Origin of the sequence: Polaribacter sp. HL-MS24 (genome assembly GCF_032758595.1) — a bacterium.
In the GTDB taxonomy this organism is placed as follows: domain Bacteria; phylum Bacteroidota; class Bacteroidia; order Flavobacteriales; family Flavobacteriaceae; genus Polaribacter.
On sequence record NZ_CP136415.1, the window covers coordinates 485,687 to 601,029 of the forward strand.

At 34.1% G+C, this 115,343-nt stretch carries 129 protein-coding genes, 2 tRNA genes and 6 pseudogenes (1 of these 137 cut by a window edge); 43 read left to right on the top strand and 94 right to left on the bottom strand.

What is annotated here, in order from left to right:
* Positions 1–17: 17 nt before the first annotated feature.
* The gene (locus RRF69_RS02310) at positions 18–248 is read left to right on the top strand and encodes a putative signal transducing protein (protein ID WP_316940381.1); all 231 of its coding nucleotides are present in this window, start codon (positions 18–20) and stop codon (positions 246–248) included.
* A gap of 57 nt (positions 249–305) precedes the next feature.
* A tRNA-Arg gene (locus tag RRF69_RS02315) sits at positions 306–379 on the top strand.
* 110 nt (positions 380–489) lie between these two features.
* Here RRF69_RS02315 and RRF69_RS02320 read toward each other — a convergent pair.
* The 6 genes from RRF69_RS02320 to RRF69_RS02345 form a co-directional block, all read right to left on the bottom strand.
* The gene (locus RRF69_RS02320) at positions 490–762 is read right to left on the bottom strand and encodes a hypothetical protein (protein ID WP_316940382.1); all 273 of its coding nucleotides are present in this window, start codon (positions 760–762) and stop codon (positions 490–492) included.
* Between the two features lie 3 nt (positions 763–765).
* On the bottom strand, positions 766–1,041 hold the full coding sequence (locus RRF69_RS02325; protein WP_316940383.1) for an ATP-dependent Clp protease adaptor ClpS: 276 nt from the start codon (positions 1,039–1,041) through the stop codon (positions 766–768).
* Positions 1,042–1,061: 20 nt separating this feature from the next.
* Positions 1,062–1,898 (bottom strand): 50S ribosomal protein L11 methyltransferase, encoded by an 837-nt coding sequence (gene prmA / locus RRF69_RS02330; protein ID WP_316940384.1) that lies wholly within the window; start codon positions 1,896–1,898, stop codon positions 1,062–1,064.
* A gap of 97 nt (positions 1,899–1,995) precedes the next feature.
* The gene (tpiA, locus tag RRF69_RS02335) at positions 1,996–2,754 is read right to left on the bottom strand and encodes a triose-phosphate isomerase (protein WP_316940385.1); all 759 of its coding nucleotides are present in this window, start codon (positions 2,752–2,754) and stop codon (positions 1,996–1,998) included.
* An 89-nt stretch (positions 2,755–2,843) separates the two neighbouring features.
* A complete protein-coding gene (locus RRF69_RS02340; protein ID WP_316940386.1) occupies positions 2,844–3,347 on the bottom strand; it encodes a TlpA disulfide reductase family protein in 504 nt (167 codons plus the stop codon).
* Positions 3,347–4,420: an ABC transporter permease gene (locus RRF69_RS02345; protein WP_316940387.1), complete on the bottom strand. Its 1,074-nt coding sequence runs from the start codon at positions 4,418–4,420 to the stop codon at positions 3,347–3,349. The genes RRF69_RS02340 and RRF69_RS02345 overlap by 1 nt, the downstream gene beginning before the upstream one ends.
* A gap of 62 nt (positions 4,421–4,482) precedes the next feature.
* Here RRF69_RS02345 and pyrF point away from each other — a divergent pair, with 62 nt between their 5' ends.
* Positions 4,483–5,304 carry an orotidine-5'-phosphate decarboxylase gene (gene pyrF, locus RRF69_RS02350; protein WP_316940388.1) on the top strand — a complete coding sequence of 274 codons (822 nt, stop codon included), beginning with the start codon at positions 4,483–4,485 and terminating at the stop codon, positions 5,302–5,304.
* Between the two features lie 35 nt (positions 5,305–5,339).
* Here the strand turns inward: pyrF and RRF69_RS02355 are convergent, their stop codons facing one another.
* The 5 genes from RRF69_RS02355 to RRF69_RS02375 form a co-directional block, all read right to left on the bottom strand.
* Entirely contained in the window at positions 5,340–5,525 is a 186-nt protein-coding gene (locus tag RRF69_RS02355) for a hypothetical protein (protein WP_316940389.1), read from the bottom strand.
* 67 nt (positions 5,526–5,592) lie between these two features.
* Positions 5,593–6,699, bottom strand: a complete 1,107-nt coding sequence (locus RRF69_RS02360) for a family 16 glycosylhydrolase (protein ID WP_316940390.1) — start codon at positions 6,697–6,699, stop codon at positions 5,593–5,595.
* A gap of 108 nt (positions 6,700–6,807) precedes the next feature.
* Positions 6,808–6,978, bottom strand: coding sequence for a DUF5522 domain-containing protein (locus tag RRF69_RS02365; protein WP_316940391.1), 171 nt, complete (start codon positions 6,976–6,978; stop codon positions 6,808–6,810).
* A gap of 74 nt (positions 6,979–7,052) precedes the next feature.
* Positions 7,053–7,607: a DUF4136 domain-containing protein gene (locus tag RRF69_RS02370; protein WP_316940392.1), complete on the bottom strand. Its 555-nt coding sequence runs from the start codon at positions 7,605–7,607 to the stop codon at positions 7,053–7,055.
* A gap of 11 nt (positions 7,608–7,618) precedes the next feature.
* Entirely contained in the window at positions 7,619–9,607 is a 1,989-nt protein-coding gene (locus RRF69_RS02375) for a urocanate hydratase (RefSeq protein ID WP_316941096.1), read from the bottom strand.
* Positions 9,608–9,738: 131 nt separating this feature from the next.
* Here RRF69_RS02375 and RRF69_RS02380 point away from each other — a divergent pair.
* Positions 9,739–13,247, top strand: a pseudogene (locus tag RRF69_RS02380) (methylmalonyl-CoA mutase family protein).
* A gap of 78 nt (positions 13,248–13,325) precedes the next feature.
* On the opposite strand, the gene RRF69_RS02385 reads toward RRF69_RS02380, so the two are convergent.
* Positions 13,326–15,290 carry a YgiQ family radical SAM protein gene (locus tag RRF69_RS02385; RefSeq protein WP_316940393.1) on the bottom strand — a complete coding sequence of 655 codons (1,965 nt, stop codon included), beginning with the start codon at positions 15,288–15,290 and terminating at the stop codon, positions 13,326–13,328.
* Positions 15,291–15,559: 269 nt separating this feature from the next.
* Here RRF69_RS02385 and RRF69_RS02390 point away from each other — a divergent pair.
* A pseudogene (locus RRF69_RS02390) lies at positions 15,560–17,468 on the top strand (CocE/NonD family hydrolase).
* Between the two features lies 1 nt (position 17,469).
* Positions 17,470–17,925, top strand: coding sequence for a DUF4375 domain-containing protein (locus RRF69_RS02395; protein ID WP_316940394.1), 456 nt, complete (start codon positions 17,470–17,472; stop codon positions 17,923–17,925).
* On the opposite strand, the gene RRF69_RS02400 is transcribed toward RRF69_RS02395, so the two are convergent.
* Entirely contained in the window at positions 17,913–19,124 is a 1,212-nt protein-coding gene (locus RRF69_RS02400) for an MFS transporter (RefSeq protein WP_316940395.1), read from the bottom strand. The two genes, RRF69_RS02395 and RRF69_RS02400, sit on opposite strands and share 13 nt — an antisense overlap.
* A 251-nt stretch (positions 19,125–19,375) precedes the next feature.
* On the opposite strand from RRF69_RS02400, the gene RRF69_RS02405 reads away from it, so the two are divergent.
* Together RRF69_RS02405 and RRF69_RS02410 are read left to right on the top strand one after the other, a co-directional pair.
* A complete protein-coding gene (locus tag RRF69_RS02405) occupies positions 19,376–20,425 on the top strand; it encodes a hypothetical protein (protein ID WP_316940396.1) in 1,050 nt (349 codons plus the stop codon).
* 1 nt (position 20,426) lies between these two features.
* Positions 20,427–21,077, top strand: a complete 651-nt coding sequence (locus RRF69_RS02410; protein ID WP_410479463.1) for a DUF1684 domain-containing protein — start codon at positions 20,427–20,429, stop codon at positions 21,075–21,077.
* A gap of 18 nt (positions 21,078–21,095) precedes the next feature.
* Here RRF69_RS02410 and RRF69_RS02415 read toward each other — a convergent pair whose 3' ends face one another.
* From RRF69_RS02415 to RRF69_RS02435, 5 genes are all read right to left on the bottom strand, one after another.
* Positions 21,096–21,809, bottom strand: a complete 714-nt coding sequence (locus RRF69_RS02415; RefSeq protein WP_316940397.1) for a crotonase/enoyl-CoA hydratase family protein — start codon at positions 21,807–21,809, stop codon at positions 21,096–21,098.
* Positions 21,810–21,825: 16 nt separating this feature from the next.
* Entirely contained in the window at positions 21,826–22,197 is a 372-nt protein-coding gene (gene crcB, locus RRF69_RS02420; protein ID WP_316940398.1) for a fluoride efflux transporter CrcB, read from the bottom strand.
* Entirely contained in the window at positions 22,197–22,739 is a 543-nt protein-coding gene (locus RRF69_RS02425) for a hypothetical protein (protein ID WP_316940399.1), read from the bottom strand. Before RRF69_RS02425 ends, crcB begins: the two co-directional genes overlap by 1 nt.
* A gap of 135 nt (positions 22,740–22,874) precedes the next feature.
* Positions 22,875–23,159, bottom strand: coding sequence for a MauE/DoxX family redox-associated membrane protein (locus tag RRF69_RS02430; protein ID WP_316940400.1), 285 nt, complete (start codon positions 23,157–23,159; stop codon positions 22,875–22,877).
* A gap of 76 nt (positions 23,160–23,235) precedes the next feature.
* Positions 23,236–23,784, bottom strand: coding sequence for a DUF1599 domain-containing protein (locus RRF69_RS02435; protein WP_316940401.1), 549 nt, complete (start codon positions 23,782–23,784; stop codon positions 23,236–23,238).
* 163 nt (positions 23,785–23,947) lie between these two features.
* On the opposite strand from RRF69_RS02435, the gene RRF69_RS02440 reads away from it, so the two are divergent.
* Entirely contained in the window at positions 23,948–24,529 is a 582-nt protein-coding gene (locus RRF69_RS02440; RefSeq protein ID WP_316940402.1) for a TIGR00730 family Rossman fold protein, read from the top strand.
* Position 24,530: 1 nt separating this feature from the next.
* A complete protein-coding gene (folP, locus tag RRF69_RS02445; protein WP_316940403.1) occupies positions 24,531–25,361 on the top strand; it encodes a dihydropteroate synthase in 831 nt (276 codons plus the stop codon).
* Between the two features lie 40 nt (positions 25,362–25,401).
* On the opposite strand, the gene RRF69_RS02450 is transcribed toward folP, so the two are convergent.
* Positions 25,402–25,986, bottom strand: a complete 585-nt coding sequence (locus RRF69_RS02450) for a hypothetical protein (RefSeq protein ID WP_316940404.1) — start codon at positions 25,984–25,986, stop codon at positions 25,402–25,404.
* Positions 25,987–26,229: 243 nt separating this feature from the next.
* On the opposite strand from RRF69_RS02450, the gene RRF69_RS02455 reads away from it, so the two are divergent.
* Together RRF69_RS02455 and cdaA are read left to right on the top strand one after the other, a co-directional pair.
* Positions 26,230–26,835 (top strand): biopolymer transporter ExbD, encoded by a 606-nt coding sequence (locus tag RRF69_RS02455; protein ID WP_316940405.1) that lies wholly within the window; start codon positions 26,230–26,232, stop codon positions 26,833–26,835.
* Between the two features lie 51 nt (positions 26,836–26,886).
* A complete protein-coding gene (cdaA, locus tag RRF69_RS02460; protein WP_316940406.1) occupies positions 26,887–27,663 on the top strand; it encodes a diadenylate cyclase CdaA in 777 nt (258 codons plus the stop codon).
* Positions 27,664–27,668: 5 nt separating this feature from the next.
* On the opposite strand, the gene RRF69_RS02465 is transcribed toward cdaA, so the two are convergent.
* Together RRF69_RS02465 and truA are read right to left on the bottom strand one after the other, a co-directional pair.
* The gene (locus RRF69_RS02465) at positions 27,669–29,435 is read right to left on the bottom strand and encodes an ABC transporter ATP-binding protein (RefSeq protein ID WP_316940407.1); all 1,767 of its coding nucleotides are present in this window, start codon (positions 29,433–29,435) and stop codon (positions 27,669–27,671) included.
* A 3-nt stretch (positions 29,436–29,438) separates the two neighbouring features.
* Positions 29,439–30,164 (bottom strand): tRNA pseudouridine(38-40) synthase TruA, encoded by a 726-nt coding sequence (truA, locus tag RRF69_RS02470; RefSeq protein ID WP_316940408.1) that lies wholly within the window; start codon positions 30,162–30,164, stop codon positions 29,439–29,441.
* Between the two features lie 63 nt (positions 30,165–30,227).
* Here truA and RRF69_RS02475 point away from each other — a divergent pair, with 63 nt between their 5' ends.
* Entirely contained in the window at positions 30,228–30,725 is a 498-nt protein-coding gene (locus RRF69_RS02475) for a metallophosphoesterase family protein (RefSeq protein WP_316940409.1), read from the top strand.
* A 75-nt stretch (positions 30,726–30,800) separates the two neighbouring features.
* On the opposite strand, the gene RRF69_RS02480 is transcribed toward RRF69_RS02475, so the two are convergent.
* Entirely contained in the window at positions 30,801–31,232 is a 432-nt protein-coding gene (locus RRF69_RS02480; protein ID WP_316940410.1) for a DUF4293 domain-containing protein, read from the bottom strand.
* A 191-nt stretch (positions 31,233–31,423) separates the two neighbouring features.
* Here RRF69_RS02480 and rho point away from each other — a divergent pair, with 191 nt between their 5' ends.
* A complete protein-coding gene (rho, locus tag RRF69_RS02485; protein ID WP_316940411.1) occupies positions 31,424–33,208 on the top strand; it encodes a transcription termination factor Rho in 1,785 nt (594 codons plus the stop codon).
* A gap of 76 nt (positions 33,209–33,284) precedes the next feature.
* On the opposite strand, the gene RRF69_RS02490 is transcribed toward rho, so the two are convergent.
* From RRF69_RS02490 to RRF69_RS02515, 6 genes and pseudogenes are all read right to left on the bottom strand, one after another.
* Positions 33,285–35,372: a peptidylprolyl isomerase gene (locus RRF69_RS02490; protein ID WP_316940413.1), complete on the bottom strand. Its 2,088-nt coding sequence runs from the start codon at positions 35,370–35,372 to the stop codon at positions 33,285–33,287.
* 120 nt (positions 35,373–35,492) lie between these two features.
* Positions 35,493–36,758 (bottom strand): hemolysin family protein, encoded by a 1,266-nt coding sequence (locus RRF69_RS02495; RefSeq protein WP_316940414.1) that lies wholly within the window; start codon positions 36,756–36,758, stop codon positions 35,493–35,495.
* A gap of 221 nt (positions 36,759–36,979) precedes the next feature.
* Positions 36,980–37,546 (bottom strand): LPS export ABC transporter periplasmic protein LptC, encoded by a 567-nt coding sequence (gene lptC / locus RRF69_RS02500; RefSeq protein WP_316940415.1) that lies wholly within the window; start codon positions 37,544–37,546, stop codon positions 36,980–36,982.
* Positions 37,547–37,548: 2 nt separating this feature from the next.
* Positions 37,549–38,886 carry a hypothetical protein gene (locus tag RRF69_RS02505; RefSeq protein ID WP_316940416.1) on the bottom strand — a complete coding sequence of 446 codons (1,338 nt, stop codon included), beginning with the start codon at positions 38,884–38,886 and terminating at the stop codon, positions 37,549–37,551.
* Between the two features lie 16 nt (positions 38,887–38,902).
* A complete protein-coding gene (locus RRF69_RS02510; RefSeq protein WP_316940417.1) occupies positions 38,903–40,204 on the bottom strand; it encodes a hypothetical protein in 1,302 nt (433 codons plus the stop codon).
* Positions 40,201–40,929: pseudogene (locus RRF69_RS02515) on the bottom strand (type III pantothenate kinase). Before RRF69_RS02515 ends, RRF69_RS02510 begins: the two are co-directional and overlap by 4 nt.
* Positions 40,930–41,028: 99 nt before the next feature.
* Here RRF69_RS02515 and RRF69_RS02520 point away from each other — a divergent pair.
* Positions 41,029–41,101, top strand: a tRNA-Phe gene (locus RRF69_RS02520).
* Positions 41,102–41,220: 119 nt separating this feature from the next.
* Here RRF69_RS02520 and RRF69_RS02525 read toward each other — a convergent pair.
* From RRF69_RS02525 to RRF69_RS02560, 8 genes are all read right to left on the bottom strand, one after another.
* A complete protein-coding gene (locus tag RRF69_RS02525) occupies positions 41,221–41,511 on the bottom strand; it encodes a helix-turn-helix domain-containing protein (RefSeq protein ID WP_069674090.1) in 291 nt (96 codons plus the stop codon).
* A gap of 12 nt (positions 41,512–41,523) precedes the next feature.
* Complete coding sequence (locus RRF69_RS02530) at positions 41,524–43,011, bottom strand: hypothetical protein (protein ID WP_316940419.1); 1,488 nt, start codon at positions 43,009–43,011, stop codon at positions 41,524–41,526.
* Between the two features lie 4 nt (positions 43,012–43,015).
* Positions 43,016–44,644: a DNA modification methylase gene (locus RRF69_RS02535; protein WP_316940420.1), complete on the bottom strand. Its 1,629-nt coding sequence runs from the start codon at positions 44,642–44,644 to the stop codon at positions 43,016–43,018.
* 87 nt (positions 44,645–44,731) lie between these two features.
* Positions 44,732–45,820, bottom strand: a complete 1,089-nt coding sequence (locus tag RRF69_RS02540) for a hypothetical protein (protein ID WP_316940421.1) — start codon at positions 45,818–45,820, stop codon at positions 44,732–44,734.
* 601 nt (positions 45,821–46,421) lie between these two features.
* Positions 46,422–46,871, bottom strand: coding sequence for a hypothetical protein (locus RRF69_RS02545; RefSeq protein WP_316940422.1), 450 nt, complete (start codon positions 46,869–46,871; stop codon positions 46,422–46,424).
* Positions 46,871–47,476, bottom strand: a complete 606-nt coding sequence (locus RRF69_RS02550; protein ID WP_298949640.1) for a recombinase family protein — start codon at positions 47,474–47,476, stop codon at positions 46,871–46,873. The genes RRF69_RS02545 and RRF69_RS02550 overlap by 1 nt, the downstream gene beginning before the upstream one ends.
* A 331-nt stretch (positions 47,477–47,807) precedes the next feature.
* Positions 47,808–48,485, bottom strand: a complete 678-nt coding sequence (locus RRF69_RS02555) for a DUF2779 domain-containing protein (RefSeq protein ID WP_316940423.1) — start codon at positions 48,483–48,485, stop codon at positions 47,808–47,810.
* A 50-nt stretch (positions 48,486–48,535) separates the two neighbouring features.
* On the bottom strand, positions 48,536–49,285 hold the full coding sequence (locus RRF69_RS02560) for a hypothetical protein (protein ID WP_316940424.1): 750 nt from the start codon (positions 49,283–49,285) through the stop codon (positions 48,536–48,538).
* Positions 49,286–49,418: 133 nt separating this feature from the next.
* On the opposite strand from RRF69_RS02560, the gene RRF69_RS02565 reads away from it, so the two are divergent.
* From RRF69_RS02565 to RRF69_RS02660, 20 genes are all read left to right on the top strand, one after another.
* Positions 49,419–50,783, top strand: a complete 1,365-nt coding sequence (locus RRF69_RS02565; RefSeq protein WP_316940425.1) for a Piwi domain-containing protein — start codon at positions 49,419–49,421, stop codon at positions 50,781–50,783.
* 69 nt (positions 50,784–50,852) lie between these two features.
* The gene (locus tag RRF69_RS02570) at positions 50,853–51,185 is read left to right on the top strand and encodes an ArsR/SmtB family transcription factor (RefSeq protein ID WP_316940426.1); all 333 of its coding nucleotides are present in this window, start codon (positions 50,853–50,855) and stop codon (positions 51,183–51,185) included.
* Positions 51,186–51,233: 48 nt separating this feature from the next.
* Positions 51,234–51,701, top strand: a complete 468-nt coding sequence (locus RRF69_RS02575) for a DUF6428 family protein (protein ID WP_316940427.1) — start codon at positions 51,234–51,236, stop codon at positions 51,699–51,701.
* Between the two features lie 98 nt (positions 51,702–51,799).
* Entirely contained in the window at positions 51,800–52,477 is a 678-nt protein-coding gene (locus tag RRF69_RS02580) for a metallophosphoesterase (RefSeq protein ID WP_316940428.1), read from the top strand.
* 21 nt (positions 52,478–52,498) lie between these two features.
* Positions 52,499–53,131, top strand: a complete 633-nt coding sequence (locus RRF69_RS02585; RefSeq protein ID WP_316940429.1) for a protein-tyrosine-phosphatase — start codon at positions 52,499–52,501, stop codon at positions 53,129–53,131.
* A 3-nt stretch (positions 53,132–53,134) separates the two neighbouring features.
* Positions 53,135–54,166 (top strand): ACR3 family arsenite efflux transporter, encoded by a 1,032-nt coding sequence (arsB, locus tag RRF69_RS02590; protein ID WP_316940430.1) that lies wholly within the window; start codon positions 53,135–53,137, stop codon positions 54,164–54,166.
* 187 nt (positions 54,167–54,353) lie between these two features.
* The gene (locus RRF69_RS02595; RefSeq protein ID WP_316940431.1) at positions 54,354–54,749 is read left to right on the top strand and encodes a hypothetical protein; all 396 of its coding nucleotides are present in this window, start codon (positions 54,354–54,356) and stop codon (positions 54,747–54,749) included.
* A gap of 120 nt (positions 54,750–54,869) precedes the next feature.
* A complete protein-coding gene (locus RRF69_RS02600; protein ID WP_316940432.1) occupies positions 54,870–59,204 on the top strand; it encodes a CusA/CzcA family heavy metal efflux RND transporter in 4,335 nt (1,444 codons plus the stop codon).
* A gap of 4 nt (positions 59,205–59,208) precedes the next feature.
* Positions 59,209–60,414: an efflux RND transporter periplasmic adaptor subunit gene (locus tag RRF69_RS02605; protein WP_298949631.1), complete on the top strand. Its 1,206-nt coding sequence runs from the start codon at positions 59,209–59,211 to the stop codon at positions 60,412–60,414.
* A 2-nt stretch (positions 60,415–60,416) separates the two neighbouring features.
* Complete coding sequence (locus RRF69_RS02610) at positions 60,417–60,833, top strand: Fur family transcriptional regulator (RefSeq protein ID WP_249997235.1); 417 nt, start codon at positions 60,417–60,419, stop codon at positions 60,831–60,833.
* Positions 60,834–60,888: 55 nt separating this feature from the next.
* Positions 60,889–61,251 (top strand): DUF3703 domain-containing protein, encoded by a 363-nt coding sequence (locus tag RRF69_RS02615; protein WP_249997234.1) that lies wholly within the window; start codon positions 60,889–60,891, stop codon positions 61,249–61,251.
* Positions 61,220–63,199: a heavy metal translocating P-type ATPase gene (locus RRF69_RS02620; protein WP_316940433.1), complete on the top strand. Its 1,980-nt coding sequence runs from the start codon at positions 61,220–61,222 to the stop codon at positions 63,197–63,199. The genes RRF69_RS02615 and RRF69_RS02620 overlap by 32 nt, the downstream gene beginning before the upstream one ends.
* Positions 63,200–63,270: 71 nt before the next feature.
* Positions 63,271–63,684 carry an HYC_CC_PP family protein gene (locus RRF69_RS02625; protein ID WP_298949618.1) on the top strand — a complete coding sequence of 138 codons (414 nt, stop codon included), beginning with the start codon at positions 63,271–63,273 and terminating at the stop codon, positions 63,682–63,684.
* 109 nt (positions 63,685–63,793) lie between these two features.
* Positions 63,794–67,501, top strand: a complete 3,708-nt coding sequence (locus tag RRF69_RS02630; protein WP_316940434.1) for an efflux RND transporter permease subunit — start codon at positions 63,794–63,796, stop codon at positions 67,499–67,501.
* Entirely contained in the window at positions 67,498–68,736 is a 1,239-nt protein-coding gene (locus RRF69_RS02635) for a TolC family protein (RefSeq protein ID WP_316940435.1), read from the top strand. Before RRF69_RS02630 ends, RRF69_RS02635 begins: the two co-directional genes overlap by 4 nt.
* Complete coding sequence (locus tag RRF69_RS02640; protein WP_298949612.1) at positions 68,736–69,467, top strand: heavy metal translocating P-type ATPase; 732 nt, start codon at positions 68,736–68,738, stop codon at positions 69,465–69,467. The genes RRF69_RS02635 and RRF69_RS02640 overlap by 1 nt, the downstream gene beginning before the upstream one ends.
* A 6-nt stretch (positions 69,468–69,473) precedes the next feature.
* Positions 69,474–70,190 carry a PepSY domain-containing protein gene (locus RRF69_RS02645; RefSeq protein ID WP_316940436.1) on the top strand — a complete coding sequence of 239 codons (717 nt, stop codon included), beginning with the start codon at positions 69,474–69,476 and terminating at the stop codon, positions 70,188–70,190.
* Positions 70,187–71,959, top strand: coding sequence for an efflux RND transporter periplasmic adaptor subunit (locus tag RRF69_RS02650; protein WP_316940437.1), 1,773 nt, complete (start codon positions 70,187–70,189; stop codon positions 71,957–71,959). Before RRF69_RS02645 ends, RRF69_RS02650 begins: the two co-directional genes overlap by 4 nt.
* 32 nt (positions 71,960–71,991) lie before the next feature.
* The gene (locus tag RRF69_RS02655; RefSeq protein ID WP_069674108.1) at positions 71,992–72,606 is read left to right on the top strand and encodes a DUF3347 domain-containing protein; all 615 of its coding nucleotides are present in this window, start codon (positions 71,992–71,994) and stop codon (positions 72,604–72,606) included.
* Positions 72,607–73,062, top strand: a complete 456-nt coding sequence (locus tag RRF69_RS02660) for a heme-binding domain-containing protein (RefSeq protein ID WP_069674109.1) — start codon at positions 72,607–72,609, stop codon at positions 73,060–73,062.
* Positions 73,063–73,406: 344 nt separating this feature from the next.
* Here the strand turns inward: RRF69_RS02660 and RRF69_RS02665 are convergent, their stop codons facing one another.
* The 5 genes and pseudogenes from RRF69_RS02665 to RRF69_RS02685 form a co-directional block, all read right to left on the bottom strand.
* Positions 73,407–75,584: a TonB-dependent receptor gene (locus RRF69_RS02665; RefSeq protein WP_316940438.1), complete on the bottom strand. Its 2,178-nt coding sequence runs from the start codon at positions 75,582–75,584 to the stop codon at positions 73,407–73,409.
* A gap of 71 nt (positions 75,585–75,655) precedes the next feature.
* Complete coding sequence (locus tag RRF69_RS02670) at positions 75,656–76,066, bottom strand: Fur family transcriptional regulator (RefSeq protein WP_246906203.1); 411 nt, start codon at positions 76,064–76,066, stop codon at positions 75,656–75,658.
* Positions 76,067–76,101: 35 nt separating this feature from the next.
* Entirely contained in the window at positions 76,102–76,308 is a 207-nt protein-coding gene (locus RRF69_RS02675) for a GDCCVxC domain-containing (seleno)protein (RefSeq protein ID WP_073240407.1), read from the bottom strand.
* Positions 76,308–76,908: pseudogene (merTP, locus tag RRF69_RS02680) on the bottom strand (mercuric transport protein MerTP). The gene RRF69_RS02675 and the pseudogene merTP overlap by 1 nt, the downstream one beginning before the upstream one ends.
* Positions 76,905–77,279: a metalloregulator ArsR/SmtB family transcription factor gene (locus tag RRF69_RS02685; RefSeq protein ID WP_316940439.1), complete on the bottom strand. Its 375-nt coding sequence runs from the start codon at positions 77,277–77,279 to the stop codon at positions 76,905–76,907. Before RRF69_RS02685 ends, merTP begins: the two are co-directional and overlap by 4 nt.
* 69 nt (positions 77,280–77,348) lie before the next feature.
* On the opposite strand from RRF69_RS02685, the gene RRF69_RS02690 reads away from it, so the two are divergent.
* On the top strand, positions 77,349–77,729 hold the full coding sequence (locus RRF69_RS02690; RefSeq protein ID WP_316940440.1) for a hypothetical protein: 381 nt from the start codon (positions 77,349–77,351) through the stop codon (positions 77,727–77,729).
* A gap of 93 nt (positions 77,730–77,822) precedes the next feature.
* The gene (locus RRF69_RS02695; RefSeq protein WP_316940441.1) at positions 77,823–78,356 is read left to right on the top strand and encodes a hypothetical protein; all 534 of its coding nucleotides are present in this window, start codon (positions 77,823–77,825) and stop codon (positions 78,354–78,356) included.
* Positions 78,357–78,393: 37 nt separating this feature from the next.
* On the opposite strand, the gene RRF69_RS02700 is transcribed toward RRF69_RS02695, so the two are convergent.
* Entirely contained in the window at positions 78,394–79,683 is a 1,290-nt protein-coding gene (locus tag RRF69_RS02700; RefSeq protein ID WP_316940442.1) for a site-specific integrase, read from the bottom strand.
* A 336-nt stretch (positions 79,684–80,019) separates the two neighbouring features.
* Here RRF69_RS02700 and RRF69_RS02705 point away from each other — a divergent pair, with 336 nt between their 5' ends.
* Positions 80,020–80,187, top strand: coding sequence for a hypothetical protein (locus tag RRF69_RS02705; protein ID WP_316940443.1), 168 nt, complete (start codon positions 80,020–80,022; stop codon positions 80,185–80,187).
* A 52-nt stretch (positions 80,188–80,239) separates the two neighbouring features.
* Here the strand turns inward: RRF69_RS02705 and RRF69_RS02710 are convergent, their stop codons facing one another.
* The 15 genes from RRF69_RS02710 to RRF69_RS02780 all read right to left on the bottom strand — a co-directional run bounded on the left by RRF69_RS02710 (position 80,240) and on the right by RRF69_RS02780 (position 89,125).
* Positions 80,240–80,554 (bottom strand): hypothetical protein, encoded by a 315-nt coding sequence (locus RRF69_RS02710; RefSeq protein WP_316940444.1) that lies wholly within the window; start codon positions 80,552–80,554, stop codon positions 80,240–80,242.
* 182 nt (positions 80,555–80,736) lie between these two features.
* Complete coding sequence (locus RRF69_RS02715; RefSeq protein ID WP_316940445.1) at positions 80,737–81,948, bottom strand: P-loop NTPase fold protein; 1,212 nt, start codon at positions 81,946–81,948, stop codon at positions 80,737–80,739.
* A 16-nt stretch (positions 81,949–81,964) separates the two neighbouring features.
* On the bottom strand, positions 81,965–82,546 hold the full coding sequence (locus RRF69_RS02720) for a P-loop NTPase fold protein (protein ID WP_316940446.1): 582 nt from the start codon (positions 82,544–82,546) through the stop codon (positions 81,965–81,967).
* Positions 82,547–82,597: 51 nt separating this feature from the next.
* Complete coding sequence (locus tag RRF69_RS02725; RefSeq protein ID WP_316940447.1) at positions 82,598–82,936, bottom strand: hypothetical protein; 339 nt, start codon at positions 82,934–82,936, stop codon at positions 82,598–82,600.
* Between the two features lie 81 nt (positions 82,937–83,017).
* The gene (locus RRF69_RS02730) at positions 83,018–83,665 is read right to left on the bottom strand and encodes a hypothetical protein (RefSeq protein WP_316940448.1); all 648 of its coding nucleotides are present in this window, start codon (positions 83,663–83,665) and stop codon (positions 83,018–83,020) included.
* Positions 83,666–83,683: 18 nt separating this feature from the next.
* Positions 83,684–84,457 (bottom strand): DUF481 domain-containing protein, encoded by a 774-nt coding sequence (locus tag RRF69_RS02735; RefSeq protein WP_316940449.1) that lies wholly within the window; start codon positions 84,455–84,457, stop codon positions 83,684–83,686.
* Positions 84,458–84,492: 35 nt separating this feature from the next.
* A complete protein-coding gene (locus RRF69_RS02740; protein WP_316940450.1) occupies positions 84,493–84,945 on the bottom strand; it encodes a hypothetical protein in 453 nt (150 codons plus the stop codon).
* Between the two features lie 122 nt (positions 84,946–85,067).
* Positions 85,068–86,447 carry a DUF2779 domain-containing protein gene (locus RRF69_RS02745; protein WP_316940451.1) on the bottom strand — a complete coding sequence of 460 codons (1,380 nt, stop codon included), beginning with the start codon at positions 86,445–86,447 and terminating at the stop codon, positions 85,068–85,070.
* Between the two features lie 30 nt (positions 86,448–86,477).
* A complete protein-coding gene (locus RRF69_RS02750; protein WP_316940453.1) occupies positions 86,478–86,804 on the bottom strand; it encodes a hypothetical protein in 327 nt (108 codons plus the stop codon).
* Positions 86,805–86,816: 12 nt separating this feature from the next.
* On the bottom strand, positions 86,817–87,572 hold the full coding sequence (locus RRF69_RS02755; protein WP_316940454.1) for an LEM-3-like GIY-YIG domain-containing protein: 756 nt from the start codon (positions 87,570–87,572) through the stop codon (positions 86,817–86,819).
* A gap of 2 nt (positions 87,573–87,574) precedes the next feature.
* A complete protein-coding gene (locus tag RRF69_RS02760; RefSeq protein ID WP_316940455.1) occupies positions 87,575–87,973 on the bottom strand; it encodes a zinc ribbon domain-containing protein in 399 nt (132 codons plus the stop codon).
* Between the two features lie 11 nt (positions 87,974–87,984).
* Positions 87,985–88,344, bottom strand: a complete 360-nt coding sequence (locus RRF69_RS02765; protein ID WP_316940456.1) for a hypothetical protein — start codon at positions 88,342–88,344, stop codon at positions 87,985–87,987.
* A 16-nt stretch (positions 88,345–88,360) separates the two neighbouring features.
* Positions 88,361–88,534, bottom strand: a complete 174-nt coding sequence (locus RRF69_RS02770) for a hypothetical protein (protein WP_316940457.1) — start codon at positions 88,532–88,534, stop codon at positions 88,361–88,363.
* A 51-nt stretch (positions 88,535–88,585) separates the two neighbouring features.
* Positions 88,586–88,708 (bottom strand): hypothetical protein, encoded by a 123-nt coding sequence (locus RRF69_RS02775; RefSeq protein ID WP_316940458.1) that lies wholly within the window; start codon positions 88,706–88,708, stop codon positions 88,586–88,588.
* A 111-nt stretch (positions 88,709–88,819) separates the two neighbouring features.
* Positions 88,820–89,125 (bottom strand): hypothetical protein, encoded by a 306-nt coding sequence (locus RRF69_RS02780; protein ID WP_316940459.1) that lies wholly within the window; start codon positions 89,123–89,125, stop codon positions 88,820–88,822.
* 245 nt (positions 89,126–89,370) lie between these two features.
* Between RRF69_RS02780 and RRF69_RS02785 the strand changes: the two genes are divergently transcribed.
* Positions 89,371–90,624, top strand: a complete 1,254-nt coding sequence (locus RRF69_RS02785) for a hypothetical protein (protein ID WP_316940460.1) — start codon at positions 89,371–89,373, stop codon at positions 90,622–90,624.
* A gap of 89 nt (positions 90,625–90,713) precedes the next feature.
* Here the strand turns inward: RRF69_RS02785 and RRF69_RS11735 are convergent, their stop codons facing one another.
* Positions 90,714–90,854, bottom strand: a complete 141-nt coding sequence (locus RRF69_RS11735) for a helix-turn-helix domain-containing protein (protein WP_410479464.1) — start codon at positions 90,852–90,854, stop codon at positions 90,714–90,716.
* Positions 90,855–90,979: 125 nt separating this feature from the next.
* On the opposite strand from RRF69_RS11735, the gene RRF69_RS02790 reads away from it, so the two are divergent.
* Positions 90,980–91,150 carry a hypothetical protein gene (locus tag RRF69_RS02790; protein WP_316940461.1) on the top strand — a complete coding sequence of 57 codons (171 nt, stop codon included), beginning with the start codon at positions 90,980–90,982 and terminating at the stop codon, positions 91,148–91,150.
* Positions 91,151–91,254: 104 nt separating this feature from the next.
* Here the strand turns inward: RRF69_RS02790 and RRF69_RS02795 are convergent, their stop codons facing one another.
* The 4 genes from RRF69_RS02795 to RRF69_RS02810 all read right to left on the bottom strand — a co-directional run bounded on the left by RRF69_RS02795 (position 91,255) and on the right by RRF69_RS02810 (position 95,245).
* On the bottom strand, positions 91,255–92,121 hold the full coding sequence (locus RRF69_RS02795) for a pseudouridine synthase (protein ID WP_316940462.1): 867 nt from the start codon (positions 92,119–92,121) through the stop codon (positions 91,255–91,257).
* Positions 92,122–92,159: 38 nt separating this feature from the next.
* Positions 92,160–93,077 carry a geranylgeranylglycerol-phosphate geranylgeranyltransferase gene (locus RRF69_RS02800; protein ID WP_316940463.1) on the bottom strand — a complete coding sequence of 306 codons (918 nt, stop codon included), beginning with the start codon at positions 93,075–93,077 and terminating at the stop codon, positions 92,160–92,162.
* Between the two features lie 10 nt (positions 93,078–93,087).
* Positions 93,088–94,014 (bottom strand): mevalonate kinase, encoded by a 927-nt coding sequence (locus tag RRF69_RS02805; RefSeq protein ID WP_316940464.1) that lies wholly within the window; start codon positions 94,012–94,014, stop codon positions 93,088–93,090.
* A 151-nt stretch (positions 94,015–94,165) separates the two neighbouring features.
* Positions 94,166–95,245 (bottom strand): diphosphomevalonate decarboxylase, encoded by a 1,080-nt coding sequence (locus RRF69_RS02810; protein WP_316941099.1) that lies wholly within the window; start codon positions 95,243–95,245, stop codon positions 94,166–94,168.
* A gap of 75 nt (positions 95,246–95,320) precedes the next feature.
* Between RRF69_RS02810 and RRF69_RS02815 the strand changes: the two genes are divergently transcribed.
* From RRF69_RS02815 to RRF69_RS02825, 3 genes are all read left to right on the top strand, one after another.
* Positions 95,321–95,926 carry a thiamine diphosphokinase gene (locus RRF69_RS02815; RefSeq protein ID WP_316940465.1) on the top strand — a complete coding sequence of 202 codons (606 nt, stop codon included), beginning with the start codon at positions 95,321–95,323 and terminating at the stop codon, positions 95,924–95,926.
* Positions 95,927–95,938: 12 nt separating this feature from the next.
* The gene (locus RRF69_RS02820; protein ID WP_316940466.1) at positions 95,939–96,172 is read left to right on the top strand and encodes a hypothetical protein; all 234 of its coding nucleotides are present in this window, start codon (positions 95,939–95,941) and stop codon (positions 96,170–96,172) included.
* Positions 96,173–96,373: 201 nt separating this feature from the next.
* The gene (locus tag RRF69_RS02825) at positions 96,374–96,550 is read left to right on the top strand and encodes a hypothetical protein (protein ID WP_316940467.1); all 177 of its coding nucleotides are present in this window, start codon (positions 96,374–96,376) and stop codon (positions 96,548–96,550) included.
* 83 nt (positions 96,551–96,633) lie between these two features.
* On the opposite strand, the gene RRF69_RS02830 is transcribed toward RRF69_RS02825, so the two are convergent.
* The 32 genes and pseudogenes from RRF69_RS02830 to rplD form a co-directional block, all read right to left on the bottom strand.
* Positions 96,634–97,545, bottom strand: a complete 912-nt coding sequence (locus tag RRF69_RS02830; RefSeq protein WP_316940468.1) for a dimethylarginine dimethylaminohydrolase family protein — start codon at positions 97,543–97,545, stop codon at positions 96,634–96,636.
* A gap of 113 nt (positions 97,546–97,658) precedes the next feature.
* Complete coding sequence (locus tag RRF69_RS02835; RefSeq protein WP_316940469.1) at positions 97,659–98,945, bottom strand: citrate synthase; 1,287 nt, start codon at positions 98,943–98,945, stop codon at positions 97,659–97,661.
* A gap of 180 nt (positions 98,946–99,125) precedes the next feature.
* Positions 99,126–100,412 carry a phosphopyruvate hydratase gene (eno, locus tag RRF69_RS02840; protein WP_316940471.1) on the bottom strand — a complete coding sequence of 429 codons (1,287 nt, stop codon included), beginning with the start codon at positions 100,410–100,412 and terminating at the stop codon, positions 99,126–99,128.
* 143 nt (positions 100,413–100,555) lie between these two features.
* Positions 100,556–101,674: a glutamine-hydrolyzing carbamoyl-phosphate synthase small subunit gene (gene carA, locus RRF69_RS02845; protein WP_316940472.1), complete on the bottom strand. Its 1,119-nt coding sequence runs from the start codon at positions 101,672–101,674 to the stop codon at positions 100,556–100,558.
* A 79-nt stretch (positions 101,675–101,753) separates the two neighbouring features.
* Complete coding sequence (locus tag RRF69_RS02850) at positions 101,754–102,437, bottom strand: hypothetical protein (RefSeq protein WP_316940473.1); 684 nt, start codon at positions 102,435–102,437, stop codon at positions 101,754–101,756.
* Between the two features lie 89 nt (positions 102,438–102,526).
* Positions 102,527–103,003 (bottom strand): 50S ribosomal protein L17, encoded by a 477-nt coding sequence (gene rplQ, locus RRF69_RS02855; protein ID WP_316940474.1) that lies wholly within the window; start codon positions 103,001–103,003, stop codon positions 102,527–102,529.
* 60 nt (positions 103,004–103,063) lie between these two features.
* Positions 103,064–104,056, bottom strand: a complete 993-nt coding sequence (locus RRF69_RS02860; protein WP_316940475.1) for a DNA-directed RNA polymerase subunit alpha — start codon at positions 104,054–104,056, stop codon at positions 103,064–103,066.
* Between the two features lie 94 nt (positions 104,057–104,150).
* Positions 104,151–104,756, bottom strand: a complete 606-nt coding sequence (gene rpsD, locus RRF69_RS02865; protein ID WP_316940477.1) for a 30S ribosomal protein S4 — start codon at positions 104,754–104,756, stop codon at positions 104,151–104,153.
* An 83-nt stretch (positions 104,757–104,839) separates the two neighbouring features.
* Positions 104,840–105,223 (bottom strand): 30S ribosomal protein S11, encoded by a 384-nt coding sequence (gene rpsK, locus RRF69_RS02870; protein WP_316940478.1) that lies wholly within the window; start codon positions 105,221–105,223, stop codon positions 104,840–104,842.
* An 81-nt stretch (positions 105,224–105,304) separates the two neighbouring features.
* The gene (gene rpsM / locus RRF69_RS02875) at positions 105,305–105,670 is read right to left on the bottom strand and encodes a 30S ribosomal protein S13 (RefSeq protein WP_316940479.1); all 366 of its coding nucleotides are present in this window, start codon (positions 105,668–105,670) and stop codon (positions 105,305–105,307) included.
* Entirely contained in the window at positions 105,670–105,786 is a 117-nt protein-coding gene (gene ykgO / locus RRF69_RS02880; RefSeq protein ID WP_004568720.1) for a type B 50S ribosomal protein L36, read from the bottom strand. Before ykgO ends, rpsM begins: the two co-directional genes overlap by 1 nt.
* A 15-nt stretch (positions 105,787–105,801) precedes the next feature.
* Positions 105,802–106,017 carry a translation initiation factor IF-1 gene (gene infA, locus RRF69_RS02885; protein ID WP_129365759.1) on the bottom strand — a complete coding sequence of 72 codons (216 nt, stop codon included), beginning with the start codon at positions 106,015–106,017 and terminating at the stop codon, positions 105,802–105,804.
* Positions 106,018–107,346 carry a preprotein translocase subunit SecY gene (gene secY, locus RRF69_RS02890; protein WP_316940480.1) on the bottom strand — a complete coding sequence of 443 codons (1,329 nt, stop codon included), beginning with the start codon at positions 107,344–107,346 and terminating at the stop codon, positions 106,018–106,020.
* Between the two features lie 11 nt (positions 107,347–107,357).
* Entirely contained in the window at positions 107,358–107,807 is a 450-nt protein-coding gene (rplO, locus tag RRF69_RS02895; RefSeq protein WP_316940481.1) for a 50S ribosomal protein L15, read from the bottom strand.
* 13 nt (positions 107,808–107,820) lie between these two features.
* On the bottom strand, positions 107,821–108,003 hold the full coding sequence (rpmD, locus tag RRF69_RS02900; protein ID WP_316940482.1) for a 50S ribosomal protein L30: 183 nt from the start codon (positions 108,001–108,003) through the stop codon (positions 107,821–107,823).
* Positions 108,004–108,014: 11 nt separating this feature from the next.
* Positions 108,015–108,539 carry a 30S ribosomal protein S5 gene (gene rpsE, locus RRF69_RS02905; RefSeq protein ID WP_316941100.1) on the bottom strand — a complete coding sequence of 175 codons (525 nt, stop codon included), beginning with the start codon at positions 108,537–108,539 and terminating at the stop codon, positions 108,015–108,017.
* Between the two features lie 3 nt (positions 108,540–108,542).
* Positions 108,543–108,893, bottom strand: coding sequence for a 50S ribosomal protein L18 (gene rplR / locus RRF69_RS02910; RefSeq protein ID WP_316940483.1), 351 nt, complete (start codon positions 108,891–108,893; stop codon positions 108,543–108,545).
* An 11-nt stretch (positions 108,894–108,904) separates the two neighbouring features.
* Positions 108,905–109,450 carry a 50S ribosomal protein L6 gene (gene rplF, locus RRF69_RS02915; RefSeq protein ID WP_316940484.1) on the bottom strand — a complete coding sequence of 182 codons (546 nt, stop codon included), beginning with the start codon at positions 109,448–109,450 and terminating at the stop codon, positions 108,905–108,907.
* A 10-nt stretch (positions 109,451–109,460) separates the two neighbouring features.
* Positions 109,461–109,859 (bottom strand): 30S ribosomal protein S8, encoded by a 399-nt coding sequence (gene rpsH, locus RRF69_RS02920; RefSeq protein ID WP_316940485.1) that lies wholly within the window; start codon positions 109,857–109,859, stop codon positions 109,461–109,463.
* A 164-nt stretch (positions 109,860–110,023) separates the two neighbouring features.
* A pseudogene (gene rpsN / locus RRF69_RS02925) lies at positions 110,024–110,294 on the bottom strand (30S ribosomal protein S14).
* A gap of 3 nt (positions 110,295–110,297) precedes the next feature.
* On the bottom strand, positions 110,298–110,849 hold the full coding sequence (gene rplE / locus RRF69_RS02930) for a 50S ribosomal protein L5 (protein ID WP_316940486.1): 552 nt from the start codon (positions 110,847–110,849) through the stop codon (positions 110,298–110,300).
* Between the two features lie 5 nt (positions 110,850–110,854).
* On the bottom strand, positions 110,855–111,157 hold the full coding sequence (gene rplX / locus RRF69_RS02935) for a 50S ribosomal protein L24 (protein ID WP_316940487.1): 303 nt from the start codon (positions 111,155–111,157) through the stop codon (positions 110,855–110,857).
* Positions 111,158–111,170: 13 nt separating this feature from the next.
* Positions 111,171–111,539 (bottom strand): 50S ribosomal protein L14, encoded by a 369-nt coding sequence (gene rplN, locus RRF69_RS02940; protein ID WP_316940488.1) that lies wholly within the window; start codon positions 111,537–111,539, stop codon positions 111,171–111,173.
* A gap of 1 nt (position 111,540) precedes the next feature.
* On the bottom strand, positions 111,541–111,798 hold the full coding sequence (gene rpsQ, locus RRF69_RS02945; protein WP_316940489.1) for a 30S ribosomal protein S17: 258 nt from the start codon (positions 111,796–111,798) through the stop codon (positions 111,541–111,543).
* A 20-nt stretch (positions 111,799–111,818) separates the two neighbouring features.
* Positions 111,819–112,010 (bottom strand): 50S ribosomal protein L29, encoded by a 192-nt coding sequence (gene rpmC / locus RRF69_RS02950; RefSeq protein WP_316940490.1) that lies wholly within the window; start codon positions 112,008–112,010, stop codon positions 111,819–111,821.
* Positions 112,011–112,021: 11 nt separating this feature from the next.
* Positions 112,022–112,453, bottom strand: a complete 432-nt coding sequence (rplP, locus tag RRF69_RS02955; protein WP_316940491.1) for a 50S ribosomal protein L16 — start codon at positions 112,451–112,453, stop codon at positions 112,022–112,024.
* Positions 112,454–112,475: 22 nt separating this feature from the next.
* Entirely contained in the window at positions 112,476–113,201 is a 726-nt protein-coding gene (gene rpsC, locus RRF69_RS02960; RefSeq protein ID WP_316940492.1) for a 30S ribosomal protein S3, read from the bottom strand.
* 11 nt (positions 113,202–113,212) lie between these two features.
* Positions 113,213–113,617, bottom strand: coding sequence for a 50S ribosomal protein L22 (gene rplV / locus RRF69_RS02965; protein ID WP_316940493.1), 405 nt, complete (start codon positions 113,615–113,617; stop codon positions 113,213–113,215).
* Between the two features lie 6 nt (positions 113,618–113,623).
* Entirely contained in the window at positions 113,624–113,902 is a 279-nt protein-coding gene (gene rpsS / locus RRF69_RS02970; RefSeq protein ID WP_004568739.1) for a 30S ribosomal protein S19, read from the bottom strand.
* Between the two features lie 3 nt (positions 113,903–113,905).
* Positions 113,906–114,731: pseudogene (gene rplB, locus RRF69_RS02975) on the bottom strand (50S ribosomal protein L2).
* A gap of 12 nt (positions 114,732–114,743) precedes the next feature.
* Positions 114,744–115,034: a 50S ribosomal protein L23 gene (gene rplW, locus RRF69_RS02980; RefSeq protein ID WP_316940494.1), complete on the bottom strand. Its 291-nt coding sequence runs from the start codon at positions 115,032–115,034 to the stop codon at positions 114,744–114,746.
* 5 nt (positions 115,035–115,039) lie between these two features.
* A protein-coding gene (gene rplD, locus RRF69_RS02985) for a 50S ribosomal protein L4 (RefSeq protein ID WP_316940495.1) crosses the window boundary here: on the bottom strand, positions 115,040–115,343 show its 3' end. Its footprint extends 326 nt past the window's final position; 304 of the gene's 630 nt are visible here — the last part of the coding sequence; its start codon lies off the right edge, out of view; the stop codon is at positions 115,040–115,042.

Below are 115,343 nucleotides of genomic sequence, written 5' to 3' on the forward strand. Positions count from 1 at the left end.
GACTAAAACAAAAGCATATGGAAAGCACACATGTACTCGTATTTTCAGAATCATCAATTATTGTAAAAGGATTAGAAATTCAATTAAAAGACAACAATATTGGCTATCTCATAAAAGACCCTTTAAATTCTGGAGTACTTGCAGGTTTTGGATCTTTTGGTAAATCTGTAGAGCTTTACATCCTTCAAACAGACTTGGATAAAGCGACTCCGATTATCGAAGCCTACAAAGCAGAAATAAATTCATAAAAACAATAAATAGTTTTTCTTATTTAAAAAATGACCCTATATTTGCACCCGCAAAAAGGCCATGTGGCGCAACTGAATAGCGCACTTGATTACGGCTCAAGAGGTTGCTGGTTTGAATCCAGCCATGGTCACAACAAAAAGCAACTCACTTATTATAAGTGAGTTGCTTTTTTTATATGATCAAAATTATAGTATAATTGGTGTTTTTTCTGCCTTTTCAAGAGAAGGGCTTCTAAAAAAACTACTCTAAATATCTTCTTAACGCAACACGATGTTCGGGAATGGATTTGTCATACTTCTCAACAAGCAGTTCTAAAATTTCTGGTTGAATTTTTCCAATTTCCTGTCTTGAACCGTATTTAGAAACAAAAAGGGTATAGTCTTCACCTATTTTCTCAAAAATCAAATAATGTGTTGTATTGATTTCTGAATAGGCAATTTGATTTCCTGAAAAGGTGGAAGATTCATCTGTAAAGAAATCTGAAAATTGATAATACTTAAAAATATTTTCCATTAGTTAAATTAATTCGGCAGACAATCCTAATTGCAGTAATTTAGAACACTTGGGTTCTAACTCCTTAAATTCTCCAGACTTTACAGTACACTTTCCTTTGTAATGGACTAGATAGGTACATTGCTCAGCTTGTTCTTGGGTATGATCACATACCGAAATCAAAGAATCAATTACAAAATCGAAGGTATTGACCTCATCATTGTGCAATACAATTTCATGCTGAAAAACTTCTTTTTCCAGAGTATCGACTTGTTCTTGCTTTTTTTCTTTGGTACTCATACTGCGAATTTAAAAAAAAATTAATTCTTTTGGTATTTTAATGCAACCCAATTATTTCTTTCAATCACGGTTTCAAGTTTTAAACCGTATTTTGAAACTTCTGTATCGATGACAGGAATGTCTTCTTTGTAGAATCCACTTAACAATAAAATGCCTTTTTCATCTAAACAATGGGCATAAATACTCATATCCATCAACAAGATATTTCGGTTGATATTGGCAATAATAACTTCATAGTTCTGATCCTCTAAAAGAGAAGAGTCTCCTTCATAAACGGAAATATGTTGACAATTATTTCGAGAAACATTTTCTATAGAATTCAAATAACACCAATTATCAATATCAATTGCATCAGTAGGTTTGGCCCCTTTCATTTCAGCAAAAATTGCTAAAATTCCAGTACCACACCCCATGTCCAATACTTTTTTATTTTCTAGATCCAATTGCAATAAATGCTGAATCATCATATGAGTCGTTTCATGATGCCCCGTTCCAAAACTCATTTTTGGCTCGATTACTATATCGTATTGCAAATTTGGATTTTCGTGAAAAGGTGCACGAACACTAACGACATCTTCTACCTGAATGGCTTCAAAATTCTTTTCCCACTCTGCATTCCAATTGGTTTGAGCAACTTCATTATACTGATATTCAATCTGAAACTCCTTGGAATTCAATACAAAAATATCTTCCAAAAGATGCTCGTTCCAATTCTCTTTTTGAATATAAGCCACTACCCCGTTTTCATTTTCAACAAAACTCTCGAAGCCAACATTGCCCAATTCTGCAATCAAAATCTCAGTTCCTGGTTCTTTTGGCGATACTGTAAAAAGATATTCTATATAAATATTGTCCATAAAAATGTGCTAGTGCTATTCAAAAAAAATGCATCAAGATCTAAAATCTCGATGCAAATTTATTCATTTTCTTTAAAAGAGCGTTGATTAACTGCTTTTAAATCGCTTTTATAATTGCTGAAAAATCGGTTGCATTTAAGGCTGCGCCACCAATCAATCCACCGTCTACATCAGCCTTAGAAAATATCTCTTCAGCATTTGATGGCTTTACACTTCCGCCATATAAAATAGAAACAGCATCTGCTACCTCTTGATTGTAATGATCTTTAATAATTTTACGAATAAATGCGTGCATTTCTTGTGCCTGTTCTGGACTTGCCGTTTCTCCTGTACCAATTGCCCATACTGGCTCGTATGCCAATACTATCTGTTTCCAAGCAGCAGCTTCTAAATGAAATAATCCGTTTTTCAACTGGCTCTCTACCACGTTGAAATGATTTCCTGATTTTCGGTCTTCTAACAATTCTCCAAAACAGAAAATTGCTTCCATATTGTTCGCTAAAGTGGTATCCACCTTTTCGGCTAAAAGGGCATCTGTTTCACCAAAAAAAGTTCTTCGCTCTGAATGTCCCAAAATTACAGAGTGTACACCAACACTTTTCAACATTGCTGCAGAAATCTCACCAGTAAAGGCTCCATTTGCTGCTTGATGCATGTTTTGTGCAACTACTTCGATCTTCGAATTATTCGCTAGTGCTACTGCAGAAGAAAGGTTTACAAAAGTTGGCGCTACAAGCACTCTAGTATTCTCTAAAGAAAGGTTCTCTATAGAATCTTGAAGTTGCTCTATTAGTACTTTTGTTTCTTGTTTATCATTATTCATTTTCCAGTTACCTGCAACTATTTTAGTTCTCATACTTCTGATTTTAAACTTTATTAAGGCTGTAAATTTAAGGAATGAAAAAGGAAAAACGTTTTAGAAAAAGAAATAGTTACGATAACGATTTATTGATTTTTTTTCAAGGCTTGTAGGAGCTGTTTATCGGATGCCGAAGTTGCCTTAAAAAGTGCGATGGCACCTTGCTCATCGATGACTAAATAGCGAGGAATCCAGCTTAAACCGACGAAATCTACAAAAGCACCACTACGCATCCCTTTAGGTAAATTGTAGTGTAGGCCTTTTATTTGAAAACGTTGAATTCCTTTTTTCCAAGATTCCCGATTGGTATCTACTGAAAGAAATAAAAATACAACTTCAGGAAATTCGCGCTGAAGTTTCTCAACGGCAGGCAACCCTCGGATACAATCTGCACACCAAGATGCCCACACATCAATCAATACTTTTTTTCCTTTATACGGGTCTAACACTTCTTTAAGTGTTGACTCTTGGTTAGTCAATGAAAAAACTTGCTCTTGAGAGGCTGGCTCCGAAAACTGTGTTGGAGTTTCAAAATTACATCTCGAAAAAACAAGGCTTATCAATACGAAACAAAATACTTTTTTCATCATTAATCCATTCTAATTCTGGGGTCTAGCCAGCTATAAATTACATCTACCAAAATATTAATCAAGATAAACAAAGTTGCAATGACCAATACGCTTCCCATGATGATTGGTAAATCGAGGGTATTTAAAGCATTGACAATTTCTTTTCCAAGTCCGTTCCAATTAAAAATATATTCAATAAATACCGCACCTGCCAACATGGAAGCAAACCAACCAGAGATAGCAGTAACTACTGGATTTAAAGCGTTTTTAATTGCATGTTTACGAATTACCATATAAGAACTCAGTCCTTTCGCTTTTGCCGTTCGAACATAATCTTCGTTTAAAATTTCTAAAAGTGAATTCCGCATCAATTGAATTATGACTGCCAGTGGGCGAATTCCTAAAACAATCGCAGGTAAAATCAGATTTTTCAATTGCAAGGTACTTCCTTCTCCAAAATCGTCCACTTCATACAAGCTCCCTGTCATTTCCAGTCCTGTGTAAGAATGTAGTACAAATCCAAACAACCAAGCAAACAAAATGGCCGAGAAAAAAGAGGGAACACTCATTCCTAAGGTACTAATAATCGCCGTAATTCTATCAAAATAAGAATCCTTATAAACTGCAGAAAGCACCCCTAAAATAATTCCAACAACTATCGCAATCATAATTGCAGACAAAGCCAAAATAACTGTGTTGGGAAGTGTTTCAGAAATTACTTTAGATACTTTTTTTCCGCTTTTTTGAAACGAATCTCTCAAATAGGGAAATTTTAAAACGACCGTTTGATTGCCGATTACAAAGAGTTCCTGATATGTAAACTTGCCTGTAGATAAATAGGTGTAATTTGTAATGGAATTGCTATGGATTGAAATGGGAGAAACATCATTTAGGTAGTATAAATACTGGGTAAACAAGGGTTTGTCGAAGCCGTATTTTTGCTGAATCGATAGTAATTGCGCTTTGTCCTGACGTTGATCTAACATCATTCTAGAAGGATCACCAAGCAGATTGAAAAGAAAAAAAATGACTGTCACCACTCCAAACAAGGTAAGAAATCCGTAGAAAATTTTGTTTAAAATAGAACCAATCATTATTACAAAGATAGTAGAAAGTCACAAAAAAATGTACCTTTACAAAACTTTTATTCGCAAAGATGACGACACAAAAATTGGTTGCTGAAATCCACAAAAAAAAATCATTTTTATGTATTGGTTTGGATGTTGATCTAACAAAAATTCCAGCACATTTACTACATGAAGAAGATCCTATCTTCGAGTTCAATAAGGCAATTATTGATGCAACTCATCACTTATGTGTAGCCTACAAACCCAATACAGCTTTTTATGAGGCCTATGGAATAAAAGGATGGATTTCTCTGCAAAAAACCATTGAATACCTCAACCAAAACTATCCTGAAATTTTCACCATTGCTGATGCAAAACGTGGCGATATCGGCAATACTTCTTCCATGTATGCCAATGCTTTTTTTAAAGACCTCGCTTTTGATTCGGTAACAGTTGCTCCCTACATGGGAAAGGATTCGGTTGAACCATTCTTAGCCTTTAAAGAAAAACACACCATTTTATTAGCGTTGACCTCTAACGAAGGGGCTTTTGATTTTCAAACGCAAAAAATCGACGGTAAAGAAGTGTACAAACAAGTGCTGGAAACCTCTAAATCTTGGGAAAATTCAGAAAATTTAATGTATGTAGTCGGGGCTACAAAAGCGGAGTATTTTAAAGAAATTAGAACCATTGTACCCGATTCTTTCTTATTGGTTCCAGGTGTAGGTGCACAAGGAGGGAATCTTCAAGACGTTTGCAAATATGGTTTGTCTAAAAATATTGGCTTGTTAATCAATTCTTCAAGAGGAATTATCTATGCTTCTAACGATCAACATTTTGCAGCAAATGCGGCAATAAAAGCGACTGAATTACAGCAACAAATGGCTGATATTTTAGAGAAGACTCTCTAGATCATAAATTTACCTGAATAAAATTTCCTTTTAAATCAAGAAAATTCTTTATTCAAGTATCCTAATTGGTTCAGTTTTCTTAAGATTTTCATGGCTTTAAAAGCTGCACTATCACTCTTGTTTTCATCGGTATACCGATAGCTATCAGAAAGTTCTATCAATCTTAGGTAACGCTCTTCAAGATGTTTTTTAAAGCTCAGGAGTTGTTGTATTTGGGACATTGTATTCATTTGTAATACTTAAAAATACACAAATAATGTATACAAAACAAAAAACACAATTTAATTCTTACTTTTTCAGCACTTTATAGGAAGAAGTGTTCATTTTTGAATTAAACTTCAAGATGTATATCCCTTTTGTAAGTCCTGAAAAATCATATTCCTTTTTTAAAGAGTCTTGCACAAACGAAAACATTTTTTGTCCTAATACTGAATATATGGTTCCTTTCACACCAATAAGTTCGGGTTGGATCTCAATGAGAACTCTATCATCTATAGGATTTGGAAATATTTGTATTGTATTCATTGCTTGTATCTCCCCTACCGATGCAGTTGCTTGCTGATAAACTTTTATATAATCTATCGTCATTTCACTCTCTTCAAAAGAAGGGCTAATACTCGGTTCAATTGCGATATTTAATAAGATGTATTGATCTTTGTCAAACGGCCAAGTACTTGCATCTAATGAATTGGGAGCATAGGTATAGTGCTCAACTCCATCGACTTTAAAGACCATTTTATCTTCGTACCACTCTAGCGTATAGATGTGAAATTCAGTGGTAGCAGTTGAGATGGACTGACCTCCATGATTTATCGTTCCCCCAAAACTAGAAGGGGTATGCATGGCACTTTGAACATAATTTGGGTCCCTTCCCCAATGTTCCATAATATCAATTTCGCCACAAGCAGGCCATGGTGTAGTACCGTAGCTAGAAGTCCAATACCCTCCGGGTTCTGTAATGTTTTTTCCCAACATCCAGATTGCAGGCCAGGTACCAACGCCAGTTGGCAAAATAGCCCTCACCTCTACTTTTCCGTAGGTAAAGGCAAACTTAGAATTCAATCTCGCAGATGTATACTGTTTTGTTCTCCCTTGGTCTGTAAACGTTTCTTTTTTAGCAACAAGATGTAATGATCCATTAGAAACAGATGTGTTTACTGTTCTATTGGTATAATGTTGGATTTCATTATTGTACCAACTATCTCCATTGGGCAACTGTGTTTGATGAAACCATTTTTCAGAGTCAATTGCACCCGAACCGTTAAAATCATCAGACCAGACCAATCGATTGTACACAGGGTCTGTATTTGAAGTTTGTGTTGAAACTACTTGAGTTTGTTGTGCCGTTAAAAAAAGGCTATAAAGTGTACATACTATCAGAAAATGAAATCTCATTTAAAAGGGAATTTTAATTTTTTCAAATTAAGACCCTTCTTTGATACCTCACAATAAAAGCACCAATACATAAGCACTACATGAAGAATAATTCCTCAAAAAAATAGCCTATTTTTCTTTAAAAGAATCCGTTTTTTTATCATACCCATAGGGGCAATGTTTACATCCGCTTTTACAACAAGAACCTCTTTTTAAATGAAACTGTTCTGTAAATACTCGATACCCTTCTTCATTTTCGTAATAATCCCCTTCTTCCAAAGGTATTCGCTTGTTGTACATGTATGTAGTTCTATATGGAAGTACTGAAAAAAAATATTCAAAATATCGAATAGATTCCAATTTTCAGACTGTCTTTACCTATTTTTAATTCGCTGTCCCGGAGGAAATCTAGCAATAATTTCTTTTACAAACTCCTTAATTCTCGCTTCTTTTTTTTCACGGTTTTGAATACGTAAAGCACCCGTCCCGACTCCTTGCCAAATTAATTCTTTTTTAGCTTTATCAATAAAATCCACAAATAAGGTACCTTCTGAATATTGTGAAACGTTTACATTGGATTGTAATCCATTCATCATCCAAGGATTCCATCCCCAGCCAAAACCATATCCATATCCAAAATTGTTTTGACTCACTTGTACTCGTTCTCTGGATTTTGTAAAAATACTGACCAACATATCTGGATTTTCCGATTTAAGCATTCCTTTAGCTTCTAATTCAAATTCAATTGCTCGTAAAATGCGTTTTTTATCTAAATCTGAAATTTCTGCTTTGTCGATTCCTGGCTTAAAAAAAGCAAAAGTTTTGTACTTTTTAAAATCAATAGCTGCATCGAAATCAGTACTCACTTTGATAGCACTACAAGCAGATAAAAGCAGAATACTACACACTAAAAGAAACCCTTTTTTCATAGTTGTTGATTTTAAGTTATTGAATTGATAAGTACATCATCTACCAAATTAGGGATGGTAACTTTTAAGTTTTTTTCCGATTTCATTGCTCGCTTTATTGCGAAAATTGCTTCCTCATTTCTTGCCCAACTTCTTCTAGAAACTCCATTATTTACATCCCAAAAAAGCATTTGTTTTAAACGCTTTGATGCCTCTTTAGTCCCATCAAGAAGCATGCCAAATCCACCATTCATGACTTCTCCCCAACCAACTCCGCCTCCGTTGTGAATAGAAACCCAGGTAGCTCCTCTAAAACTATCCCCTATCACATTTTGGATGGCCATGTCTGCCGTAAATTTAGATCCGTCATAAATATTTGAAGTTTCCCGGTAGGGAGAATCGGTTCCCGAAACGTCATGGTGATCTCTCCCTAAAATTACGGGACCAATCTCCCCTTTTTGAATGGCTTCATTAAAGGCTTTTGCAATTTCAATACGTCCTTCGGCATCGGCATACAAAATTCTTGCCTGAGAACCCACTACCAAATTATTTTCTTTCGCTCCTCGGATCCACTGAATATTATCGGCCATTTGCTGCTGAATTTCTTTTGGAGAATGCCTTTGTATTTTCTCTAATACTGCACAAGCTATCACATCTGTTTTTGCTAGATCTTCAGGATCTTGAGAAGCACAGACCCATCGAAAAGGACCGAATCCATAATCGAAACACATAGGCCCCATAATATCTTGCACATAACTAGGATATCTAAAATCAATTTGATTCCCTGCCATTACATCGGCACCCGCTCTACTAGCTTCTAATAGGAACGCATTTCCATAATCAAAAAAATAGGTTCCTTTTGCCGTATGTTTGTTAATAGCCATAGCATGTCTTCGCAAGGTTTCTTGTACTTTTTCTCTAAACAGTGTGGGATTTTCTGCCATCATCGTATTGGCATCTTCAAAAGAAAGTCCTACAGGATAGTAACCTCCTGCCCAAGGATTGTGCAAAGAAGTTTGATCGGATCCAATATCGATATGAATATTTTCTATATCAAATAGTTCCCAGACATCCACAATATTTCCTAAATAGGCTATCGAGATCACTTCTTGCTGCTCCTTCGCTAGTCGAACTCTGCTTACCAACTCCTGTTGGTCCGTAATTTTTTCATCAATCCAACCTTGATCCAGTCGAATTTGAGTAATCTTAGGGTTCACCTCAGCACAAACCGTTATACATCCCGCAATATTTCCTGCTTTGGGTTGTGCCCCAGACATTCCACCCAAACCAGAAGTTACAAACAAATTTCCTTTGGGAGCTTTTTGTATTTTTCGAAAGGCATTTAAAACAGTAATTGTGGTTCCATGCACAATTCCCTGAGGACCAATATACATATAACTTCCAGCTGTCATTTGTCCATATTGAGAAACTCCCAGAGCATTCATTTTCTCCCAATCGTCTGGTTTTGAATAATTCGGTATCACCATCCCATTGGTAACCACCACTCTGGGTGCATTTTTATGAGAAGGAAAGAGCCCCATAGGATGTCCCGAATACATCGTTAGGGTTTGCTTGTTTGTCATTTCTGACAAGTATTTCATTGTCAATAAATATTGAGCCCAATTCTGAAAAACAGCCCCATTTCCTCCATAGGTAATCAATTCGTGAGGATGCTGCGCAACGGCAATATCCAAATTATTTTGAATCATCAACATGATGGCTTTTGCCTGCGTTGATTTTCCTGGATACGCTTCAATAGGTCTGGATTTCATTTCGTAATCTGGACGAAAACGATACATATAAATACGCCCATATGTTTCTAATTCTTCCAAAAATTCAACGAGTAATTCTGCGTGATGCTTTGAATCAAAATAGCGAAGTGCATTTTTGAGTGCTAATTTTTTTTCTTCAGGTGAAAGAATGTCTTTCCGCTTTGGAGCATGATTGATTTCTAAATCATATCTTTTTTTAGGAGGCAATACATCAGGAATTCCTTGCTGAATTTGAGCGGCAAATGTCATATCCATTTCTATTTTCATTATCTAGAACAAATATATTTCTTTTTTATATAATTCAATTAACTATTCAAAAAAATAGAAATTATTTTAAGAAATTCGTAAATTGCATTCAAATTATTCAATATAAATTACGAATGAAGCAAATAACACCTTACACACCTACACATAAAATCCGAATCGTGACCGCTGCTTCACTTTTTGATGGACATGATGCTGCAATTAATATTATGCGGAGAATCCTTCAATCCACAGGAGCCGAAGTAATTCATTTGGGTCATGACAGAAGTGTAGAAGAGGTGGTCAATTGTGCCATTCAAGAAGATGCAAATGCCATTGCTATTACCTCTTATCAGGGTGGGCATTTAGAATATTTTAAATACATGTTCGATTTATTGGGTCAGAAAGGGGCGCAACATATCAAAATTTTTGGTGGGGGTGGCGGTGTCATTCATCCACTAGAAATAAAAGAATTGATGGAGTATGGAATTACACGAATCTACACTCCAGATGATGGTCGTCGATTGGGTTTGCAAGGAATGATCAATGATTTAGTACAACAAGCAGATGCGATACCTCCAACTGAGTATTCTAAAAGCAAACAAAAAATTTGTAATGAAGATGCTTCTGACTTGCTTAAACTCGGAAAAGAAAGAGTCTTAGAAAATTTAAAAAATAAAAACACCAATACCATTGCCCGATTAATTTCTTTAGCCGAAAATAACCACACAGATTTTGAACGTGTTTTTTCTCATCTAGAAAACTACTCAAGAGGGAATTTAGCAGCCACACCTGTTTTAGGAATTACAGGAACTGGCGGTGCAGGAAAATCTTCTCTGGTTGACGAGTTGGTTCGTCGATTTTTATTGGATTTTCCAGAAAAAACAATTGGAATTATTTCTGTAGATCCTTCCAAAAGAAAAACTGGAGGAGCACTTCTAGGCGATAGAATTCGAATGAATGCAATTCATAACCCGAGAGTGTATATGCGCTCTTTGGCAACTCGCCAATCAAATCTCGCTTTGTCAAAATACATTAACGAAGCCTTGGAGGTTTTGAAAGCGGCAGAATTTGATCTAATTATTTTAGAAACCTCAGGTATTGGGCAATCGGATACGGAAATTGTTGAGCATTCAGCAATTTCATTATATGTAATGACTCCCGAGTTTGGAGCAGCCACTCAACTGGAAAAGATTGACATGTTAGATTTTGCAGATTTGGTAGCCATCAATAAATTTGACAAACGAGGTGCTTTGGATGCGCTAAGAGATGTCAAAAAACAATACATGCGCAATCACAATTTATGGGATGTACACGAAGATGCACTCCCTGTTTTTGGCACTATTGCATCACAATTTAATGATCCCGGAATGAACACCTTATACTTCCGGATAATACACACTTTGGTTGAAAAAACCGGGGCTGATTTAAAATCTTCTTTACAAATAAGTTCAGAGATGTCTGAAAAAATATTTGTAATTCCTCCTGCAAGAATTCGCTATTTATCTGAGATTGCTGAGCGCAATAGGGCTTATGACAAAAAGGTCAATAGACAAGTATTGATTGCTCAGAAACTGTATGGAATTTATCAAACCATTTTATCGATAAGCAACAGTGACGAACAACAGTCGCACCTTATAAAGTCTGGATTGGATACAGATACGATTCTCACTCTCAAATACGATGAAGGTGACATCGAATTTTTAAAACTCCTTATCGCTCAATTCCAAAAAATAATGCTAAATTTAAATCCACATTATTGGGAACTCATTTTAAACTGGCAAAAGAAAATTAAGAGGTATGAAGACCCAATTTACCGTTTTAAAGTTCGCGAAAAAGAACTAACTATAGAGACTCATACAGCGTCTCTTTCTCACTCACAGATTCCGAAAATTGCCTTACCAAAATACAAGGCTTGGGGAGATATACTCCAATGGAATTTACAAGAAAATGTACCAGGAGAATTTCCTTTTACAGCAGGTCTATATCCTTTCAAAAGGGTCGGTGAAGACCCTACACGTATGTTCGCAGGTGAAGGTGGCCCAGAAAGAACCAATCATCGCTTTCATTATGTGAGCCAAGGAATGGATGCAAAAAGACTTTCTACTGCCTTTGATTCCGTAACCTTGTATGGTAATGATCCTGATCTGAGACCCGATATTTACGGAAAAATTGGAAATGCAGGGGTCTCTATTTGCTGTTTAGATGATGCAAAAAAACTCTATTCTGGATTCGATTTAAGTCATTCAAAGACTTCAGTATCGATGACAATCAATGGTCCTGCTCCAATATTGTTGGGTTTTTTTATGAATGCGGCCATTGACCAAAATTGCGAAAAATACATTCTTGAACACAAGCTAGAACAAAAGGTTGAAGCAACTTTTAAAGAAATTTATGACAACCAACAATTAGAAAGACCAAAATATCAAGGAAAATTACCTCCTGAAACAATGGTCTAGGGTTGCTTCTTTTGGGGCTGACTGGAGATTTGATTTTACCTCAAGAGGTGTATCAGCAAATCAAAAAAGACACTCTAGCAAAAGTTCGAGGGACGGTCCAGGCAGATATTTTAAAAGAAGATCAAGCACAAAATACCTGTATTTTTTCTACAGAATTTGCACTTCGTTTGATGGGAGATGTACAAGAATACTTTATTGAAAAACAGGTACGAAATTTCTATTCGGTTTCTATTTCTGGATACCATATCGCAGAAGCGGGTGCAAATCCAATTACCCAACTGGCATTCACCTTGGCCAACGGATTCACCTATGTAGAATATTATTTGAGTCGTGGAATGGATATCAACGAATTTGGTCCTAATTTATCGTTTTTCTTTTCAAACGGAATTGACCCAGAATATGCCGTTATAGGGAGAGTTGCTCGAAAAATTTGGGCAAAAGCGATGAAAAATAAATACGGTGCAAATACGAGAGCTCAGATGCTAAAGTATCACATTCAGACTTCAGGGCGTTCGTTACATGCACAAGAAATCGACTTTAACGATATTAGAACCACACTTCAAGCTTTGTACGCCATCAATGACAATTGCAATTCATTACATACAAATGCCTATGATGAAGCCATCACAACTCCTACAGAAGAATCTGTACGGAGAGCCATGGCGATTCAATTGATCATCAATAAAGAATTGGGCTTAGCCAAAAATGAAAACCCGATTCAGGGTGCTTTTATTATTGAAGAATTGACCGATTTAGTGGAAGAAGCAGTCTTGCTAGAATTTGACAGAATTACAGAACGTGGAGGGGTTTTAGGCGCCATGGAAACCATGTACCAACGTTCTAAAATTCAGGAAGAAAGTTTGTATTATGAAACCTTAAAACACAATGGAGAATTCCCAATTATAGGCGTAAACACCTTTTTAAGCGCTAAAGGCTCACCTACCATCCAACCTACAGAAGTAATAAGAGCCACAGAAATAGAAAAACAATTTCAGATCACTACCAAAAAACAACTCCATATAGCGAATAAGCAAAAAGCAGCGGAACAATTGAGCCTTCTTCAAAAAGGAGCCATTCAAAACACCAATTTGTTTGCTATTTTAATGGAGGCAACAAAAGTGTGTTCTTTAGGACAGATCACCGAAGCATTGTTTAAAGTAGGTGGTCAATACAGAAGAAATATGTAAGTAAACTATTCGTACAATTATTAAAAAATCGAGCCCTGATTGAAAGCATTTATCGATACCCTAAAGTCAAAAAAATCCTTATCTCCTCCTTTTGGGTGCTCTGCTTACCTTCTTTTTACGTTTGTTAAACGGGACATGAACTGCATCATCAAAAGTGTTTTTTGCTTCTTTAGCCAGTTTGTTCTTTTTCCAAGAATTGTTTTCAGGTATTAAAACTTTCAATAAATCTGTACGTCCAACTTTTTTTAAGGTCTTTTGAATCCAGTCTCTATTTTCTTTTTTGTACCAAAAGAAAAATTTATGTTGATCCTCTTTTTCCTGTTTGGTTTTTGGAGTTTTTGTTGGCTTTAGTGTATAGGGATGATATCCAGAATAATAAATCACTGTTGCCACCGTCATTGGTGTGGGTGTAAAGCCTTGCACTTGCTCTAGCTGGAAGCCCATGTCTTTGGTTTCTGCAGCCAAATTCGCCATATCTTCTACTTCACTAGCAGGATGACTCGAAATAAAATAAGGAATCAACTGTAAGTTTAATTTCTTTTTTATATTGATCCTATCGAAACGTTCTTTAAACTTGTGAAAATACGTAAACGAAGGTTTTCGCATCAATTTCAAAACTGGGTCAGAAGTGTGTTCTGGAGCAACTTTTAAGCGTCCAGAAACATGATGGGTCATCACCTCTTCTGTATAGGCATCTAACTCTTTCGGGTCTGCATTTTTATTAAATTCGGGCACCAACATATCATGTCGAATTCCACTTCCAATAAATGATTTTTTTATTTTTGGATGCTTATCTACCGCCTGATACAATTCGGTTAAAGGTTTGTGCGAAGTGTCCAAATTAGAACAAATCACTGGAGAAATACAACTAGGAGCAACACATTTGTCGCATATTGACTGCACCTTTCCTTTCATCTTATACATATTGGCAGATGGCCCTCCGATATCTGACAAGTACCCTTTAAAATCCGGCATGTTTGCAACTTTGTCTACTTCTTTTAAAATAGACTCCTGACTTCTACTCGCAATAAACTTTCCTTGGTGTGCAGAAATTGTACAAAAACTACAGCCTCCAAAACACCCTCTGTGGATATTGATTGAAAACTTAATCATTTCAAATGCAGGAATCGGACCACGCTTGTTGTATTTTGGGTGTGGTAAACGCGTAAATGGCAAATCAAAAGAACCATCAATTTCCTTTTCAGTCATTGTTGGAAAAGGCGGGTTGATTACCAAAGTTTTCCCTTCCACCTCTTGTAAAATTCTTCGTGCTTTTAATTTGTTTGACTCTTGCTCAATCACTTTAAAATTAGACGCAAATGTTTTTTTATCTCCCAAACAAGCTTTGTGCGAATGGATGGTAACGTCTTCCCAATCATTGATTACAGGTAATTTTTCTTCCTTTTGATTGATTAAAACTGCGGTTTGTTTGATGTTTTTTAAACTCGAAAATGGAACTCCTTTTTGTAATAAACTTACGATTTCTCGCAAAGGCTGCTCTCCCATTCCATAAACCAGCATGTCTGCTTTAGAGGTTTCGAGTATGGTTGGCATTAATTTATCCGACCAATAATCATAGTGTGTCACCCGTCGCAATGAAGCTTCGATCCCACCAATAAGAATTGGAACATCTGGAAACTTTTCTTTTAATATTTTTGAATATACAGAAGTGGCATAATCCGGTCGGAAACCTTTGTCCCCATTGGGCGTATATGCATCTTTATCTCTTCTTTTTTTGCTTGCAGTGTAATTACTCACCATGGGGTCCATACAACCACCAGTCGCTCCAAAGAACAATCGAGGCTTTCCTAGCTTTTCAAAATCCTGTAAATCGTCGGTTACACAGGGCTGGGGCACAATCGCAACACGCAATCCGTAACTCTCTAAAATTCGACCAATTACTGCAGGTCCAAAAGAAGGATGATCTACATAAGCATCTCCACTAAAAAGAATCACATCCAATTCTGTCCAACCTCGTAGTTTGACTTCTTTGTTTGTCGTTGGCAACCAATCTGTTAGTTGTAGTTTTTTAGTGTTCTCCATAAGTTGCAAAAATAGGGAGAAAAAGATCAAGTCCTATCAGTTCCTGGAATTTTTATACACAATAAAAAAAATGCCGCAACCTGTCAAATAAAAATCAATACCCACCTTCAAAATTACCATCAAAAACAGTCTAAATAGGCTATCTGAGAGAGTTCTTCTTTTGAATTCATCTCATAAGGACTTCTATCAAAAAGACGACACTTCATTTTAACCCTTAAAATTTTTTATTGTTCTTTATTCTTTTGTAATTTTAACAAAAACTATCTGTCATGATTAAAAATTTGCTGCTCACCTTTTTTAGTTTGTTCCTTATCTCTTCCTGTAGCAATCCTTCAGAAGAAAAAGACACTTTTGTAATCGATCATTATACCAAAAAAGAAGTGACAATTAGTATGAGAGATGGCGTGAAATTGCACACGACGATTTATTCTCCAAAAGACACTTCAAAAGAATATCCTATTTTAATGCAGCGAACACCTTATAGTTCGGCTCCATATGGTGAAGGGAAAATAAAAACCACTATTGGTCCCAATGTGCATTTGATGAAAGAAGGAAACATTATAGTCTATCAAGATGTTCGTGGACGATGGATGAGTGAAGGGGTCTATGACAATATGCGTGCCTATCTTCCGAATAAGAAAAACTCTCAAGCAGATGAAGTATCGGACACTTACGATACCATCGATTGGCTGATTAAAAACGTAGCAAATAACAATGGGAAAGTGGGAACTTGGGGAATTTCATATCCTGGGCATTATGCAACCGTATCTACCATTGACGCTCACCCTGCATTAAAAGCCGCTTCACCACAAGCCTGCATTGGTGATTTTTTCTTTGATGACTTCCATCATAATGGTGCCTTTTTGTTGAGTTATTTTAGAGCCATTTCTCTATTTGGCACCTACAAAGATACTCCCACCGATTCTGCCTTAGTATTCGTTTCCAAAAATGAATTCTCAAGATCAATACCAGTTTTTTTTAGACAAAGGCCCTTTAAAAAATTTAAACGAATATTTTCAGTACGATAAATTGGATGTTAACAATACTTCTACAAAAAAAACCATCGATGATTTTTTCTGGAAAGAAATTACAGAACACCCAAACTATGATTCTGTATGGAAAAGTAAAGGAATTATTCAGCATTTAAACAAAGTCCCAGCTACTGTTGCCACTATGATTGTGGGAGGTTGGTTTGATGCGGAGGACTTATACGGTCCCCTAGAAACCTATAAAGCAATTGAAAAAAACAGTCCTAAAAATTACAATACACTCGTTTTTGGTCCTTGGGATCACGGAAAATGGGCACGGAATACAGTAGAAAACTCAGTTGGAAATTATTATTTTGGGGACTCAATTTCTTTAAAGTTTCAAAAAGAAATTGAAACCAATTTCTTTAATCATTTCCTCAAAGGAAAGGGAGATAAAAACTCTGGACTTCCGGAAGCCTATGTCTATGATTCTGGAAGAAAGACATGGAAATCGTATGATTCGTGGCCACCAAAAAACATCGTCAAAGAGCAGTGGTTTTTATCTGAAAATCAAAAATTAACAACAGATAAAAAATTATCCAAAGAAATCAAATTTATCAGCGACATAAAAAATCCTGTTCCCTATTCTGAAGATATCAAAACGGTTTTTACTCCACGAAAATACATGACCGATGACCAACGCTTTGCAGCCAGAAGACCCGATGTATTGGTTTTTGAAACAGAGGTATTGACTGAAGACCTTACCTTGGCGGGATCAATTTTAGCCAAACTAAACGTTGCAACCACCGGAACTGCTGCAGATTGGATTGTAAAGGTTATTGATGTACATCCTTCAGATACTGAAGAAAATAACGACAAATTGCAAGACCATTTAAAAATGAGCAACTACCATTTAATGGTCAGAAGTGAAGTATTGCGTGGACGTTTTAGAAATAGTTTTTCTACACCAGAACCCTTTACTCCTAACAAAAAAACCCCTGTACACATTCCATTGCAAGATGTGTTCCACACCTTTAAAAAAGGGCACAAATTACAGGTTCAGGTGCAAAGCACTTGGTTTCCCTTAATTGATTTGAATCCACAAACCTATGTAGACAATATTTTCAAAGCAGAGGCAACCGATTTTAAAACTCAAACCCATACCGTTTTTAGCGATTCAAGTATTGAGTTTTCAGTCTTAAAAAACTAAGATGACCTCAACCGAAATTGCTTTATTATTGAACAACGATGCAGACAAAATTGCACGCATAGGTGAGATCATCGGCAGAAAAATCCCTAGTAGAGATTCCTTTCAAAATCTAAACGACTTCGAAAGAACCTTCGTGTATGTAGATGTTTTTGAAAAACATACCAGCAATGGAGGTTTTGAAGAATTCTTTTGGAATTCCTCAGGGCAGTTTTCCCACGAAATTTTAGAAGCTTACGAAAAAATTGGTGCCATACACACTGCATCCCTTATCTATGATGCTTTTCGTTTATTTGGAGAAATCCCCATCCCCAAAAGCATTGAACACAGAAGAGCTATCATCAACGGTATAGATCCAAAAACATGGGAAGTTCTAGACCGTGAATTCTACAAAAGTAAAGACCCTATTATTTCGTTGATTTTAGAATTTGTCGCTATAAATCGGACTTATTTCGATTGACCTTCTCTTTTCAAACGGATATATAAGAACACTAAAATAAAAACACCTCCCATCGCGAAAAGAGCTGTAAAATTCCATGTAAATTCATATCCGTATTTGTCGATAAGCTGCATCCCCAAATTGTGACTAAAAATATGTGCCAATGAAAAAGCAATGCTATACAAGGCCATGTACTCTCCTTGATTTCCTTTTTTTGCTCTTTCAACAGCAAATGCATTCGAAAACGGAAAGGCAATCATTTCACCAATTGTCATCAACAACATACCAATAACAAGAACGCCTATCCAAGCACTCAGATTCAAAATCACAAAACTAAGTGCGGTTAGGAAAAGACCTATCGCTACTAATTTGATTTTTGAATTCTTAGGATGCTCTAACCATTTGATCAGAGGCATTTCAAAAACTACTATAAAAAAACCATTAAACCCCATCAACAAACCAATTTCAAATTCTGAAAGCAAACGCACCTCTTTGTAATACAAAGGAATGGTAGAAAAATATTGTAAAAAGACAAACCCAAAAATAAACATGCCAATAAAAAAAATCCAAAAAGAAGAATCTTTGTATGCTGAAATTGGGTTTTCGGCGATAACCGAATCGGTAATTTGTGCTTTTTTGGGGTGTAATACTTTTAATAATAAAACGGCAGCTAAGACACAGGTAATCCCGTCAATCCAAAACAAGCCAAGATATCCAACACTTACAATAATGAGCCCTCCGATAGCAGGACCGGCAGAAAAACCAAGATTGATAGCCAAACGGATGAGTGTTACAGAACGGGTTTTATTTTCAGGTTTACTATATGCACTTAGAGCTACAAACATAGCGGGTCTAAAAGCATCAGCAACCAACATGACGGAGAAAATCCCAAAACAAAACTGATGAAAACTAGTTGCAAATTGCAGACTTACGAAAAGAATTCCAGTCCCTATCAAACTTACCAACATTACCTTATAATAGCCAATAAGATCGGTCAGCTTACCTCCCAACCAAGTTCCCACAACAGATCCAAAGCCAAAAAAAGACATGATCCACCCCACATCAGAGAGTGTAAAATGAAGACTATTTGTTAAATATAGGGACAAAAAAGGGATCACCATTGTTCCAGATCTATTGATCAAGGTTATTAAGGCGAGCCACCAAACTTCTTTGGAAAGTCCTTTAAACGTTTGAATATAATTTGAAAACAGGGTCTTCATAAGTTGATTATTCACTGAAAATAAAAAGTCCGACGGTGAAGTCGGACTCATATATTTGTAGTTGATTTTATATTGTATTGATCAAAACATATATACATAACGACTGGCGCAAAAACTTCGCGACTGCTGGGTACGATCTAATCTGAATTGTGTCATTTGTGCATCTAAATAATTATCAAATTTAATAAATTTATGACTGCAAAAAAGAAAAATAAATTTCTTTCTTGTATTTTAGAGTCAAATTTGAAAAGATGGAAAAAAAATTCCAAAAAAGGTTCTTCTCTGCAATCCTCATTTTATTGTTATTATTTATTGCAAATATTTTTATTAGCACAGGTTTTTTTAGAAATATTGAGAGTCAATTTGGGGGAACACTTCTCAAAGAAATAGCACTCGCTGGAGCAGAAGATATCACTGTAAGCCAAACAGATCATTTTGCCATCATCTCTGCCACCACAAGACGCAAAGTTCCTGATACTCGACAAGAAATTGGCGGACTGTACTTTTTGGATCTCACCGACAAAAACTACCAACCCATTCATCTTAGTAAAAACTTTACAAAACCTTTTGCACCTCACGGAATCTCGATGTTTCAAAGAGATAGTGTGTATACAATTGCTGCAATCAATCATACAGAAGAAGGAGAATATATCGAAATTTTTGAGCTGATTGGGCAAGAATTGACACATCAAAAAACATTGAAAGACGCACTTATTTATAGTCCTAATGACATCGTTCTCCAAAATGAACAACAATTTTACTTCACCAACGACCACAAATACAAAAAGGGAATTCTTCGTTTTGCAGAAGACTATCTAGGAGTTTCTATGTCAAATGTGGTTTATTTTGATGGAAAAAAATACACCGAAGTTGCTCATGATATCGCTTATGCAAATGGAATCAATATGGACCGCAAACGAAATTTAGTTTTTGTAGCCTCGCCAAGAGATTTCCTAGTAAAAGTGTATCAGAAAAACGAAGATTCTTCTTTGACTTTTATCGAAAATATCAACTGCAAAACCGGAGTAGATAATATTGAATTTGATACCGAGGGTAATCTTTGGATTGGAGCCCATCCAAACTTAATTAGCTTTGCTAGCTATGCAAAAGGAAACAAAAAAATAGCTCCTTCAGAAATCATAAAAATCACCTACACTCATAAAGGTAAATATGAAATTTCAACAGTATATTTAGACGATGGATCAAAAATGTCTGGTTCTACTGTTGCTGCAATCCATGAAAATCTTATTTTAGCAGGAAATGTGATGGATGATCATTTTTTAATTCTAGAAAAAAAATAAGATGCTTGACAACAGGAAAACCCTTCATCTATTAGGAAAAACAATGACATTCTGTACTCTCCTTTTTGTATTTTCTTGTACTTCTCAAGGAAAAAGAGCGCTTGTTGGAGAAACAGCTTATCAACAAAAACTGAATGCAAGCTTCAAAGACGCGTCAAAATCTCCTTTAAAAAAGAAGGATTTAAAAGACTTTAAAGGCTTAGCTTTTTTTCCAGTAGACAGCTCATTTATTGTTCGTGCAAAGCTCGTTCGAACCCCTAATGCCTCTACTTTTGAAATGGCAACTACCACGGATCGAAAACCCAATTATAAACAATATGGTGTTTTAACATTTCGTTTACAAGGAAAGGATTGTAAACTGCCAATTTATCAGAGTCAGGATGATGCGAAAGACGAAAAATACAAAGACTATCTTTTTTTACCTTTCACTGACTATACCTCTGGCAATGATTCTTATGGAGGGGGACGCTATATGGACGTAATGCTCACAGACATTGAGGCCGATGAGACTATTGTATTGAACTTCAATAATACCTACAATCCTTATTGTGCTTATAATGATAAGTATTCTTGCCCATTGACTCCTAGAGAAAATCATATTGATTTGGAAATCAAAGCAGGGATTAAGGTGTTTGAAAAGCATTCAGAATAAAAACCAGTAGAGGGTTGTTTAAAAAAACGATCCTTTTATGGAAATCTCATTATTGACATCCAATGCAATGGCTTTTTCCAAAGCATCCAAATGAGGTTTTCGCACTTTTAACTTAGTTTCTGCGTGTGCTTTTGAATTCAGCTTAGCAAACCTCTCTACTACTTTGATCGCAGTTGAAAGCAATTGATCCTCGGGAACAATGCTATCTAAAAAACCTGCAACCATTGCCTGATTTGGGTTGAAAATTTCTGCATTGTTGACGCTTCTGTTGAGATATACTTCGGACAATCGAGCGTTTGCTATCGCAATTCCCGCGTGGTGCATACTCATCCCAATTTGCACTTCATTCAACCCAATTTTATAATCGCCTTCTACACCAATTCTATAGTCCGCTGACAACAATAAAAAGGCACCTTTCGCAATGGCATGCCCAGAACAAGCAACAATAATTGGCTGAGAAAAAGACAACATTCTGAGTGATAGCTGAGATCCTTTGCGAACCAATTCCTTAGCTGAGGCTGTTGATTGAGTCATGATTTTCAAATCAAACCCCGCAGAAAAGATTCCTTTTTGCCCTGTAAGAATGACTATTTTTTTTTCACTTTCAGCACGATCTAAACCGCTATGAATTCCAGCGATCACTTCGTGGTTTATGGCATTGGCTTTTCCGTTTGCAATGGTAATGATTGCATACTCTTCATTCGTTTGATAGCTGACTGTAGTGTTCATCATGATTTTAAAAAAATATTTAGATCATCTTCGCCAAGTACAATCCAGTAAAAACAGCTAAGAATCCGAGGCCAAAACTAGCAATTGTATAAAAAGCAAAGCTGGTAAAATCACCCATCTTTAACAAGTTGTGATTTTCATAGGCAAAGGTAGAAAAAGTAGTAAATCCACCACAAAAACCAGTAGCTAGCAGCAGGGTTGAATTCTGACTCAAGGTCTCATTTTTGGCAGCAAAGCCTAAAATAATTCCAATGAGCAAGCTTCCCAAAATATTGACCACAAAGGTACCGTAAGGAAACCCATTTTCAGATATGTTCAAGCCTTTACTCACCAGATAGCGTAAAACACTCCCAAATCCCCCTCCAATAAAAACGAATACCAATTGCTTCATTATAATTTGATTTGATCAACATCGATAAAATTCTTCTTATCTACAACGGTACCTTTGTTTAAAATGATGACTCCTGGATTTGCTCGAATCATGGTTTTCAATGTAGTTTCATCACAAAAAAGAAACTCAAAAGGCAATTCATATTTTTCTTGAAGGGCTGACAAATCGTTTGAAAAAGAGGCTGAAACTCCGTAAACTGAATACCCCTTGTGAATTGCTTTTTTTGAAATTTCACGAATAGCAGCAAAGCCTGTATTGTCTGATTTGTCTGCATTGTATACAATAACAAGCATTACCTTTTCTTTGGCTAAAATTTCAGGGGCTAAATCGTTTTGAGAGTCTTCCAACATAAAATCATGAACAGGCGGAATTTCTCCATCACCCTGATACTGCATTCCTTCCGTAATATTTTTTCCAATAGCATAGGCTCTAAAATCGATAATTGGCAAATGTACAAGTACATGCTGAACAATGAATAAGAAGGCTCCTAAAGACAGCATCGTAATTATTTTTGGTGCTTTTCCTTTAAAAATAGGTTGCACCCATTTTATTTTTAAGAGTAAGAAAAGAATCAACCCGATAAGAAATACGTTTTTATAAAAGGTTTCCCACGGAGATAATTTGAGGGCATCACCAAAACAGCCACAATCGGTGACCTTATTATAATGTGCAGAATACTAGGTCAAAAACAAGAAAAACAAGGTGATTAATAGCAAACTCCAAATTGTGAATTTGGATTTGTAACCAATAAGCACCATGACTCCTAACAGAATTTCAGTAAGAATTAATAGAATTGCGAAAGGCAATGCATAGGGAATTAAAAATTCTACATTTAAAACTCCTTCCGAAAAATATTCTTGAAACTTATATTGAGAACCAATAGGATCAACCAATTTAACAAAGCCCGAAAAGATAAAGAAGGCTCCTACAATGATTCTAAAAATTTGGGTCACTGCTTTCATAAATTCATTTTAATTCTAACGATACAAATTTTTCTGATGCCTCAATTTTTTTAAAAATTTCAACTTGTTGTGCTTTCTAACTTCCAACTTGATCCACCAAATGAATCATTGCAAATACAGCATAGTTAATCATGTCCTGATAGTTCGCATCAATACCTTCGGAGACGATCGTTTTCCCTTTATTATCTTCAATTTGTTTTACACGCAATACCTTCTGTAATATTAAATCCGTTAACGAAGAAACACGCATATCACGCCAAGCCTCGCCATAATCATGATTTTTGTTGCGCATTAAATCTTTGGTAATTTTACTGTGCTTGTCATACAAAGCAGTCGCTGCATCCGTATCTAAATCAGGTGTTTCTACAATACCCATTTCTAACTGAATCAATGCCATAATTGAATAATTGATAATCCCAATGAATTCAGATTTCTCCCCTTCATCTACCTTTCGAACCTCATTTTCTTGAAGCTGACGGATTCGTTGTGCTTTGATAAAGATCTGGTCTGTAAGCGATGGTAGCCGTAAAATTCTCCATGCACTTCCATAATCACTCATTTTTTTAATAAACAAACTCCTGCATTCATTAATTACTGCGTCATATTGTTTTGAGGTGTCTTGCATGTTCCTTATTTAAAAAGTATTTCATCAAATGTAGTAAATCTTAAAAGCATTTCATTTATTTTTACCATGAATTTATCAACGAGTTTTAGGAAGCTGCTGTGATTAATTTCACAACAAAACCTTTTGTTTTAAAATTTCAACTCCCAATGAAGATATGAAAAAAATGAATAAGATTGTTGTTTTTTGCGGTTCTAGCCTAGGCTTTCATCCAAGATATAAAGAAGCAGCCATAGATCTAGGAAACTATTTTGTTGAAAACAATATTGGTCTGGTCTATGGTGGAGGGAAAATTGGAATGATGGGAGTACTATCTTCCACCATTTTAGAACGAAATGGAGAAGTTATTGGGGTCATCCCAAAACTCTTAGAAAAAGAAGAAGTCATTCATCCAGGTGTTGAAGAAATGATTGTGTGCAAAACCATGAGTGAGCGTAAAGTTTTGATGAGTAAGCTCGTTGATGGTTACATAACCCTACCTGGAGGATTTGGGACTTTAGACGAGCTCTTTGAGGCACTTACCTTAAGGCAATTACAGATTGAACAAAAACCAATTGGACTATTAAATGTAAACGGTTTTTTTGATGCAATTCTCTTACAACTCGACAAAATGGTTGCAGAAGGATATTTAAAACAATCCAATCGGAATTTGTTATTGGTGGGAGATTCTATCACTTCATTGATGGATCAAATGCACAGCTATGTCGCTCCAGAAAGAAACCCTATAATTCATAAAATAGTCTCTTAAAATGACCATCAACTGCAAAGGAACCTTAGTCGATTTATCATCCCCAAAAGTGATGGGGATATTAAACATTACACCCGATTCTTTCTTTGATGGAGGGGAGTATCAAAACGAAGTAGCCATTATAGCACAAGTTTCAAAAATGCTCTCAGAAGGTGCTACCTTTATCGATGTAGGTGCCTACTCTTCCAAACCAGGAGCAGCCTATGTCACCGAAGAAGAAGAGCGCAAAAGAATTCTTCCTGTCATCCAACTATTGGTAAGGGAATTTCCTGAAATTCTAATTTCAGTTGACACCTTTCGAAATCGCATCGCAGAAGAAACGATACGAGCAGGAGCGGCTATCATCAATGATATTTCAGGTGGAAATATGGACAAAAAAATGTTTGAAACCGTTGCCCATTTACAAGTTCCCTATATTGTGATGCACATGTTGGGAACCCCACAAAACATGCAAAAAGATCCTCAATACAAAAATGTGACACACGAACTCATTACCTTTTTTGCAGATAAAATGCATCGGTTGCACCAATTAAAAGTAAATGATGTGCTGATCGATGTTGGCTTTGGATTTGGTAAAACAAAAGACCACAATTTTGAATTACTTCAGAATTTGTCTCTTTTTCAAAATTTAGAAGCTCCTATTTTGGTAGGAATTTCAAGAAAATCAATGCTTTACAACACCTTGAATATTTCTGCACAAGAAGCACTGAACGCAACAACTTCTGCAAACACCATCGCGTTGCTCAATGGAGCAAATATCCTTCGGGTTCACGATGTAAAGGAAGCTGTAGAAGCAATCAAAATTGTTGCTCAAGTTCAGTCAAGAAAATAGTATGCGCTTTTTAATATTTACTTAAAAAATCCTTTCCCATTTAATTCAGTTTAAAAGTCAATCCAAGAGTAGGACCAATTCCAGAGTAGATGTTACTTGATGAATCAGAGGTAATGTTTTGAGTATTTATGTAAGGAAGAATCAATTCAACACCGAAAGTATCATTGAAGAAATAGTTTGCACCAACGCCGACATTAAGAATCGAAATCCCTCCACTCAAATTCCTATGTTCATCAGTTCTGAAAGCAGTGTTGTCTGAATTGTATTTGATTGAACCGAGCCCAAAGCCAAATTCTCCAAAAACCCTCAGCTGTTTGGTATTCACGAAATTATTTCTCAGTGTAGGCACAAAAGCATAGGAATTATAAAAAGAATTGATATTGGCAATTTTCAAATGATTAAAGATCGCATAAGTAAAATTCAAATCAATAGAAGTCTTCTCTGAAATAAAATAACCGACTCCTGGTTTTATAACAAATCCGTTTAAACCTGAATAAAAACCACCAGAGTTACCATACAAAGGCAGTGCAGAGACTGTAAGTTTTAGGTCATTCTTTTTGGATTGACTATGCCCAGTTAAAATACCAACTGTAAGCAAGACTGTAACAATTATAATATTCTTCATACTTTGTTTTTAATCAAATTTTGTTCAAAAATGATGCCATCATGTTCTTTTATGAACTATACACCTTTAGTCTCCATTGAGTTAAACCTTAATCGTACGAAGTTAATAAACATTTCAAAATAACTTTGGCATACTTTTTGGAAAATTATTAGTATTCACTTAAGACACAGTTTTACAATAATTTAAAACAACTTTATTTAACTTTTAGGAAACACTAGTGAAAAAATATACAAATAAAAAATCATGAAAAGACATGAAGTTCCAGAAATAAATACGGGTTCTATGGCAGATATCGCTTTTCTATTATTAATTTTCTTTTTGGTTACCACAACCCTAGAAATTGATTCAGGAATCTCCCTGAAAATTCCACCAAAAAATGACATCGTGAATAAAACAATTGTCAAAAACAAAAATATTCTAGAAATACTCATCAATAAGAAAAACGAATTATTTGTAGAAAATGAAATTATAGAAATATCGAATTTAAAACAAATTGCAATAGATTTTATAGACAATGGGGGTGGCAAAGATATCAATAATACTATCTGTGATTGGTGTAAGGGGTATCGATTACCAACATCATCTGACCATCCTAGCAAAGCGGTTATTTATCTAAAATCAGATCGAGCAACTAGCTACGAAACATATATTTCTGTATTAGATCAATTAAATTCTGCCTACATGAATCTTAGAAATAAACTGGCAATTCAAATTTACAACCAAGATTATAAAAGTATGATTGACGATTTTAAAAGTTCCAACAAGGCAGATATCGACTTGCAAAATAAAATTAATCTCATTCGTCAAAAATATCCATTGTTGATCTCGGATGCAGAAAGTATTGAATGAACTTGCAATCGCAAAATTTATTAGTATTTTAGCAGGAAATCAATCCAACCCATGTTCGATTTTATAGAGTTTTCTGTTTTAGATGTTTTAGATATTTTACTCGTAGCAACACTCTTGTACTATATCTACAAACTTTTGAAAGGTACTGTTGCCATTAATATTGTTATCGGAATTGCACTTATCTTTCTGATTTGGCAAATCACCTTGGCATTAAAAATGGAAATGCTGAGTGGAATTTTGGGCTATTTGCTCTCCGGTGGTGTGATTGCATTGATCATTGTATTTCAACAAGAAATTAGAAAATTTTTATTGATGATTGGGACTTCCAATTTTTCAACAAAAAAAAGCTTCCTCAAACAACTAAAGTTTTTACAAAGCGAAATTGCCTCCGAGATCGATACAGACATTTTAATCAATGCAAGTAGGAATCTGTCAAAAACCAAAACAGGCGCCTTGATTGTTATTGAAAGAACCAACAGTTTGGATTTTTTAATCAATACAGGAGACGCCATGAATGCCCTGATAAATGAAGCTATTTTAGAAAGTATTTTTTATAAAAATAGTCCTCTTCATGATGGTGCAACCATTATACGAGACAATTTTATTATCGCTACTAGAGTTGTTTTGCCCATTTCTAGCAGTCAGAAAATCCCTGCCCGATTTGGATTACGACATCGAGCTGCCATCGGTATTTCGGAAAAAACAGATGCGGTTTGTCTGCTGGTTTCAGAAGAAACTGGAGAGATTTCATACATCAAAGATGGGGAGTTTGAACTCTACAATGATTTGAATGACTTGAATGAAAAATTAAAAAAAGACTTAGAATAAGGTTTTTACAAAGCAAGTTCAGTACTAAACTGCTTGTCGTATAAATTTTTATAGTACCCGTTTTCTTTAACAAGAAGTTCTTGATGCGTTCCTTCCTCTACAATCAACCCTTTGTCCATTACAATAATTTTGTCGGCTTGTTTTATTGTAGCTAATCGATGTGCAATTACTATCGAAGTTCGATCTTTTGTAATGGTTTCGGTAGCGTACTGAATCATTTGCTCTGCATGTGAATCAACAGAAGAAGTGGCTTCATCTAGAATTAAGATACTAGGCTTGCTAACATAGGCGCGTAAAAAAGCAATTAGCTGTCGTTGACCGGAAGACAACATGCCTCCTCGCTCTTTTACATTGTATAAATAATCGTCTGGAAGGGTCATGATAAAATCATGAATCCCAATTTGTTTGGCTGCCGTTTTTACTTCTTCTAAAGAAATTGCATCATTTTTTAAAGTGATATTATGTAAAATTGAATCGGAGAATAAAAATACATCTTGTAAAACAATGGCCACTTGTTTTCTTAACGATTCAATTTCAAATTGGTCCACAGAAATTCCATCAACAGAAATTGTTCCGCTATCAATTTCATAAAATCGATTGATCAAATTGATAATGGTAGATTTTCCTGCTCCTGTAGCACCAACAATGGCAACTGTTTGCCCTTCTCTTACCTCAAAAGAAATACCTTTTAAAACTTCTTCTCCTGTGATATAGCTAAATCGAACATCATCAAATAGAATATTTCCTTGTAAGCCTTCCGCGACCAGTGTTCCATTTTTTGCAATACTACTTTCAGTATCGATGATCGCAAAAACACGTTCACCACTAACAATTCCCATTTGAAGCTGATTGAACTTATCTGCAATTTGACGCAATGGTTGAAACAACATTTGGGCATACATGATAAATGCAAAAATTTCAGCAACACTAGCAACCGACTGATCCACAACTTGTAGCCCTCCAAACCATACCAACAAACCAATAGCGATTGAAGACAAAATCTCTGCTATTGGAAAGAAAATTGAATAGTACCAGATTGTTTTTATATATGCTTTTTTATGCTTGTTGTTGATTTCCTTAAAATTATCGTATTCAATTTTTTCTCGATTGAACAATTGCACAATCTTCATCCCAGTTACTCGCTCTTGCACAAAACTATTCAAATTAGAAACCTGATTTCGAACTTCTTGAAAAGTAGCTTTGATAGCTATTTGAAACCTTTTAGTTGCATAGATTAAAATAGGCAATACTGCTAAAGTAATCAATGCCAATTGCCAATTCATCACCAACATAATCACAGTTACAACCAACATTTTTAGAATATCACTGGTGATCATGAATACCCCTTGAGTAAAAAAAGCAGAAATTGTTTCGATGTCTGAGACAACTCTCGTAACCAGCTTCCCTACTGCATTCTTATCGAAATAGGACATTTTAAATTGCAAAATATGTCGAAAAATCTTTGCTCGAATGTCTCTAATAATATGCTGACCCACCCAATTGGAGAAGTAAATAAAGCTAAACTGAAGCAAAACCTCTACGAGTAATACGCCTAACATTAGTAGGATAAAATTGAGCAATGCAGAACTGTCTTTTGGAATTACTGCTCGATCGATCGTGAGTTTTAAGATGTAGGGTCTGGCAGCAGAAAACAATGCCAATAGGATTGTAGAAGAGGATGCAATAAAAAAGTACAAGCGATACTTTCTGGCAAAACTCATGAGTCTTGAAAATATTTTTATATCAAATGCATTTCCTGTATTGTCTCCCAAAATCTAATATTTAATTGCTGTTAAAAATAAGCCTTTTGCGGGAACTGATAAACCTGCTTTGCTTCTATTTTTACTTTCTATAATTTCCCTAAAATCATCAACAGATTTTTTTCCTGTACCTACTTCAATTAAGGTTCCGACAATGGCTCGTACCATATTTCTCAAAAATCGATTGGCCGTAATTGAAAAGGTCAATTCATTGGCTCTTTGTGTCCAAACTGCTTGGGTGATATCACAATTAAAAGTAAAAACCTCTGTTTTTACTTTTGAGAAAGATTCAAAATCGGTATACTCTAACAATAAGCTAGCAGCAGCATTCATCTTTTCAATGTCGAATTTTTGTGAATGAATTTGCCAAGAAAAATCCAATAAAAAAGGATTTCGTCCCAAACAAATTTTATACTCATAACTTCGACTAAGTGCGTCAAATCTAGCATGTTTGTCATCTTCAACTAAAAACACTTTGTAAACCACAATATCTTCTGGCAAAATAGAATTCAGTTTGAAAACTGCATTTTCATCCAATTCCAAATCGATATCAAAGTGGGCGAACATCTGAGAAGCATGCACTCCCGTATCTGTTCTTCCTGCTCCTACAACATTGATCTCCTTTTGCAATAGCAAACTTAAAGCATGATTTACTTTTTGTTGTACAGAAATGGCATCTGGTTGTATTTGCCAACCATGATAGTTTTTCCCATTGTAAGAAAGCTCTATAAAATATCTCAAGAAGTGTCTTTTTTGAAGGTCTCAAAATTACGAAATTTATTTTGTTATTAGTATTTTTGTAGGGTGAAGAAAATCTTATTACTCTCCGATACCCATAGTTATATTGATGACCAAATTTTAAAATTTGTCAAACTTGCAGACGAAGTTTGGCATGCAGGAGATATCGGAAATTTAAAAGTAACAGACAGCATCAAAGCACTCAAGCCATTGCGAGCTGTATATGGGAATATTGACGATGCAGTAGCCCGGTCGGAATTCCCTTTAGACAATCGTTTCGTCCTGGAAGATGTGGACGTATGGATAACACATATTGGAGGGTACCCTAATCGATACCAACAGCGAATTAGAGAAGAACTCAAAACAAATCCTCCAAAAATATTTATTGCAGGCCATTCACATATTTTAAAAGTTCAATATGACAAAAAACTCAATCTTTTGCACTTGAACCCAGGTGCTGCGGGCAATCACGGTTTTCACAAAATCCGAACCATGCTGCGTTTTAGCCTTGAAAAAGGAGACATTAAGGATTTAGAGATTATCGAATTGGCCACCAGAGGATAACAAAAAGTAGCATAAAAAAAACCGAAGAATCTATTCTTCGGTTTTTAGGTCGCACTAATATACTATATTATAGTCTTATCGCAATCTATCTACAGATTTTACGAGATCTTCATCCTTTTTAATCGCCTTATTCGCCAAAACAATAAGCAAAATGGCTAAAATCGGTAAAAACATCCCAATACCCTTCTCTGAAATTTTCACTTCTCCAGGTAACGTTAGAGATACATAAATCAATATTCCTAATAATAAAAGGTTAATCAAAATTGAAATTCTTCCAACAACAAATTGCAACTGTCTCTTTTTAAATAAAAAAATGGCTACAAATGAAAGTATTGCTGAGAGTAAAAATAAGAAACTAATTCCGTTTAACAAAATAGAATCTTCTTTTAAAAGGTCTATTACATAAGTTTTATGTTCTGAAAAGCTCCATATATCAAACAAAAAAATAGCCCCCCCAGAAACAAGAGTAGCAAGAAATAAATATATGGATTGAATTCTTTGAATCATTATGTATAATAGAACAGCAAAAGTATTGTTTTCTTTTTTAAAAAGAAAGTCTGAAACTAAAAAAAAAAAACATATATTTGTATATAGTAACCACTCAATCTATTGTATAGCTCTTTATACAATACTTTCAAAAGCAACAAATCTCACAAACTTTCTTACGAGAAAATATAAATTAACATAACACATACATAATGTTCGAAATTTCTGAACTAAAAGCAAAAACACTTGCTGACTTACAAGTGATTGCCAAATCTATTGGATTATCCAAAACAAGTCAATTAAAAAAATTAGATTTAGTGTATCAAATTTTAGACATACAAGCTGCAAACCCTGTAAAGGTTGAAGCAACTGTAAAGTCAACGGATGGTACAGAAACCTCAAAAGTATCAAAACCAAGAAGAAAACGAGTTTCTAAAGGACCCGAAAACACTGCAAATCCAACAGCCACAAAAGGACCAGAAAGAAACACTCCTCAACCTAGAAAGGTAGAAAGAGTAGCAGCACCTTCAGAGGATACGAAGCCTTTGGTTAAAACTGCACCAAAAAAAGAAATTGAAGCTTCAACAATAACTGATAGCAAAGAGCTACCAAAAGCTCCTCAGGGTCAGCAAAAAACACCGCAACAACGTAAACCGATTGAGCATCAAAAGCCAATTCAACAAAAAACGGTCGAGCAACAAAAACCAATTCAACAAAAAACTGTACAAAAGAATCCTGCCCAACAAAAGCAGCATCCAAGTACGCAAAATAATCCACAGCAAAACAATAAGAACAAGCCTAGAGAAAATACTCGGGAAAAAGCTGCTGTTGTTGGTAAAGGAAATAAGTCTAACAATCGATTTAAAGATCCTGATTTTGAATTTGATGGAATTATTGAAAGTGAAGGAGTGCTGGAAATGATGCCTGATGGGTATGGCTTCTTAAGATCTTCTGATTATAACTATCTCTCATCGCCCGATGATATTTATGTTTCACAATCTCAAATCAAATTATTTGGCATCAAAACAGGAGATACTGTTAGAGGAAATGTTCGTCCACCCAAAGAAGGTGAAAAGTATTTTCCTTTAATAAGAGTTTCAAAAATAAACGGATTGAACCCAAACATCGTTAGAGATCGAGTTTCATTTGAACATTTAACACCTCTTTTCCCACAAGAAAAATTCAATTTGGCTGAAAAAGGAAGTTCTTTATCAACACGAATTATCGATTTATTTTCACCGATTGGAAAAGGACAGCGTGGAATGATTGTTGCCCAGCCAAAAACAGGAAAAACCATGTTGCTTAAAGATGTTGCCAATGCAATCGCCATGAACCACCCTGAGGTATATCAGATTGTACTTTTGATAGACGAACGTCCGGAAGAAGTTACAGACATGCAACGTAGTGTTCGTGGAGAAGTAGTTGCATCTACTTTTGATGAACCTGCAGAAAAGCATGTAAAGGTTGCCAATATCGTTTTAGAGAAAGCAAAACGTTTAGTAGAATGTGGACACGATGTAGTCATATTATTAGATTCCATTACGCGTCTGGCAAGAGCTTACAATACGGTAGCTCCTGCATCTGGAAAAATACTTTCTGGAGGTATCGATGCAAATGCATTACACAAACCAAAACGTTTCTTTGGAGCAGCTAGAAATATTGAAAATGGAGGCTCTTTAACTATTATCGCTACAGCATTGACAGAAACTGGTTCTAAAATGGACGAAGTAATCTTCGAAGAATTTAAAGGAACTGGAAATATGGAATTACAGTTAGACCGAAATATCTCTAACCGTAGAATCTACCCTGCAATTGATCTTATCAAATCTTCTACCCGAAGAGATGATCTACTCCTAGATGCTAAAACTGTTCAAAGAATGTGGGTATTACGTAAATATCTTGCAGATATGAATCCAGTAGAAGCAATGGAATTTATCAATGAACGAATTAAATTCTCTAAGAATAACGATGAGTTCTTAATCTCAATGAATGGATAATTCACGATACTATTAAGCATAAAAAATCCCGATCAATATTGATCGGGATTTTTTATGTCTTCTATTTTTTTAGTTCTTAGTTTGCACCATATAAAGAACCTCTATTATCTTCAATCTCTGCAGCATTTTTCAACGCTTCATACATTTTAAAAGTTTGTCTCTTTCTTGCATCTGCAATTCTTTTTCTTTCAGAATCATAGTTTGGCAATGCAGTTGGTGCCTCTTTCTTTACAACTACAAAGGCATAGACTCCGTTGCTTCCTGCTATATTACTATACAATGTATTTTCTTTTGCATAAAACATGGCACCCACAACCTTAGGTTCAAATCCTGCTCCTGAAAGAGATGGACTTTGTAAGCTAATATTATCGGCAGTTCTTACAGTTACACTATTTTCTTTTGCAATCTCATTTAGAGAAGAAGCATTCATCTTTTCAGCGAGAATCGCTGCTTTCTTTTCGTTCAACAAAATAGGTCGTATGCTAGATGCTACTTTTGATGCAGGTGCTAATCCCTTTTGAGTCTTTGCAGTGATTACGGCAACAACATGTCCATTCTCTGTATCAAAACGTTGAAAGTCTCCGACCTGAACATCTCCAAAAGCCCAAGAAACGATTTGTCTTTGATTCCCAAGTCCAGGCACATTTTCATCTAAAACTTTTACACCAATTGCTGGTCGGGTTGCATAGTTGTTTGCTTTTGCTGCATCATAGAATTTTCCACTTTGAGAAACTTCCAATGCAAATTTTTCAGCATTTTCAAAAACGGTGTTTTCAGTAGCTTCAGAAGGAACAATCTTTTTAGCAATGGTTGCTAATTTCATCGCATTTTGAATATTTTTTCGCTCATCTACTTTGACAACATGAAATCCAAAAGGAGTTTTCACAACACCCATGGCACCTTTACGATTGGTAAAAGTAAAGTCTCTAAAAGCAGGAGTCATTCTTGAATAACTAAAGAATCCTAAATCTCCTCCTTTGTTTGAGTTAGATTTATCAGAAGACAAGTCTTTTGCCAATCCATTAAATTTTCGCTTGTTTCTTTTGACTACTACCAGAACGCTATCAGCTAATTTTTTTGCTTCAGCTTCTGTTCTAGTTACATCTTGCGCTACTTGTTGTGCTCCAACAAAAGGAATTAAAATATGACTCGCTTTAACTGAATCAGGCATTTGTACAACCTCGGTAATTTTTGTCATTTTAAAAAAACCACTTTCTTTATACGGTCCAAAAACATCGCCTTCTTTTCCGTTAAAAATCATCTCTGCAACCTCTACAGGAACTTGATTTTTAAATTTGAAGGTGTCGTCAAGATTTAAGTCTGAATCATTTTCAGTTAAAAAAGCAAGATTTGAAGTTGCTTTTTTAAAGTCATCCGATAATGATGCCAGTCCATTTTTAATGGCAGCTTCATCTTCTGGTGTTGCATTTGCATCAAATTTCACATATGCCAAATCTCTGGAAGCATCTACTTGATACTCGTTTGCATGTGCTTGGATATACGACTTGATTTCGCTCGTAGTTATTTTTACAAGGCTATCTGCAACAGAAGAATAAGGAAGGTAGACAAACTGAGCGCTCATCTTTGTATTGTTGTTTAAGTAGGTCATTTCTCCCTCTTTTAAAGAAGCTCCTAAACCAGCGGTCACAAGGTTGTTGTACGTGTTTTTTTCTGAATTGTCTTTAAGCTGAATAATATAGTTACTCCATGCGTCAGACAATTGTTTATTGCTCACTTCAATGTCTTTCAAAAACTGTTTTACTTTCTGCTCGTCAAATAAACCTGCCTCATTTTGAAACTGTGGATTGTCTTTTACAGAAGGAGAATTGATCACTTCTGACCAAACATCATTTTCACCCACAATAATTCCTGCTTTTTCTAATTGAGCTTGATAGATTTTTTTTCTAACAATATTGTCCCATACTGTTTTGGTTGCCTGCATATCAGAAATAGAGTTTCCGGTTTGAGCTTTGTATGCCTCCAATGCAGTTGCAAATTCTTGTTTAGAAATGACATCACCATCAACTTCTCCTATTTCATTTATTTTGCTAGAATTAAATAAATCCCCTAAAGTAGAAGGATCCAATACAAAAGCAAAAAGTGCCAAACCAATAATGATGATTAAGAACATTGAACGTTCTCTAATTTTTGATAAAACTGCCATACCTAATTTATTTATTTTTCAGGAAGCGAATATACGATTTGGGTTTTAATATTGCAACCCTAAGCTCACTTATTAATCGGAAATTTGAATTTCCTAGACTTCAAATTTATGCGGGGAGAATTAGTCTTCTTTGTCTAAAAGTGTCAAACTGATTTCTTCAATTTTAGAAGAGCTCACTTTGAGAATTTCTATCTCAAAGTTCCCAATGATTACAATCTCATTTTGTTCTGGAATATTCTCTGTTGCATTGATCACAAAACCTCCAATGGTCTCGTAGGCTTCTTCTTTTGGGATGTTTAGGTCGTAGTTTTCGTTTACATAATCCACTTCCAATCTTGCTGAGAAATGGTACACATTCTCTTTAATTTTTTCTTCTAAAAACTCTTGTTTATCGTGTTCATCTTCAATTTCCCCAAACAGTTCTTCAACGATATCTTCTACAGTGATAATTCCTGAAGTTCCTCCATATTCGTCCACTACAATTGCGACACTTTTTCGCTTCTTTATTAGGTTGTTTAGAATATTGCTAATCATCATCGATTCGGGTACAATTTCAACTGGTAAAAGAATCGATTTTATTGTTTTTGGATTTTTAAAAAGAGCAAAAGCATTTACATAGCCCACAACATTATCTAACGAATTGCTATAAATTAAAATTTTTGAAAGTCCGCTATCGATCAATCGTTGCTTCAGATTGGCTACTGAGTCTTTAATGTCCAGCGCAACGATTTCTGTTCGTGGCACCATAACCTCTCGTGCTTTAAGATTTTGAAATCCTAACGCATTTTGAAAGATTTGAATTTCTGAATCGATTTCTTCCATTTCATTTCTTACTTCTAACTGCTCTGAAATGTAATGTCCTAATTCCTGCTTACTAAACTCTGTTTGTTGTTCATCTGGATTCAACTTAAAGATAACACGCAACATAAAATCTGAGATCCCTGCGATAAATTCTGAAAAGAAATGAAAAAGGATGTAGAAAAAGTAGGCGGGAACCACAAAGACTCGCATTACTTCGTTTGAATATATCCTAAAAATTGCTTTGGGTAAAAACTCAGCAGTTACTAAAATAATCAGGGTAGAGATCAGGGTCTGTATCAACAAACTTGTAAACTCATTCACATAGGTTACGGGTAAAATTTTTACCAAAACTATTCCCATAAAGTAACTGTAAATTACCAGTGAAATATTATTCCCGACCAACATGGTCGTAATAAATTTGGAAGATCTTTGAGTTATTTTATTCAGAATGTTTGCAATAAAACCTGCTCTCTTTTTTTCTAACTCAATATGGAGTTTATTTGCTGACACAAAGGCAATCTCCATTCCTGAGAAGAATGCAGAAAATACAATTGAAACAATAATAATTGCGATTTCAATTTCCATAAATTGCGATGTCTAGACTAGTTGTTTTGACTGTTTCTTTTTTGCACTTTTTTCCTAAAACTTCTTTTAAAGAAAAACACCAAGGTAATAAAAAAAGAAAAACCAAGAAACAAATAGGCGCGTTCTCTTTCTGAATTCCAACGAATCAGAGCTTCTATCAAAAAAATTGCTGCAATTATTAAATATCCATACTGAAAAAATTTCCAAATTTTATTCATAATTTATTCTTCTTGTGTTTCTATATCTCCTAAAACATTTTTTGCCAAATGCTTGCTTAAATCTTCTTTGCACTCAAATCCAACTCCTTTAACTATACTCGTAGGTGTTGTTAAAACAAATGCTTTTTCTGAGTAAAAATAGGCTGTATTTTGATCCCAATAAAGCTGTTCGGTTTCTAATCTTGATTGTTCTGTATGATTGACTACAACCACGTTCCCAAGGATTTCTGAAATTTTTGTTTTAGAGTATGACAGTGCATAATTCCCTGTGATGGTCACAGAATCATTACTTTTTTTACTAAAGTTAATAATTTTTATTCCTTTAGGAAATTCATTATACGGATGATTTTTTCGATTGCTAAAGTCGTGTAATAGTGGAGTAATTAATTTTGATGTCACACGTCCTGAATCTTTATACTCGTGATAGGCATCTTTAGCAACTCCAATTGGCAAGTTTTTATCCGCCAAAAAATCGCGTACTTTCCTAGAATCATTGGTACAAGAAAAAAGCATTCCCGTTGTAAGAACAACAGCAATGCTTTTTAGTAGTATATGATATCTAAGTTTCAAAATTAATTGGGTACTCTTACGGTTTCTCCTATCCAACAATTTATGGTATATGCTGTTCCTGGATCGATACCAGCTGTAAAAATCATTTTCTTATCAGGCACATTTCCAGAATAGGTTTTAATATATCTATTTGCCAAAGCACTGATACTTGGATCAACTGCGGAAGCTCTTTTTGCTTTGTTTAAAGCCGCTACATAGACCATACGCTTCTGAAACTCTCCAGAACCACATTCGTTCACACTGGATGCATACAAACTTGCAATTAATAAGTAGGCTTTTCCTAAGTTTGGATTAAAGCTCAAAGCCTCTCTCGCCAAGCTTCTTGCTCTGGATTTTTGACCTTTTTTTGATGCATATTGAGCGAACTTCAATTTATAATTTGCCTTCTTAATTGGATCTACTTCTAAATCGAAAGCTTTTTTACGCATTTCATCTGCTCCACGGGTATCTCCATTCTTTTCTAGAACAACCGCTACGAAAGAATAGGAATCTGAAGAAGGGGACGCTTCAGCATAAGCTCTTGCTAGTTTTTCATACAAAGGATCTTCTGTACATTCTTTATTGTACATTCTACTCACAGCTCTTTTTAACCAAGCAGCATTCGATACATTTGCATCAAAATCTCTATTGTAAAGCGGAATCAAACGCTCACATGTAGATAAGGTAACAATCATATTGTCCAAACCTGCTTCTACCTGTCCTAAGGCATTCGAGTTGATTGAATAAATTCTTAATTTCTTCTTTTCTGAGGAATTTAAAGCAATGCTATCAGAAATTTTCTTGTTCAATGGCGCTAATTTTTTTGCATAGTCTTCCAATTTTTCTCCTACAGATTCCAATACGTCATCATAAGTATCAAATACTTTTTGAGGATTGGTGTCTTTATTTCGATCTGTCATTCCTTGAAAATACTTATACAAATTCTTAACCCCCATTTTGGTAGGGTCAATATTATAGGCTTTCTCTAAGATTAAAAAAACATCATTTTCATCAGCCAATTCATTATCGGATAGATAGGTTGCATAATCACTATGAACTTTTGCGGGATTTTTGGTAGGAAAAATATCCAATCGTTGCTCGTATACTCTTTTTGCTAAAACAGGGTCTTTTTTAATATCTTCTGCAAGGGTTGCTCCATACTTATAAATATTTACAGATAAATCTTTACAGTTATCCATTAAGAACTGCCAATTCACAAAAGCATCCTCATATTTTTTTGATTTAAAATCTCCTTTAAAAAGGTTGTACTTAATGGCACACTCTCTTTGATTGTCCTGAGCATTTGTTTTTGCTGTTGACATAAATAATAGGGCAGCAAATAAAAACGTAATTTTCTTCATTGTTCTTGTTTTATTATTAATCTATTCTTCTTTTCTGAAACCAAGCTTGTCTTCCAGAAGCATTTAAGGTTAATCCTACTCGTATATTGAAATAATTCTCTTGAATCAAATTATTACTAGTAGTTCCTTTTTTTCCATATTCAAAACCTAAATTGACATTCGATAATCTTCTTCCCAATGGTAATCCTAAACCAAAAGATATGCCAAAGTCATTTACTTTGGAGAAATTTGTTCCTGTTCCAGCTCCATCAATTAGAAGCCCTGTGTTTTCATAACGGATTCCTCCACGATAGGTGACTCGATCCCAGTAACTTGAAAAAGAATTTGCTTTGGGTGTATAAAACCCTCCAAAAGAAACCCGATTAGATGCATCGTATTGAAAAGTGCTTCCTGTTCTGTTTAAAAATCCAGAAGTTTGAATTGCATCCTGATATTTGAAGTCTAAACTCGCATGCCACTGAAGTGGTTTCCCAATTCCAATTCCAAAAACAGTTTGGATTGGCAAATTATATTGTCCTTTTATAACGACTTGGTCTGCCTCATCTCGAATTTGTTCTCCTCCTGTTGCAGAAAATGAGAGTGTGTAAAAACGTTCTACACCTTGAACATCGAGGTTGCTTCCAAATTTAAAAGAACTTCCTGCATTTAAAACTAATTTATTTTTGAGGACCTTCGAGTATTGTGCGCCCAATTTTATATTTCCACCTCTTACGGTAGAAGATTGGTTGTATTTTGTTGCAAAAAGAACATTTGCTATTTGATTGATTACCGAATTCTCAACCTTTCCAAAACTAAAATCAGCTTCGACACCCACAGAAAACCCGTTGGCGACTTTCATTCCAAAACTTCCATACAATCGATTCACCCCGCCGTTCCCAGAAAATGCTGTAATTTCTGTAGGAGTACCCGCTGCATCCAATAAAGAATTTTCTAATGAATATCCTACCGCAGACAAAGGTTGCATCCCAATAGCAAAACCCGCTTTTTTCCCTATCGGGAAGGCCAATGCGAAATAGCTAATACTTGTAGAATTTGAAGTTTGACTGGTAGCAATCGTTTTAACGGTTAAGTCTTTACTCAATATCCCAAAGGTATAGGTCGTAAATTTTAAATCGGAATAGGCTGCTGGATTGGTGAAGTTTAAAGATTGAGGGCTATTAAAAGCAGCTCCAACACCTCCCATACTCGCTTGCTCTATTGTTTGAGAACTAAACTCTTCACCGATTCCAAAAAATGAGTAGGGAGAGGAAGTTGTTCTTTGACCGAAAACGATGCTTGATGTTATAAGTAAAAATACAATTAAGATTTTTTGAATCATTTGCTTTTGTTAAAAATCAATATTTCATTTAATCCGAAGAGGAGAAAATTTTGATTGGCAAATATGCTACTTTTTAATTGTTTTAACAAGAAATTTGTATCTCCTCCTGTTAAAACTACTGTTAAATCTGAATATTTCTTTTTATAAAGAGAAATCGCCCCTTCTATTTCATTGAGAACACCATTTACAACCCCAGAACACATACTTTGGTTTGTTGAATTTCCAATAAAATCAGTAGGAATCTCAGCAGTTATTAAGGGCAATTTTGCCGTAAATTTGTGAAGCGCTTCAAATCGCATTTGCATTCATAGTGAAATTGCACCTCCCAAATAATCGGAATTACTTTGGATAAAATCAAAGGTTAAACAAGTTCCTGCATCGATTACCAATACATTTTTTTGAGGAAACTGTTTTTGAGCAGCTACAATCAAAGCAATTCGATCTACACCGAGGGTATTAGGCGTCGAATACTTATTATGAAAAGAAACCTTAGTTTTGGATGAAACAACCGTAAAGGGAAAGATCTGCTTTAGTTTTTGAAGCTTAAAATCAGAAATTGAGGCAACAGACGAAATGATTCCAGCATGGATTGTGAAATTTTTTAAAATTTTTCGCACTTCAGTCAGTATTCTTTTTTTGTCAAAAACAAACAAGGACAGCAGTTTATCTTCCTCAAAAACAGCTGCTTTAACTCTTGTATTCCCAACATCTATAACTAAATTCACACTTGGCTTTTTATTGTTTTTCAAAAATACAATAGATTTTTTTAACTTTTCATTAGTAGATGTAAAAAAACATTTTATATTTGCATCCGCTAAGGCAATGGTACCTTAGCTCAGTTGGTAGAGCAAAGGACTGAAAATCCTTGTGTCCCTGGTTCGATTCCTGGAGGTACCACAAAATTATCCCGTAACTCATTTATAAACAATGATTTACGGGTTTTTTGGTTTTTAGGGTGTGCTCAAAGGTGTGCGCAGTCTGTAACATTACATAACATTTATACTGTTATACTTTAATTAAGCAGCATGGTCCAATCTCTCCAAAACTTCAGCCTCTTTATATAAGACACGTCTACCCATTCTACTCGGAACAAGTATATTTTTCTTTTCCCAATTATTAAGAGTTACCTCTGTTACATGAAGTAATTTTGCAGTTTCACTTCTACTCAAATACTTTTCATGTGAGTTATTAAAAGTAGTCTGACCTATTGCCTTCTGTCGGTTCAATTCTAATTTGACACCTTCTTTAACGATTTGGATTAGTTCGTCTTTTGTTACATTCAATATTTGTATGGTTTGTTCTTTCATTATTTTGTTTTTTTAGTTGTTCTTCAAAAATTCATTTGTGGTTTCGATGTGTTTGTCCAGTATTGACCAACTCATTTTTTTAAATCTACTCTTCGTTGATTTCTTATAGATATCATCTCTTATTTCCTTTATAAAATTATCATCAAGTGGATCTGAGGAATCTAACTTTTCAACCGATAAACCGGGTTTAATACCTGTTTTTTCGTGAAGTACTTCAAACATCACATTCGTTAGTTCTAACTTATGTTGTTCCGTTGTAATGATACAATCATGGATTGTGAAAATTGGAGCTGCAAGACATCGTCTATGGAATTCTGGAACCACACAATCCAATATTAGGTAACTCTCCACCCGCTGCAGTAATAAGGAGAAATTCCTCTTCCCTACTTTGTCCATAATCTTGAGAATAAATTGATTTACGAAAGGATAAAACTTCTCTAATAACCGAACTCCTTCCAACAATTCTCGATGTTTTCTATTGTTTTGAAACAATACATACATGATATCCTTTTTGATTGATTTACGTTGAGCACCCGTGGGAGAAACTCCATGTTCCAATTCAAATAAATGTGAATAGAAATCTTCTTGAAATGGTGCGTCTCTAAATTTTTGAAATTCGTGATGATCTCTAATTGTTATCTCATCTTTCCCCAAATACTTTCTTTGCTCAAAGTGCGCAAACATTAAGGGAGAAAAGAGGTGTGATTTAATATCTTTTATGAATTTATCATTTAATAAAGAGTTCATTATTTGATGAAATGATAATTGATCATTAGATTTAAAGAAATCATAGTTTAAGATACTTGATAATAGATATACCTGACTGCATTTAAGATCTACTTGAACCAATGATTCATTATTATATTTTAAATATTTTTTAAATATTTTAGGATTATTTGTTATGGTTGAATTATACCTCCAATTGGTTGTAGATTTATTATACCAATACTGATTGGTTTCAATATCATTTATTGTCAATAACCAGATTCCAATTTTATTTTTAAGAACCAGTAACTGATTGTCATTTGTTAATTCTTGACGCAGGGTATCGTATATGTGTTTTACATGATTCTTGTACCCTTTTTGTATTTCTAAGTTGTAGTTGAAGTAACTATCTAATAACTGGGTTTTAGAGGGTGCTGTTTTATGTTCTCTCCTTATGGTTTTTAATACCTTATCTTTTTTTTGATATTGATCGTTTAACTTGATTTTATTACACCTCACACCTTTTAAATAATTGACATCTAACTCAATCACATTTTTATCTTTTAATAGATCTAAAATCAATTTATAATCTCTATTTAAGATCATATTGAGTTCTTTAGAACACAATCCGGTGTATCCATTTTTTTCAAACTTTTTAATATTTTTATGTGTTGCCACAACTCTTGATATCAAATGATATATTTTCTCTTTAACATATTTCTGTCTTCGATTAGAGAGATTCAATTCTTCAATCAATTCAGGTACGTTTAAATTATTTGGCACTAAAACTTTCATTATTTTATGCTGCTACAGTTAATTCTTCTACTTCCTTATACTCACTATTGATAATCTCTAAATCATTCTGATTGATCTCTTCAATTGTATTTTCAAGAACCTTACAACCCACCCTGTGATAGTGAGTTGAAAGTTCGGTACCTAAGTATTGTCTGTTGAGTAGTAAAGAAATTCTACCAGTGGTATTAGCACCCCCAAAAGGATCGTACACCAAATCAGTTTCGTCTGTTGTCATTAAAATCGGTATTACTGGAAGAAGTTCAGACATCAATGCAGGGTGACCTGTTGGGAAGGCATCGTATGCTGGTTTATTTTTACCTGTGGCACACTTAATCATATGATCCACATCTTGAGCTGCAATGTGGTTGTAGATCTTCTTATAGGGTTTTGAGAGTGATTTTGTTTTCTTAGATACATTCCCGTTTTTATCCACGTCTTTAGCACCAGTCGTAATCCTTACCTCTTTTTCCTGATCCGTATATTTTAATAAGTTGTACTTCGATTTTGAAGGATCAACCACGAACCATAAAATATATTCAATCTGATTTATGGGTCTTTTTACTTGTTCTCCCTGTGGATGAGGATTCGGTTTGGACCAGATGATACACTCTTTGTATTTAAGTTTTGTGTGTTTTAAGATCGCTGCTTTCACCAAACCCGATATATCCATGGCACAACCATTATCATAGGTGTCTCCAACATTTACAAACACATTTGAAGTTTCATTAAGAACTCCTTCAACCTTCCCAAAAACCTCCCCAATGTTATCCGCAAACTCTTCAGGTGTCTTTTCATGTCCCAATTCAGATGACAAGTTTTTCTTATCATAACCACGCAACATATAATACGGAATGGAAGTAAACAAGGTTGCTACACTTCTTGTATACGAGGGCACATCAACTATATCAACACAATTCATTTTAAAAGAAGTTGCCTTATTCGGAATTACAAAGGTGTCCTTATAATTGTTTTGAAGGTTCTCTTTTTCTTCAATAAATTTATTGACTTGTTTAATGGTAAGGTCTCCTTTTGTTAACTCTGCTGTGAATCCATGATTTTTGGTTAAATCAATCTCTTTTAATTCACTTAGATATTTTTCACAGTCAGATAAACTCCACCCTTTGTTCACAACTCCGTTTAATAACAAATTATTCTCAAAGTCATTTTCGATAATTTTATCAAACTGGCGGATTGCCTTGGGAGATTTCCAGCGGTAGTTTAGTTTCTCTTTGACAATCTCGTAACGATCGTAAGATTTTCCGTTGTTCCCTTGACCTTGTCGTTTTTCAACCGATTTAAAAACCTGTAACACTTCTTTAGTAAGGTCGTTGGCGGTCTTTACTCGATATATATTAAAGGATAAACGTAGGTCGATAGATGGTTCTATATCTACAAATTGAACTTTTACTTCTGTTTTACATAAAGCACATAGTAACTTAAGTCGGCGATAACCATCAATTAATTGAAAATCTCTTGAAAGAGTTAAAGGCAATAACTGTCCTTCCTGTTCTAAAGAAGATTTTAATTGGTTTTCAGAATCATCGGTTTGTGATTCATAGAAGTTTTTAAATTCTTCAACTTTTACGATTTGATCGATTTTTACAACTTCGAATTGTTCCATTGAATTTTTCATGATATAAAGTTTTAAATTATACCACAAAGAAATCACGAAAGGAAAAGGTATACCTCAATCGCAGCGCTGCGATTGAAATTTAGGATATCAGTAATTCACTTTAAAACTCAAAAGATCTGAGGGAATACTTAGGTGTTCTGGGGAGATATCAATGTAATACACTGTAACATCTTGTTTTGTATTTGAAGAGTTAAAACCATACTTATGAGCCAACGCCTCAATATTCAATTGATTTTTTATACGGGTGGAAATCCTTGAATGAACTGATGTTATACTCTTCACGTACCGATTAACCTCATCTTCATATATTTTACTATATATATGATTATATAATAACATGAATTTTTCGTGAGCCACACCACCTATTGAAAGATCCTTACGTCCAAACTTAGACTTGTGATTGATTAAGTAAAAGAGATAAACAATATGAGATAATTTACCTTTATGACCAAAATCCAAAGGTTGCCCACCAATTTCAATTTTATAATTTTCAGTTACCTGAATTTTCAATTCATTATCGGAAAAGTTAAAGTCATAGTTCTCTCTTAACCGATTACTAATTCTACTTAAGATGTTTTTAATTTGAATAACATAATCATTGGAGGTATAATTTAATGCTGATTGTATACAGCTCCTACAAATGTAACCCGATCTAATTTTCCCCTTAGTTTCATTTGGTTTTTCACAAAAATCATTAATACAAACTTCTGTTTCCATATGAATAGAATCTTGTAAACGAATAGAATTTAAATCCAGTTTACCGAGGTATTGAAATATATTTTCAATGATTTGATGAGCAATAGCAAGATATGGTTTACCCTCTGTTATATTACTCCAACCACCTGACTTAACTAGTATATTCTGTTCGTAATAGAAACTATACCAATCTTTTAATGATGTAATATTAATTACTGAGGCATCAATAGTTTTTTGAGAGATTACAACAACGAAGTCATCACTTCCTATCGAGTGATCTAACCTAATTAACCTGGACAATTCCTTCAAATCATCAATGGATATTTTTGTTAAATCTCGATGATATTGAAAGTGATCCGAAGAATAATTATTCTCAAGTAATTCAAAAGTCAATGGACCTCTATCCTTTGAAAACATATCAACAACTTCAGCTATGTTGTCACGTCCCTGTGAATTTAGATATGAGATTTTAACTTTCACTTACTTAGATTTATGTAAAAATAGCAAACTCAAAAGCGGTGTGCAAGATTACTTTTTTTTGTCTGACATATTTTATTTTCTATGATATTTATAAATAAACACACTTATGAAAGAGAAAAAGTCAAAAAGAGTAATAGTTCGAATAACCGAGAGTCAATTCAATAATTTGATGGAGTGCGTTATAGATGAACAAATAAAAATTTCAGATATTCTAAGAGAATCTATAATAGATAAACTTCAAAAACTAAAGAAAGATGATAAAAGGAAAAAATAATTTAAACTATGAGTATTATAACCAATACCTAATCAATTGTGGGTCTAATAATCCACCTAATATGGAGTTACTAAATGATTTTTTTAATGAAAAATTAAATATTCTACCTGAACAAGAAATAGAACCATCCCGTGTAGTTTTACTAGATAAATTGATAGTTTTTTGTCGTAATAAATTTGACAGTTAAATAACACAAAGCACCCACAGGAATAATTACTAATTCTCGATTGTAAATGCTGAATACGTGATTTTGAATAACGTAGTAAATTAAATCTAATTGGCACGATTGGTTGGGGTATTGAACTATTTGTCAAATAAGAACCATTTTTAATTGTTTTTCAAATAGACCTTTGTGAGGGTTTCACCCATGGTGTTACATAGAATTTCCTGTGGGTGTTGCGTTAATGAGAATTGTTCCAATTGATCATGGTAGAGTTTTGATTTTGACTCTGATGTAATCAGGTAATAATGAAAATACTCATGGATGACGGTATTGATTAGTTCTCTACGTATGACATTGTTATCTCTGTAAATAGTGATTGTATTGTTGTAGAAACAATATTCCCCCGCAAGATTAGATTTACCCTCAACCAAAGTAAGAAGTGGTTTTCTCTTTCTAATTGGATACAACATTAGACACCAGTTCAATACATCCTCTGCCAACTGAAATTGCCAGTCTTCACCATCAGCAGTAAAGAATTTAATTAGCACAGATATCAGATTTAGAGTGAATAATACCCCAACAACAATAAAGTAAATAGTAAAAAAGGTGTCCATTATAAATGTCGTTTAACTTTAGTGATGGTATTCACATGAAGCTCCGTGATCTTAGCAACCTCAATGTTTTTATATCCCTTTCTTAGTAAGTCTAACGCCTTTTTATTTTGTGGTTTTGATAAAAACTTAATTGGATCTTCGTTAGAACCTGGTTTTCTTCCAAGATATTTTGTTGGATCTAATTTAGCCAACTCAATACCCTCACGTTGACGTTCTTTTGAAAGTTTTCGTTCCATTTCAGCAACCACTCCAAGAATTGAGATTATCATTTTAGAGATCGGATTTTCCTCTTTGTCTTCATTGAGTGTGCATAGACCTTGCGATAAAAAATTTACAGGGATTCCTCTCTCAGTGGTGTAATGAATAAAATTTATAATATCTCTAAGGTCACGACCGCAACGATCAATTTGCCAAACAGAAATTGACTTGATCAATTGTCGATCTATAAGGGTTTTTAGGGTTGAACCCTCGGGTCTTTCAAAAATTGGAATGGCTCCCGAACATTTATCTTCGATAACTTTATCAAATTCATCCTCTTTTACTCTTTGTCGATCCGTTTTCTGATCTACACTCGAAACTCTTGTATATAATATTGAAATACTCATAATTTTAAGGTTTACCTATCTATACCCTAAAATTATAGCAGCCACACCCCTCATGCAGCATAAAACCTATATTTTATCGCTATCAAAACACTCATAAATTAAAGTGTACGCTATTATTGTGATTAATGGATTTTGCCGATTAAAATTGGTGAAGGATCATCCCGTGGGGGCCCTCCCTGCAGCATCCCCTGCCGTATCCCCCCTCTATTTAGGGTGAAATCGACTTCTCCAGAGGGGGTGAATACCCCGCTCCAGATTTTTCTGGTTTTTTTTGTAAAAACTCGAGTTTTTAAAAAATAAAATTTTTCAATTTTTTGAAAGAAAATCAGTTTTATATTAGTAGTAGTTTCTCCAGAATTTTGACCATCGCGAAGGTGTCTAACTTACAGTACTCCAAGAGTTGATTTCTTGTTTCTTCAACATCACCCGCAAATGTTCCGTTTACCATCGAAAGAAAAGTATTAGATGCTGTACCTCCTTCTTTAATATCAAGATCATTGTATGAGAGTTCAGGAACCAGTGCAGGTAGAACGTACTTTATTGAATAACTTCCTTTCATTTCGGGGGTATAGTACCATTTCTGTTGGAACGGAATCATTAGATCTTTCAGACGATTTACAATCCCTAACAACTCATTAGAAAACTCAGGGAATACATCGATTAGATCATTTAGTTTCCCTCTCTCAAAACCAATATTGTAGACTAATATGTCTCCACTGGTACCACAGTCCTCAATGAGTTGTTCTATGAACCCAATTCTTGGATCTTGAGATGGATCTGCAAGATATTCTCTGTGTTCTATTACTGAGGTTAAAGTCTCTTGAATGTGAAGTGAATACTGAAATACTAATTGTTGGTATGGTCTACTACCATTATATTTTGGAACTGCGGGACCAATTGTTTCAAAATCTAAAAAGTATAAAGGATAAATTAATCCATTTGTGAAGTTTCTTATCTCTTCAATATCAATATGAGTGGTCCCATTAACTTCTGATTGAACCTGTAACAATTGATTTGGATTCAGGTCTGTTTGACTTAAATCAATATCATCTAATGTGATTACTCCTGATTGTATAAATCAAATTTCTTGTCTTTGTTTAGTCTTGAAATATTAAAAACTGAATAGTCAGGAATGTGTTTCCAACAGGTTCCCTTAAAATCACAATCGTAAGGATCAGAACAATGAGGACCAATATCTACATTTGGAATTTCAGAACTCTCAATCACATTTTTGAGTCTTCTGACTTCATTTGGTATTCGTGGGAGAAACTCTAAAACTTGATCGTACACTGATTCAATGGTAAACAATTGATGTATATCTAATTCTCCCTCTCTCGTGTATTGGTTATTAATATGAACAATCGATATGTCTTTTAAATCAACTCCAGAATTTGTGATGGTATGATATTGTATGGCAGCATCCTTGATATAGGTCTCCGAAACCTTAGTAGAACTTTTTACCTCGTACGCTTTCCAACCATCATTATCTTTGACCAATATATCTAATGCAGCAAGAACGTTGTTGTACAGGAATGTTGCTTCATAAATTATTGACTCCCCTTGAGAAATAAACTTCTGTGTTTTCCTCACCGATTCAAACATTTTAAAATGATTTTCAGGAGACGCATCAGCACCATTGGGAAATAGTTCTTGTGCCAATAAACCAATATTGGTTCCTTGGTCGAACACCGCTTGTAGTGATGAAGGTGTAGGATCTTTTAATCTATATTGATGCTTATAGAGATACAATGACTTTTCACATTGAAGTCCACGAATAAATGTTGATTTGGAGAGTCTACTTTTTGACATTATTTATATTAGAGATAACAAATTATAAAGTCTTAAAAACTCCTCCCATTCTTGTTTATTAATATTTTCGGGTTTATAAATCTTAAATGACACAGACGGTTCTAAATCTTTCATTCGAACCATTACTCGTGACTTGTATAATTCTGTAGATGTAGTTACTCCAGAAAACATAAAAGTATCAGGTAATCGTATTAACCACATCAATCCAGAAGTAGGTTTATTGGAATTTGGTAAAGACCAATATGGGAATAAAAAAACGCATTTAGTGCCTAAATTGGCTATGAATATGTTTACACCTTACAGACGTCCTAAAGGTCCAAATATTAAATTCTTTTTTATATACCACACCTCACATAAAGAAGCTGTAAAAAGTTTTTATAACAATTTAAAATTTGGTGTCACAGCACAAAAGAAATATTTTAAAGGAATAGAGGATTATGTAAACATAAAAGCATCAACATCCAAAGAACATTTTATTGAATTTACAAACGAAAACGACCCTTTACCAGACATCATCCAAAAGCTGGAAAACCTAAAATTTGACCACGACAATGTAAAGTATGCTGCTTTTTATTTAAGCCCATTCGATAAGTTTACACCAGATCCCGAAGACCGAGAAATTTATATTCAAATAAAGGAATTGTTTTTAAACGAAGGTATTATTACCCAAGTAGTGGATTATCATAAAATGAGTGAAAATATTGAAAATCAATACAACTTTCAGTTTTCCTTACAAAATATGGCATTGGCAATACACGCTAAATTAGATGGCGCACCTTGGAAGTTAGCAGTAACCGATAAAAAAGAATTAGTTATTGGAGTAGGAGCCTTTACCAATCAAGGCGAAAACAGGCGTTACATAGCAAGTGCTTTTAGTTTTCAAAATAACGGTCTATTCAGAAACTTTGAATATTTCAATCAAAACCAAACCAAATTATTAGCAGGAAGCATTTTAAAAGCCATTAGAGATTTTACATCTGTAGCTCAAGCAGATAAAGTAGTCATTCATTTTTACAAAGAAATGAAATATGAAGAATTACAGCCTATTATTGAAGGAATGCATCAATTAAAATTAGGTGTGCCTTTATATATTCTTAACATCAACAAAACAGAATCTGAAGATATTATTGCTTACGACCTTAATTGGAATCATAAATTGATGCCAGTGAGTGGTACATACATTCGTATAGACAGCAACCAATTTTTGTTATTTAATAATGCACGTTATCCAAATTCACAATACTATACAGATACAGATGGCTATCCATTTCCAATAAAAATTAAAATGAGTAGTCCAGACGACGATGCGTTTGAAGATGCTAATGTAGCATTAGAACTTTTAACTCAAGTCTATCAATTCAGCAGGCTATATTGGAAATCATTACGCCAACAAAATGTACCAATCACCATTAAATACCCTGAAATGGTGGCACAAATAGCACCACGCTTTAACAATGGTGTTCCAGAGGATGCAAAAAATAAATTGTGGTTTTTGTAAAAATAGTATCTTTTTCTTGTCTTTGTTTTCTTTTAATCGTAATATTGCAATGAATTAATAAAATATAAAATGGGATTAGCAAAAACCGAGATATTTACCGACCAACAAAATGAAATTGCTCTTTTTGCAAAAGTCTTTGGACATCCTGCAAGAGTGGCTATTTTACAACAACTTTTTAAAATAGACGCTTGTTATTGCGGAGATTTGGTAAATGAAATTGGATTAGCACAACCAACAATCTCACAACATTTAAAAGAACTAAAGCATTTAGGTTTAATTAAAGGGAATGTAGAGGGAACAAGTGTTTGTTACTGTATTCACACAGAAAATTGGACAGCAATGAAAACGGTAATGAACGAATTTTTAAATCAAGACTTAACAGAAAAACAAGATTGCTGTTAAAAAAATTTGAATCAATTAATCGTATTATCGCAATAAACAAATAGAGTTATGAAACTATCAGAAGTAAAATCAGCATTAAAAGAACTGGAAACTATAGGTTTTCAATTACCAAACGGAGAATTAGTACCAAACCACTTTCACGTTACAGAAGTTGGTAAAATCACAAAACATTTTATCGATTGTGGCGGAACTGAAAGAAAGGAAGATGTCGTAAACTTCCAACTTTGGAATGCAAATGACTACGACCATAGATTGCATCCCGAAAAGCTATTGAATATCATTGAACTTTCAGAAAAGGTTTTAAAAATAGAAGATTTAGAAATCGAAGTAGAATATCAAGCAGATACAATTGGAAAATTCGGACTTGATTTTGATGGAAGAAATTTCTTGTTAACCAACAAACAAACCGACTGTTTAGCAAAAGATAAGTGCGGAATTCCAATAGAAAAAACTAAAGTAAAACTATCAACCCTAAATGAGGAGCCTTGTTGTTCACCAGATGGAAACTGTTGCTAAAGATCAGATATGAGAATTGCATTATTTAGTGATGTTCACGCAAATTTACCTGCTTTAAAATCTTTTTTTTAGACATTGAAAAAAGAGAAATAGATGCATTGTATTGTTTAGGTGATTTAGTTGGTTATAATATTTGGCCAAATGAAATTATTGAGGAAATTAGAAAAAGAAGCATTGCAACTATTGCAGGAAACCACGATGAAGCTATTGGAAATATGATTCATAATCATAAAAAAATTGATGTTAATGGTTTAACTAATGGAGCAATATCTAAAGAATTTACGAATCAATTATTAAAAGAAAAAAATCGCCAATTTTTACAAACACTACCATCACATATTCGGTTAAAATTCAAATTTAACAATGAAACAATAACAATTTTATTAGTACACGGAAGTCCTAATGCTATAAATGAATATATTTTTGAAGAACGACCTGAAGATGAAATAGTTGAAATGATGGAAACTTCGAAAGTCGAAATTTTATGTTTTGGTCATACACATAAACCATTTCATAAAGTTTTAAATGCGAATTCAAATGGTATTTTAAAGTATAAACACGCCATTAATATTGGATCGGTTGGCAAGCCAAAAGATAACAATACCGAAGGTTGTTATGCTGTGTTAGAATTTAATAATAATACAACTCTTTTAAAGGAAAAAGGGGTGAATGTAGAGTTTATTAGATTCGAATATGATATTGAGAAAGCAGCTTTGGCAATAGAAAATAGCATCTTGCCAAATGCTTTTGCTGAAAATTTAAGAAATGGTAATTAACTAATAAGAAAAGTATAAAAAATGACAACAACAAAACCAATCCTATTGTCAGAAATAGAAAATGTAATCAAAGAATTAAATCCTCAAACTATTTCGAGCGAACGTAAAGCAGTTTTACAACCTCTTACCGATTTTATTCAATCTAAAGTTTCAAACCAACAAGAAATTAGAATCAACTTTATCTGTACTCACAATTCACGAAGAAGTCATTTATCACAAGTTTGGGCACAGACAATGGCAAATTACTTCAATATTAAAAACGTGTTTTGTTATTCTGGAGGAACAGAGGCAACAGCACTTTTTCCAATGGTTGTTGAAACTTTGCAAAAGTCAGGTTTCCAAATAAGCAAAATTTCACAAAACGAGAATCCTGTTTACAGTATTAAATATACTGACAACGAACATCCTATTATTGGGTTTTCTAAAAAACTAGATGACGATTTTAATCCAAAATCTGAATTTGCAGCGATTATGACTTGTGATTCAGCAAATGAAGCTTGTCCTTTTGTTCCTGGAGCTGAAAAGCGTATCCCAATTATGTTTGAAGATCCAAAAGCATTCGACAATACACCACTACAAGCAGAAAAATACAATGAAAGAAGTCTGCAAATTGCAACCGAATTATTTTACGTTTTCTCTCAAATAAACTCATAAAAAATGGCATCAAAAAAATTAAGTTTTCTTGACAATTATTTAACCCTATGGATATTTTTAGCAATGGCTATTGGAGTTGGACTTGGGTATTTTATCCCAACATTTCCAAACATCATAAATTCATTTAGTAGCGGAACAACAAATGTTCCGATTGCAATCGGTTTGATATTAATGATGTACCCACCTTTGGCAAAGGTTAATTATTCGTTGTTACCAAAAGTTTTCAGAAACACAAAAATTCTTTCTATTTCACTTATTTTAAATTGGATAATTGGTCCCGTTTTAATGTTTGTTTTGGCAATTACATTTTTACGTGATTATCCTGAATATATGGTCGGACTAATTTTGATAGGATTAGCACGTTGTATCGCTATGGTTTTGGTTTGGAACGACCTTGCGGAAGGAAGTAGCGAATATGGAGCAGGTTTGGTTGCGTTAAATAGTATATTTCAAGTATTTGCATATAGTTTTTATGCTTGGATTTTTATAACGGTTCTTCCACCGTATTTTGGTTTTGATGGTGCTATTGTAGATATTTCCATTGGAACAATTGCAGAAAGCGTGGCAATTTATTTAGGGATTCCATTCGTGCTGGGAATATTGAGCAGACTAATTTTAGTGCAATTGAAAGGGGAGGAATGGTACACAAAGAAATTCATCCCAACAATTTCACCAATGACTTTAATTGCGCTGTTATTTACAATTGTGGTTATGTTCTCGTTAAAGGGAGAATTAATCGTTGAAATCCCTATGGATGTTCTAATTATTTCAGTTCCTCTACTAATCTATTTTACGTTAATGTTTATCATTGGTTTTTTCTTTACCAAAGCAACAGGTGCAGAATATGATAAAACAGCTTCGGTTGCATTTACAGCAGCAGGAAATAATTTTGAATTAGCGATTGCAGTTGCAATTGCAGTTTTTGGACTCAATTCAGGACAAGCATTTGCAGGTGTAATTGGACCTTTAGTTGAAGTTCCTGCTCTAATTCTATTGGTTAGGGTTTCATTTTGGTTGCGCAAGAAATATTATTAATCAAAACAGTAAGTTTAATTACAGTCATTAATATATGCTGTACACTACACTTTATCTACATTTATAACTTAACCTAAAACTGATGTACCTGATGATGCAAAGGCTGCGTTTTGGTTTTTATAAAAAATAACTCATTATCTTTTGCACAACCATTGCATTCAATAATTTGTATATTTGTCTAAATTATATGAAAATATTCGTTTCCATTTCAATGTCTTTTTTATTCTTTTTTCAAGGGATAAGCATAGATATGGACTTTTGTGGTCCAATTAAAGAAATTTCAAACGTTATTACCCATTATCAAGACCATAAAGTTTATGGTGACTCTTTCCTTGAATATGTAGTTGAAGATTACATTGGCAGCGATGCTAAAAATGTAGAGCATCATCATAACCCAGATAAGGAGAATACACCAGTCCATTCTCATAATCAATGTTGTCACCCTTTGGTATTAATTATTGCGAACAATAATTTGGCTTTAACCAATCGACTAAAATTTGAAGAGAAAAAACAATATAATTTACATCAAGTAAACTTCACTTCCAGATATCTGGAATCTCTTTTTCAACCCCCTCAAGTATAATTCAGTTTTTTTTTAAGGATAGCTATATCCTAACGTGATGCTTCTCAAAGTAAGCATTGCTCTATAAAAGCGTTGCACCTATTCGCACCGCAAGTTTTCAACTGAATTAATACATTTTCTATGATTAATAAAATCATCGATTTTTCAATCAATAACAAATTCATTATTGGTTTGCTAACGCTTACCATTGTTGGAGCAGGTATTTGGAGTATGACCCAAGTACCAATAGATGCTGTTCCAGATATTACCAATAACCAAGTTCAAGTCATTACGCAAGCCCCCAATTTAGGTACAGAGGATATTGAACAATTTGTAACCTACCCTGTGGAAGTTGCAATGAGCAACCTGCCTGATGTAAAGGAAATCCGTTCCATTTCTCGTTTTGGTTTATCTGTGGTTACTATAGTTTTTGACGATGATATGGGAACGTATCTACCACGTCAATTAGTAGCAGAAAAACTAAACGAAGTCAAAGATCAAATTCCGAGTGGTTTTGGCGAGCCAACTATGGGTCCTATTTCTTCAGGTTTAGGAGAAATTTATCAATACACACTTAAAGTAAAACCAGAGTATAAAGACAAATATTCGGTTATTGATTTGCGCACAATGCAAGATTGGATTGTACAGCGTCAAATGGCTATGGTAGAAGGTGTAGTTGAGGTAAACGCCATAGGTGGAAAAATTAAGCAATACGAAGTAGCTGTAGACCCAAACGAATTAAAAGCTATTGGTTTAACAATTACCGATGTTTTTGAAGCTCTTGAAGCTAACAATCAAAATACAGGTGGAGCATATATTGAAAAGAACCATCAAGCCAATTTTATTCGTGGAGAAGGTTTGGTGCGTAGTTTAGAGGATATTAAAAAGATTACGGTTAAAAACACTAACAATATTCCAATTACCGTTGGCGACATTGCTACGGTACAATTTGGTGCCGCTATTCGTTATGGAGCTTTAACCCAAGATGGAGAAGGCGAAGTAGTTGGTGGTTTGGTTATGATGCTTAAAGGCGCTAATTCAAACGATGTCATTGAGAATGTAAAAGTGCGAATGGCTCAAATTGAAGAGTCATTACCAGAAGGTGTCATTATCGAACCTTTATTAGACCGAAGTAAATTAATAGCAGAAACGACCTCAACGGTTGCTACCAATCTAATTGAAGGGGCATTAATAGTGATATTTGTTCTTATTTTCTTATTAGGTAACTGGCGTGGTGGTTTAATAGTAGCTTCAACAATTCCATTATCTCTATTATTCGCATTTATACTAATGAATGTTTTTGATGTTTGGGCTAACCTAATGAGTTTAGGAGCAATAGATTTCGGAATTATTGTCGATGGTGCTGTGATTATTGTAGAAAGTACCGTTTTTCTAATTGCTTCGCAAGTCCTAAAGAAAAGGAAATTGACATCTAAAGAACGTGATGGTGTTGCGGCAGATGCCTCAAAAAAAATGATGAATGCTGCCTTCTTCGGTCAGCTGATTATTTTAATTGTATTTCTGCCAATACTGGCATTAGAAGGTATTGAAGGAAAAATGTTCAAACCAATGGCATTGACCTTTATTTTCGCAATGATTGGTGCAATGGTACTTTGTTTAACCTACGTTCCAATGATGTCTGCACTTATTTTAAGAGCGCCAAAGTCAGACAAAAAATCTTATGGCGATAAATTCGTGCATTGGGTAGAACGTAAATACCAACCACTATTAGAAAAAGCTTTAAAGAAAGGAAAATTAATAATTGGCGTTTCTGTTGTCTTATTTGGTATTGCAGTTTTTATGTTTACAAGAATGGGTGGCGAATTTATTCCACAACTCGATGAAGGTGACATTGCATTTCACGCCATTTTAAAACCCGGAAGCTCACTTACAGAAACGATTGAAACAACCACAAAAATTGAACAAATTGTAAAAGCAAAGTTTCCAGAAGTTGAAAAAATTGTAAGTCGAATTGGTGTTGCCGAAATTCCAACCGATCCAATGCCAATGGATTTAGCAGATGTATTTGTAATACTGAAACCAAAAGGTGAATGGACAACCGTTGAGACAAAAGATGAACTCATCGAAAAAATGAAAGAAGCAGTGGAAATAATTCCTGGTGTGAATTATGAGTTTACGCAACCAATTGAAATGCGTTTTAACGAATTGCTTGAAGGTGTTAGAGAAGATATAGCTATTAAACTTTATGGAGAAGATATAAATGTATTGTCTCAAAAAGCAGAAGAAATATCTAAAATTATTGCAGGTACAGAAGGTATTGGCGATATGAAAGCGGAAGCTACAACTGGTTTACCGCAAATGACAATTACTTATAACAGAAGTAAATTGGCACAATACGGACTTCAAATAAACACGTTAAATCAAATTGTGCAATCAGCTTTTGCAGGAGGAATAGCAGGAACTATTTTTGAAGGAGAAAAACGATTTGATTTGGTGGTTAGGTTAAGTTCTCATAATCGTAAAGACATAACAGATGTGCAAAATTTGTTTATCAACTTACCTTCTGGTGCACAGATTCCACTTCGCGAAGTAGCTGATGTAAGTTACAAAGCAGGTCCAATGCAAATAAGTAGAGATAACACCAATAGAAGAACTTATGTAGGTATTAATGTAAGAGGTCGTGATGTAAAATCGTTGGTAGGCGAAATTAAAACTAAATTAGATGCACAATTAGAACTACCTTCTGGTTATTTTATTCGTTATGGTGGTGCTTTTGAAAATTTAGAACGTGCCAGTAACCGTTTGCAAACGGTTGTACCTATTGCCTTGTTGCTCATTTTTATACTGATATATTTTGCACTAAAATCGTTACCACAAACCTTAATGATTTACATCGCTATCCCAATGGCAACCATTGGTGGTGTTGTAGCATTATGGTTACGAGATATGCCTTTTAGTATTTCGGCAGGTGTTGGTTTTATTGTACTGTTTGGTGTTGCTGTTTTAAACGGATTAGTAATGATTAGTGGACTTAACGAATTAAAAGAAGAAGGAGTAACCAATCTAAAAGATAGAATAATAGAAGGTACAAAGCGAAGAATTAGACCTATTATGTTAACAGCTTTTACAGATGTTTTAGGCTTTTTACCTATGGCAATTTCAGCATCAGCTGGTGCAGAAGTTCAGCGACCTTTAGCAACTGTTGTAATTGGTGGTTTATTAACCTCTACATTATTAACATTATTCGTTTTACCTATATTATATCATTGGGTAGAAAACAAATCATTCAATCTTAGAACTGACAAAAAAGTAATAACAGTTACTGCTATGGTAGCTTTTATGTTTTTGTTGCCAATAACAGGTAACGCACAACAAATAAAAGATTCGTTACCATTTATTTCAATGCAAGAAGCAGTGAAATTGGCTAAAGAAAACTATCCAAGTCTAAAACAACGACAGCTTGAAATTGATAAGCAACAACAATTAAAAGGAACTGCTTTCGATTTTGGTACTACTCAAATTTTTACTGGTGGCGAAGAAATTAACAATGGCACAGGTATTTATACAACTATAGGTGTTGGTCAATCAAATATAGACGTGTTTGGTATTTCCCCAAAGAGAAAATTACAGGAGCAACGTATTCAGTTAGCCCAAAAAGCCTTTCAGCTTTCAGAATTAGATTTAGAATTGGAAGTTAAAAAGGCGTGGGCAAATGCCTTACAAAGTAAAAGGAAGTATAATTTATACAAAGAGTTAGATTCTATTTATGCCAATTTTGAAAAAGCAGTTGCATTAAATTATGAAGTAGAAGCTATTTCGCGGTTAGAATATTCGGCTGCCAAAAATCAAGCCTTACAAATTCAGAATAAATTTATGCAATCAAAAAGTGAATATGCTATTGCATTACAACAATTAAATCTATGGTTAGTTTCTGATGAATATTATACAGTTTCAGATGAAATTGATATAGAGAGCGAAATAAATGTAGAATCCTTTAGTTTAGAAGCACATCCGTTGTATACTATTTCTCAACTTCAAGTCACAGAAGCAGAAGCAAACTATAGAGCTGCTAAAGCTGAAAATTTACCAAAATTCAACCTTCAAGGTGGCTTGCAAAAAGTAAATGGAAATTCTGGATTTTACACCTATCAAGCTGGTATTTCCATACCGTTTTTATCTGGTACAACAAAAGCACAAGTTAGAACAGCAAAAATTGATAGACAAATTGCCGAATCAAAAATGCAGTTCAAACAAAAGGAAGTACAATCTAAATTTAATCAAACTAAAGAAAATTACCAAAAATGGAAAACGTCTTGGCTGTTTTATAAGAATGAAGTATTACCACTTATTAAAGAACAAAAAACAGGAGCTTTGTTTGCCTATAGAGAAGGAGAGATTGATTACACAGCGTTTACACAACTTATAAAAGAAGCTATTCAATCGGAACTGGAAGCACAAACAGCGTTAGCAAACTATTTAGAAAGTACATTTCAATTACAATATTTTAATCAATAAGAAAATGAAAAATAGATTATATAAATTTTTAGCCATAATAATGTTATCCATTTTTGTTTCTGCTTGCGGAAATAAAGAAAGCCACAAAGAAGACAATGGCAATTCGCATAACGAAGAACAAAATACTGAAGAAAACGATGACCATAGCGAAGACGAAGAAGTGATGCTTTCACAACAACAGTTTGAAGCCTTAAAAATGAAAATAGACACCATTGCTTCACGCAATATGAGTGGTTATGTGGAAGCCAATGGAACTTTAGAAGTGCCACCACAAAACGAGGCAGCCATAACAACAGTAATTGGTGCTAATGTAGTTTCTATTGAAGTGATTGAAGGGGACAAAGTGAATAAAGGTCAAGTAGTGGCATATCTTTCACATCCAAATATTATTCAAATGCAAACCAATTATTTAAATGCCTATAGTGATAGTAATTTTTTAAAGAAGAATTATGAGCGTCAACAAAAATTGTACGATGCAGGTGTAGGATCTGGTGCAAATTACCAAAAAGCTGAAGCAGAATATGAAGCCTCAAAGGCAATGGTTCAAGGAATGGCAGCTCAATTACAATTATTAAATATTAGTGCAACGTCGGTTCGCAATGGTAGTATTGCACAACGTATTTCACTACGCAGTCCTATTGAAGGCTATGTGCAAAAGGTAGAAGTAAAAACAGGACAATATGTTGAACCTCAAACCGAACTCTTTGAAATAGTAAATACACATCACGTTCACGCTGATTTAATGGTGTTTGAAAAAGATGTATATAAAGTTAAGAAAGGTCAAAAAGTAACCTTTAATGTACAAACAATGCAAGATGAAGAATTAACAGCTGAAATTTATTCGGTAAGTAAAACTTTCGAAGACAATCCTAAAGCGGTACACGTACACGCAGAAATTGAGAATAAAAAAGGGATTCTTATTCCTGGAATGTATATTCAAGGAAAAATCCAAACAGAAAATACGAAAACTATGGCGTTACCCGAAAGTGCCATAGTAAAAGAAGGCGATAGATTTTTCGTGTTTTCAGCGGAAAAAGAAAATGAAGACTGGAGTTTTAAACCTATAGAAGTGCTATTAGGGGCAAAAGAGGGTAATTGGATAGCAGTTCAATTTACTGAAGAACAAGATAAAACCACAAAATTTGCTTATAATAATGCGTATTATTTAATAGCTGAAATGAAAAAAGGCGAAACAGAACACGAACATTAATTATGCAAACAATAGAACAATTTTTAGAGTCAAAAGATATACGGGTTACGGCAATGCGTTTATTGATTTATAAGTTTCTTGCAAATAAACAAATAGCAGTAACATTAAGTGATATAGAAAATGCTTTTGAAAAAGCAGATAGAACCACATTGTACAGAACTATTAAAACATTTGAGGAAAAAGCGATAGTGCATCAAATAGACGATGGCACAGGAATTACTAAATATGCTCTGTGTGAAAACGGATGTAATTGTGAAATTGAAACTGATTTGCATTTGCATTTTCATTGCAATAACTGTAATGAAACTATTTGCTTAACAGAACATAAAATCCCTCTAATAAAAGTACCAGATGGTTTTGTGTCAGAAAACGTAAACTTGGTGGTAAAAGGTATTTGTGATAAATGTAGTGGACAATAATTGCACTTCCATTGCACGTATTGGTATTATATTTTTACAATCAAATGAGATAATAATGAAACTGAATTATAAAATACCAAAGTATTTAAAAGATGCTTATAATAAAGAACTTGGTTTATATGAAGTTGCTTTGGCTAACAGTGATTTTACTAATGCGTGGTATCATTTAGAAAGAAGTCACATTATAGGTCAATCTTATCCTATTGAGCATACCTATTCACATTGGTTAATGCTAAAGTTTGGCTTAATGCAAAAAAATACCAAAGAAGTATTTGGACAAATAATAAGATTAATTGTTGGAGGTTGGAAATCGTTCATTAATCACATACCAATCGGCAATACAGGAGGTGCAAATGTACCACCATTAAAACGTATGCCTATTCCTAATGATATTAAAAATTTATTCAATTCAAAATGAAAAAAAGAAAGTCAATTTAAGAGATTTAAAACCAGATTCAGAAGAACAACATAGTCACGATGATGGTAACGATCATAGTGGCAATTCAAGTCAAATTAAAGCCTATATTCCAGCAATCATAAGTTTTACAATGCTAATTATTGGCATTGCTTTAGATTATTTTGATGTTGCATTTTTTAAAGATTGGTTGCGTATTGTATGGTATGGTATAGCATATTTGCCAGTAGGTCTTCCTGTAGTAAAAGAAGGATGGGAAAGTATTAAAAAAGGAGATGTGTTTACAGAGTTCTTTTTAATGTCCATTGCTACTATTGGTGCGTTTATTATTGGCGAATATCCTGAAGGTGTTGCAGTAATGTTGTTTTACGCAGTTGGGGAACTATTTCAAAATGCAGCTGTTAACAGAGCAAAAGGAAATATAAAAGCCTTACTTGATGTAAGACCAAATGAAGCTCTGGTATATCGCAACAATGATTATGTGTCTGTGAGTCCAGAAACGGTTGAAATTGGCGAAAAAGTGCAAGTGCGTGTGGGAGAAAAAATTCCTTTAGATGGTATTCTACTTTCCAAAAAAGGTTCATTCAACACAGCTGCATTAACAGGAGAAAGTAAACCTGATACGATTGCAAAAGGTGAAAAAGTTTTTGCAGGCAGCATTAATTTGGACGGTGTAATTGAAATAGAAACCACCAAAGAATTTAAAGACAGTTCCATTGCAAGAATTTTGGATATGGTACAGAACGCCACAGCTCGAAAATCTAAAACAGAATTATTCATCAGACAATTTGCTCGAATTTACACACCAATAGTTGTGTTTTTAGCAATAGGTGTTACGTTTCTACCATACTTTTTTGTAGATGATTATGTCTTTAGAGATTGGTTATACAGAGCTTTAATTTTTCTTGTGATTTCTTGTCCTTGTGCTTTGGTAATTTCTATTCCATTGGGTTATTTCGGAGGATTGGGAGCAGCTTCAAAAAACGGAATTTTATTTAAAGGAGCTTCGTTTTTAGATGCAATGACCAAAATAAACACCTTGGTAATGGACAAAACAGGAACGGTTACCAAAGGAGTTTTCAAAATCAAAGAAGTAAAAGCAATTGATTGGAAAGAAACCGAATTTATGCAATATTTAATGGCGATGGAAGAGCAATCCACGCATCCAATTGCTAAAGCAATTTTAGAGTATAAAGCAGAAGGAGAAGATTTTGAAGCACAAGACGTTTCTGAAATTGCAGGAAAAGGTTTAAGAGGCATTGTAAATGGTAAAACAGTTTTAGTAGGAAATAAAGCCTTAATGACTGCCAATAATATTGGTGTTCCATCTGAAACGGAAACTATTGTAGAATCCATAGTTTTAGTAGCAATAGATAATAAGTTCGCTGGTTATGTGGTAATAGCAGACGAATTAAAAGAAGATGCCAAAGAAACAATTACAGCCTTACATAAAGTTGGTATTAATAATATAATGATGCTTTCTGGAGATAAAGATTCCATTACCCAACAAGTCGCAAAAGAATTAAATATTGAAAAGGCTAAAGGTGGTTTACTACCAGAGGATAAATTAAATGAAGTTGAAATTTTAAAGCAAAATCCAGCAAACAAAATAGCTTTTATAGGTGATGGTATTAATGACGCACCAGTTTTAGCAGCAAGTGATGTAGGGATCGCAATGGGTGGTTTAGGAAGTGATGTAGCTATTGAAACAGCAGATGTTATCATACAAACAGACCAACCTTCAAAAGTGGTAAAGGCGATTAAAATAAGTCGTTCCACACGAAAAATTGTTTGGCAGAATATCATTTTAGCTTTTGGTGTTAAAGTGATTGTTTTGATTTTAGGAGCAGGAGGTTTGGCAACAATGTGGGAAGCAGTTTTTGCAGATGTTGGTGTTGCACTTTTAGCAATATTAAATGCGGTTCGCTTGCAGAAAATGACTTGGGATTAAGCAGATTAGTCAATTAAACTTCTGTTAAACAGAATCAATAGTTGTTAAAATTTCGTAACTTCGCAATCAATATGAAGCAATTTTTCCATAAAATAATGTCTTTAACAATGGCTTTTGTAGTGTTATTCTCTACAATGTCATTTACTTTGAATATGCATTATTGTGGAGATACGTTAGTAGAAACTGCTATCTTTCAAAAAGCCAAAGGGTGCGGAATGGAAATGGAAAAGCCTTCAACCGAAGGATGTTCTATTACCAAGAAAAATTGTTGTGATGATAAACAATTAGCAATTGAAGGTCAAGACGAATTGCAATTGCAAGTTGACAAAATCACGTTTGAGCAACAAGTATTTATAGCTTCACTTGTTTACACTTATAGTAACCTTTTTGAAGGTTTAGATAACAATGTATCTTCTTTTGAAGAATACAAACCACCACTCGTCATAAGGCAACTCTACAAGATTGACGAGACTTATTTAATTTGATTTTTAAACAATAGACTTTTTTATCCTATGACTGCAATGTCGTAAGGATAATTTGTTGTATTCGGTGTTGTCGTAACATCAATGTCTAACTGTTTAATAATCAAAGCCAATGCTCAATAAAAGCATCAAATTTTTAATAGAAAACAAACTCGTTGCAGTTCTGCTACTCGTCCTTTTTGTAGGATGGGGAACGGTTAATGCACCTTTTAATTGGGATACAGGTTTCTTACCAAGTAATCCAGTTGCTGTAGATGCCATACCAGATATAGGCGAAAACCAACAAATCGTTTTTACAAAATGGGATGGTCGTTCACCACAAGATATTGAAGATCAAATTACGTACCCATTAACGACGTCCTTGCTAGGAATTCCTGAGGTAAAAACGATCCGTAGTTCTTCTATGTTCGGCTTTTCAAGTATTTATATCATTTTTGAAGAAGACATAGAATTTTACTGGAGTAGAAGTCGTATTCTCGAAAAACTTAATTCCTTACCAAGTGGTTTATTACCAGAAAGTGTTAATCCTGCATTAGGTCCCGATGCAACAGGATTAGGACAAATATTCTGGTACACACTCGAAGGTCGTGATGAAAAGGGAAATGTTACTGGTGGTTGGGACTTACAGGAATTGCGAAGTATTCAAGACTACTATGTAAAATATGCTTTATCCTCTGCAAGTGGCGTTTCTGAAGTAGCTTCTATTGGTGGTTATGTTCAAGAGTACCAAGTGGATGTAAATCCAGAATTGATGCGACAATACAATATCGGTTTAAATCAAGTTGTAAAAGCAGTTAAGGAAAGTAATAAAGACATTGGTGCACAAACTATTGAAATCAATAATGCAGAGTATTTAGTACGTGGTTTGGGTTATGTAAAATCTATTGAAGACATTGAAAATGCGGTAGTCACTTCCGAAGACTATACATCAATCAGAATAAAAGATATTGGAAAAGTCTCTTTAGGTCCTGCAACACGAAGAGGATTATTAGATAAAGAAGGCGCAGAAGTTGTTGGTGCTGTTGTGGTAGCGCGCTATGGTGCAAACCCAATGGAAGTTATTAATAACGTAAAGGAAAAGATTAAGGAATTAAGCGCAGGACTACCTTCAAAAGTGTTATCAGATGGAAGAACATCGCAAGTAACCATAGTGCCATTTTATGATAGAACAGAATTAATTCAAGAAACTTTAGGTACACTCAATGAAGCCTTAACTCTTGAAATATTGATTACCATTTTGGTTATAATCATAATGGTGTTTAATCTTCGAGCTTCTATATTGATTTCTGGCTTATTGCCCGTTGCAGTATTGATGGTTTTTATAGCAATGAAGTTCTTTGGAGTCGATGCAAACATAGTAGCTCTATCAGGTATTGCTATTGCTATCGGAACAATGGTAGATGTGGGTGTCATACTTTCAGAAAATATTATAAGGCATTTAGATGAAGATAATGGAACACAATCCATAAATACGGTAGTTTATAACGCAACAGCCGAAGTGTCTGGTGCAATCGTAACCGCAGTAATGACCACTATTATCAGTTTCATACCTGTATTTACTATGATTGGTGCAGAAGGAAAATTATTTAGACCTTTAGCCTTCACAAAGACATTTGCATTAACCGCATCTATTATTGTTGCCTTATTCTTGATACCGCCTTTTGCAGCTTTTTTATTCAGAAAGAAAAGTATTAAAATCAATTTTATATATGTTTTAAATGGCGTTTTAATAGTGCTAGGTGTTGTTGCCATAGTTTACGGTTATTGGTTGGGGTTAATATTGGTTGGGTTTGGAATTGTTGCACTTATAAAGCAACAAGGGATAGTATCAGAGAAACAAGCGAATCTTATCAATATCATTATTTCTGTATCAGCTATTGTATTCTTGTTAGCCGAATATTGGAGACCGTTAGGAGTTGACAAAAGTATTTTTTGGAATCTCATTTTTGTAAGCGTTATATGCTTCGGTTTATTAGGTGTTTTCTCATTATTTATAAAATACTACAGACGTATTTTGAGATGGTGTCTAGATAATAAACTATTGTTTTTATCCGTACCAACAGCAATAGTCATCGCAGGTTTTTTCATTATGAAAAATACAGGCAAAGAGTTTATGCCATCATTAAACGAAGGTTCATTTCTACTAATGCCAACCTCAATGCCACATTCTGGCGTAGAAGAAAACAAACGTGTTTTACAACAATTGGATATGGCTGTAGCAAGTATTCCAGAGATTGAAACTGTAGTTGGTAAGGCAGGAAGAACAGAATCAGCTTTAGACCCAGCACCACTATCAATGTACGAGAATATGATTCAGTATAAATCAGAATATATGCTGAATGAAAACGGAGTACGCCAACGCTACAAAGTAAATGATGATGGCTTCTTTGAATTGAAGGATGGTCGTTTGGTTTCTAATCCTAATAATTCCGAAAACGTCATTTTTAGCACTATAAAAAGGTCTCAATTAATTGAAGATGATGATGGCGAGTACTATCGTAACTGGCGACCAAAAATTGAATCACCAAACGATATTTGGAATGAAATTGTAAGAGTTACAAAACTTCCAGGCGTAACCTCTGCACCCAAACTACAGCCTATTGAAACCCGATTGGTAATGTTACAAACAGGAATGAGAGCACCAATGGGAATCAAGGTAAAGGGTCAAGATTTAAAACAAATAGAAGCATTTGGGATACAATTGGAAAACATTTTGAAACAGGCTGAAGGCGTTAAGCAGGAAGCGGTTTTTGCAGACCGTATTGTAGGGAAGCCTTATCTGCTCATTGATATTGACAGAGAAAAAATAGCACGTTATGGCGTTACCATTGAAGAGGTTCAAAACGTTTTGAAAGTGGCAGTTGGCGGTATGGTAATAACCCAAACGGTTGAAGGTCGAGAGCGATACGGTGTTCGAGTAAGATACCCAAGAGAAATGCGAGCTAACCCAACTGATTTAGAACAAATTTATGTGCCAGTTGAAAAAGGCAGTCCTGTGCCTTTAAATGAATTGGCAACAATCCGTTACGAACAAGGTCCACAAGTCATAAAAAGTGAAGATACTTTTTTAGTAGGTTATGTCTTGTTTGATAAATTGGATGGGTTTGCTGAAGTAAGCGTTGTTGAAAATGCACAAGCATTGATTCAAGAAAAGATAGATTCTGGTGAATTGATAGTTCCGAAAGGAATCAACTATGCCTTCACGGGAACTTACGAAAATCAATTAAGAGCTGAAAAAACCTTATCGATTGTTGTGCCTTTAGCTTTGGCAATTATCTTTTTAATACTGTATTTCCAATTCCGTTCTGTGGCAACCTCATTAATGGTCTTTACAGGTATTGCAGTAGCGTTTGCAGGTGGCTTTATAATGATATGGCTCTATGGTCAAGATTGGTTTTTAAACTTCAATTTCTTTGGGGAAAATATGCGAGACTTATTCCAGATGCACCCAATTAATTTAAGTGTAGCAGTTTGGGTTGGGTTTATTGCACTCTTTGGTATTGCAACAGATGATGGTGTAGTAATGGCAACCTATTTAACGCAAACTTTTGATAGAAATACACCAGAGAATAAAAAAGAAATTAGAGCATCCATAGTGGAAGCAGGAGAAAAACGTATCAGACCCTGTTTAATGACTACAGCTACAACCATTTTAGCATTATTACCAGTACTGACATCAACAGGACGAGGTAGTGATATTATGATACCAATGGCAATACCAAGTTTTGGTGGAATGCTTATAGCCTTAATAACCTTATTCGTAGTTCCAGTATTATTTAGCTGGAAAGCCGAAATTCAACTTAAAAGAACTGTAAAATGAAACAGATAAAATCACACATAAAAACAGTCTTTATTTTTTGTTCGTTATTCTTTGTTCTCATAGGAAATGCACAACAATTAGAAACACTTATAGATGAAGCCTTAACAAACAATCCAGAAATTCAAAAGTTTGAGTTACAATACAAAAGAGCTTCCGAAAAAGTAAATGAAGTCAATACCATTCCTAATACCGAATTTGGTGTCGGTTACTTTGTAAGTGAGCCAGAAACTAGAACAGGAGCGCAACGTTTTAAGGTATCTGCTAAACAAATGTTACCGTGGTTTGGTACAATTACATCAAGAGAAAATTACGTGAGTTCATTGGCAGATGCTAAATACGAGGACATTGTTATCGCAAAGCGAAAACTAATGGCTTCGGTATCACAATCCTATTATAATCTATTCGCCAACAAAGCAAAGCAAGAGGTCTTAACTGAAAACATCAAACTATTAGAAACTTACGAAACATTAGCACTAACATCTGTTGAGGTTGGTAAAGCATCCGCAGTAGATGTGTTGCGATTGCAAATGCGTCAGAACGAAATGCAACAATTAAAAGACGTATTGCAACAACAATTTTTAGCAGAACAAACTAACTTCAATAATCTATTGAATAGAGATAATGATGTTACCGTGAATGTGGTAGATAGTTTACTGATACCTTCTGAAGACTTTGATATTACTTCTGAAAATTTAGCATTACATCCCGAATTACTAAAATATGATAAACTTTATAAATCCATAGAGCAATCAGAATTATTAAATCAAAAAGAAAGCAGTCCAATGATTGGTTTTGGATTAGATTATATCAATGTTGCTGAAAGACCAAATATGGATTTCAGCGATAACGGAAAGGATATTGTAATGCCAATGGTTTCGGTATCTATCCCAATTTTCAATAAGAAATATAAATCCCAAACCAAACAAAATGATTTGCAGCAGCAGGAAATTACTGCTCAAAAACAGGAACGTTTAAATGCATTGGAAACGCTTTTAGACAAAGCAAATAACGAACGCATTTCTGCAAGAATAAGTTATGCTACTCAAACAAAAAACTTAAAGCAAGCTAAAGATGCAGAAGACATTTTAATCAAAAGCTACGAAACAGGAACGATAGATTTTAATGATGTTTTGGATATTCAAGAACTACAACTAAAGTTTCAAATGAACCAAATAGAATCAATTAGAACTTATTATGTTCAATCAACGATTATTAATTATTTAACACAGCAATAATGAAACACACATATAAGATTGCGGGAATGACTTGCAATAACTGTAAGGCTTCCGTCGAGAAATATTTAAGTAAAATAGACCACGTATCAGAGGTGTCTGTTAATCTTGAAAAAGGTGAGGCAGAAGTGAAAATGAATAAACATATTTCAACTGATATACTACAAAAAGCATTACCAGAAAAGTATACTTTATCTGAAAAGAAAGAGAAGAATGTGTTTGCATCTTCAAGTATGTCGGCAATGCCTATGGAAGAAGAAAAAAGTAAATTACAACAGCTAAAACCTTTATTGCTTATCATTTTTTATATAGCAACTGCAAGTGTATTATTACATTATAAAAATTGGACTTGGAGCGCTTTTATGCTCGACTTTATGGGGTTATTTTACATCGTGTTTAGTTTTTTCAAGATGTTAGATTTAAAAGGCTTTCCTGAATCCTTTCGTATGTACGACCCTTTAGCTAAACGTGTTCCTTTTTATGGGAAAGTTTATCCATTTATTGAAACAGCTTTAGGACTGATGTTTTTATTGCGGTTTGAAATTAATATAGCTTTAATAATTACACTTATAGTATTAGGGATAACAACAATTGGAGTAACAAAAACATTATTGGACAAAAAATCAATACGATGTGCGTGTTTAGGTACTGCTTTAAAATTACCTATGACAGAAGCCACTTTTATTGAAAATGCTATTATGATTGTAATGGCGACATTAATGCTTATAAATTAAATTGTTATGGTAAATAGGCATACTGCGTTAAAAATTAGAAAAACCCACAGGTATTTGGGTCTCTTTTTAGGGATTCAATTCCTGTTTTGGACTATTAGTGGTTTATACTTTAGTTGGACGAACATCGATGAAATACACGGAGACCAATTTAAAAACTTGAAGTATCAACCCAAAGCATTTAATAGTTTAATAAGTCCTTCAGAAATGGATGTTCCAAATGGTATAAAGACTATTGAATTAAGAGATATTGATAATGCACCGTACTATTGGATAAATAAAGAGCAATTGTATAATGCTTTAGATGGAATGCCAAAAAATAGTATTACGCAGAAAGAGGCACTCTATATTGCCAAAAACCATATCAAAAGTGGTTTAGAGGTAGAATCTGTTGAGCAAATTACGGAAACTGGAAAACACCACGAGTATCGAGAAAAACTACTACCTGCTTATGTTATCTCATATAAAACAGAAGAAGCACTAAAAGCATACGTTTCTGTAAGCGACGGAAAATTTCAAACCGTAAGACATCGTTCTTGGCGTTGGTTTGATTTTTTATGGATGACACATACCATGGACTATGAAGGCAGAGACAATTTTAATACCATTGTTTTGAGAGCCTTTTCACTTTTAGGATTGATAACCGTTTTAAGTGGGTTTTTGTTGTGGTACACCTCGTCACCTTCAATTAGGAAATTATTAAAACGAAAAAAAATAAAGAAATGAAAAAGTATATAGTTTATCTCGGAATATTAGCTGTTGGTCTACTTTTAGGGTGGATACTGTTTGGTGGCTCACCAAAAGAAGAAACAGACCATAATCACGATGCAGTTACAGAAACCAATCAAATGTGGACCTGTTCAATGCATCCACAGATTATGCAACCAGAAGCAGGAGATTGCCCTATTTGTGGTATGGATTTAATTCCTGCTGATGGTGTAAGTGATGGTTTATTAGCAGACCAATTCAAATTGACTGAAAACGCAATTGCTTTAGCTAATATTCAAACATCTATTGTTGGTAAAGGCAATGTTGAAGGCAATACTATCAAATTATCTGGTAAAATTGCTGAAAACGAAGAAGCAAATGCAGTACAGGTAAGTTATTTCGCTGGAAGAATTGAACGTTTGAATGTGAGTTTTACAGGCGAAGAAGTTCGTAAAGGTCAATTATTGGCAACCATTTATTCGCCAGAACTCTATGCAGCACAACAAGAATTAATTACAGCAGCATCTTTAAAAGAATCACAACCTGCTTTATACAAAGCAGTCCGTAATAAATTGAAATTATGGAAGCTCTCTGAAAATCAAATTAATAAGATTGAAGAAACAGGAAAAGTGAAAGAAAACTTTCCTGTGTATGCAACCTTTTCGGGTACTGTTACAGAAAAATTAGTAGAGCAAGGCGATTACATTAAACAAGGTCAACCCATATTAAAAATTGCCAATCTCAACACAGTTTGGGGAAATTTTGATGTGTATGAAAATCAGATTAACCGCTTTAAAAAAGGACAGGAAGTGATGATAACAACCAATGCCTATCCTAATAAAGAATTTAAAGGTAAAGTTGATTTCATTGACCCAGTTTTAAACACCAAAACAAGAACTGTTACCTTGCGTGTTGTTTTAAACAATAAGGACGATGTATTTAAACCAGGAATGTTTGTAATCGCAAATATTGAAGACAGTACAGCTAAAAATGACGAAGTATTAACAATTCCTTCATCTTCTGTGTTATGGACAGGTGAACGTTCTGTGGTGTACCTTAAAACAAATCCAGACCAAACTATTTTTGAAATGCGTGAAATTAAATTAGGCAATCAAATTGGTAATGAATATGAAGTTTTAGAAGGATTATTTGTTGGAAATGAAATAGTGACTAACGGTACATTTACGGTTGATGCAGCAGCACAATTACAAGGCAAAAAGTCTTTGATGAATAAAGATGGTGGTAAAGTAATGACAGGTCACGAGGGTCATTTAGGTATGGATAACAATTCACCCAACACAGAAAGTGACCACACTATTATGAATGAGCGTCTGAAAGTATCAGCGAAATTTCAAGAGCAGTTAAAAGCTGTTTTCAATGCGTATATCAATTTAAAAGATGCTTTAGTGAAAGAAGACTCAAAAGGCGCTTCTGAAAGTGTAATAAGTTTACTAAACAATTTAACCAGAGTAGATATGAAATTGTTATCAAACAATAAGGCGCATAACCATTGGATGTCATTAGAAAAGGAAATAAAACCTTCAGCGACCTCAATTTCTGAAACATCCGATATAAAAGCACAAAGAGACCATTTTAAATATTTATCATCACATCTAATCAATGCTGTTCAATTGTTTGGTGTTAATGAAAAGGTCTATGTGGAATTTTGCCCTATGGCAGATAACAACAATGGTGCATATTGGTTGAGCAAAGAAGAAAAAGTAATCAATCCATATTTTGGCAGCGCAATGCTAACCTGTGGAGAAGTAAAACAAATAATAGAATAATAAATCAAGTAATAACAATTAAATTTTAAACAATGAAAAAAGTAAGATTAACAACAATTATGGTAATGGCATTTATAAGCTTATCAGCAATGTCTTGTAAAGATGCGAAAACAGAAAACAGTACCAATTCTGAAATGATTACTGAGGAAGACCATTCAAAAATGAACCACGATAATTCCGATGGTCACCACGATGTGGATAAAAAGGAAATGGCAATGAACGGAGATGGAAATTCCCAAACAATATTAAATGACTATTTCAACTTAAAGGATGCCTTAGTGGCAGATGATAATGCCAAAGCTAAAGAATTGGGTGCAACCCTCGCAACATCATTAGGAAAGCTTGACATTTCAAAATATACGGATGCTCAGCAATCAGAATTAAAGGACATTATGGAAGATGCTATCGAGCACGCAGAACATATCAGTGAAAGTGATATTAAACACCAACGCGAACATTTTAAAGTTTTGAGCAAAGATGTTACTGATATGGTAGCTATTACGGGAACACAAGTGAAACTATACGAGCAATTTTGTCCAATGTATGATGGCGGTACAGCTTGGTTGAGTACAAAGGAAGAAATACGCAATCCATATTATGGAAGCCAGATGTTGAAATGTGGTAAAGTACAGCGAGAAATTAACTAAATGAAAATTGTAAAAATCATAGCACTGATTTTATTGGTTGGATTTGTGGGTATACAGTTTGTGCCCACAGACCTCAATCAAAGTGATACTGTGCCAAAAACTGACTTCTTGTTGGTAAACAACACCCAAGAAAACATAAGCGCATTATTACAAGAGTCCTGCTATGATTGTCATAGTAATAACACAGAATACCCTTGGTACAATAAGGTACAACCTGTTGCTTGGTTTTTAGAAGACCACATTAATGAAGGAAAGGAAGAATTGAATTTCAATGAATGGGATGCGTATTCCAACCGAAGAAAAAACAGCAAACTAAAGTCAATAATTAGTCAGGTTAAAGATGATGAGATGCCACTAGCATCTTACACCTTGATTCACAAGGATGCTAAGTTGTCCAATTCTGAAAAGACCTTGATTATTGATTATATGAAGAACCTAAAAGAAACATTAAAATAATGCCCTGATATGGGAAGGAAATACTGGTTGGTTGGTTAATAGCCCTTCCCATTTCAGGCACTATAAAAAGTATTATGAAACAAACCCTTAACATAAAGAATATGGTATGTGACAGATGCAAATCAACTGTATTACGGGAGTTGGAAGAATTGGGTTGTGACATAAAAACGGTTGAGCTTGGACAAATTGTTCTAAACAAAAAGACAGGCATCCAAACATTAGAATTAGAAAAAGTGCTGAGCAAACACGGTTTTGAAATCATAAAGGATGAAACAGAAATTTTGATAGAGGAAATAAAAATTGCGCTCATAAAAAAAATCGAAAATCAGGACAATGCAAACCTTTCATCTTTTTTGACCAAAAGGTTTAATAATTACTCCTACACTAAAAATAAAACCGTCCGTAGGCGCATAAATTTCTGGAAATTCTGGATTGTCGTGTGGTGGCAAAACCAAAGGTGAAAACCTACTTTGTCTTCTGTCTGTAAAGTTTTCAAAATTTACAAAGGTTGTTCCCCATTTGAAATTGCGCATTAAAAGCAATCCCATAGTTATAAAATCCGTGGTTTCTGTGCCATTAGACAAAAACTGCTTTCCTGTGTAAAAAGTTTCATAACCTATGCGCCATTTATCAGATTCGTACATTAAAACGCTACCTGCATTATGTTTTGCTGTGAGCGGTTTTTGCGGATTTCCTGCCAAATAGTTTAGCTTTGTATCAATGAGTGCATAGTTTAAAAACCATCTAAAATCCTTGTACGTAAATTTAATATTGGTTTCCGCTCCCTTGCTTATTATTTTATCGGTTGCATTTTCAAACATAAAAAATCCATCGTCTGTTGAATTTAATAATAGCCCGTTGTTAATAGCTGAAACGTAGAAGAGTTGGTTAACACTAAAACCTACCACATCGAATAACCTTGTTTGGTAATTCACATCAAAATTGACACCATAGGAACGTTCTGCCTTTAAAGCAGATTTATCTATAGCAAGTACATTTTCAAAACTGATATATTCCGCCTCTTCGGTGAAAATATCTGGAATTTTATAACCTAATCCACCACCAATTCTGCTCGAAAATCCGCTGTCGTTCTTGTAAAGCAAGGAAACTCTTGGAAGTGGAAAAAAACCGAAATCTGTATTGTAGTCTGCTCTTAATCCTGTTTCTAAAATCCAACTATCTGAAACGTCGTAAATGTTGTTTACAAATGCTCCATAAGTAACGTCTGATTGGTCTCGTTGTAATGTCGCATTATCATTTTCATCAAAATTAGATGTGTATAAATTTGCACCAAAAATCCAATCGGTTTTTTTGGATGCCTTTTGATAGTTGATTTCTGTGAATGTATTGGTTTGTTTGCCGTCAAAACTGAAATCGGTAATAGATAGTTTTCTATCGAAAAATGAGATGCTATTCTTGATGTTCAATGAACTGACCGAATCTATCTGTGTTTCGTAAACAGCCTGACTGCTCAATCTTTTAGAAAGATTTTCTTCGGTATATTGATGAATCCCATTTTCGCCACTTTCAATTTTTGTAATGTCTCCACCAATTCTGTCGTCATAAGTTCCATTTAAACCTATCCAAAAAGTTGTTTTTTCTGAAGGATAATAAAAGAATTTGGGGTTAAAAGATAACGAAGTTGTTTTTGGTAGATTGCTGAAACCATCATCTTCTGGGTCATACGCTTTTTGGTAATGACCAGAACTGTATAATGAAACTCCAAATTTTTCATTTCGCTTACTATAAAAGACATTTGCTGTACTACCCAACGCTTGTGTTTGAGTTAGCATAATATCCAAAGATGGTTCTTCATCAGGTGTTTTTGATACCATATTTATTAAACCCGCAATAGCCCCTCCTCCATAAAGTGTAGAAGAACTTCCTTTTATTATCTCAAATTGTTGTAGGTCTAGAGGCGGAATTTGTAAAATACTCAAACCACTTGAAAATCCACCATACAAAGGAAATCCGTCTCTTAAAAGTTGTGTATAACGTCCATCGAGACCTTGAATTCTAATATTGGTGTTTCCACTACTTAACGAGGTTTGTTGCATTTGTATTCCGGTACTTTCACGAAGCACCATTGAAATATTAGTCGGATTCATTACTGCTTTTTCGCCTAATTCTTCCGCACCTATAAATTCTATTCTCGTAGGTATTTTTCTAACAGTTCGTGTACTTCTTGAAGATTGTATTACGACTTCATCCAATTCATTTCCTCCCGATTCGAGCTTGAAAGAGAACTCTTTTTTTGTGCCAACCTCAATAGTGGTTTCAATGGTTTTAAAACATACATATGAAATTTTTACGGTTTGGTTTCCATTTGGGATTTCTGTAAATGTGGCAATTCCGTCAAAATCTGTTACTGCTCCTTTCTCTAATTCTTCAAAATATACAGTCGCTCCCAATAATGGCCCATCTGTTTCGGCATCGCTCACAGAAATGGAAATATCACTCGTTTGTGCGAATGATATAATTGATAACATTAAAAATAATGTGTTTAAAAATACTTTTTTCATTTGCTTATTCTGGTTTTTAAGAATATTGAAAATGTATGTATTTAGCATTTACCGCAACTCGATTGCAAAGATTATCTGTTGCAGTTGTCGCACAGGCCTTTCACGACCATATTTGCTTGTTGCAACTTGAAATTTTTTGGAAGTTGAATATTGGGAATAGGAACGTCGAAAAGACAAAACGTTTTGTCGCAGTTAGTACAATAAAAATGATAGTGCAAATCTTTTGGGTCGCAGTTACAGCCTTCCGCACAAACTGCATATTTGGTCATTCCAGAGCCATCTTCAATGCTGTGGATAACTTTGTTTTCCTCAAATGTTTTTAGTGTTCTGAAAATAGAACTTCTATCCGTATAGGGCAGTGCATTTTCAATATCCTTTAATGATTGAGCTTTTTCTAGGCTTAAAAGATGGCGCAGAACAACCGTTCGTACTGCGGTGTTTTTTACTTTTTTTATTTTTAGGATTTCTTCTTCCGTTTGCATTTTCCTAATATATCATTTTTTAGAGTATTGTCTTTTCAGCAACAACTTTTGTTTTCTTGAATCGGCGGACAAGGCACAGTTCCGTAAGAACAATAAACACAACAATCTCCTTCATTTGGTTTTAGAACCGTTTTGCAACTCTCACATTCATAAAAGAATTGACAAGATTCCGTTGGCATTTCTTCTACTTTTTTATGTCCGCAGTTTGGGCAAGTTATTTCAGATGTCAATATAGTTTCCATTATTTTTCTTTTTTGTCGGTCACGTTATAACCTGTAGAATTAATTGCTTTCTCAATTTCCGCTTCATTGGTCTTGGTTTTATCAAATTCAATGATTGCATTTCCACTTTCGTATGATGCTTTTGAGCTCACGATTCCGCTGAGTTTATTTACTTCGTGGTTTACGTGTTCCTCACAACCCGCACAGGTCATTCCACTAATTTTAAATTCAGTTGTTTTAATATCCGATTTATCTACTACGATAATGTGTTTTGCCGTGTCTGGGTAAAAAATTCCTGAATAGTATGGAAATGCCAACATTACTATTGCAAATACAGTTATAATTCCTAAAAAAGTTTTGGACTGTGTGAATTTTGGTTTTTCGTCTGTCTCACATTCACAATCGATTTCCTTTTTAGGCTTTAGCATTTGATACTAAGGCAAAACCAAGAACCAAAATTGTCAAACCGATGAAATATGGTCTTGCAGGTTCGAGCCACGAAAAACTAGAAGCAAGCCCACTTGTCCCAGCAACAAGAGCCAAAACTGGTGTGATGCAACAAAGTGAAGCAGCAAATGCTGTTAAAAGTCCTGCGCCGATTAATTTTTTGTCTGTTTTCATATTGATTCCAAAATTTTATTTTCGTGAAGTATTTTGAAAAACGGTTTGAGCATTTTTCCATACTCTTTTGTCAATGAGTAGAAAATGGTTTGTGCCTGTCTTTCTGTTTCAATGAGTTTTCGGTCTTTGAGTTTTCGCAGGTGTTGTGAAATTGCCGAAATGGTCATTCCGAGAATGTCGCTCAAGTCGCAAACGCAAAGTTGTTTCTCTTCGTAAAGTAAGAACAGGATTTTCAGTCTTACATTATTACCAGCCAATTCAAGTCCGTTCGATAAATAGTCAAACGAACCGTTCAGTTCTGAAACTCGGTCTTTACAACGGTTGATTTGTTTAATGTCCGCCTGTTGTCTTATACAAGAAATGTTGTCCATACTGAAAATATAGTCAATTTGTTTATTTAAGCAACTACTAAAATATAAAATATCAAAAAGAACCCGATTTTGTCTATCGGGTTGTGTTGTCTTAGCCTTGCCACTAACATAGCGCTAAGCGAAATCACTTGGTTAACAAACGAGCGTCCGGCTGAGATAGAAACGTATTGGAACACCGAATACCCCGAAATAGACAATGCTCAAGGAAAGATCAGGACACTCCATAAATCCGGATACCAACTCCTTGATCATTTCATTCTATCTGAAGAAAGTTGGCTCAGCAATTACTATAGTCCTTTAGAAAAGGAGCTCGCAACTCTTAAGAAAGATCTTTCCAAAGACGAAGAGACAAAAGAAGTTGTTCAATCTTACAAAGATGAAATAGAGCTATACAAAAGGTTTAAGGATTACTTTGGGTATGGTTTCTATGTAGCGAGGAAGGTGAATTAAGAAATTCTTGGCTGCATCTTTGAATAATAGGGGGAGGGGAAATCAAAATTCAAACATCTCAATCTCCTTATTTTAATTTCTTAATTTTGACTCATGTCAAGCACTAATTCAAAAGATAAAGACAACCCTTCAAAAAGAATAGAATACAGAGGAAAAAATGTCCGAGTTTCAAGAACTGGTGGTGTTTCTGCAACGAAAACATTTAAAGGAGATGGAGTTGGCGCTACTATAAACACTAAACACGGACTTCGTCTTCACAAACGATTATTTAAGGGAGCAAGAATGGGTTTCCAAAACGGAAACTTTCAGTTCATTGGAAGATACAATAGTGGTCCTTTTAACTTTAATGTTTCAAAAAACGAATTTAGTACATCCCTCAAAAACAAACGAGGTTCCTATAACATCTTTAAACCCAATTATTCCAGTTTCAAATTAGGAGGTGTTCAAGTTAGAGGGGAAAACGCTGCTACGTTTCAAATGATCTATATGTTGATCATCCTCTTTGTTAATTTCATTAAAGTAATTTGGCATATTTTCATCTCTATTTTGTGGTTTGGTTTCTTGTCAATAAAATGGATTGTAGATTTTACAATTGGATTTTTCAAAGGTTTTAGAGAAGTTGACTAACGTTACTGGTAACTAAAGCACCTTATAACTTTATAATTTACACATTAAAAAATCCCTGTCTCAGTATATGTCGGGTGCGCTCATCTGATGTGATTCTAATATACTTAAGAAATTCCTTTTCAGTTTTATGACCCGAAAAATGCATGATATCTTGAATTGACATTCCTTTTAAGTACATATTGGTGCAGAAACTTCTACGTGCAGTATGTGACTCCAACATTTCCCACTTTGGACGAATATAGGTTCTTTTTACTCCTCCCTTTGTATCATGACATAAAACATCTTCATTCATATCTAATCTTCTACCAATCAACTTGAGATACTTGTTTATCTTTTGGTCTGATAGTTTTGGAGGGGGTTGGTTATTATATCTGTGCATAATTTCTTTTAGTTCCTGTGTGATTGGACAGTTAACCTTAACACCACTTTTCTTTTGAAGAATTTCAAAAAAATGGACCCCATCCTTTTCTACAATATCAATACCAGATAATCTATTGTAGTCACTAATTCGTTGTCCAGTATAACAACCCACTAAGAAAATATCTCTTGCCAACTCCATAGTCTTGTCATTTGAAAGATCTAAATCCTTCATCTTACATATTTCATTCTCACTTAAATAAATCTTTGTTGGCTCCTCCGTTGGAATTGAAAACAACCTGAAATCTACATCTCCAATTAAACCTCTCCTCTTCCCCTCCAACACAATTGTTTTTATTGATTTGAAATGTTTTGAAATGGTGTTTAATTTAAACCCTTGTTCAACCTCCAAAAACCTCTTAAAGTCGTTTAAAATAGGTCTTGTGAAAGATGTGAAATCAATTGATGTTGTGGAATCTGAAAACAATTTAAGTTTCTTTAAGGACTGTTTATATAGTAGTAAAGTAACATTTTCAATACTACCCCTCTTCTCCTCGATGAACTCATCTGCAAAAACAAAAAAATCATCTTGAATTACTTTTACTTCTGATTCAATATTTCGATTTGTCAACCTATCGAGAATAGATCTTAAAACTTCATTGTTAACTTCTTTTCCCTCCAATACTAATTCCGAATGATCATGAATGAGTTCATTCTGTAACTTGTCAAGGTATCTATTAACTGTTGCTGAATTAATTATAAGATTTCGATTTCTTCTAACTCTTTGTCTTTCAAAATCCCAATCTGCATAACCTACTGATATTCCAATTGAATATCTTAATCTTTGTCGTTTACCATAAGAAAACCATAATGAAATTGGACTTTCTTTTCTACTTTGTCTTAATGACTCTTTGGATTCCTTCAAATTGTACCTTACAGTTCCTAATTGTGGTTTAATTATTTTCTTCATACAGCTAATATACAGCGCATAAAGGGTGTGCTCAAAGGTGTGCGCACTTTAGTTATTTGTAGTTTATTTCTCTTTATTTCATTTTACATCATTATAATAAAAATGATGTTATAACATTGATTTTTAATGATTTAGGTGTTTTTAAGATTAAATGAAATAAAGTAAATTCTTCCTGGAGGTACCACAAAATTATCCCGTAACTCATTATAAACAATGATTTACGGGTTTTTTGGTTTTTAGGGTTGCTCCAAAGGTTGCTCGGGAGGAATAAAAAAATAATTATAAACTGATTATATTAGTAACCTAAAGTTAAGTTACTAGTTACCTAAGTGAAGAATGAAACAACGAATAAAACAGTGTACCATTTGTAAAGTAGACTTTTCTACCATGTACCGAGTACAATATAAAAACCCAAAAGAATGGGTGTTTGTTTGTAAAGAATGTCTAAAAGACGTTAAAAAAGACAATCCTAACTATACCTATGGAGGTACTTGGAAACGATGATCTAACTTCCTTCAATTTAAAAGTAAGATAGATAAGTTTACCTTTATAGAGTTTAAGTGATTGAATTAAGTAAAACACTTTTTTCTGTGAATTTTTCGCCTTCAAAAATATATTCTTTTGTTACATTTGATCCAGCCAAGCTAAAACCCAAACTCTCATACACATGCAAAGTTCTAGCATCAATTTCAAAGAAATAGATACTTATTTTAAAACTTAACTCTATGAGTTTACAGGCTCCTCCAACTCTTGGAATTCTTCTTGGTTTTTCACGTTTCCGCCTATTTGGTTTGAAATCCCAATGAAATAATCCTAAAGTTGTAATCTCTTTTATTGTGTCAAATTCATAATGTAGTAGCCATTTTTTCATTAATAGTGTTATAAATACAGGGAGTTCAATTTCTGGATTGGTTACACTATTGATTTTAAAAGCTCATAAATCATAACCATTGCTAAAGTATCGAGTTCGCAATATTTCAACAATCCTTTTGTAATTGTATTTCTTTCATAATTTTGTTTTTTAATTCAATTTTTTAGAGGCGCTATTTATACTTAACTCGTTATTTGTTGTACTATATATTCCATCAATTGACTGTAATTCTCTTTTAATTCTGAATACGCATTGTATTCAATAATTAAATCTTTATCCTTTGATATATACATGTTTTCACTTTCTTGTAAATTATACGTTGATTTTATATTTTCAAATAAAGATGAAACCTTTCCAGTGTTTTTCTTTACCCATATTTTCATTCCAAGTGCTTTCTTAGAAGGATTTGAGGAATATATAAGTATTTTTTTACCTCTTCCTAAAAGTGTCTCATCATTAAAAGATGACCCAGTTTTCGCAAATGATATTCTGTATTTAGTATTGTTTTTTTCAACATCACTTAGCGGAGACCACAAGGCAGCATAATTTTTAACGGCTTGATCCGTAAATCCTTCTTCAGTAAGTTGTAAAAGCTTCGTTTGTACACCATCAAAAATAGTTTTGTTGCCTACTTTTTGTACCGCTTGTTTTGTTTCAACATCATCGTCAACGCTGGTAATAGATGCAAATGTCATAGCTGTTTCTAATTCATCTTCTAGTGTGTCTTTATATTTGTTTCGCAACAAATTAAGTAATTCTAAAACTGAGAATGCACGTGCTCTTAGATATGAATCACTTTGACAAGCTCCCCAGGTTACCTGTTCCCACTCCTCATCAATAAGGTCAGATTCTCCAAACTTTTTTATTTTTTCTTGAACTTCATCCCATTCCACACCAAATTTATTTCCAAAGCCTTTGTTCCATTCTGGAAAATTAGGCTTCTGAGAAAGCAATCTAAAAATCTTAGGATATGAAATTTGAATTCCTAAAACAGCAAACAACATAAAGTCATCTCCTTTGAGTTGCTCTTCATCTACTTCAATTTCTTTTAAGTGGTTGATTAAACTAAAAGCATTTAAATACCGCTTTAAACTCCTAGGATTGTATCCAATACTATATTTAATAGCTTTTACATACAATTCTTTTTCCTCCTCTAGAATATCTGTTCCGAGATCTTTTAGTTTTTCAACTAAAAAATTTTCAATATCATAAGTGCCAATTGGCATCGAAAATGGAACCTGAATAATTTTATCAAAAAACGAACGAAACTCTCGTTCATTTTCATCTGTTTTAGGGCCAAATTTACTTTCCAATCCTTTGACTACAATATCATAATCAATAGCTAGGATAAACACACAATTTGGAATGTCAAAAATATTTTTAAGGGCTTCCAAAACCTCCACAGCATCACTAAGGTGGAATACGATCTAAATCATCTACAAAAAAGACAACTTTTTCTATTTTATTTTTAGGATCTTCTATTAAATCTGTTATTAAACCTGCAATTAATGCTTTAATTTCTGCAACTTCTGCTGAAGCCTTTTGGTTGCTCCCTCCAACAGCTGCAGCACCTTTTACATCCATTCCTGTTTGTTTTGCCACAATCTGATTTGCCAAACCTCCTAAAAAACGTGCTGCAGTTTTAAACCTCTCTTCTGTATCATCTTTCAATGTCCAAATTTCTCTACTCTTGCACGATTCTTTCAATTTTTCTAACATCCCCCTCAATACACCCGGAGTGGTTTCATTTGCATTACGAAATAAACTATACTCCCAAGTATTTACCCAAGAGCAGGCAATGTTTTTCTCATTAAAATCTTCAAGAAGAAGTGACATTAGAGACGTTTTTCCCGTCCCCCATTCTCCTTGAAGTCCAACAGTAATTGGCGTATCACTTCTAATAATAAAATTTGAAAGTGCTAAACTATACTTTTCAACCTTTAAAAGGTCTTGATTTAACTTGGTAATTGGTTTATCTGTAATTGAGCTCATATATGAATGTTGATTAGTTGAATAAAATTATTTTAAATTTATTTTTCTTTATTATATATTAAAATTAGATTTTACTTTTGTAATTAAGTTGTTAATTAAAGTCATCACTAAGTATCCTATAATAACTGAAGTAAGCCACTCAATTGTTGATAAAGTGGATTCTTCCACAACAACCTTATTCGACCATAACCCCCAAAGATTCATCATCCCCTTTTCTTCAAAAAATGTCATAACAAGTTGAACTGATAAAATTCCAAATACCCAACCAACTCCAAAATTAAACACCTCATATACTAAAAACAGGATTGCTTCTTTAAACATAATATATAGTTTAAAATGAATCTTATAATTCTTGTCCGCTTTAATCAATTTTTTAACTACATTCTTCATTTTTTTTATTTTATATCCTAATAATAATAATGCTTTTATCTACTCTAAAAAGTTTGTGCTCTCTCTTCTCATTTTTTTTAACTAAAATAGTTTTTTAAAGAACCCTTTGTTATTGTAAGTTTTTATTTGCTCTTCATACTTAGCATTCAATTCAGTATATTTATTTGCCAATATTGTGTTTTTAGAACTTCTAAGTTCCAAAATCATTAAATATTGTTTTGCTAATTCTCTAATTTCTTTATTGTCCAGGTCTACTAATGATTTACTATCAGATATATTACTAATTACACCTCCAATTACACCGCCTAAATAAGGCACAAACTTTAAAGCACCTCCAATACCAGTTTTAGCAATTTTAGAAGCAATATTTCCTGTTACATCTAATGCTCCATCTAATTTTTTCATGAAATTTGATTCATCTGCTATTAATTTTGGAAATTCTAATACTTTTGTTTTAATATTATTTTCAGAACAACGATCTACCCATTTTGTAGTGCGCATTATAAGTTCTGCGTCTTCAATAGAATAACCATCTGGATTCATTTCTACTGGTTTTTCAGTTTTTTTAATCCCATTTTCATGGTCAGAAATCATTCCTTCCAATAGCATCTCAGCTTCAATTTCATCTATACCTAGACTACTAGCTTTCTTTAATATGAGTTCTCTTTCTTTATCTGATATTTTACCATCTTTTAAAGCAAGTGTAATTAGTTTTTTTAGTTTCTTCATTGTTTTAGGTTTTAGGTTTTATGATTGTAAATTAAATTCTATTCCAACATTCAAGCTATTATCTGTTCTAAAAATATCTATGTATGGGGTGGAGTGAAAACGATATGTCCAATCTAAAAATATATTAATTTTATTTAATGTATAATATATTCTAGGTTCCAGAAATAGGCGATAGTCCTTTGTATTAGAAGCATTAATTTGATAGTAAAGTGATAAATTAATAAATAATTTTTCTGAAAATTTATGCTTTAAAAAGATACTTAAACTATATCTCCAGTTGTAAACTTGATTTTGTGTACTTAAATTACTGTCATACAATTCGTCTTCAAAAAATAAACCAGCAGAGAGATCCCAAAAGTTATCTTCTTTTTGAATCATTCTTTGGCGGTAACCTCCTCCCGATGTATAGCGATGATTCATACGAAGTGACTTAATGTTTTGAGTTTGTAGAAATGCGAAAAATGAATTTTTATTGATTCTATAATTATATCTAATTTGACCCGTATAATCAGAAGATATTTCTGTTCCACTTTCTTTTATATAATCATAATTTAAAAGCAATCGGAAGAGATGTTTATCTACTGACTTTGACAACTGCTGTGCTGTACTAAATTGTATTAAGTCGATATTACCAAAATTAAGATCCCCCTGAAAACTCATAGCATAGGAGAGTTTACCTTGATCATCTAACATCATATTTTCTGTATTAATGATGGTTTGAGCTAAAGCAAATGGACCAAATAATAGAAGTAATAAAAAAAAATTACAAATTTTTGTTTTCCTTTGTTTCATGAAATATTAAATAGTTACTGTAATCAAAAAATAATTTATATCAACGTTTTTAAATGTTCGTATATCATCACCATTGCGAGGGTATCTAATTCACAGTATTTAAATAACGATTTTTTAATACTATCTCGCTCTTTCTTAGACATGTCAACAAATTGGAGTTTTGAATATGCTGTAAGCGCTGCACCACCATCTGATATAGTGTCTAATCCAGAGATGAAATGTTTTAACTCTTCTTTACTAAATTGATTAAAAATGGGTGGTAATAATTTATAAGGATTGATTACTTTTTGATCTTTAATTTGAATCCATAAATGCTGGTCATCAAAATTTATGCTTGTAAGATTTATCTCAGAAATTGGTTTGGAGTATTTGTTTTTTAAAAAATTACAGGAATTTAAAATAGCCGGTAACACTGCCTTGATGGAATTTGAACCTTTAGTAAGTGGGTTGTAATAATAATCAAGAATAATTAATCTTAGGTCCACCATTGGTCTTTCAGGTATCCAATGATCTGTGTCTTTTAATCGTGGGATAGTGATGGTTTTTATAAAACGTATAAGTTCACCTTTTTCAGAGTAATCACTAAAATTTAATTGATCCTTTATCGCATTTAAGATACTGTTTTCATGTGTTGCAAATCGAAAAATAGTACCTGGTCATTATCTAATGATTTTTTAAGTGCTGCAACAAATTTGAAATTTGGAAATTCACCAGGATTCGCATTAATATATTCAGAAACATGTTCTATAGTTCCATCCGCATGGCACATATGATGTGAGAACTGAAAAGCGACCTGTTCGTAAGGGTGTCTCCCTTTGTTGAAAGGTAAGGCTACGGCGCTTGTTTCAAAATCTATAAAATGTAATGGAAACACCCATTTATCCATTTCTTTTTTTAATCCTTCACGCTCAACAAAAGGCTCAGGGTTTATTTCTAGTCTTTTTTGTACTTGAACCCAGCGACGTTCTCTAGAACTCATTGCATCAGGCTCGTCAATAACCTTAAAGTCCTCCTTTTTTAATTCGTTTAAAAACAATCGATTTTCTTCTAATAGTTTTTGGCCTCGAAAATTCCATATTTCAAAAACATTTGGTCGAATAAAATCTGTTTCTGTCCAGTTATGTTGCTTTGAAAAACAAAACTCAAAACCGGATTTAAATCCTGCTTTTTTTGAATCTGAATCAATTTTAAATTCACAAGATTTACATCTGCTGTAATTGGTTGGCCAATTCAAGTAGGAATGATTTTGATAGCTATTCCTAAGAAGTGGTACTGCCTTAGAAAAACATAAATCATCTGAATATTGATGCTCGTCAGCAATGATTGCATTTACAATTTCTGTAACATTTACCTCTGAAAGGACCGATGTTTTTTGTACTTCTTCTGCCGAAATTTTAACTTCAACATCTTTACGAATATCGCCATTATCTGGTAAGCGAAACATTTGATTCAAGCCATCAATGGTTGCAACCTTAGATTTATCAGCCATTAAAAAAAAGGCTTCGAAATGGAACTTTGGAATACATTTTTTTGCCACAAAAGTCTGAAATGCAATATCAAATAAGTAGGGCTTCCAACTGCTTCGAATATCGCCACGTGTGCCAATAAAAGTGCCAGTCTGGGTTGAATCATAAGACTTAGCTTTAACTTCAATTAGGCGTACATGGTTGCCTTTTTTAACCAAAATATCTGTCATCACAAAGAGTCCGTCATACAAAAAAGCAGCCTCATAAATAACAACTTCATCTTGGTTTAATAATTCGAGAGTTTGTTTGTAAGCTTTCTCATAGGCTCCATAAGGAGCATCAACAAAATGCCCACTTGGATATGACAAACGTGCAAGGGCCTCGACCTGAAACCCACCTTCTGCCAAGGTGGCTAAAAACGTATTGTTGTCTTCTTTATTTTTAAAGGATTTATCTCCACTAAAGTAAAGTTTATTAGGGCAAGAAAGCCCTGTTTTAAAACGTGATTTTGATAAAACTTTCATAATACTCCAACTTGTGATCAATAAATTATTTTATTTTAACCTCTTAATTCTCTCTCTACAACGCTTTATATCTTCTCGATAATCTTTACATTTTTCGCGGCACTTAGAGATTTTATCTCTTTCTCTTTGAAGATCTCTCGAGTAATGATCCCAATCTCTCTTTTTTTGAGCACGTATACTATGTTTTTGAGCTGTGGAGTTAGCGGTTTTTAGACGTCGAGAATAAGTTTCAGCATCTCGGCTTTTTCGTATTCTAATCTTCGCCATATTCTCTCTACAATCTGCAATGCTTGATTTCTGGCGATCTATATCTCTTTTATAGCCTTCAATTTGACGTTTAATACTTTCTTTACTCATATCATACGGTTTTTAAAGATTATAAATTATTGGATTGGATGCACCCCTCTTTTTTTTATGTGCTACTGATTTATTAATATAAAGATTTCTAACTTTTTTTAATGCAACCTGTCCATCAAATCCGAAACCTATGTAGGTTTGCCCTGATTTTTTTGATCCTGGATTATATTGTCTTTCTATGGCGTACCATTTATTTACCTCAAAAACTTCAACAATCAAGCCTTTATACTCACTCAATACATATTTTATTTGACCAGCTCTAGGGTCTTTCATGCGCCAACACTCTTTCGTTGCTATATAAATCTTATCAGTTCCTGAGGCATTTTTATAAGACCCATTAATATTAATTATAATTGTTGTGCTAGGGATTGAATTTAGTGGTAAGGCATTATACTTACGTTTCACTTCTTCAGATGACATCAATCCATTTTCGATTGAATTCATACCCCCTTGGATATTTCCACTAACAAAGTCGTTAAAAGTAGGTATAAACTTAAAAGTATCAATTAAAGCAGCTTCAATTTGAAAGGCTGTTTTTTCATTAAGTCCATGGCGAACAATAACATGCCCAACGGATTTGTGTTTTTTTAAAATGGATTGGATATGATCTAACTTTGCTGTTCCTATTTTTCCATCTTTTGCATCTATCAAATGATTAAAAACACGGTTACCAATCCCTTTTCCAACATAAAATGGTGCTTTTGTTTCGGGATTAATAAGAAGATAGACGTAACTTTTTAATTCTTTTTTTGTTTTTTCGTCAAACATTATTATCTATTGTCTCTAATTATTTTTTCAATTTTTTTCGCATCAGAGATTGAAAAATTCTCTGCTCTAATACCTCTAGAACCTTTGCTTGAAATGATTACCGTTGAACTTATTAACCGACGATCAACCTTAACATAAGAAATATCTGAAAAAGACAGAAAAGATCGGTCAACTCCAATAAGGTATTTATTTCTTTTCAAAAAAGTTACTCCATCTTGATTTATATTTAACCGGTCTGGAGTAAAAACATTCCCACCCAAAATAAGTTTTGAAGAAAATTCATAAGAGAATGTTTTTTTAGATTGAGTGTAATTATTACCGTTAACTGATTTGTTGCCACAACTTGGGCAAAAATTTTCATTTCCTGTTAATGTATATCCACACGATGCACAAAACCCCATATAACAAATTATTATAGACGTGAGGCGTTACCTAGGGTTAAATCATTATCAACAAGTGACTTTGCAGACTTGTCTTTGATTTGAACCTTTACACCATAAGTGTTTTCAAACAAATCCTCTACATCACCAACCTTCATACTGCCTTTAATTTTAACATCCTCCTTTGAAGTCGTTTCAACCTTTTTAGTTGTTTTTTTGTTAAGAGCTGCAAGTGTCAAATCACCCTCAGCAATCATATTTCCTTTATAAAAAACCAAAGAAAGATTAAATGATGATTTAAAATCTTTAGATATTGTTTTTAATTTTTTGTTAGGCGCAATTGAAAATTCCGCATTATTAAAATGATCTTTTATTGAATTGAATATTCCCATGATTTATTATTTAATTTTAATTCCAAATATCTTTTTTACAGCCTGCTGCTTCTTTTTCTCTGTTTAAAACCGTTAGGGTTTTTGAATCACCTGAACTTTTAGTGTAGTAACGTTTTCCATCAGATTCCGTGAAACATATTTGAAGATAAAGACCAAAGAGTTCATCAAATTCTCTTTCAATTGTTTTCACATTTTTACGACCTGTGAATGACATTTTACCTGAACCTGTTTTTTCTCTTACCTACGAAAGTGTTTTTTCGATATCTAATCCATAAATAGTCTCTCCTTTTTCTGCTTTTGCGGCCATATTTGAAGAAAGTAACTTAATTCTTTTAAAAGGGAAATGTTCATTGAACTGTTTCATTAGTGTTTCTAATTTTTTGAAACCTGTTGTTGTTACTTCCCTTTCCATAGCATTTTACTAAAAAAAACCAACAGAAATAAATTTTATGTTGGTTAATAGGTTACAATTATCTTATAATTTCCCTGCTTGTGTAAGCGTCATGCTGTTTTCTGCTAACTTTGTGTCGTCAGCATTAGATATTTGAGCTTTAATCCCAAATGTTTCCTTAAAGTAACGTTCCACATTTTCAACACGACTTCGAGCGCCAAGCTCTAACTCTCCGCCTGCACTGTCTGTTTTGGATAGTTCGCTGATTTTTGTTTTGTCTTCAGCAAATTTATTTCCTTTGTAAATACGAATATTACAGTTAAACTGTTCTGTGAATTGTCTCTTAATACTTTGTACTGAACTTGATTTTGTCACTCTAATTGTTGCCATCTAAATTTAATTATTAATTGTTCCTACTCTTTGGTTTTTCAGATTACACCTGTATTTAATTGATTTATGTGAATTAGTAAGTTTTTCTAATGTTCTCATTGTTTATTATATCTGTACTACTAGTAAAAACTAACAATAAAATTTATAATGGAAATTGAATGATTTTAAAACTACTATAAAATATTTTTTTTTAAAATTATTGTTACTTGTTTAATATGATAGTACAAGTTTAGTACTTTTACTAAATGGAGTTAAACTTAAAAAAAATTACAGAAAAGAAAATTGGTTTTAATATCACAAACCTTAACGATAGCAAAAGATTGAGTGAAATAATGCTAATCACCCATGACCTAAGTCTAAACTACAATACAATAAGACGTTTTTTTGGAGTTGTTAAAAGTGTTAAAGCAAGCAATTACACTTTAGATACTTTAGCAATATTTAATGGATACAAAAGCTATAATGACTTTTTAATAAAATTTGGATTACAATTTCAATGGAAATCAGAACTTCTAGTAATTGAGTTAATACATGAAAAAAGAAACAAAGAACTTTTAAAATTAATCAATGAAGAAATTCATTTAAGAAATGAATTTTATATAATATTTATTCAAATTATTAGGGAACTAATACTAATTAAAAATTACAAGTTATTAGTTAAAATTTTTAAACTTAAACAAACACAACAAATACATTTCTCCTTTGATTCTCTTATACTCATTGGAATGTCTATTGGAAAGTTATTAAAAAAAATAAATTTAGAGAATACTGAATCTCATAAACTATTACTCTTAAAAAACTTTCAAGATTTAGTTATTACAATAAATGTAGATTATAGTAATTTAAACACTTATTATGAAAAGGTTATTAGTTTGATTTATAAAAATAGTAAAAGAAAGCATCTTTTAGAATTCTGTAAAGGAGTATTAAATGTAAACATCTATCTGCAAAATAAGATAGATCAGCAATTTCACACATTGACATATGATGATAATTTTCACCCTATCTTAAAAAGTAGAATCTACTCACAACATATTTTAAAAAACAAAATAGACATAATAAATACATTAGAAAATTACTTTATTTTAAATAAAAGAGAAGAGGAACTACCCATAGAATATTTTTTCGAAATTATATTTTCTTCAATTCTTACAAAAAATTTTAAAGTGATGGATTGGATTATAAAAAAAGTTAATTCTCACAGGAATTATAACCAATTTTTCAAGTTTGAACATTATCAAAATTTCATATTTATGAAACTTTTATTTCTTAGAAAAAATAACGACTCCTTGAGTATCGATAACATATTAGAATATTTCACTTTTAATGATTTTAATAGGTCATATAGAGGGGTTATTGATCAATATATTTATATTTTTAAACACCATACTAATAATTTTAATAAAGAAAATAATTACTTAGATCTTTACTTAATAAATTCTAAAAGAATGAACCTTCCCCTTTTCACAGAAAAGTATCTTCTAACTTATTTTGATTAGGGTTCTGACACATCTACAAAAAAAGAAATAATCAAATTCAAAACAACTCACGCAAGCAGCCGTGAGTTACTATACACATCCTCTTTTCTTTACAACACCCTACCTCCTATTTTTAGTGGATTTAAGAATCCCTCCCTTCTCCAGTTATTCAATGTTTGAACAGTTACGTTTAACACCTTAGAAACTTCATTTCGGGTTAAATATTCGGTGTCCTCACCTGAAATAGACAACCTGTATATTGGGTTTCTAATAGCAAGAATACAGGTTGCTCGATAGGTTGCTCTGGAAATGTAGAAAGAGAAATCTAAAATGGGTATATTACACCCTGAAAGTGAGGTTACAAGAGAATTAAGTAATGACGAAACAACGAATAAAACAGTGTACCATTTGTAAAGTAGACTTTTCTACCATGTACCGAGTACAATATAAAAACCCAAAAGAATGGGTGTTTGTTTGTAAAGAATGTCTAAAAGACGTTAAAAAAGACAATCCTAACTATACCTATGGAGGTACTTGGAAGAAATAAGAGCAACGAGCTAGTCTTTTTATAAATAGGCTATTACTAAAGACCAATTCATAAAAAAACCCAAACAAGTAGGTTTGGGTTGTATTTGATTAAGTATTTTAGTTTTATTGTAACATTTGCAACTTACTGACCTCCAGGCTAGTCAGTTCTCTCCATCTTCCTCTTGGTAAATTTTTCTTAGTCAATTCAGCAAAAACCACACGATCTAACTTGGACACTTTATACCCAACGTGTTCAAATATTTTACGGACGATTCTATTTCTACCGGAGTGAATTTCGATTCCAATTTCATTTTTTGGCTCACCATCTACATAAGAAACAGCATCAATAAATACTTTTTTTCCTTCAATAATAACTTCACCTCTTAATTTCTCTAAATCCTTTAAGGCCAATTTATTGTCTAAGGTCGCATGATACAATTTACGAACATTGTGTTTTGGATGTGTTAACTTCTTAGCCATTTCTCCGTCATTGGTAAATAACAACAATCCTGTTGTGTTTCTATCCAAACGACCGACAGGATAGATTCTCTCTTTGGAAGCATTCGCAACCAAATCCATCACTGTTTTTCTACCACGTTCATCGTCCATGGTGGTAATATAGTTTTTTGGCTTATTTAAAAGCACATATTTTTTTTGTTCTGGAGTTATCGAAGTTCCATCAAAACGAACCACGTCGTCAGGTTGAACTTTATAGCCCATTTCGGTCACCAACTGCCCGTTTACTTCAACACTACCGTGTTCAATATACGTATCTGCCTCTCTTCGAGAACATACGCCCGAGTTTGCAATGTATTTGTTTAAACGAATTCCTGCAGATTCATCTGTTTTATGAACAGAATGAATTTTCTTAAATTCTTTCTTTGGAGTGGTTCTGCTCAATGGAGCACTTTTCTTTGTACTTTTTCTACTTAGAGGAGTACTTTTCTTTCCCTCTTGTCGTCCTCGCGACGAGTTTCTATTTGTATTCATTTATAAAAATTTTTGCAAAGATACTCAAATTGAAGATCTTAATTCATTCTCTCAATTACTTTTTCAATAATTAAAGAAGGATCAATAAAAACCAAACAAATAACTCCAATGAGGAGAAGTAGCTTTAAAAGGTTGTGCAAAATTCTGAAATGATTCTTATGGGTTGACTTCCACAAATAAACTCCTAGAAACAGAAACGAAATCAGTACAAAATAAAAATAATATTGCATAAAACCAATCGCTGGATGAGGAACTAAAAAACCAATAGGAATGATCGTTGCGGTCATTAAAAACAAAGAAACTTGTTTGGTTTTTCGCTCACCATACGCCACTGGAAAGGTGGTGAAATTATTAGCAATTGCTCCCTTCATATTCTCTAAATCTTTAATGAGCTCTCGAAGGACAATCACAATAAACAAAAAAATTGCTTGCATAAAAATGACTGAAGAGAAATTCTTAAAGTAGATGAAGATGGCAAAAAAAGGTAAAATAGTCAATATTGCTGCCGAAAAGAGACCTGTAAATGGCATTTTTTTGAGTTTGTGAGAGTAGAACCAGATTCCAAAAATATAAACTGCAAAAAACAAAGCTGCCTTTAAAGAAATAAAAGCTCCTAAGACAAACCCAACCCCGTTTAAAAAAAAATACAATTTTAAAATCGTTTCTTGTTTGATATAATTATCCAAATTTGATTTTATTGGCCGATTGATTCGGTCTACTTTTTGGTCATAAAAATTATTGATGATATACCCTGCAGCTACAACGCAAACAGTGGCAAGAATGAGGTACAAAAGATGCAAATCAAAAAGAATGAGACCTAGGGATTTATTTGGAGAGAACACAAAAATAGCAGCTAAATATTGAGCAGCAATAAGTGTCAAAATATTGTATCCTCGAACAACAGACAGAAGGCTTAAGAATTTATAGAGTATTCGTCTGAAGGTAAAAGGAAGCATGCAAGGTTTTTTAGAATCGATACACTAATTCCAGCTTATAGTTTTCTAAGCTTTTTAGCGCTTTTTCATAATCTTCTGTAAAGCCCAAAATATAACCACCACCACCAGATCCACAGAGCTTTAGATAGTAATCGTTTGTAAGAAGTCCGTCTTCCCATACTTTATGAAAAGCAGTAGGAATCATAGGCTTAAAATTCTTTAAAACCAGCTTCGAAAGCAATTTAACATTGCCAAACAGCGAATGCACATTTCCTTGAAGAAAATCTTCAATACAGGCATCTGTCGTGGTAGCAAACTCCTCACTTATCATTTTTCTAAAGCCTTCATTTTTCATCTTGTTCATAAAGATGTTGACCATTGGTGCTGTTTCTCCGATTTGTTCTGAGTCTAATAAAAACACAGCGCCTTTTCCTTGCTTTTGAGAAGGAATCCCAGCGGGTTCAATGTTTGTTTTTGAATTGATCAAAATAGGCAAACTCAAATACGAATTCAAGGGATCTAGTCCTGAACTTTTTCCATGGAAGAAGGATTCCATCAAAGAAAAAATCTCTTTAAGTTGCAATAGTTTGTCTCTCGTAAGGTTTTCTAAAACGGTAATTTTATTTACAGCATATTGATCATAAATTGAGGCTACCAATGCCCCTGAACTCCCAACACCATAACCTTGAGGAATGGAAGAATCAAAATACATCCCTGCATCGATGTCCGATTTTAATGCTTCTAAATTGAACTGCACCAAGTCTGTTTGAAAATCAGCTAAATATGCGTATAATTTTTGTAAATTTTGATTTGATTTTTTTGCGACATCCGTCAAAACATCTGCTGTTTTTAAAGCACCTCTGTATGCGTTAAAGGGAATTGCCAATCCTTTGGAATCTTTGATAATTCCATACTCTCCAAAGAGTAAGATTTTAGCATAAAATAAGGGTCCTTTCATGTTTTTTTTTACAAAAATACAACTAATTAGTAAAACGAGATTTTAATTTTAGTATTGACGTATATCATTCCTAAAAATCTACGCAACCTGTCCGTTTTCTGAGAACATTTGCATCAGCAAGAAAACAATGCAAAAATACAATTTCTTACAATTATAATTGAGTTGCACCCAATCCTACACGATCACAAATATATTGCTTTTTTTCACAATACGAAGACAAAACACTCTCTATAAAAGAGTTAACACTTTTTTCTTCACGTTCTGGGTATAACAAATGTACATTCGCTCCAGCATCCAGCGTAAAACAAAGCTGACTATCCTGTTCTTCTCTGTATTTCCACACTTTCTGGATGACTTCCAAGGTATTGGGTTTCATCAGAATAAAATAGGGTATGCTCGTCATCATCATGGCATGTAGAGTTAAGGCTTCACTTTCAACCAAATTGATAAAGGCGTTCACATCACCATTCTGTAAAATTTGAGACATTTTTGACAAATTTTCATTGGCTTGTTGAAATCGATTTTCTGCATAGGCATGATCAATCATTAGATGATGACCCAAACTACTCGAAACTTGCTTTTCCCCCTTATCTACTAACAAAATGGCATCTTTATAATTCGCAAAATTAGAGTGCACTTGATATGGAAATGGAACTCCATACAAATCAGAACTTCCTTCAATGTCAGGATGTGCGCCCCAAACCACCAATGGACCTCCAATACTTCTACTGGCACTTCCAGAACCTAATCGTGCTAAAAAAGAGGCTTTTTTATTGATAAAGGCTTGTGAAATCTCAGGGTGTAATGCTTGTTCTAAGCTCATTAAACACATAGCTATCGCACTTAATCCACTTGCCGAAGACGCAATCCCACTGCTATGTGGAAAAGAGTTTTCTGAATGAATATGCATCTCGTAATCAAAAATATAAGGACAATATTGCTCAATTCTTTTAAAGAATTCGGCAATTTTAGGCTTGAATTCTGCTTTCTTTTTTCCTTCAAAAAACAACTCAAAATCAACCCCTGAGGAAGAATCTTTCAAAGAAAAATCGATGGTAGTTATGGTATGGCAATTATTTAGCGTAAAACTGATCGAAGCATTTTTGGGAATTTGCGGATCGCTTTTCCCCCAATATTTCACAAGCGCAATATTACTGGGTGTCTTCCAAGTAAAGCTAGCGTTGGGGATCATTTTTAATGGAGAGGTCGAAATAAATTCTGAAGTATTCAAAAGTGTCATATTTGCATCAAAGATAAAACTATTTCTACTAAATCTTTTACTTGAATTTTAGGTATTTTTACCCCCATGAAAAGCCAACATGTTTTTTTAGTACTGAATGGTGAAAAACCGACAAAGTTACCAGACCTATCGGTCTATGACATTGTTTGTGCAACTGATGGAGCCTATGACTTTCTCAACGAAAAAAACATCTCTCCTCACTTTGTTAGTGGTGATTTTGACTCAATAAAAACTCTCCCTTCCGATATTGAAAATATACAGACACCCAATCAGGAGCTGACGGATTTTGACAAAATATTGCAAATTCTTTATGATCGTAAAGGAACAATAATTGATGTTTACGGTGCAAGTGGAAAAGAGCAAGATCATTTTTTGGGAAACCTTCATACTGCACTGCAATGGAAAGACCGTCTTACTATTACTTTTTATGATGATTTTGGACGCTATTTTTTTTGTGAGAAATCGGTTATAGTGACAAACTGCCATCAGAAAACAATCTCGCTTCTTCCATTTCCGATAGCTACTGAAATCAATACACAAGGATTGCAATACCCTTTACATAAAGAAGATTTAACTTTTGGCACAAAAATTGGAACTCGAAATTTTGCTACAGAAAAAGAGGTGAAAATTGAATTTGAATCTGGAGAATTACTTATTTTTATCAATCATTAAAAGCAAGCTATTTTGAGTAGAAGAATAAAATTATTATGGGATTTTAGAGGAGAGGATGCTACTGAAACTGCAAAACACCACACCATTCACTTGAAAGAATTTGCCGAATTAGAAAACCTTTCATATTATGAAATAGGAGTCCACCAAAAAAACCCAATGCTTTGTACTGCTTATATCACCATCGCAGAAGTGGATATGAAAACCTATAGAGATGCTTTACGTCCACACCGAGGAGAACTGGGCTAAATACGCTGCCACATCTGCTTACAATCATTTGATCAATAAAAATAAACTCAATTTTATTGTTTTTTCTACTATTATGAAAATAAATATGTAAATTGCGAATATTACACTTTCTATAAATCACATTATTTAGTTCCTCACCCTACTGTTTCCTATTATTTTAGGCACCTAGACACCTGTGAATTTAATTTTAAAAAAAACAAAATGACAAACAAGAAAGAAGACAAAAGTACCTGGGCAATTGGAGGAGGAATACTCATTGGGGTTGGAGTAGGATTCTTTTACCTACAGACCTCACCATTGGCATTTGTTGGATCCATCCTTATCGGACTTGGAATTGGTTTAATGACAACTGCCATACTCTCTGGTAGAAAATCTTAAGAAATTCTCACTGTAGCATAGCAACATAACACTGCGGTTCTGTCAAAAGCCTTTTGAAAATATTTACTTATTGATTGCTGCAATCAATCTCGAATCAAAGGTAGTGTAGAACACCGAAGCAATCCCTCTTGTTTGGCAATTTCTGCATACGGTACTTCTTCAACAGTAAATCCATTTTCACGCAACCATGCGTTTAATCTTGTGAAATTGATTTCAGAAATAACTACATCTTCTGAAATTGAAAATACATTACTATTCATGTTGTACATTTCTTCCTTGGTAATTTCAAAAATATTCTCTTTTCCGAAAAAATCGACCAACCACTGATATTCAGTATCGTTCAAGAAACCATTTTTATGAAGAATTGCTTTTCCTTGCCCCAAAGGTTGAAAGCAACAATCTAAGTGCAGTGCATTTTCTTTTGGATTGTCATTGTCTTTACGAAGCTCAAAAGATTTTACAATTTTATCCGGAAACAATTCTTGAATCGCAATCACTGCATCGATATTTGTTCTTGCTGTAATATAGGAAGCATAATCGGTACCCGAATAAGTTCCTATAAAAATATAATCTCCCCAAGGCATCACATCTCCACCTTCTACATGACACTCTTCAGAAAGTTCGATAATGTTTTCTGGAGCAATCTGATTGAGTACCTGCGACATGGCTTTATATTCTTTTTCTCGGTCGGGTAAAATATTGGCTTTAATGATTTTATCTTCAATACAAAAGGCAATATCTCTACAAAAAATTTGATTGTAATTTTCTACAACCTCGGGTCTATAGACCGTAACATCATATTTTTTAAAAATTGCTGCAACTGCTTCCATTTCAACAATCATATCCTCTTCTTTCGGATAGGTCCCTGCTAACACATGCTGCTTACTTTTTGGATCGTAACAATCTGCTGCTCTTGGAACAGGTCCATTGCTCTTGGCGGTTCCTAAAAGAACAGCTCTCAATCGAGAAACTTCATCTTGAATATTAATTTTCATAGGGTGCTATGTATTGTTTTGACTATCTAAATATAATTATAAAGATGCGCATAAAAAAAAGACTGCCTAAAAACTGTTTTTAGAGAGTCTCTTTTTAAATAATTTGATTCGATCTATCGTTGTTCTAGGGGAACAAATTCTCTTAAATTCTCTCCAGTATATATTTGACGTGGACGACCGATAGGCTCTTTGTTCTCTCTCATTTCTTTCCACTGTGCAATCCAACCCGGCAATCGACCTAAAGCAAACATAACAGTAAACATCTCAACAGGAATTCCCATTGCTCTATAGATAATCCCTGAATAAAAATCTACATTTGGATATAATTTTCTATCAACAAAATATGGATCATTTAACGCTTCCTGTTCAAGTCCTCTTGCAATGTCTAAAATTGGATCTTCAATTCCCAAGTCTTTCAATACTTCATCGGCAGCTACTTTTATAATTGTAGCTCTAGGATCGAAATTTTTATATACTCTGTGTCCAAATCCCATCAAACGAAATGGATCGTTTTTATCTTTAGCTTTTGCCATGTATTTCTTGGTATCTCCTCCATCTTCTCTAATGGCCTCTAACATTTCAAGAACTGCTTGATTAGCACCTCCATGCAATGGCCCCCAAAGAGCAGAAATCCCTGCTGATAAAGAAGCAAACAACCCTGCATGAGAAGATCCAACAATTCGCACTGTAGAAGTAGAACAGTTTTGTTCGTGATCGGCGTGTAAAATTAATAATTTATCTAGAGCATCTTTAATTACAGGATTTGCAACGTATTCTTCATTGGGCTGTTCAAACATCATTTTCATGATATTTTCTACATATCCTAAAGACTTCGATCCATAATTTAAAGGCAAGCCTTGTTTTTTACGCAATGCCCAAGCAACTAAAACAGGGAATTTACCCATTATTTTTACAATCGCATTGTACATTTCCTCTTTAGAATCTACATTTACAGAACTTGGATTAAAAGCAACCAAGGCACTTGTTAATGAGGACAACACACCCATTGGGTGCGCATTCTTTGGAAACGCATCCATGATTTTCTTTACATCTTCATCAACAATAGATTGAGATTGAATGTCTGTATGAAATTGTTTTATTTCTTGTTTCGTTGGAAGGTCTCCAAAAATAAGGGCATATGCAACTTCTAAAAAGTCAGCTTTTTTAGCCAAATCTTCAATAGCATATCCTCTATACCGAAGAATTCCTTTTTCTCCATCTAAAAAAGTAATGGAGCTTGTGCAAGAACCTGAATTTTTGTATCCTGGATCAATTGTAATTACACCATTAGTGACACCTCTTAATGTTTTTATATCTATAGCAACTTCATTTTCCGAACCTTTTACAAGTGGAAACTCATATGAATTCTCTCCTATTTGCAACTTAGCGATATCTGGCATCTTCGTATTTGTTTTAAATTTTTAAACTTAGGCGAAGATACCAATTTTTATAGGATTTTTAAAATTGAAAACAATGGAATTTTTGATTTTATAAAAGATTTAACTTCTATTTTTTTTAAGCACAAAAAAAGCCTCAAAAATAAATTTTTGAGGCTTTGCATTTTTGAAAATTCTTTTTAATTAAATTTTAAACGCTTTTTCTTTTGGAAAATAAGCAGTATCCCCTAATTGCTCTTCAATTCTAAGCAATTGGTTGTACTTCGCCATTCTGTCTGAACGAGAAGCAGAACCGGTCTTAATTTGACCACAATTCAATGCAACGGCTAAGTCAGCAATAGTATTGTCTTCTGTTTCACCAGAACGATGACTCATTACTGAAGTATATCCTGCATTTTTAGCCATATTTACAGCAGCTATTGTTTCTGTTAAGGTTCCAATTTGGTTTACTTTGATCAAAATTGAATTTGCAATTCCATTTTCAATTCCTCTTGATAAACGTTCTACGTTTGTCACAAATAAATCGTCTCCAACCAATTGTACTTTGTCACCAATTTTGTCGGTTAAGTATTTCCAACCTTCCCAATCGTTTTCATCCATTCCATCTTCAATAGAGATGATTGGATAATTGGCTGCTAGTTCAGCTAAGTAATCTGCTTGCTCTTCGCTTGTACGAATTTTTCCAGTTTCACCTTCAAACTTCGCATAGTTGTATTTTCCGTCAACATAAAATTCTGCTGCTGCACAATCTAAGGCAATCATAATATCGTCACCTAATGTATATCCTGCATTTTTAACTGCCAATGCAATCGTATCTAAAGCATCTTCTGTACCCTCTAGTGTGGGTGCAAAACCACCCTCATCTCCTACTGCTGTAGATAAGTTACGATCGTGTAATACTTTCTTTAAGTTGTGAAAGATTTCAGAACCCATTTGCATTGCCTGAGAAAAGGTTTCTGCTTTTACTGGCATCACCATAAATTCTTGAAAAGCAATAGGGGCATCAGAATGCGAACCTCCATTAATGATATTCATCATTGGTACTGGCAATGTATTAGCAGAAACTCCACCTACATAACGATATAAAGGCAATCCTAATTCGTTAGCAGCTGCTTTAGCCGCAGCCAAAGAAACTCCTAAAATAGCGTTTGCTCCTAGTTTTGATTTGTTAGGTGTTCCGTCTAAATCGATCATTAATTGATCAATTGTATTTTGTTCAAATACAGAAACTCCTAATAATTCTTGAGCAATAATTTGATTTACATTCTCAACAGCTTTTAAAACTCCTTTACCCATGTAGGCTTTTCCACCATCACGAAGCTCAACTGCTTCATGTTCTCCTGTTGATGCTCCAGAAGGAACAGCAGCTCTTCCCATAACACCATTCTCAGTAGTTACATCTACTTCTACGGTTGGGTTTCCTCTTGAATCAAATATTTGACGCGCGTGAATGTTAATTATAATACTCATAATGCTCTATTTTTATTTGTTTATTTATTGTATTCTTTTGAAGCTGCAATTTACTAAAAACCATTGTTTTTAGTGTCTCTTCGTAAAGATTCTTACGAAAACGATTTCACGAAGCCGACACAAACTTCAAAAAAAAATAGCAGTTAGGAAACTGCTATTTTACTCTCTTTAATATTTTCGATAAATTGATCGAACAAATATTCTGCATCATGTGGTCCAGGACTTGCTTCTGGATGATATTGAACAGAAAATACGTTCTTGTTTTTCATTCGAATTCCAGCTACCGTATGATCATTTAAATGTACATGGGTGATTTCAACATTTTCATGGGCTTCTGCTTCTGCTCTATTGATCGCAAAACCATGATTTTGAGAAGTGATTTCACCTTTTCCAGTGATTAAATTTTTGACTGGATGATTGATTCCTCGATGCCCATTGTGCATTTTGTAGGTAGAAATTCCGTTTGCCAATGCAATTACTTGGTGGCCAAGGCAGATTCCGAAGAGCGGAAGATCTCTTTTGATAATTTCTTTTGCAGCTTCTTGGGCTTCAATTAAAGGTTGGGGATCACTAGGACCATTAGATATAAAATATCCATCTGGATTAAAGGATGCCAATTCTTCGAAAGTAGCATTGTATGGAAACACTTTGATGTAAGCGCCTCTTTTTACAAAATTTCTTAAAATATTTTTTTTAATCCCGATATCCAAAGCAGCGATTTTGAATTCGGCATTTTCATCTCCAACAAAATAAGGCTCTTTTGTAGACACTTTAGAAGCCAATTCTAAGCCTTCCATATTAGGAGTTTCTAGCAATTGTTTTTTCAAAGCTTCGATATTGTCTACTTCGGTAGAAATGATTGCATTCATAGCTCCATGGTCTCTAATATAAGAAACCAAGGCCCTTGTATCTACATCTGAAATGGCTACTAATTGATGTTTTGTAAACCAATCGTTCAAGTTCCCATTAGAATCTACTCTTGAATGTGTAAAACTAAAATTTCTACAAATTAACCCAGAAATTTTGATTCCATCAGATTCAACTTCATGATCATTTACCCCGTAATTTCCAATATGTGCATTGGTCGCAACCATTAATTGCCCAAAATAAGAGGGATCAGTAAAAATTTCTTGATACCCAGTCATTCCTGTATTGAAACAAATTTCTCCTGTAACGGTACCCTGAACACCTACAGATTTGCCGTAAAAAATGGTTCCGTCTGCTAATAAAACTAGTGCTTTTTTTCTTGATTGATATTTCATTTATTGTAGTTGTGTTTGTTGTTGCAAAAATATAAAAAAAGGGATAAACGTTTAACGTTTCCCCCATTTTTATGTCTGCTTAAATTTGATTGTAATATTTAAATATTTCGGCGATATCGAGATCTTCCTTGATGGACAACCTGTGCTTCTTTATATATTTTTTGATTTGAGAAGCGTCCTTTCCAAATAGGGCTAAAAATGGCTTCTTTTTGAGTTCCAATTCTTGCATTCCTGCTTCTGAATTGATAAAATAGTTCACTTTTAAAACATACTTATCCTGCTTGTACGAATTTGTAAAAGGGTCTTTTGCACCTTTTTTAATTTTCTTTACACTTTGCTTTAAAATTTCTTTCCCTTTCCCAAAAGCAATCAATTCAAGATATGAATACTGATTGCCCTTTTTGTATAGTTTAAAAAACTGGTTATTGACTTTAACTTGTTTTAAAGAACGTGTATTAAAAACATATACGGAGTCTACAGAAATCTTTGTAACAAATCGATCGATCTTGGTATCGTAGTTCATATTTCGAACGGTATAACTCTTACCATCTCCAGAAAAAATGTTTGCGACATTGGTCCAAGTATCAAAAAGGTAGGGAGATCCCTTTACATTGCCAGAAGAATTAAAGCGCACCCACAATCCAGTACCCATACCTGTTAAATCACCAACAGTGGTGATACGTGTGTTTGTGTTTTGACTGTCATCTTGTGCATTTGTAAAGATAAAGACAAGGCTAAATAAAATAAAAAAGATTTTTTTCATGTTCATAGATTTTAAGTAAATATAAAAAAAAAGGGATAAACGTTAAACGCTTATCCCTTTATTATAAATTTAAAAAATTTTCATCTTTCTTATTCTTCAGATTTTTCTTCTGTTGCAGCTGGAGTTTCAACTTGTGGAGCATCGGCTTTTTTGCTTCTTCCTCTACGAGTTGTTTTCTTTGCTTGAGTTCCTTTAGGATTATAGATTTCGTTGTAATCTACGAATTCTACCATTGCCATAGGAGCATTGTCTCCCTGACGATTTCCTAACTTGATGATACGTAAATATCCTCCTGGTCTGTCTGCTACTTTCACAGAGATTTCTTTGAATAATTCTGTAACTGCAAATTTGTCACGTAAATAACTAAAAACAATACGTCTGTTATGAGTTGTATCTGATTTAGATTTGGTGATCAAAGGCTCTGCGAATAAACGCAATGCTTTTGCTTTTGCAATTGTAGTGTTGATACGCTTGTGCTCTATTAAAGAACAAGTCATATTGGCTAACATTGCTTTTCTATGCGCTGTTTTTCTTCCTAAATGGTTAAATTTCTTTCCGTGTCTCATGACGTTTGTTTTGTCCTTTCATCTTGCTCAACCCTTTTTGAGGAGCAAAAATATGAAAGATTAATCTTTATCTAATTTGTATTTGCTTAAGTCCATTCCGAAATTCAAACCTTTTACTATAACTAGTTCTTCTAGTTCTGTTAAAGATTTTTTACCGAAGTTACGGAACTTCATTAAGTCGCTTTTGTTAAAAGAAACTAAGTCTCCTAATGTATCTACTTCTGCAGCCTTTAAACAATTTAAAGCTCTAACAGAAAGATCCATGTCGATCAATCTTGTTTTCAATAACTGACGCATATGTAATGATTCTTCATCATAGGTTTCTGTTTGTGCAATTTCATCCGCCTCTAAAGTGATACGCTCATCAGAGAATAACATAAAGTGGTGGATTAATATTTTTGCAGCTTCAGTTAATGCGTCTTTAGGACTAATAGATCCATCAGTATCGATATCGAAAACTAATTTTTCATAATCCGTTTTTTGCTCAACACGAAAGTTTTCAATTCCATATTTTACATTCTTAATCGGAGTGTAAATAGAGTCTGTGAAAATAGTTCCTATTGGAGCTGATAACTTCTTGTTTTCTTCTGCGGGAACAAATCCTCTACCTTTTTCGATAGTGATTTCTGCATTTAATTTTACAGACTTGTCCATGTTACAGATTACTAAATCTGGATTCAATACTTGAAAACCAGAAATAAATTTTTGTAAATCACCAGCAGTTAATTGGTCTTGACCAGAAACTGCAATAGATACTGTTTCTCTGTCAGTTTCATCAATTTGCTTTTTAAAACGTACTTGTTTTAAATTTAAGATGATTTCTGTAACATCTTCAACAACTCCTTTAATTGTTGAAAATTCGTGTTCTACTTCATCTAAACGCAATGAAGTGATTGCAAAACCTTCTAAAGAAGATAATAATACTCTTCGAAGAGCATTTCCGACCGTTAGACCAAAACCTGGCTCTAAAGGTCTGAATTCAAATCTACCAGAAAAATCTGTAGATTCAATCATTATCACTTTATCGGGCTTTTGAAAATTTAAAATTGCCATATATCTTCGTTTTAATTGTTATTCAGTTGCGCGGTCTATACGTATGAAGAAGTACAAATAGACCCTTTGGCTGAATCTCAATAGGATTAAATTATTATTTAGAATATAATTCTACTATTAATTGCTCTTTTAGGTTTTCTGGAATTTGTAATCTTTCCGGTACTTTTACAAAAGTCCCTTCTTTCTTGTCTGCATTCCAAGTCAACCATTCGTATACAGTACTAGAAGAAGCCAATGCATCTTCGATTGCTACTAATGACTTTGATTTTTCTCTGACAGCAACTACATCTCCTTCTTTTAGGCTATAAGAGGGAATGTTAACTAGATCTCCGTTCACTGTAATATGTCTGTGAGAAACTAATTGACGTGCTCCACTTCTAGACTTAGAAATACCCATTCTATACACTACGTTATCTAAACGAGATTCACATAATTGTAATAAAATTTCACCGGTAATTCCTTGAGAAGCTGATGCTTGCTTGAACAAGTTACTGAATTGACGCTCTAAGATACCATAGGTATATTTAGCTTTTTGCTTCTCCATTAACTGGATTGCATATTCAGATTTTTTTCCTCTTCTCTTTGCATTTCCATGCTGTCCTGGAGGGTAATTTCTCTTTTCGAAGTTTTTATCATCTCCGAAGATTGCTTCGCCAAATTTACGAGCAATTTTAGTTTTTGGTCCTGTATATCTTGCCATTTCGTTGTTATTAAAGCAGGGATTATGAATTAAGGCTTTCTCCTTCGATAATCTAAAAATCCTACTTAGTTAAAAATATTTAATTATACTCTTCTTCTCTTCGGTGGACGACATCCATTATGAGGCATTGGTGTAACATCAATAATTTCAGTTACTTCAATTCCTGCATTATGCAATGATCTGATCGCAGATTCTCTACCATTACTAGGTCCTTTAACATACACTTTTACTTTACGTAAACCTGCTTCTTTTGCTACTACTGAGCAATCTTCTGCTGCCAATTGAGCTGCATAAGGAGTATTCTTTTTAGAACCTCTAAATCCCATCTTTCCTGCAGATGACCAAGAGATTACATCTCCTTTTTTGTTTGTTAAAGAAATAATGATGTTGTTGAAAGAGGCAGTTATGTGCGCTTCTCCAACAGATTCTACTATTACTTTACGTTTTTTTGAACTTGCTTTTGCCATAATTATTTAAGTTTTAGTAATGTAGTTTTCTACCATGTAGTCTTTACAACTAAGAGCAGATCTTGATTACTTTATCTAACTTTATTTTTTCTTGTTAGCTACAGTTTTTCTCTTACCTTTTCTAGTCCTAGAGTTGTTCTTCGTTCTCTGTCCTCTTAAAGGAAGACCGAGTCTATGACGAATCCCTCTTTGACATCCAATATCCATCAAACGTTTGATGTGTAATTGAACTTCCGAGCGCAATTCACCCTCGATGGTAAAAGATCCAACTTGTTCTCTAATTGCTGCGATTTGATCATCGGTCCAATCTTGAACTTTGATGCTTTCGTCAACTTTTGCCTTTGCTAGAACATTTTGTGCTCTGCTGCTTCCTATACCAAAGATGTAAGTTAATGCGATAACTCCTCTTTTGTTCTTTGGAATATCAATACCTGCTATTCTTGCCATTACCCTTGTCTTTGTTTAAATCTAGGATTTTGTTTATTAATCACATATAATCTACCTTTTCTGCGAACAATCTTGCAGTCGGCACTTCTCTTTTTTACTGATGCTCTAACTTTCATTAGTCTAAAATTTTATTAATATCTATAAGTAATTCTTGCCTTAGTCAAATCATAAGGACTCATTTCTAACTTTACCTTATCTCCTGGTAATAATTTGATGTAATGCATACGCATTTTACCAGAGATGTGTGCTGTAACAACGTGTCCGTTTTCTAATTCTACACGGAACATCGCATTTGACAATGCTTCTGTGATGGTTCCATCTTGTTGAATTGCTGATTGCTTCGCCATCTAATCGTTTAAAGATTTTCTGTTAGTATTTCCTGCCTTCATTAGACCGTCATAGTGACGATTCAATAAGTACGAGTTTATTTGTTGTAATGTATCAATCGCAACACCAACCATAATGATTAATGAGGTACCTCCATAAAACATAGCCCAACTTTGCTGTACTCCGAATTGAACTACAACAGCTGGTAGAATGGATAGAGCGGCTAAGAATAACGATCCTGGGAACGTAATTCTAGACAATACACTATCTAATCGGTCAGCAGTATCTTTTCCAGGTCGAATACCAGGAATAAAACCACCACTTCTTTTTAAGCCTTGTGCCATCTCGTCTGTACGAACAGTAATGGCAGTATAGAAGTAACTAAAGACAATGATCAATACTGCAAAAATTACATTGTATTGCCATCCAAAGTTATCCTGTAACTGTGCAATTGATGGATATTTTTGAGCCAATGCAACTGGTAAAAACATAATTGCTTGTGCAAAAATGATTGGCATTACACCTGCAGCATTTAGTTTCAAAGGAATATAATCTCTTGAACCTGCAACATTTTGAACATTTCCAGCAACAGTTCTTCTTGCATATTGAACGGCTATCTTACGAACAGCAGTTACCAATAGAACAGTCAAAAGAATGACAACAAACCAGACAATAATTTCTATTAAAACCATCATGATCCCTCCTGCTCCAGCGTTTGTTGTTTTAGCAACAAACTCTTGTAAAAATGCAGCTGGGAAGTTTGCTATAATACCGACTGTAATTAATAATGAAATTCCATTACCAACTCCTTTGTCTGTAATACGCTCACCTAACCACATTGCAAAAATTGTTCCTGCAGTCAAAATCACAATTGAGGATACCCAAAATATAGGACCACTTACTAAAAATGCTTCGGGTCCTAAACCAAATTGGGTTTTAATAGCAGTAATATAGGTTGGTGCCTGAACTAAAGTAATCGCAATCGTTAACCATCTTGTAATTTGAGTAATCTTTTTGCGTCCACTTTCTCCATCTTTTTGAAGTTTTTGTAAATACGGAATTGCAATCCCCATTAACTGTACTACAATCGAAGCAGAAATGTAAGGCATAATTCCAAGGGCCATTACAGAGGCTCTTGCAAATGCTCCTCCTGTGAATGCATTTAATAGTCCTAAAAGTCCACCTCCAGCAGCACTCTCTTTTAACGCAGTTAACTGTAATGGATCTATTCCCGGTAAAGGAACAGCAGCCATAAATCTGTAAACAGCAATTAAACCGATCGTTAGAAGAATCTTATTCTTTAATTCTTCTATACTGAAAATGTCTTTTAATGTCTTTGTAAAACTCATAATAACTTTTCTTATAAAGTTACCGCTTCTCCTCCAGCAGCTTCGATAGCGGCTTTTGCAGATGCAGTGAACTTATGTACTGTTATGTTTAATTTAGCTTTTAACTCTCCATTCCCTAAAATCTTAACGAGGTCATTTTTATCGGCTAATCTAAGAGCGATAAGGATGTCTAAATTAATTGTATCAGTAATTTTCCCACTATCAACAAGAGCCTGTAACGTATCTATGTTGATTCCTTGATATTCCTTACGATTAATGTTTGTAAAACCAAACTTAGGAACACGTCTTTGAAGTGGCATTTGACCACCTTCAAATCCAATTTTTCTAGAATATCCAGAACGAGATTTTTGACCGTTATGACCTTTAGTGGCAGTACCACCTTTTCCAGATCCTTCACCTCTTGCAATTCTTTTTCCTTTTTTAATGGAACCTTCTGCTGGTGTTAAATTATGTAAACTCATTTGTCTATTTGTCTTATTTAATTTCTTCGAAAGAAACTAAGTGTTTAATTGTATTTACCATACCAATAATAGAAGGAGTTGCCTCGTGTTCTACTGTCTGGTTCATTTTACGTAAACCTAATGCTTCTAGAGTTCTTTTTTGACTCTGAAGACGCCCGATTTGACTTTTTACTTGTGTAACTTTTATTCTTGCCATCGTTCTTAGATTTATCCGTTAAATACTGTTTCTAAAGAGATTCCTCTTTGCTTTGCAATATCTGAAGCACTACGCAATTGCAATAATGCATTGAATGTTGCTTTTACAGCATTGTGGGGGTTAGAAGAACCTTGAGATTTTGATAATACATCATGTACTCCAACCGATTCTAATACCGCACGTACTGCACCACCAGCAATAACTCCTGTACCAGGAGAAGCAGGCTTGATAAATACTTTCGCACCACCAAACTTACCTTTTTGCTCATGAGGAAGCGTACCTTCTAAAATAGGAATTCTAATTAAGTTTTTCTTAGCATCTTCAATTGCTTTCGCAATAGCAGAAGCTACATCTTTAGATTTTCCTAATCCGTGACCAACAACACCGTTACCATCACCAACAACAACGATTGCAGAGAATCCAAATGCTCTACCCCCCTTTGTTACTTTGGTAACACGTTGTACACCTACTAACTTATCTACAAGCTCTAACCCACTTGGCTTAACTCTTTCTACGTTTTTATAACCTTGCATAATATCTTAAAATTTTAAACCCGCTTCTCTTGCAGCGTCTGCTAGTACTTTAACTCTACCGTGATATAAATATCCGTTTCTGTCAAAAGCTACAGTATCTATTCCTGCTTTCGTTGCCAGTTCTGCAATCGCTTTCCCTACTGCATTTGCTGCATCAGTTTTAGACGTTGCTTTAATGTCTTTATCTCTTGATGAAACGCCAGCTATTGTTACTCCGTTTACATCGTCTACTAATTGAGCATAAATTTCTTTGTTGCTTCTATACACAGATAATCTTGGTTTAGTTGCGGTTCCAGAAATAATTTTTCTGATTCTATGCTTAATTCTAGTTCTTCTTTCAAGCTTTGATAATGCCATAATATATATAATTATGCAGATTTACCTGCTTTTCTTCTTAATATTTCTCCTACAAATCTAACTCCTTTTCCTTTGTAAGGCTCTGGTGCTCTGAAAGAACGAATCTTTGCAGCGATCTGACCTACTAATTGCTTATCAAAAGAAGTTAATTTAATAATTGGGTCTTTTCCTTTTTCTGATATCGTTTCTAATTGAACTTCTGGAGCCAATTCTAAAATGATATTGTGTGAAAAACCTAATGCTAAGTCTAATTTTTGACCTTGATTTGAAGCTCTGTAACCTACACCAACTAATTGTAATTCTTTGGTCCAACCTTTACTTACGCCTTCAATCATGTTATTGATCAATGCTCTCATTAAGCCATGTTGTGCTTTATGATTTTTAGACTCTGATGCTCTATCTAGAACGATAAGATCATTTTCTATTTCAATTGTAATCCCTTCAGAGATGCTTTGAGTTAATTCTCCTAACTTCCCTTTTACGGTTACAATATTGTCTGCTATGTTTACATTTACACCTTGTGGAATGCTAACGGGATTTTTTCCTATTCTACTCATTTCTTTAGGTTTAGTAAACGTAACATAAAACTTCTCCTCCAACATTTTCTTGTCTTGCTTTTTTGTTTGTCATTACACCTTTCGATGTAGAAACAATAGCAATTCCAAGACCGTTTAATACTCTTGGCATCTCTGTAGAGCCAACGTATTTACGCAAACCAGGTGTACTGATTCTTTGGATTTTTCTAATTACTGACTCTTTTGTGTCTTTGCTATATTTTAAAGCAATCTTGATGGTTCCCTGAACTTTATCGTCATTGAACTGGTAGCTTAAAATATACCCTTGTTGAAACAAAATTTTAGTCATTTCCTTCTTCAAGTTTGAAGCTGGAATTTCAACTACTCTGTGCCCTGCTGCGATTGCATTTCTAACTCTCGTTAGAAAATCCGCGATTGGATCTGTATACATATTTATTAAAAATTGCGATTCCGGTTTTCAAACATCTCTATTGCTGCTACAGATTGCTCTGTGATACTTGAACCTATAATCCGTTAAAATTCATTTTACTCAAAAAAATAGAGCGTGCAAATATACACATTCTATTTTTTATATTGAGGTTTATTACTTTAATCTTACCAACTTGCTTTTCGCACACCTTAGGATCAAGCCTTGGTTGGCCATTTCACGAAAAGTAACACGTGAAAGTCCAAACTGACGCATATACCCTTTTGGTCTACCTGTAAGCTTACATCTGTTGTGCATTCTTATTGGAGAAGCATTTTTTGGTAATTTTTGTAAGCCTTCAAAATCTCCAGCAGCTTTCAGTGCTTTTCTTTTCTCTGCATACTTCGCAACTGTTGCTGCTCTTTTACGCTCACGCGCTTTCATTGATTCTTTAGCCATCTCTTAATTCTTTTTAAATGGTAAACCTAATTCAGTCAATAATGATTTAGCTTCTTTATCAGTGTTTGCAGATGTTACAAAAGTAATATCCATTCCATTGATTTTCTTTACTTGATCAATATTGATTTCAGGGTAAATGATTTGTTCTGTAATTCCTAAGTTGTAATTACCTCTTCCGTCAAAACCGCTTGCTTTGATACCGTTAAAGTCTCTTACACGAGGTAATGATGCAGTAACTAATCTGTCTAAAAATTCGTACATTTTGTCTCCACGTAAAGTAACTTTGACACCAATTGGCATCCCTTTACGCAATTTGAATGCTGCAACATCTTTTTTAGACATGGTTGCGATTGCTTTTTGACCCGTAATTCTAGTAACTTCGTCAATAGCATAATCTATTAGCTTTTTGTCTGCGATTGCAGCACCTACACCTTTAGACACAACAATTTTCTCCAATTTAGGCACCTGCATTACATTGCTGTAACTAAATTCTTCTTTAAGAGCATTTACTATTTTGCTCTTATATTCTGCTTTTAATCTTGGTACGTAACTCATGATTATTATTTTTTAGTTTTTTTAGAGATTCTTGTTTTTGTATCTCCATCAACCTTAAAGCCAACTCTTACAGCAACACCATCTTCTACTAATAGAACATTAGAAATGTGTAATGAAGCTTCTTTTTTTACGATTCCTCCTTGTGGATTCTGTGCACTAGGCTTGGTATGTTTTGACACCAAGTTAACACCCTCTACAAGAACTCTATCCTTATCTTTTAAGATTTGTAAAACTTTCCCTTCCGAACCTTTATGATCACCTGCAATAACTCTTACAGTATCTCCTGATTTTAATTTAAACTTCTTCATCTTGTCTTCTTGTTTAAAGCACTTCAGGTGCTAATGATACGATTTTCATGAATTGTTTCTCACGAAGTTCACGGGCAACAGGACCAAATACACGTGTTCCTCTCATCTCCTCTGTTGGATTTAAAAGTACACAAGCGTTGTCATCAAATCTGATGTATGAACCGTCTTTACGTCTTACTTCTTTTTTTGTTCTTACAACAACTGCTCTAGATACTTGACCTTTCTTTACAGTTCCGTTTGGAGTTGCCGATTTTATAGTTACCACAATCTTGTCGCCAATGCTTGCGTAACGTTTTCTAGTTCCTCCTAAGACTCTAATAACTAAAACTTCTTTTGCTCCAGTATTATCTGCTACTTTTAATCTTGATTCTGTCTGTAACATATTATTTAGCTCTTTCTAGGATTTCTACTAATCTCCAACGTTTCGATTTACTCATAGGTTTTGTTTCCATAATCCTAACAGTATCTCCTTCGTTGCAATCGTTCTTTTCGTCGTGTGCAACGTACTTCTTAGTCTTTAATACGAACTTTCCGTACATCGGGTGTTTTACTCTTTTCACTTCTGACACAACAATAGATTTCTCCATTTTGCTGCTAGAAACAACACCAATTCTCTCTTTTCTAAGATTTCTTTTTTCCATCTTTAAAACTGACTATAGAATTATTGTAATTCTCTTTTTGTTAATTCTGTTGCAATTCTTGCGACAGTTCTTCTTAGGCCTCTTAACTGTAATGGGTTTTCCATTGGTGTTATGGCATGAGCCATCTTAAGATCGCTATAATTCTTTTGAATCGCTCCAAGCTTATCGTTAAGATCTGCTGTTGCCAATTCTTTTATTTCTGATTGTTTCATATTATTTAGAATTAAGCGTTAATATCAAAATCTCGTGCGATCACAAACTTTGTTCTTACTGGAAGTTTTTGTGCTGCTAAACGCAATGCTTCTTTGGCTACGTTCAGTGGTACACCACCAACTTCAAACAAAATTCTACCTGGCTTTATCACTGCAACGAAATGGTCTGGAGCTCCCTTTCCTTTACCCATACGAACCTCTAAAGGTTTCTTTGTAATAGGCTTGTCTGGAAAGATTTTGATCCATAATTGACCTTCTCTTTTCATGTGACGAGTTGCCGCAATACGAGCCGCTTCTATTTGACGTGAGGTTAATAAGTTTTGATCTACTGATTTGATTCCAAACATTCCATTAGAAAGTTGGTTTCCTCTACCAGAAATACCATTCATATTTCCTTTCGCCTTCTGTACCTTACGGTATTTTACTCTTTTTGGCTGTAACATTTTTAATTTCTAATTTTAAAAATTATTTTCTTTTACGAGGTTGTGGACGTTTAGATCGATCACCTGGGCCTTTAGATCCAGATTGTTTCTTAGACAATCCAACTAAAGGAGATAATTCTCTCTTTCCATATACCTCACCTTTCATAATCCATACTTTAATACCTAATCTTCCGTATGTAGTATGAGCTTCTACAAGTGCATAATCAATGTCTGCTCTAAAAGTAGAAAGAGGAATTCTACCTTCTTTAAAATGTTCTGAACGTGCCATCTCCGCACCATTTAAACGTCCTGAAATCTGAATTTTAATTCCTTCAGCATTCATTCGCATTGTTGCTTGGATTGCCATTTTAATAGCTCTCTTGTATGAAATTCTATTTTCAATTTGACGTGCAACACTAGCTGCTACTAACTTCGCATCTAATTCTGGACGTTTGATCTCAAAAATATTAATTTGAACTTCTTTCCCTGTAATTTTCTTAAGTTCTTCTTTTAACTTGTCTACCTCTTGACCTCCTTTACCAATAATGATACCTGGACGTGCAGTGGTGATAGTAACGGTTACAAGTTTTAAAGTTCGCTCAATAATTACTCTTGATACACTTGCCTTAAATAATCGAGCATTTACATACTTTCTTATTTTGTCATCTTCAGCAATTTTATCTCCGTAGTCATTTCCACCGTACCAGTTAGATTCCCAACCTCTGATGATTCCTAAACGATTTCCTATTGGATTAGTTTTTTGTCCCATTTCTACTTTGATTAATTGCTTTTATTTTTACTACCTAACTCTAAAGTAACGTGATTAGAACGCTTACGAATTCTATGTGCACGCCCTTGTGGAGCGGGTCTTAACCTTTTTAACATTCCTGCGCTATCTACACAAATAGATTTCACAAACAATCCTGCTTCTTCGATACTTGCATCTTCATTTTTAGCTTGCCAGTTTGCAATTGCAGACAATAACAATTTTTCTAAATTGATCGATGCTTCTTTCGGGCTGAATTTTAAGATTTGTAAAGCTTTTTCAACTTCAACACCTCTTACTTGATCTGCTACTAAACGCATTTTTCTTGGTGATGTAGGGCAGTTAGTAAGCTTAGCGAAAGCTTTGTGCTTTCGAGCTTCTTTTAACTGATCTGCCATATTTTTTTTACGAACTCCCATAGCCTACTATTTTTTACCTTTATTTTTTGCACCTGCATGTCCTCTAAAAGAACGTGTTGGTGAAAATTCGCCTAACTTATGACCTACCATGTTTTCTGTTACAAACACAGGTACGAACTGACGTCCGTTATGAACTGCGATTGTTTGCCCTACGAAATCAGGAGTTATCATACTTGCTCTAGACCAAGTTTTGATAACTGTTTTACTTCCTGCTTCAACGTTAGCTAAAACTTTTTTCTCTAATTTATAGTGAACGAAAGGTCCTTTTTTTAATGATCTTGCCATAACTTATTTCTTTCTACGTTCTATAATGTATTTGTTACTTGCTTTTTTCTTAGATCTTGTCTTGAATCCTTTAGCAGGGATTCCATTTCTCGATCTTGGATGTCCACCAGAAGCGCGTCCTTCTCCACCTCCCATTGGGTGATCGACAGGGTTCATTCTTACAGCGTTAACTCTTGGTCTTCTACCCAACCATCTTCTTCTACCTGCTTTACCAGATACAATTAATTGATGATCAGAATTTGAAACAACTCCAATAGTAGCATTACAAGTTAATAAAACAAGTCGGGTTTCACCAGAAGGTAACTTTACAGTCGCATACTTACCATCTCTTGCCATTAATTGAGCAAAAGATCCCGCTGAACGTGCCATAACAGCACCTTGTCCTAGGTGTAATTCTATACAAGAAATTGTAGTTCCTAAAGGAATCTCACTTAGTAACATGGTATTTCCAACTTCTGGAGCAACCTTAGTTCCTGATATGATTGTTTGACCTACTTGTAAACCGTTTTGTGCAATTACATAACGTTTTTCTCCATCAGCATAACTTAATAGGGCAATAAATGCCGTACGATTTGGATCGTACTCTATTGTTTTTACTGTTGCAGGGATATTGAATTTATCTCTTTTAAAATCGATAATTCGATATTTTTGTTTATGACCACCTCCTATATTACGAGTTGTCATTCTTCCCTGATTGTTTCGACCTCCAGATCTTTTTTTCGGAGCAAGTAAACTTTTCTCCGGCTTATCAGTTGTTATGGCGTCGAACCCATTTACAACTCTAAAACGCTGACCTTAGTGTTATTGGTTTTAATTTTCTAACTGACATGTTTGTCTTTTCTTAAAGATTGTTATAAAAATCAATACTTTCTCCCTCTGCTAATTGCACGATGGCTTTTTTGTATCCGCTCTTAATACCAGTTACTAAACCTTTTTTAGTAAATTTCGTATTTCTTTGAATAGGATAGTTTAAAGTTTTCACGCTTGAAATAGTAACTCCGTATGCAGCTTCTACCGCACCTTTAATTTCTATTTTATTAGCTTTTTTATCTACAACAAATGTATAACGATTGAATACCTCGCTATCTTTAGTTGCTTTTTCCGTAATAATAGGTTTTATTAGAATACTCATATCTATTATTTGCTAAAATTTGACTCAATTGTTTCTAAAGAACTTTCCATAAATACAACTTTTCCTGCATTTAAAATGCCGTAAGTGCTTAAATCTGAACCACTTACAACCTTTGTTCTCTCTAAATTTCGTGATGACAAATATACATTATTATTTGACCCAGACAACACAAACAAAGACTTTTTGTTTTCTAACCCTAAAGCTTTCAATACATTAACAAAATTCTTAGTTTTTGGTGTATCAAACTCGAAGTCTTCAACTACAACTAAATTATTTTCTTTTGCTTGTGTACTTAATGCCGATTTACGA

Bases quoted from the DNA above. Each gene is read 5' to 3' on its own strand.
- RRF69_RS02310 (WP_316940381.1), top strand. From the start codon at position 18: ATGGAAAGCACACATGTACTCGTATTTTCAGAATCATCAATTATTGTA.
- RRF69_RS02320 (WP_316940382.1), bottom strand. From the start codon at position 762: ATGGAAAATATTTTTAAGTATTATCAATTTTCAGATTTCTTTACAGAT.
- RRF69_RS02325 (WP_316940383.1), bottom strand. From the start codon at position 1,041: ATGAGTACCAAAGAAAAAAAGCAAGAACAAGTCGATACTCTGGAAAAA.
- prmA (WP_316940384.1), bottom strand. From the start codon at position 1,898: ATGGACAATATTTATATAGAATATCTTTTTACAGTATCGCCAAAAGAA.
- tpiA (WP_316940385.1), bottom strand. From the start codon at position 2,754: ATGAGAACTAAAATAGTTGCAGGTAACTGGAAAATGAATAATGATAAA.
- RRF69_RS02340 (WP_316940386.1), bottom strand. From the start codon at position 3,347: ATGATGAAAAAAGTATTTTGTTTCGTATTGATAAGCCTTGTTTTTTCG.
- RRF69_RS02345 (WP_316940387.1), bottom strand. From the start codon at position 4,420: ATGATTGGTTCTATTTTAAACAAAATTTTCTACGGATTTCTTACCTTG.
- pyrF (WP_316940388.1), top strand. From the start codon at position 4,483: ATGACGACACAAAAATTGGTTGCTGAAATCCACAAAAAAAAATCATTT.
- RRF69_RS02355 (WP_316940389.1), bottom strand. From the start codon at position 5,525: ATGTCCCAAATACAACAACTCCTGAGCTTTAAAAAACATCTTGAAGAG.
- RRF69_RS02360 (WP_316940390.1), bottom strand. From the start codon at position 6,699: ATGAGATTTCATTTTCTGATAGTATGTACACTTTATAGCCTTTTTTTA.
- RRF69_RS02365 (WP_316940391.1), bottom strand. From the start codon at position 6,978: ATGTACAACAAGCGAATACCTTTGGAAGAAGGGGATTATTACGAAAAT.
- RRF69_RS02370 (WP_316940392.1), bottom strand. From the start codon at position 7,607: ATGAAAAAAGGGTTTCTTTTAGTGTGTAGTATTCTGCTTTTATCTGCT.
- RRF69_RS02375 (WP_316941096.1), bottom strand. From the start codon at position 9,607: ATGACATTTGCCGCTCAAATTCAGCAAGGAATTCCTGATGTATTGCCT.
- RRF69_RS02385 (WP_316940393.1), bottom strand. From the start codon at position 15,290: ATGGAGAACACTAAAAAACTACAACTAACAGATTGGTTGCCAACGACA.
- RRF69_RS02395 (WP_316940394.1), top strand. From the start codon at position 17,470: ATGACCTCAACCGAAATTGCTTTATTATTGAACAACGATGCAGACAAA.
- RRF69_RS02400 (WP_316940395.1), bottom strand. From the start codon at position 19,124: ATGAAGACCCTGTTTTCAAATTATATTCAAACGTTTAAAGGACTTTCC.
- RRF69_RS02405 (WP_316940396.1), top strand. From the start codon at position 19,376: ATGGAAAAAAAATTCCAAAAAAGGTTCTTCTCTGCAATCCTCATTTTA.
- RRF69_RS02410 (WP_410479463.1), top strand. From the start codon at position 20,427: ATGCTTGACAACAGGAAAACCCTTCATCTATTAGGAAAAACAATGACA.
- RRF69_RS02415 (WP_316940397.1), bottom strand. From the start codon at position 21,809: ATGATGAACACTACAGTCAGCTATCAAACGAATGAAGAGTATGCAATC.
- crcB (WP_316940398.1), bottom strand. From the start codon at position 22,197: ATGAAGCAATTGGTATTCGTTTTTATTGGAGGGGGATTTGGGAGTGTT.
- RRF69_RS02430 (WP_316940400.1), bottom strand. From the start codon at position 23,159: ATGAAAGCAGTGACCCAAATTTTTAGAATCATTGTAGGAGCCTTCTTT.
- RRF69_RS02435 (WP_316940401.1), bottom strand. From the start codon at position 23,784: ATGCAAGACACCTCAAAACAATATGACGCAGTAATTAATGAATGCAGG.
- RRF69_RS02440 (WP_316940402.1), top strand. From the start codon at position 23,948: ATGAATAAGATTGTTGTTTTTTGCGGTTCTAGCCTAGGCTTTCATCCA.
- folP (WP_316940403.1), top strand. From the start codon at position 24,531: ATGACCATCAACTGCAAAGGAACCTTAGTCGATTTATCATCCCCAAAA.
- RRF69_RS02450 (WP_316940404.1), bottom strand. From the start codon at position 25,986: ATGAAGAATATTATAATTGTTACAGTCTTGCTTACAGTTGGTATTTTA.
- RRF69_RS02455 (WP_316940405.1), top strand. From the start codon at position 26,230: ATGAAAAGACATGAAGTTCCAGAAATAAATACGGGTTCTATGGCAGAT.
- cdaA (WP_316940406.1), top strand. From the start codon at position 26,887: ATGTTCGATTTTATAGAGTTTTCTGTTTTAGATGTTTTAGATATTTTA.
- RRF69_RS02480 (WP_316940410.1), bottom strand. From the start codon at position 31,232: ATGATTCAAAGAATTCAATCCATATATTTATTTCTTGCTACTCTTGTT.
- rho (WP_316940411.1), top strand. From the start codon at position 31,424: ATGTTCGAAATTTCTGAACTAAAAGCAAAAACACTTGCTGACTTACAA.
- RRF69_RS02490 (WP_316940413.1), bottom strand. From the start codon at position 35,372: ATGGCAGTTTTATCAAAAATTAGAGAACGTTCAATGTTCTTAATCATC.
- RRF69_RS02495 (WP_316940414.1), bottom strand. From the start codon at position 36,758: ATGGAAATTGAAATCGCAATTATTATTGTTTCAATTGTATTTTCTGCA.
- RRF69_RS02505 (WP_316940416.1), bottom strand. From the start codon at position 38,886: ATGAAGAAAATTACGTTTTTATTTGCTGCCCTATTATTTATGTCAACA.
- RRF69_RS02510 (WP_316940417.1), bottom strand. From the start codon at position 40,204: ATGATTCAAAAAATCTTAATTGTATTTTTACTTATAACATCAAGCATC.
- RRF69_RS02525 (WP_069674090.1), bottom strand. From the start codon at position 41,511: ATGAAAGAACAAACCATACAAATATTGAATGTAACAAAAGACGAACTA.
- RRF69_RS02530 (WP_316940419.1), bottom strand. From the start codon at position 43,011: ATGAAAGTTTTAGTGCCAAATAATTTAAACGTACCTGAATTGATTGAA.
- RRF69_RS02535 (WP_316940420.1), bottom strand. From the start codon at position 44,644: ATGAAAAATTCAATGGAACAATTCGAAGTTGTAAAAATCGATCAAATC.
- RRF69_RS02545 (WP_316940422.1), bottom strand. From the start codon at position 46,871: ATGGACACCTTTTTTACTATTTACTTTATTGTTGTTGGGGTATTATTC.
- RRF69_RS02550 (WP_298949640.1), bottom strand. From the start codon at position 47,476: ATGAGTATTTCAATATTATATACAAGAGTTTCGAGTGTAGATCAGAAA.
- RRF69_RS02560 (WP_316940424.1), bottom strand. From the start codon at position 49,285: ATGTCAAAAAGTAGACTCTCCAAATCAACATTTATTCGTGGACTTCAA.
- RRF69_RS02570 (WP_316940426.1), top strand. From the start codon at position 50,853: ATGGGATTAGCAAAAACCGAGATATTTACCGACCAACAAAATGAAATT.
- RRF69_RS02575 (WP_316940427.1), top strand. From the start codon at position 51,234: ATGAAACTATCAGAAGTAAAATCAGCATTAAAAGAACTGGAAACTATA.
- RRF69_RS02585 (WP_316940429.1), top strand. From the start codon at position 52,499: ATGACAACAACAAAACCAATCCTATTGTCAGAAATAGAAAATGTAATC.
- arsB (WP_316940430.1), top strand. From the start codon at position 53,135: ATGGCATCAAAAAAATTAAGTTTTCTTGACAATTATTTAACCCTATGG.
- RRF69_RS02595 (WP_316940431.1), top strand. From the start codon at position 54,354: ATGAAAATATTCGTTTCCATTTCAATGTCTTTTTTATTCTTTTTTCAA.
- RRF69_RS02600 (WP_316940432.1), top strand. From the start codon at position 54,870: ATGATTAATAAAATCATCGATTTTTCAATCAATAACAAATTCATTATT.
- RRF69_RS02605 (WP_298949631.1), top strand. From the start codon at position 59,209: ATGAAAAATAGATTATATAAATTTTTAGCCATAATAATGTTATCCATT.
- RRF69_RS02610 (WP_249997235.1), top strand. From the start codon at position 60,417: ATGCAAACAATAGAACAATTTTTAGAGTCAAAAGATATACGGGTTACG.
- RRF69_RS02615 (WP_249997234.1), top strand. From the start codon at position 60,889: ATGAAACTGAATTATAAAATACCAAAGTATTTAAAAGATGCTTATAAT.
- RRF69_RS02620 (WP_316940433.1), top strand. From the start codon at position 61,220: ATGATATTAAAAATTTATTCAATTCAAAATGAAAAAAAGAAAGTCAAT.
- RRF69_RS02625 (WP_298949618.1), top strand. From the start codon at position 63,271: ATGAAGCAATTTTTCCATAAAATAATGTCTTTAACAATGGCTTTTGTA.
- RRF69_RS02630 (WP_316940434.1), top strand. From the start codon at position 63,794: ATGCTCAATAAAAGCATCAAATTTTTAATAGAAAACAAACTCGTTGCA.
- RRF69_RS02635 (WP_316940435.1), top strand. From the start codon at position 67,498: ATGAAACAGATAAAATCACACATAAAAACAGTCTTTATTTTTTGTTCG.
- RRF69_RS02640 (WP_298949612.1), top strand. From the start codon at position 68,736: ATGAAACACACATATAAGATTGCGGGAATGACTTGCAATAACTGTAAG.
- RRF69_RS02645 (WP_316940436.1), top strand. From the start codon at position 69,474: ATGGTAAATAGGCATACTGCGTTAAAAATTAGAAAAACCCACAGGTAT.
- RRF69_RS02650 (WP_316940437.1), top strand. From the start codon at position 70,187: ATGAAAAAGTATATAGTTTATCTCGGAATATTAGCTGTTGGTCTACTT.
- RRF69_RS02655 (WP_069674108.1), top strand. From the start codon at position 71,992: ATGAAAAAAGTAAGATTAACAACAATTATGGTAATGGCATTTATAAGC.
- RRF69_RS02660 (WP_069674109.1), top strand. From the start codon at position 72,607: ATGAAAATTGTAAAAATCATAGCACTGATTTTATTGGTTGGATTTGTG.
- RRF69_RS02665 (WP_316940438.1), bottom strand. From the start codon at position 75,584: ATGAAAAAAGTATTTTTAAACACATTATTTTTAATGTTATCAATTATA.
- RRF69_RS02670 (WP_246906203.1), bottom strand. From the start codon at position 76,066: ATGCAAACGGAAGAAGAAATCCTAAAAATAAAAAAAGTAAAAAACACC.
- RRF69_RS02675 (WP_073240407.1), bottom strand. From the start codon at position 76,308: ATGGAAACTATATTGACATCTGAAATAACTTGCCCAAACTGCGGACAT.
- RRF69_RS02685 (WP_316940439.1), bottom strand. From the start codon at position 77,279: ATGGACAACATTTCTTGTATAAGACAACAGGCGGACATTAAACAAATC.
- RRF69_RS02695 (WP_316940441.1), top strand. From the start codon at position 77,823: ATGTCAAGCACTAATTCAAAAGATAAAGACAACCCTTCAAAAAGAATA.
- RRF69_RS02700 (WP_316940442.1), bottom strand. From the start codon at position 79,683: ATGAAGAAAATAATTAAACCACAATTAGGAACTGTAAGGTACAATTTG.
- RRF69_RS02705 (WP_316940443.1), top strand. From the start codon at position 80,020: ATGAAACAACGAATAAAACAGTGTACCATTTGTAAAGTAGACTTTTCT.
- RRF69_RS02710 (WP_316940444.1), bottom strand. From the start codon at position 80,554: ATGAAAAAATGGCTACTACATTATGAATTTGACACAATAAAAGAGATT.
- RRF69_RS02720 (WP_316940446.1), bottom strand. From the start codon at position 82,546: ATGAGCTCAATTACAGATAAACCAATTACCAAGTTAAATCAAGACCTT.
- RRF69_RS02725 (WP_316940447.1), bottom strand. From the start codon at position 82,936: ATGAAGAATGTAGTTAAAAAATTGATTAAAGCGGACAAGAATTATAAG.
- RRF69_RS02730 (WP_316940448.1), bottom strand. From the start codon at position 83,665: ATGAAGAAACTAAAAAAACTAATTACACTTGCTTTAAAAGATGGTAAA.
- RRF69_RS02735 (WP_316940449.1), bottom strand. From the start codon at position 84,457: ATGAAACAAAGGAAAACAAAAATTTGTAATTTTTTTTTATTACTTCTA.
- RRF69_RS02740 (WP_316940450.1), bottom strand. From the start codon at position 84,945: ATGGTGGACCTAAGATTAATTATTCTTGATTATTATTACAACCCACTT.
- RRF69_RS02745 (WP_316940451.1), bottom strand. From the start codon at position 86,447: ATGAAAGTTTTATCAAAATCACGTTTTAAAACAGGGCTTTCTTGCCCT.
- RRF69_RS02750 (WP_316940453.1), bottom strand. From the start codon at position 86,804: ATGAGTAAAGAAAGTATTAAACGTCAAATTGAAGGCTATAAAAGAGAT.
- RRF69_RS02755 (WP_316940454.1), bottom strand. From the start codon at position 87,572: ATGTTTGACGAAAAAACAAAAAAAGAATTAAAAAGTTACGTCTATCTT.
- RRF69_RS02760 (WP_316940455.1), bottom strand. From the start codon at position 87,973: ATGGGGTTTTGTGCATCGTGTGGATATACATTAACAGGAAATGAAAAT.
- RRF69_RS02765 (WP_316940456.1), bottom strand. From the start codon at position 88,344: ATGGGAATATTCAATTCAATAAAAGATCATTTTAATAATGCGGAATTT.
- RRF69_RS02775 (WP_316940458.1), bottom strand. From the start codon at position 88,708: ATGAAACAGTTCAATGAACATTTCCCTTTTAAAAGAATTAAGTTACTT.
- RRF69_RS02780 (WP_316940459.1), bottom strand. From the start codon at position 89,125: ATGGCAACAATTAGAGTGACAAAATCAAGTTCAGTACAAAGTATTAAG.
- RRF69_RS02785 (WP_316940460.1), top strand. From the start codon at position 89,371: ATGGAGTTAAACTTAAAAAAAATTACAGAAAAGAAAATTGGTTTTAAT.
- RRF69_RS02790 (WP_316940461.1), top strand. From the start codon at position 90,980: ATGACGAAACAACGAATAAAACAGTGTACCATTTGTAAAGTAGACTTT.
- RRF69_RS02795 (WP_316940462.1), bottom strand. From the start codon at position 92,121: ATGAATACAAATAGAAACTCGTCGCGAGGACGACAAGAGGGAAAGAAA.
- RRF69_RS02800 (WP_316940463.1), bottom strand. From the start codon at position 93,077: ATGCTTCCTTTTACCTTCAGACGAATACTCTATAAATTCTTAAGCCTT.
- RRF69_RS02805 (WP_316940464.1), bottom strand. From the start codon at position 94,014: ATGAAAGGACCCTTATTTTATGCTAAAATCTTACTCTTTGGAGAGTAT.
- RRF69_RS02815 (WP_316940465.1), top strand. From the start codon at position 95,321: ATGAAAAGCCAACATGTTTTTTTAGTACTGAATGGTGAAAAACCGACA.
- RRF69_RS02825 (WP_316940467.1), top strand. From the start codon at position 96,374: ATGACAAACAAGAAAGAAGACAAAAGTACCTGGGCAATTGGAGGAGGA.
- RRF69_RS02830 (WP_316940468.1), bottom strand. From the start codon at position 97,545: ATGAAAATTAATATTCAAGATGAAGTTTCTCGATTGAGAGCTGTTCTT.
- RRF69_RS02835 (WP_316940469.1), bottom strand. From the start codon at position 98,945: ATGCCAGATATCGCTAAGTTGCAAATAGGAGAGAATTCATATGAGTTT.
- eno (WP_316940471.1), bottom strand. From the start codon at position 100,412: ATGAGTATTATAATTAACATTCACGCGCGTCAAATATTTGATTCAAGA.
- carA (WP_316940472.1), bottom strand. From the start codon at position 101,674: ATGAAATATCAATCAAGAAAAAAAGCACTAGTTTTATTAGCAGACGGA.
- RRF69_RS02850 (WP_316940473.1), bottom strand. From the start codon at position 102,437: ATGAAAAAAATCTTTTTTATTTTATTTAGCCTTGTCTTTATCTTTACA.
- rplQ (WP_316940474.1), bottom strand. From the start codon at position 103,003: ATGAGACACGGAAAGAAATTTAACCATTTAGGAAGAAAAACAGCGCAT.
- RRF69_RS02860 (WP_316940475.1), bottom strand. From the start codon at position 104,056: ATGGCAATTTTAAATTTTCAAAAGCCCGATAAAGTGATAATGATTGAA.
- rpsD (WP_316940477.1), bottom strand. From the start codon at position 104,756: ATGGCAAGATATACAGGACCAAAAACTAAAATTGCTCGTAAATTTGGC.
- rpsK (WP_316940478.1), bottom strand. From the start codon at position 105,223: ATGGCAAAAGCAAGTTCAAAAAAACGTAAAGTAATAGTAGAATCTGTT.
- rpsM (WP_316940479.1), bottom strand. From the start codon at position 105,670: ATGGCAAGAATAGCAGGTATTGATATTCCAAAGAACAAAAGAGGAGTT.
- ykgO (WP_004568720.1), bottom strand. From the start codon at position 105,786: ATGAAAGTTAGAGCATCAGTAAAAAAGAGAAGTGCCGACTGCAAGATT.
- infA (WP_129365759.1), bottom strand. From the start codon at position 106,017: ATGGCGAAGCAATCAGCAATTCAACAAGATGGAACCATCACAGAAGCA.
- secY (WP_316940480.1), bottom strand. From the start codon at position 107,346: ATGAGTTTTACAAAGACATTAAAAGACATTTTCAGTATAGAAGAATTA.
- rplO (WP_316940481.1), bottom strand. From the start codon at position 107,807: ATGAGTTTACATAATTTAACACCAGCAGAAGGTTCCATTAAAAAAGGA.
- rpmD (WP_316940482.1), bottom strand. From the start codon at position 108,003: ATGGCAAGAATAAAAGTTACACAAGTAAAAAGTCAAATCGGGCGTCTT.
- rplR (WP_316940483.1), bottom strand. From the start codon at position 108,893: ATGGCATTATCAAAGCTTGAAAGAAGAACTAGAATTAAGCATAGAATC.
- rplF (WP_316940484.1), bottom strand. From the start codon at position 109,450: ATGAGTAGAATAGGAAAAAATCCCGTTAGCATTCCACAAGGTGTAAAT.
- rpsH (WP_316940485.1), bottom strand. From the start codon at position 109,859: ATGTATACAGATCCAATCGCGGATTTTCTAACGAGAGTTAGAAATGCA.
- rplE (WP_316940486.1), bottom strand. From the start codon at position 110,849: ATGAGTTACGTACCAAGATTAAAAGCAGAATATAAGAGCAAAATAGTA.
- rplX (WP_316940487.1), bottom strand. From the start codon at position 111,157: ATGAAGAAGTTTAAATTAAAATCAGGAGATACTGTAAGAGTTATTGCA.
- rplN (WP_316940488.1), bottom strand. From the start codon at position 111,539: ATGTTACAGACAGAATCAAGATTAAAAGTAGCAGATAATACTGGAGCA.
- rpsQ (WP_316940489.1), bottom strand. From the start codon at position 111,798: ATGGAAAAAAGAAATCTTAGAAAAGAGAGAATTGGTGTTGTTTCTAGC.
- rpmC (WP_316940490.1), bottom strand. From the start codon at position 112,010: ATGAAACAATCAGAAATAAAAGAATTGGCAACAGCAGATCTTAACGAT.
- rplP (WP_316940491.1), bottom strand. From the start codon at position 112,453: ATGTTACAGCCAAAAAGAGTAAAATACCGTAAGGTACAGAAGGCGAAA.
- rpsC (WP_316940492.1), bottom strand. From the start codon at position 113,201: ATGGGACAAAAAACTAATCCAATAGGAAATCGTTTAGGAATCATCAGA.
- rplV (WP_316940493.1), bottom strand. From the start codon at position 113,617: ATGGGAGTTCGTAAAAAAAATATGGCAGATCAGTTAAAAGAAGCTCGA.
- rpsS (WP_004568739.1), bottom strand. From the start codon at position 113,902: ATGGCAAGATCATTAAAAAAAGGACCTTTCGTTCACTATAAATTAGAG.
- rplW (WP_316940494.1), bottom strand. From the start codon at position 115,034: ATGAGTATTCTAATAAAACCTATTATTACGGAAAAAGCAACTAAAGAT.